The sequence below is a fragment of the Streptomyces hebeiensis genome (genome assembly GCF_052983195.1).
Map to the genome: position 1 here is coordinate 4537636 of NZ_CM129812.1, position 115343 is coordinate 4652978.

Here is a 115343-nt window from a genome sequence, read left to right on the forward strand (position 1 = left end):
GGTCGACCTCGGCCGAACTCAGCCGAGGTCGAAAGCGCCCTTGTTCATTTCCTGCACAAAGGCGTTCCAGGAAGAGGGGACGAAGGCGAGTGCGGGTCCGGCGGGAGCCTTCGAATCCCTGACGGCAATGCACTGGACGACAGGAGACCTGACCTCCACGCATGCCCCGTTTCCGCCGGAGTACGAGGACTTGGTCCACGTGTCCGTAGCGCCCTGAAGAATTGCCATGTTCGCTCCGGTTCAGCAAGTGATGTGAATGCGTGCCAACGTCTCGCTGGCTTGATCGACGCTACTCGTCTCACTCATTGGGCGGGATCGGCGTTCACTCTTCCGGATGGCATTTGCGTTAAAGGTCTTACGAGATTAGTGAGTTTGGGTGTACTGTGCCCTCGCTTCCGTGAGGTTAATGGAAATACCTGCCATTTCCGGGCAATGCGGAAGGTGGGCGGCGGGGCGGTGGCGGCGGTGACGGCGGCTCGGGAACCGGCCAAGCGGGGCCGGTGTTCGTGGCTGGCTCCGGTGGTCTTCCACGGCGGCCTTCCACGGCGTCGGCGGTGCCGGGTCGTCCCGTCGGCAGCGTCGGCGGCCGCCACGGCTCAGCGGGCGTATTCCTTGGCGATCTTCGAAATGAACTGCCGGCTCTGGTCGGCGTTCAGTGCCTGTGCGCGCAGGTGCTCGTACATCACGCTGTACCGCTGGACGTCATTCGACTTCTCCAGATAGAGGTCGCTCGTCACACCCTCGATGTAGACGACGCTGGAGTCGGACGCGTCGGGGAATTCGAGAATCGCGTAGTGGCCCGTGATGCCGGGGTGCGCGCCCATCTCGAAGGGAAGCACCTGCACGGTCACGTGCGGCAGCTCGGACTGCTCCATGAGGTGTTCCAGCTGTTCCCGCATCAGGGTCCGGTTGCCGACGGCCCGGCGCAGCGCCGCCTCGTCGACCACGGCCCACAGGCGCAGCGGGTCCTCGGTCGAGGTGATGCGGTCCTGGCGGCGCATCCGTACCCCGACGCGTTTCTCGACGTCGAGCACGGGTGACTCGGGCAGCGCGCCATTGATCAGCGCCTCCGCGTACGGCTTGGTCTGGAGCAGTCCGGGAATGACCTGCGGCTCGTACACCCTGAGCGAGGCGGCGTCCGTTTCCAGGCCGATGTAGACGCTGTACGGGATGTCACCGAAAGCGTGCCACCAACCCTGCTGGCGCGAATCCTTGGCCATTTGCATCAGCGAGTCCACGATGCGCTGGTCCTCGACCTCGTAGACTCCGCAGAGGTCGCGGACGTCCCGCTGACTGATGGAACGGCGGCCGTTCTCCAGGCGGCTGATCTTCGACTGGGACACCAGAAGGCGCTCCGCCACTTCTTCGGCGGTCATGCCTTTGAGTTCGCGGAGCCGGCGCAACTCCTGGCCCAATCGGCGTCGCCTGACAGTGGGATTGACGTTGGACGCCACGGGAACTGCACCTCCGGCTGCATAGCTGTACGTATCTACTGCTCAGCAGATTGCCACCAAAGGCCCTGGCCTCGCTGGGAAATGGCGACAGAAGCGAATACAACGGTGCGCGGAGACGGCCGCGCGCCGGGCCGCGCGCTGGGGCGCCGGGGCCGGATGCGGCCGGTCGGGTCCGGCCCCGGCGGCCGGGATCGGGGTCGGTATCGGCCCACGGTTCGGTACAGGTCCGTAACAACTTCGCGGTGCCCGTACGCCCCTTGGCGCGGCTTCTCGGGGCCGGCCTCGGGGGCTCCGAGGGCCCCGGTGGACGGACAAGCGGCGCGCGGGGCGGCCTGGCTGTCGGCCAGGCCGCCCCGCGCGCGTTGTGCGGCTCCCGAACCGGCTCTGGGGACGTCGGTGCGGCGGATCGGTGTGTTGCTGTATCGCGGTTCTGCGGGGTGTTGCGGGGTGTTGCGTCGCGCGTGCGGTGGGTCGCGGTGGGGATCGTCCGTCGTCCGCCGTGCGTGCCCGCCGCGTCGCGCTGACACGTGGCGCGGGCGCGGACACTGGTGCGGTGTGCTGCGGTTGTGATGCTGCCGCGGTGCCGGCTGTGCTGTTGTGTTTGTGCGGCGTCGCGCTGGGTGACGTCCGCCGTACGGCGTCGTGCTGTGCTGTACGCCGGCCTCGCTGGTCCTGCTGGTCCTGCTGGTCCTGCTGGTCCCGCAGTGCTGCGCCCGTCAGTGCGCCGGGACGCGGGCCATGCTGCCGTGCCGCGGCTGCGACGGCACCCCCGATGAGGGCACCGCCGGCGCCGACGGCGTCGCCCTGCCTCCGCCCGCGGGAGCGCCGGACGCGCCCTGGGCGGTGTTACGACGAGGCTGTCCGCCCACACCGTTCTGGACGTCCATCACGGCGTGTGCCACGAGACCGCCCATGGGGTCGTGCCGGATCAGGTCCCGGAGCCGGGAGCGCGAGGAGCGCCCCTCGTTGCCGGGGTAGAGGTGCTTGCCGAGTCCGACCGCGTGGGCCAGCGCGGCGAGCGCCGCGGTCCGCGGGTCCGGCGGCACACCGGTGCGGATCGCACTGTCCAGCCGGGTCCTTATCTCCCGGCTGATCGCCGTCTCCGTCGCCTGGTAGCGCGTTGTCGGCAGCACTCCGCACATCTGGCCCTCGACGGCGTGCACCATGCCGCATCGTTCCAGATGTGAGAGGTAGGTCTGGCGCAGCCCCAGCCGGGGCCCGCCGATCCAGTGGACGGCCCGAACCGGGCTGCCGCGCCTGCGCAGCAACTCCAGTGCGGAGTCCAGAGTCGGATCTCCGGTCGGCCGTGGCATCACCACGGCGATACGATCCCCATCAGGGGCTATCCGTCCTGCCAGAGCCAGCTCCACTAGCTGTGCTCCGGCCAGGCCGAGGTCGAGCGACTGCGGCTGCGCTGTGGTACCCGTGGCCGGGTCCAGAGCGAGCAGCAGAAGCTCCTCCGGAATTGTTCTGCGGCTCCTGCCCATCCATGCCTCCCCGCGTGGATGAATGACAGGGTGACCCCTCTCACAATGGTCTGTCGAGAGTGCCTGGGTGCTTTGTGCGGGAACCGTTATGTATGTCGTTCTCGTCTAGCACGTGGGCCGAGGTGTCGGAGCGGGACACTGGTAGACGGTTCGGGCAGTCGGACCGTGCGGTACGTCGGTACGGCGGTACGGCGGATGAGACACGAAGGAGACACGGTGGCGGGCGAGTCCCCCGGCAAGTCGGAACAGCGGAAGTCGTCGGGGGAGACGACTGAAGGTGAACGGGATCCGCGGCTCGCGTTCAGCGGGCCGTCGACCGTGGCGGCGGAACGGGATTCCGCCGCGTCGGACTCCCGTTCCGCCGTGTCGACAAGGGTCGCGACTGCAAATCAAGGGGAATCTGAAGACGAGGACTCCACCGTCTCCGAGAGGGCCGAGGAATCGGACAGCAGCCGTATAGCGGCGCGTTCGGAGGTTCCGGAGAGCCGCGCCGGGGAGACGTCCGGAGGAAAGTCCGGGGACGGAAAGCCCGGGGACGGACCGGCGGACGAGGCCGGGGCCGGGGGCGCGGAGAAATCCGAGGACGGACCCGAGGAGAAGTCAGGAGAGAAGTCCCGGGAGACGTCCGGAGGAAAAGCCGGGGAGAAGCCTGGGAAGGCGTCGCGGGAGAAGTCCGGGGACGCGTCCGGGGAGACGTCCGCCGAACAGCTCGGTGAGACCGGCGAGTCGGGCGAGCCCGCCGAGTCGGGAGAGTCCGTCGAGTCCGCCGAGTCCGCCCGGTCCGGTCAGTCCGACAAGGCGGAGAGCCCGGTGCCCGACGCGGCGACTGAGGCCACGGAGGCCGACGCCGGGGAAAGCGCGGCGGCGGACGAGAACGACGCCGCGCCCGGCGGGACGGCCGGCGAAGGCGGTGCCGGAAAGGCCGCCGGAGCCGGCACCACCGGTACGGACACCGGCTCCCGTGGCGACGCGGGCGGCAAGGCCGACGAGGCCGCTGACGCGGCTGCCGGGACTGCCGGGACTACCGGGGTCGACAAGGCTGACGGCGGGGACGTCGGGTCGCCGGTCGATCAGCCGACCGCTGTCTTCACGTCCCGGCCCAAGCCGAAGGCTGACGGCGGCGGGGACGGGGACGGCAAGGCCGATGGCGGGGACGTCGGGTCGCCGGTCGATCAGCCGACCGCTGTCTTCACGTCCCGGCCCAAGCCGAAGGTCGATCAGCCGACCACGGCGCTCAAGCTCCCCCCGTCGTCCCGGGACGAGAAGAAGCGCGAGCCGAACGGAAAGGCCGAGCCGGGCGGAAAGGCCGAGCCTGACGAGAAGAGCGAGTCCCCGGCCGAGCGCACGAGTACGTTCGTACCGCTGCGCCGGGACGACGATGTGCGCTCCGTGGACGCCAAGGCGGCCGCGAAGGCGCAGCCCGCCGCCCCCGTGCCCACGTCCTCGGAGCCGCCCAAGCCTGCCGGGGGCGCCGAGCCCCCCGCCGCGGTGACCTCCGCCATCCCCGAGGCCGAGCGGACCCGGCAGCAGCCGATGCCGCCCAAGCCCCCGCTCGACCTGCTCGCCGAGCTGACGAACAAGCCCGCCCCGCCGGAGACCCCGGTCCGCGTCGCGGTCCGCCGTGTCAAGATCTGGACCCCGCTGGTTCTGCTCGTCCTGATCATCTTCTCGATCGTCCAGGCGGTGCGCCCGCTGCCCGACCCGGCGCTCGGCCTGACCGCCGACTCCGAGTACACCTTCGACGGCGGCACGCCCTCGCTTCCGTGGCCCGACGAGGGGCAGGGCGCGATGTCCGTGTCCGGCCTGGGGAAGGTGGACGCGTTCGGTGAGGGGAAGCCGGTCCCGATCGCCAGTGTGACCAAGACGATGACGGCGTACATCATCATGCGCGACCACCCGATGAAGCCCGGCCAGGACGGCGCGCGGATCACGGTCGACGCCCTGGCCGAGAAGGAGGGCGGTTACGACCAGACGGACCAGGAATCGACGCTGAACACGATCAAGGAGGGCGACAAGCTCAGCCAGAAGGACGCCCTCAGCGCGCTCATGATCCCGTCCGCGAACAACGTGGCGCGGCTGCTCGCGCGTTGGGACGCCGGCTCGCAGGAGGCGTTCGTCAAGAAGATGAACGCCACGGCCAAGCAGCTCGGCATGACCAACACCACGTACACCGACCCCTCGGGGCTGGACGCGACGACCGTCTCCACCGCCGCCGACCAGGTCAAGCTGGGGCTGGAAGTGGTGAAGTACCCGGCGCTGCTGGACATCACGAAGCTGCCGAGCTGGACCGATCCGTCGGGCAAGTCCCACCGCAACTGGAACACCCTGGTCCCGTACGACGGAGCGCTCGGGATCAAGACCGGCACGACCACCAAGGCGGGCGGCAACCTGCTCTTCGCCGCGAAGAAGGATGTCGGCGGGACCGACCAGTACCTCGTCGGAGCCATCCTCGGCCAGCACACCGGCGGCTCGATCATCGACATCGCGAACGAGCGGAGCAAGACCGTGATGCTCGCGACGCAGGAGCTGCTGGAGTCGCGGACGGTGGTGAAGAAGGGGGACGTCGTCGGTCATGTCGACGACGGTCTGGGCGGCCTGACCCCGGTCGTCGCCACGAAGGACCTGAAGGCGGCCGGCTGGGCGAGCCTCAAGGTCTCCGTGGAGCTGACCGACGGCGGAAAGACGATTCCGCACACGGCGGAAGCGGGCACGGTCGTCGGAAAGCTGACGGTCGGCTCCGGCCCCGGTCAGGTCTCCGCTCCGGTGGCCCTCCAGAGCGACCTGGCCGAGCCCGGGTTCGGCGCGAAGCTGACCCGCATCAGCTGATCCGGCCGCGCGGCCGGATCCCGCCGTACCGCCCGAGACGCGTCGGCCGGTCCGCGCGGTCGGGGCGCGTGACCCGCGTACGGGACCGGTCCGCGTGACTCGCGTACGCGGCCGGGGCGGGCATCCATACGGAGCCCGCCCCGGCCGCGTCGCGTGCTAGCGTCCCAAAACGACCCATCTGGTGAGCCGTCCCGGGCTCACGGCCGGCCGGTCGGGCAACTGCGAGGCGCGGGGACGGCGTCCCCACCCATGACCTGGCCGTGCCGAAGGCGGACGGTCGGCGCATCGGGCGGCCGGAGGACAGCGGGCCGCCGGGCAGTGACCGGACGGTGAGACGAAAGACGGGGAGTGCCGCAGTGACCACCGCTGAGCCGACGCGCGCCACGGGCGGTAACGACTCCGCCGGGGGAACGACCGACGCCTCCGATGCCCGCGGTGCCTCGGGCGCACCTGATGCCTGCGGTGCCGCCGGTGCGTCTGTGACCGCCGATGCCTCCGAAGCCGCCACCGGGCCGCGAATAGAACCGCCGCCACCCGGTGCTGCCGCCGGAGCGGGCCCGGCCCGGAGGGAAGCGTCCGGAGCGGACCCGACCGGCACGGGCTCCCCGGCCGCCGGCCCGGCCCCCCGCCCGGCCTCCCGCACGGCAACGGACGCGGCCCCGAGGGCCACCGCCCGCCTCCGCGCCTGGCCGGCCGCCCGTCCCGTCCTGTTCACCACCGTCGTGGCCGCCGCCATCCACCTCGTCTGGTTCCTCGTCTTCGCCAACAGCGGCGGCGACATCGCCGCCCAGGACGCCTGGGCCGAGTTCGTCGGCCGGCACCCCGACTCCGCGTACAACCTCGCCTGGTACGGCGGGATGCACCCCGTCTCGTACAGCGTCGTCTCGCCGTACCTGATGTCCCTCCTCGGCGTCCGTACGACGATGATGCTCGCCGGGACCGCGTCCGCCGCCCTGATGGCGCTGGTCCTCGTCCGCGTGCGGGCCGTCCGTAACCCCGTGGCGTGCTCCCTCGCCGGGGTCTACGCGTTCTTCTGCAACGCCATGTCGGGGCGGGTGACGTTCGGCCTCGGCATGATGTTCGCGCTCGGGGCCGTCGCGGCGGTGTTCTGCTGGCCGTACCGCTGGCGCACGAAACGCTGGGCCAAGGCCGTCGTCGCCGCCGTGTTCGCCGGGACCGCGACGGCCGCCAGCCCGGTCGCCGGGCTCTTCCTCGGGGTCGTCGCGGCGGCGCTCTTCCTCAACAAGCGGCGGCCCGGGGCGTACGCGCTCGGCCTCGCCCCCGCCGCCGTCGTCGCGCTCTCCGCCTGGCTCTTCCCCTTCTCCGGCACCCAGCCGATGTCGATCGGCTCGACGTCCCTGCCCTTCCTCACCGCGGTGCTGGTGTTCCTGCTCGTCCCCGTGCGGTGGCGCACGGTCCGCACGGCCACCGCGGTCTACGGTGTCGGCACGCTGCTGACCTGGGCGATCGACTCGCAGATCGGATCCAACGTCTCCCGGCTCGCCATGGTCGTGGGCGGCGTGGTCCTGCTGTCGGCCCTGCCGTACACCGCGCCGCGCTCACGCCGCTGGTACGCCCTCGTGCTCGCCTTCGCCGGCGTCTCCTTCTGGATCGGTTTCAAGGGGGTGGACGACATCGTGCGCACGGCTCCCACGGCGTCCTGGGCTCGGGAGCTGGCACCCCTGGTCCACCAGTTGCAGCGCGCGGGCGCGGAGAAGGGCCGGGTCGAGGTGGTCCCGGCCAGCAGCCACCGTGAGTCGTCCGCGCTCGCCCCGTACGTCAATCTCGCCCGTGGCTGGAACCGCCAGGCGGACATGGAACGCAACCCGCTGTTCTACGACGACACCCTGACGTCCGACAGCTACCGCGACTGGCTGGACCGCTGGGCGGTGCACTACGTCGTTCTCCCCGCCGGCCGGCCCGACCAGGGCGCCGGTCAGGAGACGGAACTCGTCGAGCGGGGCCAGCCGTACCTGAAGCCCGTCTGGCGCGACGCCAACTGGCGCCTCTTCGCCGTCCAGGACCCCACGCCGCTCGCCGACCCGCCCGCGACGGTGGACCGGGCGGGCGCGGGCGAGCTGACGATCCACGTGAAGTCGGCGGGCCGGGTGCTGATCCGGATCCCGTACTCCCCGTGGCTGGGCCTGGTCGACGCGGAGGGCAAGAGCGTGCCGCCGCCGCGGCAGACGGCGGAGTCGCGGGCCGACGAGAACGGGCCCAGGGTCTTCACCAATCCCAACGGCTGTCTGATGAAGGCCGAGCCGACGGCGGAGGGCGACGAGTGGACGGAGCTGCTGGCGCCGCGGGCCGGGGTGTACCGGCTGGCCGCGCCGTACCAGCTGCCGCGCGGGACGGGCTGCCCGGAGGAACTGCGCTGAGGGCGTGAGCGGCTGCCGTCCTGAGCAGTTCCACGAGGTCGCGTTCCACGAGGCCGCATCCTCCGTCACCGGCCGGTCGCGGCCCGGTGAGCCCGACCGCGGGCCTTGACCTTGGGTCAAGGTCAATCAATGTTCAACCAATCATTCGCTTCACCTGCCGGGCGACCACGCCGTAGACCATAGTGAGGCGATATGACGCGCGGTCAGACACAGACGCAGACGCAAACCCGGATACGCACTCCTACGGAGCCGGGCGACGAGCCGGGCGACGGGACCGACCACGAGCCGGGCCGCCGGACGAACCACGGGACGGACCACGAGCCGGGCGACGGGACGGACTCGGACAGGGACGGCGGGACGCGCGAGGAGGGGGCCGGTGGCTGGTCCGGCGTCGGGTCCGGCGGCGGGTGGAACGAGGGCGGTGAAGCCCGGTCGGGTGGTGTTTTCCCCCCTTCCCACTCACGCGGGCGCGTGCTGGCCACGGCGATCGCCACGGTGGTGGCCCTCGGACTGGTGAGCGCGGCTGTCGTGCTCGTCGCCGGTGCCGGGTCGGGCGACGGCACGGACAGCGGCGCGGCCCGCACACCGCCGACCCGTGTCGCGCCGCCGCAACTGCCGGGTCTGGACGGGCCGGGCGACGCGACGGACGACGCCACACCGCCACCGTCGTCCGACCCGTCGGGCCAGTCGTCCGATCCCTCGGGCCAGTCGTCCGAACCGTCCTCGGGCGGGGAGCCGGACTCGGAGTCCGGCGGGGTCCCTTCGATATGGGCGGGTCCCGGTTGCACCGCCCCCTCCGGCCGCTACCGGGAGGAGGGCAGGTTCGAGAACGGCGAGGCCGCCTGGTACACGGTGCGCGAAGGTGGCCACAAGGGCGATTCCTGCGACGGCCGGTTCTCCGCGGTCCCGATGTCCGGCAGCGAGGACCGGGACGGCGACTCCAGTGCCACCTGGTCGTTCAAGCTCGGCAAGGCGTACAAGACGTACGAGAAGTGCGCCCTCGCCGTCCACGTACCGGACACGGGCCGCGACCGCGACGTGGCCGGCCGGCCCACCGTCTACAAGGTGCTGGCGGACCCGTCGGACGACCACTCCACGTACGCCGCCTTCGCCGTACGGCAGACCGTGCACCGGGGCAGCCTGGTGAAGGTGGGCAGCTACGCGGTCAAGGGCGACACCTTCACGGTGCGGATGCTGGACCGCGGCCAGGACTGGGGCCGCGAGGAACTGGTCGGAGCCCACCACGCGGCGGCGCAGATGAGGCTCGACTGCCGGTGACGCCCGCCGAACGCGGTGGACGCCGGGAGTGCTCCCCGCGCTGTCGGACGGGCGGACCGTCACGGCGGTGAACGGGACGGCGGGCGCGGTGGCGCTCGGAGAGCAAGGTGTTCCGCACCTCGCTTCGCTCCGCGTCGCTGACCGCGCCGGGGCGTCGGCGTCACCGCGGGGCGGCCGCCCGGTCGGGCCGCCGCCCCGCCGCCCTGTCGGGTGCCGGTGGGAAGCGGGCGGTCGGTCAGTCCTGGCGGACGATGTCCTTGCCCGGGCCCCCGGAGAGGGTGTCGCGTCCCGCGCCGCCGTACAGCTCGTCGTCCCCGCTGTTCCCGTAGATCGTGTCGTCGCCGCTGTCCCCGTACAGGACGTCGTCGCCCTTCCCGCCGTAGACGTAGTCGTTCCCGGCACCGCCGCGGATCGTGTCGTCACCGTCGCCGCCGGACAGGCTCTGCCGGCCCGCGCCGCCGCGTATCTCGTCGTCTCCCGCACCGCCGTCGACGGCGGTCTCCTCCCCCTCGGCGTAGATGGTGTCGTCGCCGTTGTCACCATGGGCGATGATGCCCTCACCGGCGCGGATCGTGTCGTTGCCGTCACCGCCGCCGGCGAACGTGACCAGGCCGCCCGTGAGCGTGTCGTCGCCCGCGCCGCCGCGCACGGTGTTGCCGTTGACGTCGCCGGTGTCGGTGTACGTGTCCTTGCCGGCACCGAGGTCGACGGAGGCGAAGTAGTACGCCTGGTCGGTGGTGTTGTCGTAGGCCACCGAGTCGTCGCCGTCGCCGAGGGCCAGCTTCAGGGTGGCGTACGGGTCCTGGCTGTCCAGGGTGGCGACCGTGCAGGAGACCTTGGTCAGGTCCGTGCTGCTCGGGTGGGTGCAGCCGTCGCCCGCGCTGATCGGGACGGAGTCGTCGATCACATAGCTGACCTGATCGGGGCCACCGGTCTTCGACGCGGTGACGGACACGGCGTTGGCCTGTCCGGAGGCGGCCGTGTAGAGGATCGCGTGGTCGGTCTCGCTGAACGCGGCGGTGGCCGGCGGCGCCGCGGCGGCGGCCGTGCCGGCCAGGAAGAGCGGAGCGGTCAGTCCCGTACCGAGAGCCAGCGTCAGCGCCGACGCGGTACGCGCGACCCGGCGGCCCATGAGGGGATAAGGCATGGCAAACCTCCGTGAGGCGAATATGGTTCTTACACCTCCGTGTGACGTGTGGGATTTTCGGTCGGTTGTCTGTCCGCTCGCGCGGGAAACGTTCGCGCCGCGGCGTGCCGGTCGGTCGAAGTACCCTCAGATCAGGGGCGTTTGACCGGCCGTTCGCGAGTATGCGACGGGCCGTCAGGTGCGGTTCAACATAAATTCATGGTCTCGGGACGCTCGTCGGCGCAGGCCGGGCCGCAACCGGGAGCCGTCGGCGGCCTGCCCTCGGCGAGTCCCTCCGCCAGGGGCGGCGAACCCACCGCGACAGGTCCTGAACGCGGAGGTCAATGCGTGTAGCGGCGTACGGCCTCGGGGTGGATGACGAGACGGACCTGGTCCGCGGCCAGGATCCCGGCGAGGTCGTCGGCGCGGGCCGGGTCGCCGAGGTCCCAGTAGCGGGCGGCCAGGCGGGCGCACAGGTCGTGTGCTCCGTCGGGTTCCACCGTCGTGCGGCCGGCGACCGACAGCCAGCGCTCGCGTTCGCCCACCGGGGCGGCGACGACGATCGAGGCGCGGGGGTCACGGCGCAGGTGCCGCACTTTGAGCGTGTCCGGGCCCGTGAACAACTGGATCGTGCCCTCGGCGGTGGCCTCGAACCACACCGGCCGGGGCTGTGGCGGGAGCGGCCCCCCGGCCATGGACAGGAACCCGTACAGGGGGCGTCGGAGGAACTCGAGGTCCTCGGTGGTCAGCGAACTGGCGTCGGTGCTCATCACAGCCCTTCCGGTACACGACGGGACATGGTTTCGGGTGATCGGCGTCCCGAGGGTTCCGGGCGATCGGCGTCCCGAGGGCCGTAGCCGCCCGGCGGTTGTCCCGGCCGGGCGGTTCCGGCTCGGAGGTCATCCCCGCCAGGCTCCCGCCGCCGCGGCCCGCACGACGTAGTCCTCGAAGGTCCGGGGCGCCCGTCCCAGTACGGTGGCGAGGTCGTCCGTCGTCGCGGCGATCAGCCCGCGTTCCATCAGCACGAACATCTCGGCGACGTGGTGGGCGTCGTCCTCGCTCAAGCCCTGCTCGACCAGCGCCGCGGCGTACTCGCCGGGGGAGATCCGCCGGTAGGTGATGGGCCGCCCGGACGCCCGGGCGATCAGCTCGACGGCCTCCCCGAAGGTGAGCGCGCGTGGTCCGGTCAGCTCGTAGATCCGTCCGGCGTGCCGGCCGGCGGTCTCCGTCAACACCGCGGCCGCGGCGTCGGCGACGTCGTCCACGTCGATGAACGGTTCGGGCACCGCGTCGGCCGGGAGCGCCAGTTCGCCGGCGACCAGCGGGGCGTGGAAGACGTCCTCGTCGAAGTTCTGAGCGAAGTTGGACGCCCGCAGGACGGTCCACTCCAGCGCCGAGCCGCGCACGGCGTCCTCGGCCGAACGCATGTCCAGGCCGAACGTGGAGTCGCCCCAGGTGTCGGCACCGCGCCCGGAGAGCAGGACCAGCCGCCGCACTCCGGCGGCCTCGGCCCGGGCCACGAACTCGTGCACCGGGCCCGGCACGCCCGGGGCCACCACGTAGGCGACGGCGACACCCCGCAGGGCCTCGTCCCAGCCGCCGGGGTCGGTCCAGTCGAACCGGGTCCGGCTGGACCGGGAGGCAGCCCGTACGGGAGTGCCGCGCAGTCGTAACCGGGCGACGACCCGCCGACCGGTCTTGCCTGTCGCGCCGAGGACGAGAGTGTTGTCATTGCTCATGACGCCGATTGAACAGGGCCGACTCGGACAAACCCATGGGCGAGAAGCCGGATCGCCTGCGTATTCGTCCAACCCGCTGGGGTGGACATGTTCAGCGACCTGATCCGTGGGGTGCGGGCCCACGGCTCGTTGTTCGGCAGCTCGGCCCTGTCCCCGCCCTGGGCGCTGCACTTCGTGGACGGCGCGCCGCTGACCCTGTGCACCGCCCTCACAGGGGCGGGCTGGGGCGTGCCGGAGCACGGTCCGCCCGAGCCGCTTCGCACGCGCGAGACGGTCGTCGTACGCGGCCCCGCCACGTTCACCTTCGTCGACGAGGTCGGCACCCGGGCCGAACCGGTCGCGTGCGGCGAGTACTGTGCGACGCCCGAGCAGGGCGGGACCCGGCACCGGCGCGGCTGGCACGACAGCGGCCGCGGCGACCGCGCCGAAGACGCCGGGGAGGCCCGCGCCGGACCTGCTGGTCGAGCGGGAGGGCGCGACCATCGCGGACATCGCCCGCGCGGTGGGTTACGCCGACCCGTTCGGGTTCAGCGCGGCCTTCAAACGGGTCCGAGGTGCCAACCCGAGCGAGTTCCGGCGTACCGCGACCACCAGCCCTGCCGCGACCACCCCTGCCTGACCGGTGGCGTCGCGTACCTGACCGGTCGTCGAGACGCGATAACCCATGGCGAGCGCGGCCCTCCGCGGACGAACATGGCCCGCATGAGTGACCGATCGGCACGATGGAGCCGGGCAACCGTCTACCCCGACATGTGGGCCGACCCGGACGACGATCCCCGCGACAACGAAGGCCCCGGCCCGGACGGTGAGCTCGCGACGCTGCGGGACTACCTGACGAACTACCGCATGACCCTTCGGATGAAGTGCGAGGGCCTGGACCCGGAACAGCTGGCCCGCCGGTCGGTCCCGCCGTCGACGATGTCGCTGCTCGGCCTGGTCCGGCACCTCGCCGAGGTGGAACGGGACTGGCGGAACTGGATCGGCGACGGTGATCCGCTGCCGAAGCTGTACGGCGAGCGCGACGCGGACTTCGACGGAGCGGTCGCCGAGCAGGCCGAGGTCGACGCCGCGTACGCCGATCTGGCGCGCGAGCAGGAAGCGACCGACGCGGCGCTGGCCGAGCATCCGGATCTGGGTGAGCGGCTGGGAAAGGACGGGATCGCCGTGCGGGAACTGCTGGTGCACAGGATCGAGGAGTACGCCCGTCACTGCGGGCACGCCGACCTGCTGCGCGAGTGCGTCGACGGAAGAGTGGGTCAGTGACGGGGGCCGGGTAACCTGCCCCCATGTCCGAGCCGCCTCCCTTCAGTCCCACCGTCACGCTGCTGACGGTGGGCCGGGTCTGGGAGGCCGCGTTCGCCGAGGGGCTGAAGCCGCTCGGGCTGACCACCCGCAAGTACGGGCTGCTGGGGCACGTCCGCGGAACCCCGGGCATCTCGTTCAGCGAACTCGCCCGGCGCTCGCGCATCACCGTGCAGAGCGCGCACACGGCGGTGGCGGCGTTCGTCGAGGCCGGGCTCGTCGACGACGGGACCGCGCACGCCGGGGCCGCGTCGAGCCTGCGGGTCACGGCCGAGGGCGAGTCGCTGCTGGTCCGGGCCGCCGAGGTGGTGGCCCGTCTCGACGCGGAGTTCGCCGTACGGCACCCCGAGTTGACCGAGGCGCTGCGAGCTCATATGGCGCGGGCGGTGGCGGGAAACGACTGACCTTCAGATAAACTGAAGGTTATGGAGTCCCTGTTGCCGGTCCGTCCATGTCGTGGCAGGCGTCCTCTTCGCCGGGCACCCCGCCGTGACCACCAGTCCGTTTCCCCGGTACGCGCCATGGCCGTCGCCCCGTCGGGTGCGGAACGGGTGGCGAGCGGCCTTCCGGCGGGGATCGGCGTACGACGGGAGGCGTGGCGCGCATGAGCTTTCGGCACTACCTGCGCCGGCCACCGGCGGTCACCGCGGCCGAAGCGGTCCGCCTCGTCGCGGACGGCGCGCTCGTCGTGGACGTCCGCCGCGAGTTCGAGTGGAACCGGGCGCACATCCCGGGCGCCGTGCACATGCCGCTCGAGGAGCTGCCCGAACGCTGCCTGGAACTCCCCGACGACCGTCTGCTCATCACCTTCTGCACCGGGGGTATCCGCTCCGCCGGTGCGGCGAACCTGCTGGTGGAGAACGGTTTCGAAGCGGTCAACATGAGCCGCGGTCTCGTCGACTGGCGCGCCTCCGGCGGACCGCTCACCACCCGGTGAACGGTCGCCGCCCCGCGAAGGCGGAGGGAAACTCGCCCGTGGCGGGAATCCGCGACTTCCGCCGCGGTGCGAGCGCGTCATGCCCCAGCCGCGGCCGGGTGGTCGCGACAGATGGGTACTGGTGGAGAACCTTCCGCTCGTGTGAACAGAAATCTGTTGTGGCTGATGTAGACATCCATCCGCGTCGGAGTTAATGTGTTTGCCGTAGCCAGGAAGCCAGTGAGGCGTGGCAGACATGAACTGCCCGCATGCGACAGAGGTTGTGGCACGGCGGTGGAGTGGTGGGGCCGGAGTCGGTTTCGGGGCCCCCTCGCTGACCGCCGGGTCCGGTGGCCCGAGGGCTGCCCGCAGTACGCAAGATCCGCAGTATCAAGAGGTTCATCAGAAGGAAGAGAGAAGGAGGCGGACACCATCAGGATCGCCCGGGCGAGAACGGTCCGCCCGGGTACCGCAGGCCCCGGAACGGAAGGTGGTCCCACGGTCACGCATCCGCGATCCACGCACTCTCCGCCCCCTGTCGGGGGCCGGTGCGGAAACAGGAGGTCGGCAGCGCAGTAAGCCGACCGATGGTGTTACAAATCCGTTGGGGCCTTGGTGCCGTATGGCACCAAGGCCCCTCGACGCGTTCCCCGATCAGAGGTGCAGATGACCGCAGACACACCGCTCGACCGAATCGACGATGACGACTACCCCGCTTACACCATGGGGCGAGCAGCCGAGATGCTCGGTACCACGCCCGCCTTCCTGCGGGCCCTCGGAGAGGCCCGGCTGATCACGCCCCTGCGCTCCGAGGGCGGCCACCGTCGCTACTCCCGCTACCAGCTGCGTATCGCCGCCCGCGCCCGTGAGATGGTCGACCAGGGCACCTCGATCGAGGCGGCTTGCCGCATCATCATCCTGGAAGACCAACTCGAAGAGGCCCGGCGTATCAACGACGAGCTGCGACGCGGTGATGTCGGGGCCGGCCACGAGGCGGATGCCTGAGCTGTTGACCCGAACCCACAGCGGTCCCTGGCGCCGGGCCGGCTCGCGCCTGTGCCGCCGGTCAGCTGGGCATGGGGGCGTCCGGCAGGGCGGAAGCCCGCTGGAGCGGGTCGGCGATCCTCGCGGCCGTGGCCTCCGGGGCCGTGCGGCAGGTGAAGCCGAGCTGGGCCATGGCCCTGAGGACCTCGCCACTGCTGAAATCGCGGCGGTCCTGGTGGGTGATGACCTGGCCGACCTGCTTGGCGGGGTAGTGGCGGCGCCCGATGATCACGGATTCGCCGGTGACCGGCTCGGGCTTGACGCCCTTCATCGCATCCAGCACGCCACTCTTGGTGAGCTCGAACGGAAAACGGGCGATGACGCAACGCATGGTGCCTCACAAGGGAAAAGGGAGAAGAAGGAGAGGGGACCGACCGACCGCATGAGGCGGCTCAGCGGGAGAGGGTGAGGACGCCCAGGGCATTGCCGTGTTCGTCGACCACGGGCAGGGCCCCGAGCCGCCGGTGTCGCATCGCGCGCTCGGCCTCCCTCACCGTGGTCAGTGGCGAGGCGAACAGCCCGCCGTCGTCGGCGATGTCGCGCAGGCGGACCCGGTCCGTGTATCCGGAACCATCCCGCACGGCGGTGAGCCGGGCCTGGGTGATCAGGGCGGTGCACTGGCCGTCCTCGTCACAGACGACGAGGCGACCGGTGCGGGCGGCGGCCATGACGGACAGCGCCACCTCGACGGTCATGTCGTCCCAGACCTGAGGTCCGGCCGTGTCCATGGCATCGGCGACCGTCCTGTGCCCGGCGCTGGTGCTCGTCGGGCGGGGATATGTCTGGACCGGCGTCAAGAGGTGCCTCCTGCGGAGATGGGTCAGCTTCCTGATCAGGACAGTTCTCATGCCGCGACCGGCCGGGTCCGCCCGTCGTGACGGGACGAACGCTGTCCGGTGGCGCCTCTAGGCGGCTGTGTCGGAGACGGACCGCCGTGCGGGCGTGCGCCTGGTCGCCGAAGCAGGGCGGCGCCGGCCGCGTGAGGTGGCGCCGCGCTTGGGGCGTTCGACCACCGGCGCGGTGATGACGACCGGGATGCCGGAGGGGGGCTGGGCGCCGGTGATGCGGTGCAGCGCCTCCGCGCCGGAGCGGACCTGGGTGGTTTGCGGGACGATGCCGGCCGTCGCCATGAGGCGGGTCATGGCGCGGCGCTGGTCCGGGGTGACCAGGGTGACGACGCTGCCGGACTCGCCGGCGCGGGCCGTGCGGCCACCGCGGTGGAGGTAGTCCTTGTGGTCGGTCGGAGGGTCGACGTTGACGACGAGGTCGAGGCTGTCGACGTGGATGCCGCGTGCGGCCACGTTGGTCGCCACCAGCACGCTGACGTGCCCGTTCTTGAACTGCGTCAGCGTACGGGTGCGCTGCGGCTGCGACTTGCCCCCATGCAGGGCGGCAGCCCGTACTCCGCTGTTCAGAAGGTGCTTGGTGAGGCGGTCGACGGCGTGCTTGGTGTCCAGGAACATGATCACGCGGCCGTCACGTGCGGCGATCTCGGTGGTGGCCGCGTGTTTGTCCGCGCCGTGGACGTGGAGCACGTGGTGCTCCATCGTCGTGACCGCGCCGGCCGACGGATCGACGGAGTGCACGACGGGGTCGCTCAGGTAGCGGCGCACGAGCAGATCGACGTTGCGGTCGAGAGTGGCGGAGAACAGCATGCGCTGACCCTGGGGGCGGACCTGGTCGAGCAGGGCGGTGACCTGCGGCATGAAGCCCATGTCGGCCATCTGGTCCGCTTCGTCGAGGACGGTGACGGAGACCTGGTCCAGTCGGCAGTCACCGCGTTCGATGAGGTCCTTGAGGCGTCCGGGGGTGGCCACGACGACCTCGACGCCGCCGCGCAGCGCGCCGGCCTGCCTGCCGATCGACATGCCTCCCACGACTGTGGCCAGGCGCAGCTTCACCGAGCGGGCGTACGGCGTGAGCGCGTCGGTGACCTGCTGTGCCAGCTCACGCGTCGGTACGAGGATCAGCCCCAGCGGCTGCCGGGCCTCGGCCCGCTGTCCAGCCGTACGGGCCAGCAGGGCCAGCCCGAAAGCGAGGGTCTTGCCGGAACCGGTGCGGCCCCGGCCGAGGACGTCGCGGCCGGCGAGGGAGTTCGGCAACGTCGCGGCCTGGATCGGGAACGGTACGGTCACGCCCTGCGAGCCGAGCGCGGCCAGCAGATCCGTGGGCATGTCGAGATCGGCGAAGCTTGCCGCGGCGGGCAGCGCCGGGGTGATCGTCTTCGGGAGGGCGAACTCACCCTGGACCCCGGCGGGGCGGCGGCCGCGACTGTTGGAACGGCTCGGCCCGCCGGAGCGACTCGGGGGCGATGAGCCGAACCTGTTGCCGTTCTTCGCGGGGGCGGCGCTGCCGTTCCGAGTACGGGCGAAGCGGTCGTTCGTGCGTGTGCGGTTCATGCGGAACCTTCCTCGATGTGGCACATATCAAGGAATTCCCCGCAGCAGGGAGCGGCATGGAGAATCGCAAGAACAGGCCATATGGAACGCGAAATTGAATCGTGCGCCGCGATGCAGTCGAGAGGAGATGCGGGGGCATCCTCGAAAGAGAATCCGGGTGCGTGAGCCGGCGGATTTATCGCAGCCGTCCCGCAAGCGAAATCACTGCGGGGGTGCGTGCGGCTGGGGCCCGCACCCCGAAGGATGCGGGCCCCAGCCGCGAAGTGCGCCCGGCGTCAGGCGGGGACGATGTTCTCGGCCGTCGGGCCCTTCTGTCCCTGCGCGACGTCGAAGCTGACCTTCTGTCCTTCGAGCAGCTCGCGGAAGCCCTGAGCGGCGATGTTCGAGTAGTGGGCGAACACGTCGGCGCCGCCGCCGTCCTGCTCGATGAAGCCGAATCCCTTTTCCGCGTTGAACCACTTCACGGTGCCAGTAGCCATGTCTTGTCTCCTTCGGGGCAGTGAGTCGGCATCCGTACCGCACGGACGCCGTGTCGCCGCGTAGTTCACCCCGTCCGGAAAAAGACCGGTGCCAAAAAGCGCTTCCAGTGGCACAGAAGCCGACTGAGAGGCTTGGAATTCGGGAACCACAACTGCAACTGGGATCGACAGTAGCACGCTATGGCGGCCTGCGTGTGTCGAGTAATTCCGCTCTGTTCGCTGCTGTAAGGAAACTGCCCGCACGTTCCGTCAAACTCTCACTCCGCGGGTGCAGATATGATGTCGTCCAGACCCTGCTCCGTAAATCTCTTCGACGTTTCTCGGCCGGCTGCGGAACACGACACGGGAAGAACTCCTGTGCCAGGGCACGCCGATGACCTGTCCGCCGCATCGCGTTCTGCTCCGGCAGGGCGACGAGAGTCGGCATGTCCTGTTGATCACGTGCGGTTTCGTGAGGGTCGCCGCCGGCACCGGATCGAATTCCAGGCCTACGACTCGCTGACCCGGCCGGCCAGGGTCCTGGCCGAGCTGCGCAAGGCCTGTGCCCGGCCAAGGGGCTCGCCGCCACGGTGACGAGGTTCCCGGGCGAGATCGATGCGCGGTGCGAGCCGGACGCGCGACAGAAGAACGTCCTGGCGTCGTTCCCGATCACTGAGGTCGGGGCGACGGCCGGCCCGTCCGCTTCCGGGACCACGGGCACGACCGACGCCGCTTCCGGCACGTCGGAAACCGGTGAGTCACCGTCAATCCGTTGCCCGGCCGGCCCCGCGAGGTGCGCCGTCGGGGAGAATGGGGGCGGTTCAGAACGGCGAGGTGGGAGACGGGTATGGCGGGCGACGGCGGTCCGGTGACACTGCGCGGGATCGCGGAACGGCTCGGGCTGCACGTCTCGACGGTCTCCCGCGTCCTCAACGGTTCGACCGGGGAGCAGGGCCGCGCGGCCTCGGGCGAGACGGCGCGACGGATCCGCGAGCTGGCCGACGAACTCGGCTACCGCCCCAACCCGCACGCCACCAGCCTGCGCACCCGCCGCAGCAACCTGGTCGGTGTGCTCTTCCCCCGGCTGTCGGAGATCGTGGTGGCCACCATCTACGAGGGCGTGGAGGAGGAGGCGACCCGGCGGGGGCTCTCCACCTTCGTCACCAACACCCACGACGACCCCGCCACCCAGCGCGAGCGGATCGCGATGGTCCTGGGCCGCCGGGTGGACGGCCTCATCATCGGCGACGCACACCTGGACGGGGCCGCGGTGGCCGACCCGGCTCTGGACGGCACGCCCTTCGTGCTCGTCAACCGTCGTACCGACACCGGCCACCAGACGGTCACCTGCGACGACCGCCTGGGCGGCCGGCTCGTGGCCGAGCACTTCCTGGCCCTGGGGCACCGCCAGGTGGCCGTCATCGCCGGTGAACCCTTCGCCAGCACCGGCGCCGACCGCACCACCGGCTTCACCGACCGCTACCGCGAGGCCGGCCTGCCCGTGCCCGCCCACCGGGTGCGGCACTGCCGCTTCGACACGGCCGGCGGGCACCGGGCCGCCGTCGAACTGCTGGGCGGGTCCGACCGGCCGACCGCGATCTTCGCCGTCAACGACCTCGCGGCGATCGGCGCCATGGGCGCCGCCCGTGACCTGGGTCTGCGGCTGGGGGAGGACCTCGCGCTGGCCGGGTTCAACGACACCCCCCTCGCCGCGGAACTGCCCGTCCCGCTCACCAGCGTCCACTCGCCGATGGCCGAGCAGGGCAGACGCGCCGTCCGGCTGCTGCTCCGCCGTATCGCGGGCGAGCCCGTCGCCTCGGAGGTGCTCACGCCCGATCTCGTGGTCCGGGCGTCCACCGGCACGCCGGTCGGGCCGAGCCTGCGATGAGTGGGAAGGGGTAACTCCGCCTGGCCAGCCGTCAGTTCAGGCCCGCGGAACCTCACGGACAAGTGTCGCCCAAACGATTGGCCCAAACGTTTGGGTGGAGCATACTGGCCACTCTGTACGTGGCCGGGGGCGACAGTGGGGGTGGCTTGATGAGGTGGCCTGGCAGACGACGCGAGACGACGACGGTTCCCCGTGAGCAGTTCGTCGCGGCGCTGCGGGAGGGGAGAGGGGCGGCCGAGGTGATGGGCCGTCAGGGCAACGCGGGGGTGGCCGCCGAACGCTACGCGGAACTGGTCGCGCGAGCGGAGAACGTTCTGGGACCGCGCGACACCGACACCTTGGCGTTGCGGCATCAACTGGCCCACTGGACGGGTGAGTCCGGCCGGGCCGAAGCCGCGGTCCAGCTGTTCGTCCGCCTGTTGACCGACCGGGAGCTGATCCAGGGGCCACGCCACCCGGACACCGAACTGGCCCGGCACCAACTCGCCCACTGGCACGGCCGGTCGGGCCGCCCCGAGGAGGCCGTACGCCGCTACGAGGCGATGCGCCGGTCGGCCGAGCGGGAGAACCGTACGGAGAAGGCGCTCACCCTGCTGTGCGAGGTGGGTTACTGGCAGCAGAAGAGCGGTGACAACGCGGCCGCCCTGCGCGCGTTCTCCCAGATGCTGCAGACCGCCCAGCAGGAACTCGGCCCGGGCCACCAGCTCGTCCACATCGCCCGTCAGCGTTACGCCGAGGTCGCCGGCGTGCTGCCGTTCGGCAATGAGGGCGGCCACGAAGGGCTGCGGGACCTCCTCGCGACGGCCGCCGCGGTCGAAGCCGCCGGAGACTTCGCGCGCGCCGGCCGGATGTACGGGGAGATAGCCGTACGGTCCGAGGAGCTCCATGGCGCGGGCAGCTCCCAGGTCCTCTCCGCGCGCGTCGCGCAGGCGAAGGCGGCCGTGGCGGCGGAGGACCACGCGACGGCTGTCGACTGTTTCGGCAGGGTGCTCGCGTGCATGGAGCTTCAGGGCCGGCTGCCGGGCTCGCCGGCGTACGACGCCCTGTCCCGGCAGCGCGACGAGCTCGCCCGGATGGCCACGCGTACGGTGCTGCGCGTCGCGGAACGGACCGCGACGCTGTTGGGGGAGACGGCGCAGGCCGCGCCGGACACGGCGTGCGCGGTGCTGGCGCGGGAGCCCGGCGCGTCCCACGCGACCTGCCTCGCGGTCGTGAACGACGGCGTGGACGGCGGTGCGGACGACGGCGCGGACGACCCGGCATGGCGCGCGTGGACGACGGAGCAGTGGGCGGCTGTACTGCGGGACGTGACGCGGCAGGGGTACGAGGCGACGGCCCTCTGCTTCGCCCGCGGCGACCTGCGGCCGACCCCCGAAGAGGCATCCGTGTGCGAGCGCTTGGGGATGCCCGGCGTCTACGTGTCCCGCCTGAGTGACGAGAACGTACAGATCCAGGCGTACGTCTTCGCGGAGGGCGAACCGGAGACGGCGCGGATCGTCGTGATGAAGGACGAGCGGGACGAGCGGGACGAGCACGGCCTGCAGGCCGCGACGGGTGAACGGGACGCGCGCAAGGAGACGCCCGCGGGGGCCACGGGTGACGGCCGGATCGCGGTGCACCCTCGGGCCGTAGCCATCGGGACCTGGCGGGAGATGGAGCGAGCGCGGCCCGCGGCCGTGCCGGACGGGGCGGACCGGCCACCCGCCTTCGGCACGTACGAGGTGCTGGAGAGCGTCGGCGAGGGCGGCTTCGGCCGGGTCTACCTGTGCCAGGATCCCGACGGGCTGATGGTCGCGGTCAAGACGCTGCACGCGCACCTCGCCGCGGCTCCCCCGATCAAGCGGGGCTTCGCCCACGAGGTACGGGCGGCCCAGCGGGTCGACGGGCGGTTCACCGTGCCGGTGATCGCGGCGGACACCGACGGGCCGATCCCGTGGATGGCGGTGCCGTACGTGGCCGCCCCCTCGTTGCGGGAACTCGCCGAGCGCTGCGGACGGCTGGACGTCGACCTGGTGCGCACGCTGGGGGCGGGCATCGCCCTCGCCCTGAGCGCCATCCACGCCGAGGGCATCGTGCACCTCGACCTCAAACCGGCCAACGTGCTGCTGACCGAGGACGGCCCACGCGTCATCGACTTCGGCATCGCCCAGATCGAAAGGCTCACCGAGCCACGGCGCGGCTTCGTCGGCACCTACGCGTACGCCTCTCCCGAGCAACTGCGTGAGCAGCGCACGTTCACGCCTGCCAGCGATGTGTTCTCCCTGGGCACCGTCCTGGCCCGCCTTGCTCTGGGGCGCAGCCCCTGGGGCCAGGACACGCCGTCCGTGGTCGCGGGCATCCGGGCCGGCACACCCGACCTCGCCGGACTGCCGCGGGACTTCGCGGAGGTGGTCCGGTGGTGCCTGCGCCCCGACCCGGACCGACGGCCGACGGCCGGTGAGGTGGCCGAGGCACTGGTTCCCGGATCCGGTGAGGGCAGGATCGATCCGCCGCCGCTGCCGGAGCAGGCGCGGGCTCTCGTCGAGGAGCACGCCACCGTGCCCGCGACCCGCCACTACGAGACGCTCGCCCACACCCGGGTTCACGCCGCCGATGACACCACATGGGCCGTGCCGCAGGCTTCCGACGCCGTCGACACCGTCGAGGCCTCCGCCACCGCGGTCACCACGCCCTCGCGCCGGTCCGGCACGCATGCCGGCGCCGCCGCCCCCACGGAGACGCTCGACGAAGCGGCCGACGAGCTGGCGGCCCGGGTCCATCGCTGGGAACGCGAACAGGAGGGCATGCCCATGGGGCAGGCGCGTCGAGGATGCGGCACCTTCCTCGACGAGGCCCAAGCCCGGCTGGGCGCGCGCCACCCCCTGACCCTGCGTCTACGGGTGTCACACGCCATGCTCGGCTGCGACCGGCCCGGCGGAGTCTCCCACGCCGAGCAGGTCGTGAACGACGCCACTGTCCACCTTGGTGAGGAACACCCCACCGTGCGGGACGCCCGTACGCTGCTGGCGGTGCTGAAGTCGGCAGGCACGGGGTGAGCCCGGGCGCGGACCGGGAAACGCCATGAAGAGGGTGCGGCGGCGTTTGGTCAGACCTTCTCGACTCGCACCGAGTGTCCCGCGAGGAGTTGAGCCATGTGGTCGGTGTCGGACGTGAAGACGGTCGCCTCAGCTGCCTGCACGGCTTCCCGCCCTGCCACAGCCGCCGGAATGGCGTCGATGGCGTACTTGTGACCATGCGGACCGGCTGCCTTCAGCATCTCGCGCGCCATGGCGATCACCTGGTCGTCCGTGTGCACGACGCGGATCCGGGACAGCGTCCGGTTCCACAGCGCCTGCTTCGACGTCTCGCGAGGGTCCCACGCCTCCAAGGTCGTGAGCGCCGACGTGACGATCGGGATGTCGAGCCGCGGAGCCGTTTTGATCAGTGCGGCCATCTCCCGATCGCCCTGAAGCGCCTTGGCGAGGGCGTCGGAGTCGAATACGAAGACGCGCTGTCGCGGCCGGTGCAGTTTCGCTCGGACGCTGCGGCTCACGCTCCCCCGTCCGAATGCGAGCGCTGCTCGTCGTGCCAGCCGTCAATCGCGACGATGCGGTCCAGCGCTGCCTGCTGCTCGTCGTCCGTCACGGCGCCGTGTTCTTCTTCGAGGTGTTTCAGCCAGCTCGCGCAGTCGGTCCATGGCGTCCTGATGAGCAGCGGCGGCCGCGATGTAACTGGACACCCCGCGCGCATCGACGCGCTCCTTGGACGACACGGCCTTGGGCTTAGGCGGGCCGCAGGGCGGGCAGCTGCGGCGGAGCAACGTCCGGGACGACTGGGTCAAGGCCCGGGACGCCCCTCGCGGCGTTCTTCGCGGCCGGGGTCGCTCATGCTGAACGGCGAGTCTGTGAGCACGATGCCGAACGACTTCAGCGGGATCCGCCCTGGGGCGTCGCGCCAGGGTGCTGTGCGCCTGAGGCCGAGAGCCTGGGGAGGAGTCACGACACAGGCCGGCCAGTCGGCGAGCCGTCGTGAGCCCCTGCGGGGCGCAGTGAGGTCCTCGTGGTGCGCAGACACTGAAGGGGGCGTACGCCAGCGGACGGATCTGGTCCTTCATGTACATCTGCTACATTAATGACATGAGTGATCCGGTGGTTGAATCCATGGCCGAGGTTCGCAGTCACCTCGCCGACGTCATCGATCGCGCTCGCCGGGAGGAAACCCCGACGATCATCACCCGGCGCGGCAAGCATGAAGCTGTCGTGATCGATATCCAGGAGTACCAGCGCCTGCGACAGATCGCTGAAGAAGCTGAAGAGGCGTGGCTCAACCGGCTGGCCGACGAAGCCGAGTCCGAGGGCACGGAAGGGTCGGTCTCGCTCGAAGAGATGGCTGCCTTGCTCCGTGCCAATGAGGGCTGACCCATGGGGCACATCACGCGCTTCACGCCGCACGCCCAGCGGGACATGCTCAAGATCCCGCGCCCGGACGCCCTGCGTGTCCTGTATCGGCTCACTGAACTTCAGAAGGCGATGGATGCCGGCGATACGACTGCGTTCGACATCAAAGCCCTTCAAGGGCACAACGCTCGTTGGCGACTCAGGGTCGGTGACTACCGCATCGTCTATACCGCCGAGAACGGCCAACTCATCGTGTGGGTCCCGGCCGTCGGCAACCGCCGCGACGTCTACCGCCAGGTTCCGTAGGACTCGGCCACGCAGTCGGTGTCGGCGGCCCTCTGTGGGACACGGGAGCGTGCGTCCTTCGTTTCGTCTGTGCAGGCGACTGCGGAACCCGCGAGATACCCACTCGTGAGAGGTTGCCCTGGATGAGTTTCACGTTGCCGTGGGTGCGTACGGCGGGCGGGGACGTGGCGTCCAGCGCGTCGAGAACGCGGATCGCGCAGGCCTCGTCGGCCAGCTCGGCCGCGCGGTGGTGGTGTGCGACACGGTCATGGCCGCCGACGCCTACGTCCTCAACTACCACCTCCCCGCACAGCGAAGGGGCCTCGGACCATCCCGGAGCGGGCTCCGAGCGGAGGTCGTGGCACGCGTGTGGCGCGGCGCCCGGAACGACTGAGGGCCAGCCTGGGAGGAAACCCCTCCTGGGCCGACCCTTCTTGCTGTGCCCCCGGCAGGATTCGAACCTGCGACACCCGCTTTAGGAGAGCGGTGCTCTATCCCCTGAGCTACGGAGGCGGGGATCTGTAGGGGCGTGCTTCCTGATTCAACCGGTGACGGATGAACCCGCTCAGCGTGGACCCAACAGCGCTGTGGTGGTACGGCCGGTTGGGGCTGTGCCACCGCCGACAGTGTAGCGGGTGGTGGACTGGCGATCATCGGGCCTGGGCCGGGTTCTGCGCGGCCGGGTCAGCAGGGAGATCGCGGCGCGGGCCGTCGGGGCTCGGTGTCGCTGGGCCCGGGGCGGCCGATGCTCTGTCCCGTCCCGGGAGTCGTCTGGGAGCGGTGTTCCTGGTCCGGCCGGCGGCGTCAGGTCTGTGGCGGCACAGGCTTTCGGCTTGCTGCTTCCGGTGTCCCGCGGTCCGGGACGGTACCGGTGCGCGAGCCTCGCTTTCGGCGGACGGGCCGAGTCGGCGTCGCCTAGTGTCATGTCCGTTTTCCGCCAGCTTCGTGCCGGGAGGCGCCGCATGCTGGAAGGGTGACGAGCGACGACAGGACGAGCGACGACGACAGCAGGTACGAGGCGGTGTGCAGCCGGGACGCACGCTTCGACGGCGAGTTCTTCTTCGCGGTCGCCACGACCGGGATCTACTGCCGCCCCAGTTGCCCGGCCACCACTCCCAAGCGGCGGAACGTGCGTTTCTTCCCCACCGCTGCCGCCGCCCAGGGCGCCGGGTTCCGGGCGTGCCGTCGCTGTCGGCCGGACGCGGTGCCCGGGTCCGCCGGGTGGAACGTGCGGGCGGACGTGGTCGGCCGGGCGATGCGGCTGATCGGTGACGGTGTCGTCGACCGGGAGGGCGTGGCCGGACTTGCCGACCGGCTGGGCTACAGCGCACGGCAGGTGCAGCGGCAGCTGAACGCCGAGGTCGGCGCCGGGCCGATCGCGCTGGCGAGGGCGCAGCGGGCGCACACCGCGCGGATACTGCTGCAGACCACCTCCATGCAGGCCGCGGAGATCGCGTTCGCGGCCGGGTTCGCGAGCGTGCGGCAGTTCAACGACACCGTCCGCGCGATCTACGCGGTCACCCCGAGCGCGCTGCGCGCTGCCAAACCGGGCCACGCCTCCCGGCACGGGGCCGGGGCCTCCCGGCACGGATCGGCGGGCTCGGGCCGGCTTGCCGCGCGGGGCTCGGCCGGGGCGGAGTCCGGCGCCGTGGATAAGGCGCCCGGTAAAGCGGGCCGGGTGCCCGGAGGAGCAGGCCCGGCCGGCCCGGTGTTCGGGCCCATGGACGCGGCGCCCGGTAAAGCGGGCAGGGCGCCCGGAAAAGCACGCCCGGAGCCCGGGGCGGCCCCGGCCGGAGTGCCGTTGCGGCTGGCCCACCGTGGTCCCTACGCCGTTCGCGAGGTCTTCGACCACCTCGCCGCCCGCGCCGTCACCGGTGTCGAGGAGGTCACCGGCGCACCGGGCGGGCGTACCTACCGGCGCACCCTGCGGCTCCCGCACGGAAGCGGTGTCGCCGAGGTCGCCGAGCGGCTCGGCGCGGGCTGGCTGGAGTGCCGACTCCACCTGACGGACCTGCGCGACCTGACGACCGCCACCCACCGGATACGGCGCCTGTTCGACCTGGACGCCGACCCCTACGCCGTCGCCGAACGCCTCGGCGCCGACCGGGCCCTGGCGCCGTTGGTCGCCCTGCGGCCCGGGCTCCGTGCGCCGGGCGCCGCGGACCCCCACGAACTCGCCGTCCGCGCGGTGCTGGGCCAGCAGGTCTCCGTCGCCGCCGGGCGGAAACTCGGCGGCGCGCTGGTGGCCGCCTACGGCCGGCCCCTGCCCGCGGCCGACGGCGGCCTCACCCACCTCTTCCCCACGCCAGACGACCTGGCCGACGCGTCCCTGGCCGAGCTCGGCATGCCCGACTCCCGCAGAGGCACCCTGCGCGGAGTCGCCGGCGCGCTGGCCGCCGGTACGGTCCTCCTCGACGCGGGCGCCGACCGGGACGAGGCCGAGAAGGCCCTGCTGGCACTGCCCGGCATCGGCCCCTGGACAGCCGGCTACGTCCGGATGCGCGCGCTGGGCGACCCGGACGTCCTGCTGACGGGCGACGTCGCGGCCCGCGCCGGAATGCGCCTGGCGGGCGCCGAGCCGGTCGACGCCGAAGCCTGGCGGCCATGGCGTACGTACGCCATGCACCATTTCTGGAACGCCGCGGCAGACCGGCGCCGCGCCCCCGCAGTGTGATGTCCGAAATCCGCCAGCACTCGTGGCCGCCGCGCTCCAGGATCGCAAGGAGAACGACATGACAGGAAGAGCAGGAATGGCAGGAAGAGCAGGAAGAAGGCACGTCCTATGACCCTCTGCGCGACGACCCCCAGCCCCCTGGGCGACCTGCTGCTGGTGGGCGAGGAATCGGCCACCGCGCGCGGCGGCACCGCGCTCGTCTCGCTGTCCGTACCCGATCAGAAACGCGGTGCCGTCGTCCAGGACGACTGGATCGAGAAGCCGGAGGCCTTCAGCGAGATCGCCGCCCAGCTCCGCGCGTACTTCGAGGGCGGACTCACCCGCTTCGACATCGAGTACGTCACCGGTGGCAGCGACTTCCAGCGGCGCGTGTGGACGGCGCTGGAGGCCATCCCGTACGGGACCACCCTCAGTTACGGCGAGATCGCCGCGCGGATCGGCGCCCCGAGGGCCGCGGTCCGCGCGGTGGGCACCGCGATCGGCGCCAACCCGCTGCTGGTCGTCCGGCCCTGCCACCGAGTGATCGGCGCGAGCGGCGCGCTCACCGGCTACGCGGGCGGTCTCGCGCGCAAGCGGCAGCTGCTGGACCTGGAGAGCGCCCACCGGACCACCAGGCCATCGGAAACGCCCGAAACGCCGTAGCGCTGTAGCGCCGTGGCTTCGCCAGGAGTGACATCACCAGGGATCAGAGGACCCTCGATCATGACCGACACCGACACCGACGCCGACACCCTCACGGACACCGACGCCAACACCATGACCGTCCCGACCGGTCCTGGCGCCGACCGCGTCGTCGGCCGCCCCGCCGGCCACCTTGCCGAGCGCGTCGGCCGACAGGACTGGGACGCCCTCGCCGGCGAACTCGACGCGTACGGCCACGGCCTGACCGGCCCGCTTCTCACCCCCGACGAGTGCCAGGACATCTCCGCGCTGTACGAGAAGACCGAGCACTTCCGTACGACGGTCGACATGGCCCGGCACCGTTTCGGCTCCGGTCAGTACCGTTACTTCACCCACGACCTCCCCGCCGCCGTACGGGAGTTGCGCGAAGCGTTCTACCCGAGGCTGCTGCCCATCGCCCGGGAGTGGGCGGCCAGGCTCGGACACCCCGCTCCGTGGCCGGACGCGCTGGGCGAGTGGATCGAGATGTGCCACGAGGCCGGCCAGGCCAGGTCCGCCCAGATCCTGTTGCGGTACGGAGCGGGCGACTGGAACGCCCTGCACCGTGACGTGTTCGGCGAGATGCTCTTCCCGCTCCAGGTCGTCGTCGGCCTCGACGTGCCGGGAGCCGACTTCACCGGCGGCGAGTTCCTCATGACCGAACAGCGTCCGCGGGCGCAGTCGAGGGGATCGGCCACCACCCTGCCGCAGGGACACGGGCTGGTCTTCACCACCCGCGACCGGCCCGTGGCGAGCAGGCGCGGCTGGTCGACCGGACCGATGCGACACGGCGTGAGCACCGTGCGCTCCGGGCGGCGGCACACACTGGGCCTCGTCTTCCACGACGCGGCATGACTCCTCCCGCGACTCTTCTCGTGCCGGCTGCCGTCGCAGACGAGGCCACCGCGACTGCGGCCGGCCACCGGCCCCGCGCGGTGTATCCGTGCGAGACGTACGCTCGTCGGATGCGGAACGACCGGTGTCGAGTGCGGAACGACCTGCCCGCCGGGGCGGCCCGATGAGCGCGCTGATCCCACGGCCGGCCATGGAGATCGCCCCGGGCGCGGTGCACGTACCCGGCTGGCTCGGCCTCGACCAGCAGCGCGAGCTCGTGGCGGCGTGCCGTGAGTGGGCCACCGGCCCGGTCCCCATCCGGCACACGGCACTGCCGCGCGGCGGCGTCATGTCGGTACGGACGGTTTGCATCGGCTGGCACTGGCGGCCCTACCGGTACACGCGCACCGCCGACGACGTGAACGGACGGCGGGTCGCCGAGTTCCCCGACTGGATGGTCCGGCTGGGCCGCCGCGCCGTCCTGCGGGCGTACGGCGACGAGGCGGCCGCGGCCGCCTACACACCCGACACCGCACTGATCAACTTCTACGACGGCCGGGCCAGGCTCGGTATGCACCAGGACAAGGACGAGAAGTCCTCCGACCCGGTGGTCTCCCTGTCCATCGGCGACACATGCGTCTTCCGTGTCGGCAACACCGAGACCCGGACCAAGCCCTACACCGACATCGAACTCGCCTCGGGTGATCTGTTCGTCTTCGGAGGCCCGTCCCGGTACGTCTACCACGGCGTGCCCAAGGTCCACGAAGGCAGCGCCGACCCCGCCACGGGGCTCAGGACCGGGCGGCTGAACATCACCATGCGGGTCACCGGCCTCCAAGGTCGCTACACCGAGTAGGCAGAGTAGGAGCCACACCGATCAGGACGGCGACGGAAGGGGCTGCTCCGTCCAGATGGTCTTGCCGTGCTGCGTGTGCCGGGTGCCCCAGCGCTCGGTGAGCTGGGCCACCAGGAGCAGTCCGCGGCCCCCCTCGTCGAAGACCCGGGCCCGGCGCAGGTGCGGGGCCGTGTTGCTGGCGTCGGAGACCTCGCAGATCAGGGCGGTGTCGTGGATGAGGCGGAGCTGGATGGGCGGGACGCCGTAGCGGATGGCGTTGGTGATCAGTTCGCTGACCACGAGTTCCGTGACGAACGAGACCTCCTCCAGCCCCCAGACCGACAGCTGCGCCGCGGTCATCTTCCGTGCCTGGGCCACCACTTCCGCGTCCGCGGGCAGGCCCCAGGTGGCGACCTGGGATGCGTTCAGGCCGCGGGTCCGGGCCAGCAGCAGCGCGACATCGTCCGAGGGCGGGCCGGAGAGCAGCGCGTTCACCACCTTGTCGCAGGTCAGCTCCAGCGAGGGCGGGGCGGCGGCCAGTACGCGGGACAGCCGGGACAGGCCCATGTCCAGGTCGCGGGCCTCGGTCTGGATGAGGCCGTTGGTGAACAGGGCGATCAGAGTGCCGTCGGCCAGTTCCAGCTCGGCGGATTCGAAGGGCAGCCCGCCGAGGCCCAGCGGCGGCCCGGCCGGTACGTCGGGGAAGTGGACGGTGCCGTCCGGCCGCACGAGGGCGGGGGCCGGATGTCCGGCGCGGGCCATGGTGCAGCGGCGGGAGACCGGGTCGTACACGGCGTAGAGGCAGGTGGCGCCGGTCCCGCCCGCGCCGACCGGCTCGGTCTCGGCGGCGCCTTCGGCACTTCGGGTACCCCGGCTGCCACGCATGCTCCTCATGCCCCCCATGCGCCCCACGCCCCCCGCGTCTCTCATGGCCGTGCCCCGTACACCGTCCTCGTCCGCGGCGGGGCCCTCCTCCCGTTCGAGGCGCAGGACGAGATCGTCGAGGTGGGTGAGCAGTTCGTCGGGCGGCATGTCCACGTCGGCGAGGGTGCGAACCGCCGTACGCAGCCGCCCCATGGTCGCCGACGCCTGGATGCCGTGGCCCACCACGTCCCCCACCACCAGCGCCACTCTCGCGCCCGAGAGCGGGATGACGTCGAACCAGTCGCCGCCCACCCCCGCGCCCGATCCCGCGGGCAGATAGCGGGAAGCCACCTCCACCGCCGCCTGCCGGGGTGTCCGCCGGGGCAGCATGCTGCGCTGGAGAGCCAGCGCGGTCTCGTGCTCGCGGGCGTAGCGGCGGGCGTTGTCGACGCACAGGGCCGCCCTGGCGGCGAGTTCCTCGGCGAGGAGCAGGTCGTCCGCGTCGAACGGGTCCGGGCTGCGGTGCCGTACGAACTGGGCCAGCCCCAGCAGCACGCCCCGCGCCAGCAGTGGTACGAGGAGGAACGAGTGGATGCCGTGCGCCGCGACCTTCCCCGAGCGGGCCGGATCGCGCGCCAGCCAGGCCCGCATGTCCGGGCTGTCGACCGGATACAGCGCCGACTTCCCGGTGGCCAGTGTCCGGGCCATGGGGGAGTCCTCGGGGTAGTGCTCGGCCTCACCCGTCGGGATCGCGGCCTCCGGGCAGCCGGGCAGTACCGAGTGATGCGCGGTCCGGCACAGGACCACCGGCTCGGCGGTCCCCACCGGTCCCAGGGGCTCTACCGGTCCCAGCGGCTCGACCGGAGCCGGGGGCTCGACGGGTTCCGCAGGTCCCACCGGTCCATGGGGCCCCACCGGCCACGGAGACTCCGTCGATGCCGGGGGCTCCGTCGGCTCCGGGAATTCATCCGGTCCCGGGTGCTCGAGGTGCTCCGGGTGCTCCATCGGCTTCGGGGGCTGCGGCGGCGCGTGCCGAGGCCGTCCCGGTGGCCCCGGCCGTCCTGGTGGCCCCGGACGGCCCGGTGGTGCCGGCGGTGTCGTTCCTCGGACGTTGTTCGGACCGTACGAGACGACAGGTTCCAGTAGGTCCACCGCGACGAAGTCGGCGAACTGCTCGGTCGCCACCTCCGCCAGCTCCTGGGCCGTCCGCGCCACGTCCAAGGTGGTGCCGATACGGACACCGGCCGCGTTCACGACGGTCAGCCGCTGCCGGGCCCGGTACCGCGCCGTGGTGTCGAGCGCGGCCAGAGCCACGCCCCGTACCGTCCCCGCGGGATCCTTCAGCGGGTAGACGATGGACGACCAGGCATGCGCCCGGCCTTCGCCCGGGGCCTCGGTGAACATCTCCGCGGTCACCTGTTCCCCGGTACGGAGCACCTGGCTCATCATCTCCTGGAGCTGCTCGGCGGCGGGGCCCGGGTAGATCTCCGTCGGGCGAAGGCCGTCGAGGCGGCCCACCTGGGAGTTCATGACGCGCCGCCCCTCGGCGCTGCCGCCCGTCAGGCGGCCCTCGTCGTCGTAGATGCCGATGAGGATGGGCATCTGGTCCAGCGCCCACTCCCGGAGCGCCGCGGCCGGGGCGCCGCGCTCGCGCTCCTGGTCTTCGCCCTGAGCCCGGTCCCGGCCTTCGTCCCGAGCCCGGCCCTGGTTCCGCGTACGATCCCGGCCCCGGTCCTGTTCCCGGCCCCGGCCCCGGTCCCGGTCCTTATTCTGGTCCTGGTCTTCCGAGGGTGGTTCCGTACCGTTCGGGGGCGCTGGTCGCTCGTCGCTCATCACTCGTCCCGGCAAGTAGGGGCCCCGGCCTCGCCCGCTCCCGGGCCGGTCCTCTCACCGTTACCACCACCTGGGGCGCCCCGCGATTCGGCGGCGGCCAGGTGGTACGCCCGTCCGGACGCGAGCCGTCAGGACCGCTTCACCTGGATGGCGAAAGTCCCGTCCGCCTCCTCCGAGACGACCGTGATCTCGACGCCGTTGTCGTCGTCCACGAACGTCTCGCCCGGCCGGTACGGCGCGTCCGACAGCTCCGCGTGCACGTTCGGGCGTCGCGTGCAGCCCCCGCTGTCGCGTTTGGCGTCCGACACAGTGACCGGTCCGCGCCCGGTGTCGACGTCGGAGTCCACGCGGTAGATCAGAACGCCCGGTTCGCACACGGCCTCGTCGTTGCCCGCACGCGTCCGTACCTCCACCGCGTAACCCGACTCCTCCGCCACCGGTACGAAGGCCAGCTTCGGGCCGCCCGCGACCGCCAGCGGCCCCAGGACGTGCTCGCTGACGCCCGGCTCCGCGGCGCAGGCGACCTGCTCGTCGTCGAGCCAGCCGAGCTTCCACTTGTGCCAGCCCAGCAGGTCGTTGTTCGCACCCCAGTCCTCGGACATGATGTCCCAGTGCCCCACGGCGCCGCCGCCGTCCGACGTGTAGAGGTCGGGGAGGCCGAAGACATGGCCGTTCTCGTGCGGCAGCACCCGGTAGCCGGTCCGGCCGTACGATCCCGAGCCGTCGTCCTGGCGGCCGTAGACGAAGGACGTGTTCGCGAGCGGCACGCCGTCGGCCTGTGGGGCGTCCGCGTTGCCGGAGAAGGTGACGGACAGGACGGTGTCCAGCGCCGAGGGGCCGGCGTTCGGCGTGACCAGGACGTTGACCAGGTCGTACGCGCTGAAGTCCACCTTTGGGTCCGCCATGGCGACGATGTCCTCCACCAGCCGCCGGTAACCGGGCTCGTACGGTGCTCCGCGCTCTATCCCGTACTGCTTGAAGGGCAGCGGCATCCGCAGCCAGTCCTTCAGCGGGGCCTCGGGACGGTAGTCGAGCCGGCCGTACGAACTGGTCCGGAACCACTCCGACGTCTGCGGGAAGAACTCCGCGAGCCGGTCGAGCGCCTTGCCCCGGCCCTTGGCGTCCGGGAAGTCGATCATGAGGTTGAGGGCCCGGACCCGGCCGGTGGAGCGGACGTAACCCGGTGGTGTGGGCAGCCCCTCCGACATCTGGACGACCGCGGTGGAGGAGATACGGCACGGGTCGAGCGGGGCGTCGTGGGTGCCCGCCACGGGGCCGGCGGAGGCGCGGGTGGGGGCGGAGAGCGAGGAACTGCCCGTGGTGAGGGCGGCGAGGGTGAGCGCCGCGAGGCCGGCGAGCGCGCCGATACGGCGGGGGCCGCGGCAGTTGCCGGAACGGGCGGGGGCGCTGTGGTCGGCATGGCCACCGTGCTGGTCGTGCTGGTTGTGCTGGTTGTGCTCGGCGTGCTTGCCGAGCCTGTCGCGCCCGGCGTTTTCATCGAGTCTGTCAGATCTGTCGGGGCTGTCGGTGCGGATGGCGCGGGTGGCGCCGGGCCGTGTGGGGCCGGCCCGGCCGGAGCCCTGGCCACCGCTTCCGGCTATCTCGCCGGTGCTCTGTATCCGACGCCTGTGCCGCATCCTGTGCTGCATGTGGTCGCCTTCGGGTCCACCGGCAGTCGGCCGTCCGGACTGCCCTCTGTCCGATCAACCTCCCTCGCGCGGCGCGTCGGCGCTCGCTGGGTGCGCCGATCGTGGGTTCTTTCGTCGGCCAGGCATATGTGTCCCGGGTCACAGCGCCCGCTGAAATAACCGGGGATCGCTTCCCCGTTTATCTGTGCGTCCGGACGAAACGGGGAACGAATCCCCGATTCGTCAGACCGGACGACGATCGACACGAAGTGAAAGGCCGGACCGACGTGACCATCACCGCCGCAACCGAAGCGCGCCGACCCCACCGCCCTCGCGCGGACGCGCTGCGCAACCGGGAACGGATCGTGACGGCCGCCCGGGAGATCTTCGTGGAGTACGGCCCCGACGCCCCGCTGGACGAGATCGCCCGGCGCGCCGGCATCGGTAACGCCACGCTCTACCGGCACTTCACCGACCGGAATGCCCTGGTGCACGCCGTCGTGGTGTACGTCATGGGCCGTGTCGGGGACATGGCGGAGCGGAGTGTCACCGAGGAGGGCGATCCGTTCGCCGCGCTGCGCCGTTTCGCGCATGCGGCGATCGACGAACGCATCGGCGCGCTCTGTCCCATGCTCTCCAGCGCGTTCGACCGGACCGACCCCACCCTGGAGGCAGGCCGCACCCGCCTCGAGGTCGCGGTGGAGGGGCTGATGGAGCGGGCGCGGCGGGCCGGACGGCTCCGTACGGACGTCGCCGTGGGGGACCTGATGGTCGCGCTGTCGCAGCTCACCCGTCCGCTGCCCGGCACCTGCTGTCTGGACATGGACAGGTTCGCCCACCGGCACCTCCAGCTCTACCTGGACGGCTTGGAGGCGCCCGCCCGGTCCGAACTGCCCGGCTCCGCCGCGACCCTGGAGGACTTGCGCGGCGCGGTCGGCTGATTCGCGCCGACCCCCGCCGACCTCGCCGACTGAGCGTCCCGATCCTCGCCCGTTCCTGCCCGATCCCCGCCCGTTCCTGCCCGACCCTCGCCCGGCTCTCGGCTGGCCCCGTCGGCCCGTCATCTCCTCTGTTCTCGCCGCCACCGCCTGCCCATCTCCTGCCTACCTTCCATCGCCTGGTCATCGACTGCTCCCGGCGACTCCATGACTTCGTAAGACAGGCAGCGTCGCCTGCTCGTACGTCCGTACGTCCGTTTTTCATACATACGCATCGCTAGGTGGACACCTCCATGTCTCAATCACCCGGAATCCGATCTTCCGAATCGGGCTCCGCATCCGTCGACGGCCCCGCCCGCCCTGTCGGCTCCGGTGGCCTCTCAGGCCGTACCGGCCTCCCTGATCCCAGTCGCTGGAGGGCCCTGGTCTTCATCGCGCTCGCGCAGTTGATGGTCGTCCTCGACGCGACGATCGTGAACATCGCGCTCCCCTCCGCGCAGCAGGACCTGGGCATATCGGAGGCCAACAAGCAGTGGGTCATCACGGCCTACGCCCTGGCCTTCGGCGGTCTGCTGCTCTTCGGGGGCCGCGTCGCCGACCTGTGGGGACGCAAGCGCGCCTTCGTGGTCGGTCTGCTCGGCTTCGCCGCCGCCTCGGCCATCGGCGGTGCCGCCGGCAACGAGGCGATGCTGCTGGGCGCCCGCGCGTTCCAGGGCGTCTTCGGCGCGCTGCTCGCGCCCGCCGCGCTGTCACTGCTCGCGGTGATGTTCACCGATGCGAAGGAGCGGGCGAAGGCGTTCGGGATCTATGGCGCGATCGCCGGTGGCGGCGGCGCCGTCGGCCTGATCCTGGGCGGTTTCCTGACCGAATACCTGGACTGGCGCTGGACCTTCTTCGTCAACATCCCGTTTGCGATCGTGGCCGCGCTCGGCGCGTACTTCGTGATCCGCGAGCCCTCCGGCGACCGTAATCGTTCCCCGCTGGACATCCCCGGCGTCGTGCTGTCCACGCTCGGACTGGTGTCGCTGGTGTACGGCTTCACGCGCGCCGAGTCCGACGGCTGGACCGATGCCGTCACGATCCTTCTCTTCGTCGCGTCCGTGGTCCTGCTGGCCGTGTTCGCGGTCGTCGAGTCGCGGGTCGAACACCCGCTGCTGCCCCTGCGCGTGGTCGCCAACCGCAACCGTGGTGGCGTCTACCTCTCGCTCGGCCTCGCTGTGATCGGGATGTTCGGGCTCTTCCTCTTCCTGACGTACTACCTCCAGATCGTGCGCGGGTACTCGCCGGTCAAGACCGGTTTCGCCTTCCTGCCGATGATCGTCGGCATGATCACGGGCTCGACGCAGATCGGCGCACGGCTGATGACGCGCGTTCCGGCGCGGCTGCTGATGGGGCCGGGCTTCCTGCTCGCCGCCGTCGGCATGCTGCTGCTGACACAGCTGGACATCGACACCTCGTACCTGGGGCTCATCCTGCCCGCGCAGCTGATGCTCGGCCTCGGGATGGGTACGGCGTTCATGCCGGCCATGTCCCTCGCCACGCATGGCATCGAACCGCGTGACGCGGGTGTCGCCTCGGCGATGGTCAACACGTCGCAGCAGGTGGGCGGCGCGATCGGCACAGCGCTGCTGAACACCATCGCGGCCTCCGCGACGACGGCGTACATCACGGCGCACGCGGCGGCCGCCGGTGACGCGAAGCTGCTGGAGCTGCGGGCCATGGTCGACGGCTTCACCAGCGCCATCTGGTGGGCGGTCGGCATCCTGGCCGTCGCCGCGGCGATCGCGCTGACCTTCGTCAACGCCGGCCGCCCGGGAGCCGCGTCCGCGAAGCCGGGCGCCGGTGACGTCCAGGGTGCCGGGGCCGCCGAGGACGAGGCGCGGCTGCCGGTCGTGATGCACTGACCGTACGGCTCATGCCTCGTGCCGCGGGCCTGGCCTGAGCGACGTACGGCCCGGAGCGCTCCCCCTTTCGGGGACCACTCCGGGCCGTACGCGATGCTCGTTGCCTTCGGCCGGACCGCCGGACCGCCGGACCGCCGGACCGCCGGACCGCCGGCACCGGACCATCGGCACCGGCACCGGACCATCGGACCACCGGCACCGGACCACCGCACCGACTCAGCGGCGCCACGGCAGGTCCGCGCCCGTGCCCTCCGGCTGGAGCCCCTCCGCCATCACCCGCGTGATCTCCCCGAGCTGCTTCACCTGATCCGGGGTGAGCCGGTCGAAGATGGCCTGCCGTACGGCGGCCACGTGGCCGGGCGCGGAACGCTCCAGCACCTCGTACCCGAGGTCCGTCAGGAACGCGTTCTGTCCCCGCTTGTCGGAGTCGCACTCCTCACGTCGTACCCAGCCGTGCTGCTCCAGCCGGGCGATCGCGTGCGAGAGGCGGGAACGCGTGATCTTGGCGTCTTTCGCCAGCTGTGTCATCCGCATCCGGCGCCGAGGGGCCTGTGAGAGGAGCACGAGCAGCCCGTAGTAGATGTGCGGCATCCCGGCATCGCGCTGGAGCTGCCGGTCGAGATGGTCCTCCAACAACCTGGTGGCGTGCAGATACGACCGCCACACGCACTGTTCCTCGTCGCCGAGCCAGCGCGGCTCCCCGCCCGTTCCGGCGTCGCTGCCGGTGGATGCCGTGTTCATGTATCCACTGTACCCATTCTTGAAAGTTAAACTATGTGCGCGTATTCTTGTGTTTCGTGAACGCTTGAGCTTTCAAGCAATGGGCTCGGGCGGTGCGGGTCGTGGATCCGCCCGCCCGCCCCGCACCAGGTCCACGAACCGGGAGCAGTCATGACCGCCGTCGCAGAACGCATGCCCGCCCTCTACCTCTCCCATGGCGCCCCGCCGCTGGCCGACGATCCGGTCTGGCCCGGTGAGCTGGCGGCTTGGTCCGCGGCACTGCCGTGCCCCAAGGCGATCCTGATGGTCTCCGCGCACTGGGAGGAAGCGCCGCTCGCGCTGGGGGCCACGGAGCCGGTGCCGCTCACCTATGACTTCTGGGGCTTTCCCGGGCACTACTACCAGGTGCGGTACGACGCCCCTGGCGCGCCGGAACTGGCCGCTTCCGTAAGGAAGTTGTTGCGTGCCCCGGGAACGCCCGTCCAGGACATCCCGGACCGGGGTCTGGACCACGGCGCGTATGTGCCGCTGGTCGAGATGTTCCCCGAGGCGGACGTCCCCGTGCTCCAGATCTCCATGCCCACGCTGGACCCGCGTGAACTTCTGGAGATCGGCCGCAAGCTGGCTCCGCTGCGCGACGAGGGAGTGCTGATCATCGGCAGTGGCTTCTTCACGCACAACCTGGCCGCACTGCGCCACCAGGGCGGGGGAGTGCCCGCTTGGTCGTCGGAGTTCGACGACTGGGGCGCGCGGGCGCTGCTCGCCCAGGATGTCGACGCCCTGCTCGACTTCGAGAGCAAGGCCCCCTCCGGCCGGCTGGCGCACCCGCGCACCGAGCACTTCGCCCCGCTGTTCGTGACGCTGGGGGCGTCGGAGGGTGACCTGGGTGAGGGGCGCAGCGTGATCGACGGCTTCTGGATGGGAATGGCGAAGCGGTCGGTGCAGTTCGGCTGAGTCTCCAAAGCCGATCGGCCGAGTTTCCCGGGTTGATGGGCTGGGACTCCCACGTCGTCGGCCGCGTCTTCGGGCCGAGGCCGCAGGGGCGTACCCGTCACTCGAGGGCACGGCAACCAAATGGTGGTGGAGGTCGTCTACTGGGGCAGGCCTGCAAGGGTGGTGAAGATGTCCTCGAGCGCGCCGGGGAGCACCTCCATTGCCGCCCTGACCTGCGCATCCGTGTGCTCATGTGGTTTCGGCCCGCCCGGTGGGCGGCACAGGATACTGCATGATCAGAAAATCGATGTACGGCATGGGAATTCTGTCCGGATTCCAGTCGTTGTTTCCAACGGATGCAGGGCACCCGGGAGGGTGTCGCGACCTACTCAGTTCAGCAAGGGAGCTCGCATGGCAACCCGTGCCGTCGCCCGTCGTACCGCCCCCGGCGCCTCGGACGCCTCCGGCGGGACGAAAGCGGCAAACAGCGTTCGCGCCGTAGGCGGGGAGATCGCCGACCGCGACCTGGTCGGCATGTACCTCGACGAGATCGCGCGTACGCCTCTGCTCGACGCCGCCAAGGAGGTCGAGCTGTCCCAGACCATCGAGGCCGGTGTGTACGCACGGCGGATCCTCGACGGGGAGGTGGAGAGCGAGGCGGCGGAGGACGCTTCACGTGAAGAGCTCGAAGCGCTGGCCAGGGCGGCCGAGCGCGCCAAGGACGTCTTCATCCGCTCGAACCTCCGCCTGGTGGTGGCCGTGGCGCGCCGCTACCCGCGCAGTGGTCTGCCCCTCCTGGACCTGATCCAGGAAGGCAACGCGGGCCTGGTGCGCGCGGTGGAGAAGTTCGACTACGCCAAGGGATTCAAGTTCTCCACCTATGCCACGTGGTGGATCCGCCAGGCCATCACGCGCTCCATAGCGGACCAGTCCCGGACGATCCGGCTGCCCGTCCACCTCGTGGAGGAGCTCGGCAGGATCCGGCGTGTGCAGCGCGAGTTCAACCGTGAGCACGGCCGGGACCCGGAGCCCGCCGAGGTGGCCGCCGAGCTCGGGTCGAACCCGGAGCGGGTGAACGACGTCCTGGACTGGGCCCGCGACCCGGTCAGCCTGAACATGTCGGTGGACGACGACGGCGACACCCAGTTCGGTGATCTTCTGGAGGACACCTCCGCCGTCTCACCCGAGCAGTCCGTCCTCACCCTGCTGCGCAGCGAGGAGCTGGAAGACCTGATCGGCAAGCTCGACCAGCGCACGGCCTCGATCATCCGGATGCGGTACGGCATCGAGGACGGCCGTGAGCGGACGCTCACCGAGGTCGGCAAGGAGCACGGCCTGACGCGGGAGCGCATCAGGCAGATCGAGAAGCACGCGCTGTTGGAGCTGAAGAAGATGGCCCGCGATACGGGTTTTGACGCGGCGGCGTGAGGGAGCCGCGAAGCCGGAAAGGCGGCGCCCCCACGCCGCCGTCCGGCGTGAGTCGGTGAGCCTCGGTGCTGAGCCCCCGCACTGAGCCTCCGCACTGAGTCCCGGCGCTCTTGGGGGGACCTCGACAGATCCGTCGAGTCCCCAAGAGTGCCGGGGCATTTCGTGGCCGCCGGCTGTCGCCGGCTGCCGTCGGCCGCTGGTCGCCGACCGCTTGCTGATGCCCGGGTCAGGATGCCCCGGTTTCGATTCCGGTTCCGGTTCCGGTGCCACGGACCCAATTCCGATGCCCGGTCGTGTCCGTCTTGCTGCCCGGATCTGTTTACTTTCCAGAAAGCTGGGCGTAATGTGTCGCCGAAACCACAGGTTCGGGCACGGAACGGACACAAAGCCACATGTACGCACCGGAGCGCCAGCAGGAGATCCTGCGGCTCGCCCGCGAGAGCGGCCGGGTCGATGTTCTCTCGTTGGCAGAGGAGTTCCAGGTCACCGCCGAGACCGTACGGCGTGACCTCAAGGCCCTGGACCGGGCCGGGCTCGTACGGCGGGTGCACGGCGGCGCCATTCCGGCCGGGCGGCTCGACTTCGAGCCCGATCTCGCCGAGCGCGAGTCGACGGCCGCCGACGAGAAGGACCGCATCGCTCGCGCGGCGCTCGCGGAGCTGCCCGCGGACGGGAGCGTGATCCTCGACGCGGGCTCGACCGTCGCGCGGCTGGCGGCCGAGCTGCCGCTGGAGTGCGAGCTGACCGTCGTGACGCACGCGCTGCCCGTCGCCGCCCGCCTCGCGGACCATCCCGGCATCGATCTCCACCTGGTCGGCGGCCGGGTACGGCACCGTACGCGCGCGGCCGTCGACGCCTGGGCCCTGCGGGCATACGGGGAGATCCGCGCGGACGTCGCCTTCCTGGGCACCAACGGCTTCTCGCCGGACGCCGGGCTCACCACCCCGGATCTGGCCGAGGCCGCCGTCAAACAGGCCGTCGCCGCGGCAGCCCGGCGGGTCGTCCTGCTCGCGGACTCGGCCAAGCACGGGCAGGAGCACTTCGCACGCTTCGGCTCGCTGGCCGCCGTGGACCTGCTCATCACCGACAGCGGGCTCAGCCCTTCGGACGTCGCGGCGGTCCAGGCCGCGGGCACCGAAGTGCTGTGTGTTTAGGAGTCTCCCCATGCTGCTCACCGTCACTCCGAACCCCAGTCTGGACCGCACCTACGAGATCCCCGCGATCGAGCGAGGGGAGGTGCTCCGGGCCACCGCCGAGCGCATGGACCCCGGAGGCAAGGGCGTCAACGTCTCCCGGGCCGTCGCCGCGGCCGGTCACCGTACCGTCGCCGTACTCCCGCTGGGCGGCGCTCCCGGCGCGCTCGTCGCCGACCTGCTCGCGGGGCAGGGCATCGAGGTCGCGCGAGTACCGGTCGCCGGAGCGACCCGTTCCAACATCGCCCTCGCCGAGCCCGACGGAACCCTGACGAAGATCAACGCGCCGGGGCCCGAGCTGACCGCCGCCGAGTCGGAGTCGCTGCTGTCCACGATCCGCTCCCACGCCGGCTCCGCCGCCTGGATCGCCTGCTGTGGCAGCCTGCCGCGCGGTCTCGGCGCGGACTGGTACGCGGAGCTGGTCGCCCGCGTGCACCGCGCCGGGACCCGGATCGCCCTCGACACCTCGGGGCCTTCCCTGCTGGCCGCTCTCCGCGAGCGGCCCGATGTCGTCAAGCCGAACGCCGAGGAACTCGGCCAGGCGGTCGGCCGCCCCCTGGCGACCGTGGGAGACGCCGTCAAGGCGGCGGAGGAGCTGCGCGGGCAGGGCGCCCTAGCCGTCCTCGCCAGCCTGGGTGCGGACGGGCAACTGCTGGTCTCGGCGGCGGGGACGTACTTCGGCTTCGCCCGGGTCGCCGCCGTACGCAGTAACGTCGGTGCGGGCGACGCGTCGCTGGCCGGCTTCCTGGCGGCGGGCGGGGACGGGGCCGCCGCCCTGGCCGCCGCCGTCGCCCACGGCGCGGCCGCCGTGCAGCTCCCGGGCAGTGTGATGCCGTCCCCGGCGGATCTGGAGCCCTCGGCGGTGACGGTGACCACGGACGTGCCGCTGGACCGTCCACTCACGGAGCCCGTGCCATGAGCCCGAGCCGCGAGCGCCGCTCCACAAGCCCCACGACCACCACCGTCCCCACAGCCACAGCCACAGCCACAGCCACAGCCATGGCCCCACTGAGCCCTCTGAGCCACATGAACCCCATGAGCTGCACGAGTCCCCCGAGCTTTACAAGACCCCTGAGCGCTACGAGTCCTCTCACCTCCCCGAACCTGACCCGCGCGATATGCGAGCAAAGGAGCCCGCGATGAGCGAAATGATCACCGCGGACCTGGTCGACCTCGACCTGGCCGCCGAGACGAAGGAAGCCGCGGCCCGCTCGCTGGCGGAACGGATGGTGGCGCTCGGCCGCGTCACCGACCTGGACGGCTTCCTCGCCGACGTGGCCGCCCGCGAGGCGCAGATGCCGACCGGCCTGGACGGCGGCATCGGGATCCCGCACTGCCGCAGCGCGCATGTCAGCGAGCCGACGCTGGCCTTCGGCCGCTCGTCGCGGGGCATCGATTTCGGTGCCCCGGACGGACCGGCGGACCTGATCTTCCTGATCGCGGCCCCGGCCGGCGCGGACGACGCCCATCTGACGATCCTGTCGTCCTTGGCCCGCCGGCTGATGAACGAGGACTTCACGACGGCCCTGCGCTCGGCGTCGGACCCGACGGCGGCAGCCGCGCTGATACGGGGCGAGGAGGCCACGGCCCCGGGTATGGATACGGCCCCGGCTGCCGACGCCCCGCAGAGCCCCGCCCCCGCCCCGGCCGCGGCGGCTCCGGCGCCGGCCGAGGAGCGCCCGGCCGGGGACGCGCCGGTTTCCCGGGCGGAGCCGTCACCCGCGACGGCGGCCGCTTCCGAGGCCCCCTCGGCCGAGACGGCCTCATCCGCCGCGTCCGCCGCCGAGAACGGCCGGAACAGAGTCTTCCGTATCGTTGCCGTCACCTCGTGCCCCACCGGCATCGCGCACACCTACATGGCCGCCGAGGCCCTGGAGCAGGCAGGCCAGAACGCCGGCGTCGAGCTGACCGTCGAACCGCAGGGCTCCGCCGGCTTCAAGCGGCTCGACCCCGCCGTCATCGCCGCCGCCGACGGCGTGATCTTCGCGCACGACGTACCGGTGCGGGAGAAGGAACGCTTCGCGGGCAAGCCCACCGTCGACGTCGGCGTCAAGGCGGGCATCAACCGGCCCGCGGAGCTGATCGACGAGGTCCGCGGCAAGGCCGAACGCGGTGAGATCACCACCGCCGCCCACGCCGCGCCCCTGGACGACACGGGAGAACCCGGCGAGGGCTACGGCACCAAGCTCCGCAAGTGGCTGATGTCCGGTGTCTCGTACATGGTCCCCTTCGTGGCGGCCGGTGGGCTGCTCATCGCCCTCGGCTTCGCCATCGGCGGCTACACCGTCGACAAGGCTCCTTCCGTCGCCGAGCACTTCGTCTGGACCGACCACACCAGCTGGGCAGCACTGCTGTTCCAGATCGGCGGACTGGCGTTCAGCTTCCTCGTTCCCGTCCTCGCCGGTTACATCGCCTACGGCATGGCCGATCGCCCCGGTCTCGTACCCGGTTTCGTCGGGGGCTCCATCGCCCTCACGATCAACGCGGGCTTCCTCGGCGGTCTGGCCGCCGGCCTGATCGCCGGTGCCACGGTGATGGCCATCCAACGGGTGAACGTGCCCGCCGCCCTGCGCGGGATCATGCCCGTCGTGGTGATCCCGCTGGTCTCCTCGGCCGTCGTCGGCTTCCTGATGTTCCTGGTGGTCGGCAAGCCGATCGCGGAACTCCAGAAGGCCCTCACCGACTGGCTGTCCGGCCTCTCCGGGGCCAATGCGATCATCCTCGGTGTCATCCTCGGGCTGATGATGTGCTTCGACCTCGGCGGCCCGCTGAACAAGGTCGCCTACGCCTTCGCGGTCGGCGGTCTCGCCAATCCCAACGACGGCAGCCTCAAGGTCATGGCCGCCGTGATGGCCGCCGGCATGGTCCCGCCGCTCGCCATGGCCCTGGCCACGACCGTACGGGGCAAGCTGTTCACCCGCACCGAGCGGGAGAACGGCAAGGCCGCCTGGGTGCTCGGCGCCTCGTTCATCACCGAGGGCGCCATCCCCTTCGCCGCCGCCGATCCGTTGCGGGTGATCCCTTCGGCGATGGCGGGCGGCGCGGTCACCGGCGCGCTGTCAATGCTGTTCGAGTGCACACTCCGGGCGCCGCACGGAGGTGTCTTCGTGATCCCGCTGATCGGCAACCCGTTCCTCTACCTGATCGCGATCGTGGCCGGCACCTGTGTCAGCGCCGGGCTCGTCATCGTGCTCAAGGGGGCCCGGAAGACGGGCCGCCCGGAGCAGTCCGGGACGGCGGACCGCCCCGGGGACGACAGCGCCGGGAACGAGGCCAAGGTGCCGGTGGCCGCCTGAACCCACGCCTCACTCCCCGGCTGTACGCCCGCCCACCCCTGACCGGCCGTACGTGCCACCCGCACACCGCCCCACCGTCGTACCCGGCGGACGTCACCGCACCCGCGCGCGGAGCTCCATGGCTTCGCGCGCGGCGCGTTCCGTCAGATACACCTCGCACATGTGGCGGCCGTCCGGCGTCGCCGTGTGCTCCACTTCCCAGAGACTGGTCTCACTACCGTCGATCAACAGGAACGCGTGCTCGTAGAGGGTGAAGCCCGCGTCCTTGCCCTCGATCTCGTACTGGCGGCCGAAGACCTGCGTGATGTGGTGTGCGAACGCCGTGCGCAGCAGCGTCGCGGTGTCCTCGCCCGGCCGGTCGGCGTTCTCCGCCCTGCGCAGTACCCGCCGGGCGTGGTCCGCGGAGTTGTCCGGCGAGTACATCCGGCTCCGTGGAGTCGGTGGCAGTGCCCGCAGCCCTCTCAGCAGCGCGAGATGGGCGTCGATCTCCGCCGTGCGCTCGGACTCCAGCTCCGACAGCAACTCGGCCGCGACGTCGTCCATGGGCGGTTCCTCCCCGGAGGCCGACGCCTCCGGGTCGGCGAAGGAGAGCCGAGGCGCCTCCGGACTGCCGGGACGGCAGAGCCGGGCGGCGGCGAGCCGCACCTCGGATTCGTCACCGTACAGCTCATGCAGCCGCGCGCCGTCCCGACCGGTGTTGTGCACCAGCTCCCACAGGGTCAGCGTGCCGCCGTCGTCGAGGAGATAGGTGTGCCGGTACGTCTCGCGGTGCAGCCCCGCACTGTGGTGCGCGGAACACAGCGAACTGGCGTGCGCCAGCGCACGGTCGAGCCGCTCGACCAGTGCGTCGGGCAGATCGAAGGAGTTGAGTGCCCGACCCAGGAGTCGCGAGAGGTGCGTCTCGGTTGTCTCGTAGGGATCGTTCAAGATGGGTTCTCCAGGCCGTTGCCACATGTCACTTGGTGATTGCATAACGTAGCGCCTAGGGCTGACATCGCGTCCCACGTTTGGGAAAACGAAGGGGGCGTATGGGAAGTTCCTGCACGCCCCCCTTCAACTAAGTGACTACGCCCCTCAGTCGACCCTGTACAGCTCACGGTACGAGGGGAATTCCCCGCCAGGCCCCTGAATACTCTCCGCAGCCTCCACCGCTCGCACGATTGCGCTGGTCACCACCGAAGCACCGGCCCCCAGGACCTCGTTCAACGCGAGAGGATCGCCCTCCGTGAGCGGCCGCCGACCCGTAGCCAGCGCGAAGACCGTGTCTCCGTCGTTGAGCAGATGCACGGGCTGGACAGCGCGTGCGATACCGTCGTGCGCCGTCCCCGCGAGCTTCTGCGCCTGTGCGCGGGACAGTTCGGCGTCGGTGGCGACGACGGCGAGGGTGGTGTTGAGCGGTGCCGGTCCGTTCCGCTCCCGCAACTCGGCCAACCGCCGCCGTGCCGCGTCATGTACTTCGGGCGGCGGGTACGGCGGACGCCCAGTGACGTACCGTCCGTACAACACACCTGTCAGCGGATCCACCGCGGATCCCGCCGCGTTGGCGACGACCAGGGCGGCCACGGTCGCCCCGGAGTCCAGGACCACACTCGCCGTGCCGACCCCGCCCTTGAGCTGTCCGACGAGCGCTCCCGTACCGGCGCCCACCCCGCCTTCCTCGACCGGCGCTCCGTATTCCGTCGCGGCAGCGGCCTCCACCGCGGCGCGTCCGGTCGCGGCGTCCGGCCGGATGCTCCAGTCGCCACCACGCCCGAGGTCGAATATCCCTGCCGCGGGAACCACCGGCACCACCTGCGCCGGATCGGCTCCGACCCGTATGCCACGGCCCCGCTCCTCCAGCCAGGCCATGACACCGGACGCCGCGTCGAGTCCGTAAGCGCTGCCGCCCGTGAGAACCACGGCCTCGATGCGCTGGACGATGTTGCGGGGATCCAGGGCATCGGTCTCCCGAGTGGCCGGACCACCGCCTCGCACGTCCACGGCCGCCACCACTCCGCCCTCCGGAGCGAGCACCACGGTGGCCCCGGTGAGAGCGTGGTCGCCGGCGACCCGCGCGTGCCCCACTCGCAGTCCCATCACATCGGTCAGCGCGTCATTCATCGGCAGCCGTAACCCCCATCGGTCGCACCCGGACGCTCCCAGCCAACACCCCCGCCACCGGCCCCGTCCACCGGCCCACGCCTGTCTTTCCCGGCGCGTCGGACCCCGGTCCGCCCCACTGCCCGACGCGTCCCCCTCGCCCGGCCCACAAACGGACGCCCGGTTCCGGCCCACCCGCCGGGCACCCCCGTACCCTGGAGATATGAGCACCCTCCCCGACCCCGAGTCGCACAGCGAGGAGCGCCCTCGTCCACCCGCGGCGCTGATCTTCGACGATCCGCTGGACCAGCGTTCCTCCGACGACACGGACCGAGGCTGGGGCGAGCGGCCCGCAGGCAGCGGTGACGGCGCCGCCGACCTCGCCCGCTTCCTGGACGAGAAGCCGCCCCACCACATCTGAGCCCCTTCCAGGGCGGTGACGGCGGGCAACGAAGCACCGCGCCGCCGGGAGACCGGCACAGCGACCGATCCCTCCAGGCGCTCCCGGACCGTCCCCGGCCCGGCGGCGGGCACGTTCTGTGCTATCGGGTGCCGGAACCGGGGCTCTGGTCCGGGACCGTGCCGGTACCGGAGTTCCGGCCGGCTCCCTGACCCTGCTGAGCGAGCAGGGCGTCCCTGATCTCCTTCAGCACCTCCAGCTCGCTGACCTCGATGACCTCCTGGACCTCTTCCTTCGCCGCCTGATGCCTGGCCCGCCGGGCGAGGTACTTGGCCATGGGCAGCACCATAAGGAAGTACACGACCGCTGCGGTGATCAAAAAGGTCAGGACCGCGCTCAGTACCGATCCCCACATGATGAGGATGCCCTTGGAGGCCTCTCCCGCAGCGTTGACCTCGCACGGCGACTGCAGGCACGAGCTGTACTGGTTCAGGTCCTGTGTGCCGAACGCGCCGACGACCGGGTTGATGAAGCCCTTCACGACCGAGTTCACCACGTTGGTGAAAGCGGCACCGATCACGACGGCGACCGCCAGGTCGATCACGTTGCCGCGCATCAGGAAGGCTTTGAAGCCCGCCAGCACGCTCTCCTTCTCCTCGCTCACGGGTGAGCCTCTCCTCGCATGGGACGTACGGATGACGAATCGCTCCGCAACCTACGACAGCGCGTGCCCGTGCTGTCCAATCCGCACACGAGGTGAGACGGCCCCGCAGGACGCGGCTCAGCAGCACGCCGACGCGACGCAGAGGTTCGGCCGCACGGTTCAGCACACCGTCACCGCGAGCCGGGACGTCGCACTCGCCCCCGCCAGCTGAGCGGCTGTCGTACGCGGCACACTCAGCACCACCAGCGCCCCACCGTCCATCCCGTCCTCGGCCGCCCGGGGAATCTCGGACACTCGGGCGCCACGGGCCACGACCCGTGCCTCGGACTCCCGATCCGGTGAACCGAGCGAGCCGGGCGAGAGCGGAGGCGCCGCGATCACATCGACACGGTCTCCCCGCCGTAGCAGCCGGACCGTCGCCGCGTCGGCGATACGGACCGGAGCCGACACCAGATCCACCTCCCCGCGCGCCGGATCACGGCCGGGCCGGGCCGTCGCCGCCGCGTCCGGCGACGCCCCCGCTCCCGTGTCGGCGGAGGAACCCGCCCCGGCCGCTCCCACCGCGCCGCCGGCACCCGCCGCGGCCAAGGCGGCGGCCGTCACGGCCAGCCCGGCAGCGGTGGCCCGCCGCTGCCTCAGCACAGCCCGGCGCAGCCGCAGCCGCGAGCCCCGCGAGCGCAGGGGATCGAACGCCGGCACACCGCGCGGCTCGGGCACGGGCGAGCCCGTGGTGGGCGCCGGGACCCGCGTGCGTGGCCGACGAGAAGGAGAAGGGACGTGGGGGAACGAGTGGGACATGGCTACCACCGCCTGCCGTGAGGAACTTTCGCGATCGCTCCTCACGATCCACCACCGGCCGCGATCTCGCCGGGGCCTGTGGATGAGCGGGCGATTGTGGACAACTCCGCCACCCGCCCGAGTGGTTCAGCCTCGATCCGGGACTTTTCCTCGATCGCCGGGCATGACCGTCGCGGCGGCCGGGCAGCTCAGGATCGGGCAGCTCGTCACGGAACGTGAGAGCCATGGAGCGGGCGGCGACGAGCGGCGAGCCGTCCGCGGGCGGTCCGTCACGAACCGCCCGCGCGTGCGGGCCGGGAGCCGGCCGAGCGACAGGATCGCGGTGCGGCGGGGGAAGGCCCCGCCGACCACTTGGTGGTTACGGCAGCTCCAGCCCGGTGTCCAACCCGTCCAGCGCGTGCGAGCAGAGACAGTCACGCGCGTCGTTCGTCTGAAGCCCGCCCACCGCGTCGAACAGGACGGTGCGCAGCCGATCCACATTGGAGGAGAAGACCTTGAGGACTTCGTCATGAGAAACGCCCTCGCCCGTCTCCGCGCCCGCGTCCAGATCGGTCACGAGCGTCAGGGACGTGTAGCAAAGACCCAGCTCGCGGGCCAGCGCGGCTTCGGGGTGCCCGGTCATCCCGACCACCGACCATCCCATCGCCGCATGCCACCGGGATTCCGCCCGCGTCGAGAACCGGGGCCCCTCGACGACGACCAGCGTCCCACCGTCCACGGGCTCCCAGCCCCGCCCGCGGGCCGCGGTGAGTGCCGCCTCGCGCCCCTTCGGGCAGTAGGGGTCGGCGAGCGAGATGTGTATGACATTCGACGCGCTGCCGTCGGGCAGTGGCACTCCGTCGTAATACGTCTGCGCGCGTGCCTTCGTGCGGTCCACCAACTGATCGGGCACGAGCAGGGTGCCGGGTCCGTACTCCGGCCGCAGGCCACCCACCGCGCAGGGGCCCAGAACCTGCCGAACCCCCACGGAGCGCAGCGCCCACAGGTTGGCCCGGTAGTTGATGCGGTGCGGCGCGACACCGTGCGAGCGTCCGTGCCGGGGCAGGAACGCCACCTGGCGGCCCGCGAGTTCACCGAGGAAGAGCGCGTCACTGGGAGGCCCGTACGGGGTCTCCACATGGAGCTCTGTCACATCCTCCAGAAAGGAGTAGAAGCCCGAGCCGCCGATCACACCGATCTCCGCGTTAGCCATCCGGCCACAGTAGCCGCACGGCAACGGGCCCCGTCCGAGGACCCTGAATCACGCCGAGGACCCCGGCCGCGGCACGGGGTCCCGGAGGATGAGCGTCAGGCCCTGCTCAGGCGGCCGAGGAACTGCTGGAGCCCGTCGACGAGCCGGAAGAGCTGGAGCTCGCGGCGGATCCGGAGTCCGACGAGGAGGCCGTGGCCGCCGCCGTCGTCTTGGACTCGGACGACGGCTTCGCCCCCGAACCGTTGCCGGTCGAGGCCGGTGCGCTGCCCGAGGACGAGCCACGGCTGTCGTTGCGGTAGAAACCGGAGCCCTTGAAGACAATGCCGACTGCCGAGAAGACCTTCTTCAGCCGTCCCTGACATTGGGGGCACACGGTCAGGGCGTCATCGGTGAACTTCTGCACCGCCTCGAGGCCCTCGCCGCACTCGGTGCACTGGTACTGATAGGTCGGCACTTGCTCCTCCTGGCACTCTCACTCGATGAGTGCTAACGACGCTCCATAGTGACGTATTCCGCGCGATCAGTCCACTGTCACCGGCGCGCGGTGACCCAGCCCACGCGCGGAGACCTGGCCCGCGGACTTCGGGAGCAGTCGGGAACGCAGTGCGAACAGCGTGATCAGAGCGAGGATCGTGCCCACGAGCGGCACGGTGAATCCGGCACTGGCGCCATAGGCGTCCGCCAGCCCTCCGGCAGCCGTGACCGCCGCGGCCTGCCCGAGTGCGACCGAACCGGTCAGCCAGGTGAAGGCCTCGGTACGGGACGTAACGGGGGCCAACGACTCGACAAGGGTGTAGCCCGAGATCAGAGCCGGCGCGATGCAGAGCCCGACCAGAAGTCCCAGTGCGGCGACCAGCGGCACCGAGTGCAACGCCCACAGAACGGAGGAAGTCAGTGCCAGACCCGTGTATCCGGCCAGCAGCCTGCGGCGCGGCCCGGTCTTCCAGGCCACCGCCCCGCACACGATCCCGGCGAGCATGTTGCCGCCCGCGAATATGCCGTACAACACCCCGTTGACGCCGGGGGAGCCGATCTCCGCGGCGAACGCGGTGAGGGACACCTGCATTCCGCCGAAGACCGAACCGATCCCGAGGAAGGCCACGGCCAGTACGCGCACGCCCGGCACCGCCAGGGCGGATGCGCGACGACCGGCCGGGGCGTCGGTCCCAGCGCCGGCAGCGCCCGTGGTGGGGCGCCCGGGGGCGGGCTGGGTGGCCCGCTGGGCGGCGAAGAGCAGGCCGCCGACCAGCGTGAGCGCGGCCTCGGCGACCAGCCCGGCCGCCGGGTGCACACCGGTGCACAGGGCGGTCACGAGCACGGGTCCGATGACGAAGGTGAACTCGTCGGTCACGGACTCGAAGGCGGCCGCCGTGGGCAGCAGCGCGCGGGCCGAAGCGTCTCGGTCCCGGGCGCCGGGCCCCGGGCCGGTCCTGGCCCGGGGGCCCGGGCCAGGACCGCGCTCGGCCGACGGAGCCCGTCCGGAGCCGGTCAGCAGGGCGACCCAGCGCGACCGGACCATGGGGCCGATCTGAGGGGTGGAGACGCCGGTGGGTACCGCCGCGGCGAACAGTGCCCACAGGGGCGCCTCCGCCAGAGCCAGGATGATCAGCGTCGCCACGGAGAACGCGTGCAGCAGGACGCCCGGGACCAGGACGGCGCGTTGTCCGAAACGGTCCGCGAGCTTGCCGCCCTGCGGCGCGAACAGGGCCATCGAGACGCCGGTGACAGCGGCGACGGCCCCCGCGCTGCCGTAGGAGCCGGTGGTGTGCTGGACCAGCAGGACGATGCCGATCGTCAGCATCGCGAACGGCTGACGGGCGGCGAAGCCGGGCAGCAGGAAAGTCCAGGCCCGGGGTGTCCGCAGCAGTCGCCCGTAGCCGGGCCTGGGCGCCGCGGTGTCGTCGGTCTCCGGGGAACCGCCGGCGTTCCGGGTGGTGGTGTCGACCGTGTTGTCGGACACGGCCCTTGCCTTTCCGCCGCCTGGTAGCGCGCCCCGAGAGTCACGGGGACGGCCGAGAGCTGTCCTCTTGCGCGGAACTGCGGTAGATACCAGGGCCCACTACGGGAAGCGCCACGGCCGCCATACGGTCGCGCCAGCACTGCGTCAGGCGGAGTCGGTCGATCAGTTGCGCCTTCATCGTACAGACCCGCCTCGCCCACCACCTGGGAACGGCCAGGTGGTGACCGCGTGCACCTTCGATTGCGAATGGATCTCAGGAGAGGAGCGCTGTGCCGGAGACAAAGGCAACCTGTGCGGACAAGCCCCACCGCATCGGGATGACCTATGCGGGGATGACCCATGCGGAGACAGCTCGTCCCGGGACGGCTGGTGCCGGGAAGGGCCGTGTGCCGGGGAGAGCGGGAGGCGATTCAGCCGGACCGCCCGCCCGCCTTCGCGCCGGGGTCCCGGTCGTTGTCGGTGTCCATGACTGGGCCGTCCGCCAGGCCCCTGTCACCTCCGGGTCTGCTCCGGCCCGCGGGGTTCCGGCCGCTCCCATGGCCCTTGGCCGGGCGAGGGTTCTTCGCGGCAGAGGGGCCGCTCTCTCCGGTGCCCAGCCAGCCGGCCAGCTTGCCGCCCTGTCCGACGGCCCGCAGGCGGCGTTCCACCGCGTCCCGTACCGGATCGGTCGCCACCACCAACAGCTCGTCGCCCCGCCGCAGCATCGTCGCCGGCTGTGGCACGAAGCTCTTCCCGTCGCGTACGACGAGCGTCACGGCCGCACCCGCGGGCAGCCGCAGCTCCGCGATCTCCACGCCGTGCATCTTCGACTCCTCGGGGATCGCCACGGAGAGGAGGTGGCCGCGCAGCCGCTCCAGCGGTGCCGACTCGATGCCGAGATCGGCGGCCTCGGCCCGGTCACCGAGCTGGAGCGCCTTCGCCAGCCAGGGCAGCGTCGGCCCCTGCACCAGTGTGTAGACGACGACCAGGATGAAGACGATGTTGAAGATCCGGAGGCTGCCCTGTACGTGCGTCACCATCGGGATGGTGGCCAGGATGATGGGCACCGCGCCGCGCAGCCCCGCCCAGGACATCAGGGCCTGCTCCTGCCACGGGATACGGAACGGCAGCAGGCTGATCAGCACGGACAAGGGCCGTGCCACCACGGTCAGCACCAGTCCCACGATCAGCGCGGGGAGTACGTCGTCGCCCAGTTCGTGCGGCGTCACCAGCAGTCCGAGCAGGACGAACATGCCGATCTGCGCGATCCAGCCCAGCCCCTCGGCGAAGCCGCGGTTCGCGGGCGCGTGCGGCAGTTTGGAGTTGCCGAGGACCATCGAGGCCAGGTAGACCGCGAGGAAGCCGCTGCCGTGCGCCGTGGCGCCGATCGCGTACGCGCACACGGCGATGGCCATCACGGCGATCGGGTACAGCCCGGAAGCGGGCAGGGCCACATGCCGCAGCCCGTAGGCGCCCGCCCATCCGACCGCCAGCCCGACGCAGGCGCCGATGGCCAGTTCGAGCATGATCGTGCCGATCAGTACGTACCAGTGGTCCACGGGGCCCGCCGCGGAGAGGGCGACCACCATGATCACCACAGGAGCGTCGTTGAAGCCCGACTCGGCCTCCAGCGCACCGGTCACCCTCGACGGGAGCGGCACCCGGCGCAGCACGGAGAAGACGGCCGCGGCGTCCGTGGAGGAGACGACCGCGCCGATGATCAACGCCTGGCGCCATTCCAGGCCGACCAGATAGTGCGCGGCGGTCGCCGTCACCCCCACGCTGACGCCGACGCCGACGGTCGACAGCGCGGCGGCCGCGGGCAGTGCGGGCTTGACCTCCTTCCATTTCGTACCGAGACCGCCCTCGGCGAGAATGACCACCAGGGCGGCATAGCCGATCACCTGGGTCAGGGCGGCACTGTCGAACTTGACGTGGAAGAGGCCGTCCTGGCCTATGACGACGCCGATTCCCAGATAGAGCAGCAGACTGGGGAGCCCGCTCCGGGAGGAGATCCGTACGGCCGCGACCGCGATCAGCAGCACGAGTGAGCTGATGAGCAGGAGTTGATTGAGCTCGTGGACAGTCAGCGGCCGGTCCTTCCCCTCGCGTGTGCCGACATCTGGCAAGCGCCGGATCGTTCCTCCGACAATCGGCACGTCGTTTCGCCGTTACTTCGTTACCTTACCTAATCTTTAACGTTTTCTTGATGTCTTCGATCGCCAGTGCGAGGAAGGATGTAACGCTTTGTCTGGATAGAGAATTAAATCCCCTGCGTAGTCCTCGAATTCACCTGTGGCCGCCCGGGCTCACCCAGGACAATGGCGGCGAAATGACTGCCGGAAGCCTGTGGCGACCGCCCGATCGGCGGCGAACCCCGCTGCGAGCACCCGGGTGAATCCCCGTATGACCCGTCGTGTGACCGTTCGGTCAGTCGCACTAGATGACACCGCGTCGGGAGCGGGGAAGCGCTGCGCCTATGGTTGCTCCAGCATTTCCAGGACCACCCTGCCCCTCGAAGGACAGCGATGCCCGCCAATACAGCCCCCCCTTCCGGCAAAAAGAAGGGGCGACGCGCCCGTCTGATCGTGATCGTCCTGGTGCTGGCGCTCGTCGCGGGTGTCGGCTATGGCACGTACTGGAGTGTGAGCACGGTCCGTGCCTCATTCCCCCAGACCACGGGCTCGGTCGAGCTCAAGGGCCTCTCGGGGCCGGTGGACATCAGACGTGACAGCTACGGCGTCCCGCAGATCTACGCGAACAGTGACGAGGACCTCTTCCGCGCCCAGGGCTTCGTCCAGGCTCAGGACCGCTTCTACGAGATGGACGTCCGGCGTCACATGACCGCCGGTCGGCTCTCCGAGATGTTCGGCGCGGGCCAGGTCAAGACCGACACCTTCCTGCGCACGCTGGACTGGCGAGGCGTGGCGCAGAAGGAATACGACACCCAGCTGTCGGCGGAGACCAAGAAGAACCTCCAGGCGTACGCGGACGGCGTCAACGCCTACCTCGAGGGACGGAACAGCGCGGACATCTCGGTGGAGTACGCCGCGCTGAACCTCACCAACGGCTACAAGCCCGCGAAGTGGAGCCCCGTCGACTCGGTGGCCTGGCTCAAGGCGATGGCGTGGGACCTGCGCGGCAACATGCAGGACGAGATAGACCGCTCCCTGCTGACCAGTCGGCTCAGCGAGAAGCAGATCGACTCCCTTTACCCGTCGTACCCGTACGACCGCAACAAGCCGATCGTCTCGGAGGGCGGGATAGACCCCGTCACCGGCAAGTACGACCCCGGGGCCGAGCCGGGTGACGTGACGGGCGGCAACAGCACGGGCGGCACGGGCAGCGGTACGGGCACCGGGCCCGGCACAGGCACCGGGCTCGGCAGCGGCACGGGCGCGGGCGTCGGTACGGGGAGCAACGCCTCCGACGGCGTGTCCGGTGCCACACAAACCTTCAACACCCAGCTCGGTGCCCTCTCCAGCACCCTCGACGAGATCCCCGCGCTCCTGGGGCCGAGCGGCAGCGGCATCGGCTCCAACTCCTGGGTCGTCTCCGGCGACTACACGACCACCGGCAAACCGCTGCTGGCCAACGATCCGCACCTCGCGCCGCAGCTGCCCTCGCTCTGGTACCAGATGGGTCTGCACTGCCGCAGCGTCTCGGAGCAGTGCCAGTACGACGTGGCCGGCTACACCTTCTCCGGGACGCCCGGCGTGATCATCGGTCACAACAAGGACATCGCCTGGGGCTTCACCAACCTCGGCGCCGACGTCACCGACCTGTACCTGGAGAAGGTCGACGGCGACTCGTACCTGTACGGGGACGAGAAGAAGCGCTTCAAGACCCGCGAGGAGACCATCAAGGTCGCGGGCGGCGCCAGCAGGAAGATCACCGTGCGCTCCACCGACCACGGTCCCGTGGTCTCCGACCGCAACGCGGAGCTGGCCAAGGTCGGCGAGAAGGCCCCCGTGGGGGACGTGGCCCCCGACCGCGGCGACGGTTACGCCGTCTCCCTGCAGTGGACGGCGCTCCAGCCGGGCAAGTCCATGGAGGCGATCTTCGATCTCAACAAGGCCAAGGACTTCGAGCAGTTCCGCCAGGCGGCCCGGAACTTCGAGGTCCCCTCGCAGAACCTGATCTACGCCGACACCAAGGGCCACATCGGCTACCAGGCACCCGGCAGGATCCCGGTCCGTTCCGAAGGCTTCGACGGCAGGACACCGGCCCCCGGCTGGGACCCGAAGTACAAGTGGAACGGTTACATCCCCTTTGACGAGCTGCCGTACGAGTACGACCCGGAGCGCGGCTACATCGTCACGGCCAACCAGGCGGTGGTCGACTCCGAGAAGTACCCGTACCCGCTCACCGAGGACTGGGGCTACGGCGCCCGCAGCCAGCGCATCAACGACCTCATCGAGTCGAAGATCAAGGACGGCGGAAAGATCTCGACCGACGACATGCAGACCATGCAGATGGACAACAGCAGCGAGATCGCCAAGCTGCTGATGCCCTACCTGCTCAAGATCGATGTCTCGGACCCCTCGGTCCGCGAGGCGCAGAAGCTCCTCGAAGGCTGGGACTACACCCAGGAACCGGACTCGGGGGCGGCCGCCTACTTCAACGCCGTCTGGCGCAACGTGCTCAAGCTCGCCTTCGGTGAGAAGCTCCCCAAGGAAGTGCGGGTCAAGGGCGAGTGCGTCAATGTCCCGCCGCCGACGGGAGCGGGCCCGGTGGACGATCCCGGCAAGCTGGTGCGCGAGTGCGGCCAGCGCGTGCCGTCCCAGGCGCAGCCGGACGGCGGGGACCGCTGGTACGAGGTCGTACGCGGCATCGTCAAGGACCAGGACAACGAATGGTGGAGTTCCCCGGCCAAGCGCAACGAGCCCGAGACCAAGACCCGTGACGAGCTGTTCGCGCGCGCCATGGAGGACGCCCGCTGGGAGCTGACCGCCAAGCTCGGCAAGGACGTCTCCACCTGGAGCTGGGGCCGGCTGCACCAGATGACCCTGAAGAGCCCGACCCTCGGCACCAGCGGCCCCGAGATCCTCCGGCGGATACTCAACCGCGGCCCGTGGAACCTGGGCGGCGGCGAGGCCGCGGTCAACGCGACGGGCTGGAACGCGGCGGGCGGATACCACGTCGTCTGGGTCCCGTCCATGCGGATGGTCGTCAACGTCGGGGACTGGGACAAGTCCCGCTGGATCAATCTGACCGGCGCGTCGGGACACGTGTTCAGCGCGCACTACACCGATCAGACGGACAAGTGGGCCAAGGGCGAGCTGTTGGACTGGTCGTACTCCGTGACGGCGGTGGAGCGCCGTACGACCGACAAGCTGACCCTGAAGCCCCAGGCGGGTAGGTGACCCCCGCCAGAGGCGAGCAGGGCGCCCCAGGGCGCCCGCCCCGGACCGCGTCGCCCCTCGGGCCGGCGCGGTCCGCCCGTCGTGGGCCGTCGCGGAGGCGGCGTCAGACGGGGCGGAAACGCCTGATGCCCGCCGGGGTGATCACCGCGTGTACGGGACGGTCGTGCGGCTCGTCCGGGACGCGCGGGACCACCTCGTTCCCGTACAGCAGGACGGCCAGCGCGGGCTCGGTGCCGGCCGTCGTCAGCCGGCCGAGGACCCGGTCGTACGAGCCGCCGCCGCGCCCCAGCCGCATCCCGCGCAGGTCCACGGCGAGCCCCGGCAGCAGCACGGCCTCCGCCTCCAGGACGGCGTCCGGGCCGAGTCGGGGGCCGTCCGGCTCCAACAGGCCGCGGCCCGCGCGGACCAGGCGTCCGGCCCCTTCGTATGACGCCCAGTCGAGGTCGTTGTCCGCCATCAGGACGGGCAGCAGGACCCGAGTGTCCCGTGCGAGCAGGACATCGAGCAGGACGCGCGTGCCGGGCTCGCGGCCCACCGAGACATACGCGGCGACGGTGCGGGCGCGCGCCAGTTCCGGCAGTTCCAGCGCGCGGCGCGCCAGAACCTCCGCGGTCTTCCGTACGTCTTCGTCCGAGAGCAGGCCGCGCGCCGCGAGAAGTTCACGGCGCAGCTCGGCCTTTCCGGTCATGTCTTGGCCCATCAGGTCATCACAAACCCCTCTTTAGCGGTCGTATGAGGAGAAAGTTAACCGGATCATCATCTTCCGCCCATACGCACCGGTTAGGCTCCTTCACATGACTCACTCGCCCTTCAGGATCAGCAAGGCTGTCATCCCCGCCGCCGGCCTCGGCACCCGGTTCCTGCCCGCCACCAAGGCCACTCCCAAAGAGATGTTGCCGGTCGTGGACAAGCCCGCGATCCAGTACGTGGTCGAGGAGGCGGTGGCCGCGGGGCTCTCCGACGTCCTCATGGTCACAGGCCGCAACAAGCGCCCTCTCGAGGACCACTTCGACCGGAACTACGAGCTGGAAGAGGCCCTCACGCGCAAGGGGGACACCGAGCGCCTCGCGAAGGTCCAGGAGTCCAGCGACCTCGCCACCATGCACTACGTGCGCCAGGGCGACCCCAGGGGCCTCGGCCACGCCGTGCTGTGCGCCGCTCCGCACGTGGGTGACCAGCCCTTCGCCGTCCTGCTCGGCGACGACCTGATCGACCCGCGGGATCCGCTGCTGTCCCGCATGGTCGAGGTCCAGGAGCGCGAGGGGGGCAGCGTCGTCGCGCTGATGGAGGTCGATCCGGCGCAGATCCACCTCTACGGCTGTGCCGCCGTGGAGCCCACCCGCGACGCCGACGTGGTCAAGGTGCGCGACCTGGTCGAGAAGCCGGATTCCGCCGACGCCCCCAGCAGTTACGCGATCATCGGACGGTATGTCCTCGACCCGGCTGTCTTCGGGATACTGCGTGAGACCGCTCCCGGGCGCGGTGGTGAGATCCAGCTCACCGACGCCCTCCAGCAGCTCTCCGCGAACGAGGACATCGGCGGCCCGGTCCACGGCGTCGTCTTCAAGGGGCGCCGCTATGACACCGGTGACCGGGGCGACTACCTGCGTGCCATTGTCAGACTGGCATGCGAACGTGAAGACCTGGGCCCGGACTTCCGGACCTGGCTGCGCTCGTACGTCAGCGAGGAGATGTAGCACTTGAACGACAGGGCGGAATCGGCACCGGGACCGGACCCGGAGCAGGCCGGACGCGGGCCGACGGGCTACGGCTCGGGGAGCTTCGGTCCGACGGGGGCCGGCCCGGTGCACTCGGGCCCGGCGGGCCCGGCGGGAACCGGTCCGACGGAACCGGAGCCGTCGGCGGGACCGGAGTCGGACGGGTCGGGAGCGACCGGCGCACAGCCCGCCGCGGGAGCGGTGCCGGACAGTGATTCCGGGGCGGGAGCCGGCACGGCGGCCGCCACGGCACAGGGTGCGGGCCCGGTCGGGCCCGGGCGGCTCTGGTCCGTGGACGAGCACCTCGCCGACATCCTCGCCTCCGTCCACCCGCTCGAACCCATCGAGCTGCAACTGCCCGACGCCCAGGGCTGCGTGCTCGTCGAGGACGTCACCGTGCCGGTCGCCCTCCCGCCGTTCGACAACAGCTCCATGGACGGCTACGCGGTCCGTACGGCCGACGTCTCCGGAGCCACGGCGGAGTTCCCGGCCGTGCTGACCGTCATCGGGGACGTCGCGGCCGGCAGCGGTGCCCTGCCCGAGGTAGGTCCGGGTGAGGCCGCCCGCATCATGACCGGCGCCCCGCTGCCTCCCGGGGCCGAGGCCGTCGTCCCGGTGGAGTGGACCGACGGCGGCTCGGGCGGCGGCGCGGCCACCATGATGCACCCGGCCGCGGCCGCCGGCCGGGACGGTGCGAGCGGCGAGGTCCGGGTCTTCCGCTCGGCCGAGGCCCGCGCCCACGTCCGCCCCCGCGGCAGCGACGTACAGGCCGGTGACCTCGCCCTGAAGGCGGGTACGGTCCTGGGGCCGCCCCAGATCGGCCTGCTGGCCGCCATCGGGCGCGGCAGGGTCCGGGTCCGCCCCCGCCCGCGCGTGGTCGTGCTCTCCACCGGCAGCGAACTGGTCCAGCCGGACGAGCAACTGAACGACGGACAGATCTACGACTCGAACAGCTTCGCGCTCACGGCCGCGGCCCGTGAGGCGGGCGCCATCGCCTACCGCGTGGGAGCCGTCACCGACGACGCCGAGACGCTGCGCGCCACCATCGAGGACCAGCTGATCCGCGCCGACATGGTCGTCACCACGGGCGGTGTCAGCGTCGGAGCGTACGACGTCGTCAAGGAAGCCCTTTCGTCCGTCGGCGACGAGGACGAGCCGGGCAGCGGCATCGACTTCCGTACGCTCGCGATGCAGCCGGGAAAGCCGCAGGGCTTCGGTTCGATCGGGCCGGAGCACACCCCGTTGCTGGCGCTGCCCGGCAATCCGGTCTCTTCGTACGTCTCCTTCGAGTTGTTCGTCCGGCCGGCCATCCGGGCCCTGATGGGCCGTACGGACCTGCACCGGCCGATCGTCCGCGCCAGGATCGAGGCGGAGCGGCCGCTCTCCTCGCCGGCCGGCCGCCGTCAGTTCCTGCGGGCCACCTACGACGAGGAGACGGGCACCGTCGCCCCGGTGGGCGGCGCCGGCTCCCACCTGGTCGCCGCCCTCGCGCAGGCCGACGCGCTGATCATCGTCCCCGAAAACACCGTCTCGGTCGAGCCCGGCGCGGAGGTGGACGTGATCCTGATCGGCTGATCACTGTTCGGTGGCGGTACGGTGGCTCCCCAACAGGCCCCGTAGGGCCCGGACCGGGAGTACCGCGGCAATGACTGTGTTTTCCCGGGGGGACAGCACCCCCGGCCCCTCTGAGCAGGACAGCCGACAGGATCGGCAGGACAGCCGGCAGGCCGGCCTCACGCATCTCGACGAGTCGGGTGCGGCCCGGATGGTCGACGTCTCCGCCAAGGAGGTCACGGCCCGCACCGCCCGCGCCAGTGGGCGGGTGCTGGTCTCCTCACGGGTGGTGGAACTGCTCCGGGGCGGGGGAGTGCCCAAGGGCGACGCCCTCGCCACGGCCCGGATCGCCGGCATCATGGGCGCCAAGCGGACCCCGGAACTGATCCCGCTGTGCCATCCGCTCGCGCTCTCCGGCGTGACCGTCGACCTCACGGTCGCGGACGACGCGGTGGAGATCACCGCGACGGTACGGACCACGGACCGTACGGGGGTCGAGATGGAGGCCATGACCGCCGTCTCGGTGGCCGCGCTGACCGTCGTGGACATGATCAAGGCGGTCGACAAGGGTGCCGTGATCGCGGACGTACGGGTGGAGGAGAAGGCGGGCGGCAAGTCGGGCCACTGGACCCGGCCCGGGGCCGCCGGGCCTCCCGGCACAGCCCACTCTCCCGGTGCCGCCCCCGCGGACGGGGGCGCGGCATGAGCACCCCGGCAAGACATGGGCAGGAGGGCGCCTCCTCGGACAGCGGCGCCCCCGGCGCCCCCGAGCACGGAGCTTCGACGGCCCACGGCCCCGCTTCCCACGGCCCCGATTCCCACGGCCCCGCTCCTCGTGGCGTCGCGGCGGCCGGGGCCGACCCGTCCCCGTACCGCGCACTGGTGGTCACCGCCTCGAACCGCGCCGCCGCCGGCGTGTATCCCGACAAAGGCGGTCCGATTCTCGCCGACGGGCTGACGGCGCTCGGCTTCCAGGTCGACGGCCCACGCGTGGTCCCCGACGGAGATCCGGTCGCGCGCGCCCTTCACGAAGGCGTGGCCGCCGCGTACGACGTGATCGTGACCACCGGCGGTACGGGCCTCTCACCGACGGACCGCACCCCGGAGGCCACCCGGCCCCTGTTCGACCGGGAGGTTCCGGGCATCGCCGAGGCGATCCGCGCCGAAGGCGGGCCGACGGTCCCCACCGCCGCGCTCTCCCGGGGCCTCGCCGGCATCGCGGACCGGACCCTGATCGTGAACCTGCCGGGTTCCACCGGCGGGGTACGGGACGGTCTCGCCGTACTGGGCCGGCTGCTGGTCCACGCGGTGGACCAGATCCACGGAGGCGACCACCCCCGCCCCGCGGAGCCCTCGGAGGCGCCGGCCGAGAGCCAGGACCCGCCCGGTGGATCCCGTCCACCTCGTACGGCGCTCCCGTCCGCCCCCGACGCCTCCCTTTCCGCCGCTCCGTCTCCCCGTACCTCCGAATGAACCCGGCCTGGCCCGTGACCCTGACGGACGGCGATGTCGTCCTCCGTCCCATAAGGCTGCGCGACCAGCGGGCGTGGCGTGAGGTGAACCGCCGCAACCGCGACTGGCTGCGCCCCTGGGAGGCGACCATTCCGCCGCCGCCCCCCGGTGGCCCGGCCGCCCAGCGCCCCACTTACCGCCAGATGGTCCGCCACTTGCGCGCCGAGGCCAACGCGGGCCGGATGCTGCCCTTCGTCGTCGAATACCAGGGACGGCTGGTCGGCCAGCTGACCGTCGCGGGGATCACCTGGGGGTCGATGTGCTCGGGGCACGTCGGCTACTGGGTGGATCGCGGGGTGGCGGGCCGCGGTGTGATGCCCACCGCGGTCGCGATGGCCGTCGACCACTGCTTCCGGATGGTCGGGCTGCACCGGGTCGAGGTCTGCATCCGCCCGGAGAACGCCCCCAGTCTGCGGGTGGTGGAGAAACTGGGCTTCCGTGAGGAGGGGCTGCGTCCGCGCTATCTGCATATCGACGGAGCGTGGCGGGATCATCGCGTTTTCGTGCTCACGGCCGAGGAGGTACCGGACGGGCTCCTCAACCGCTGGCGCCGGGCACGACCAGGAACAACCAGGAAATAAAATATGTGTTCGATAATGGCCACAGTATGAGCATCATCTGATCTGAACAATCACAAAAAAGGTCCGTGATATCAGCCAGATCGTGCGACACACCGGTCCAATTGGCGGATGCCCTCGTGCAAACCCCTCTACGGTGTGAACTGTGAGCAGCAGCGGCCTCATCTACGCAGTCATCGTCGGGGCCTGGGCCGCCTACTTGGTGCCGATGTGGCTCCGCAGGCAGGACGAACTCAACGAGGCGCGTCCGACGGAACGCTTCAGCACCGCCATCCGGCTGCTGTCCGGACGGGCGGGCATGGAGCGTCGTTACGCCAAGGAGCTTCAGGAACGCACCGCCGGAGAGGCGGGGCCCGACGGGGTGCCGGACGGTCACACGGAGTCCATGAGCTCCGTCGACGTCCGGGCCTTCGCCGCGCCTCCGGCCCTCACGGAAGCCCGGATGGAGATCCGCGCGGACGTTCCGGCCCCGCCCAGGCCCCTGGCATCCCGCCCCGCCCCGGCGCAGCACGTACCGGCGTCCCAGCGGCACGCGCCCTCGGCGGAGCGCCCCGCGCCGCAGTCCGCGAGACCCGCGGCCGAACGCGCCCGGCGCGCGCAGCGCTCCCAGGTCCTGGCCCGCCGCAGACGTACCACCGTGATGCTCTTCGTCGCGTTCACGCTCGGCGCGGTCGTCGCGGCCGTCGGCGGACTCGCCTTCCTCTGGGCACCGGCGGTCCCGGCCGTTCTCCTCAGTACGTACATCGTTCATCTGCGCCGCCAGGAGCGCCGCCGGTTCGCCTTCACCATGGACCGGCGGCGCGCCGAGGCGGCCGCCCGACGGCTGCGTGAGAGCCGTCCCCGTCGGTCGCACCCGCCCACCGCCGGGACGGCCGCCGAAACCGATGAGGAGCCCGATCCCCACCCCGGTCCGGAACCCGCCCCCGCGCTCTCCCCGCAGGAAGCGGGCCGCCGCGCGCTGGTCGAACAGACCGACCACGCGGAGTGGGTGGACCAGCAGCGCGAGCGCGGCCCCGTCCAAGGCGACAGCTGGGAGCCGGTCCCCGTCCCGCTGCCCACCTACGTCACCGCCCCGGTCGCCCCACGCGCGAGCAGCGGTGTGGAGGTCGGCGACCCGGAGACCTGGAGCGCGGCCCGCTCCTCGCCGGCGGAACCGGTCGCGGACACCCCGTCACCTCCCCCGGCCCCCGCCCCGCGCCGCCCGCGCGACCGAGGCAGGACGCCGCTCTTCGACCAGTACGACGAAGACGACCGCCCCCGCGCCGCCAACGAGTGACCCTGTCCCCTCCCGGCTCGGCCTCGCGAGGCCCCGGCCCCGGCCGAGCCCGGCCGGTGACCAGCCCGCCAACCGATTTCCGAGCACGGCTTCCGGGGTGCTAGAGTTTCACTCGTTGCAAGGGCCTGTGGCGCAGACTGGTAGCGCACCTCGTTCGCATCGAGGGGGTCAGGGGTTCAAATCCCCTCAGGTCCACCTCTTGCACACGGCATCCCGTCCGATCCTTGAGATCGGGCGGGATTTTCGTGTGTCGTCCTCATGAGCGACGGCTGGTGCCGCGACGGGACAGCCCTTAGGCGCGGCTTCGGCCGACGTATACGTTCCGGGCGTGGTAGAGGGTGTCGCTCGTCGGGCCCGAGGAGCCCGACGAGCCTTCCATCTGGAGATTGATGATGAGCCAGAGGGGCTTGCCCACGAAGCCGGTGCCTCGGTGGACCGCTTTCCAGGTGTCGTCGAGGTAGTAGTGGATGTCCACGTCCGTGCTGTTCACCTTGGTGATCCAGGCGCGGTAGGCGTGCCAGGAGCCGGGGGACGGGACGCCGACGATCGTGGACGAGACGTCCGAGGACGTCCGGAAGGTGTTGAACCAGTTGTTGCCGTTCCCCTTGAACTCCAGGATGTCGCTCTCCGGTGGCCAGCTGTTGACTCCGGTGAGCCAGAACGCGGGCCAGGTGCCGCCCGCGCTCGGTGCCTGGAACTCGCCCTTGACCTCGTAGTTGGGGAACTGGTCGGTCACCACGATCTGGTGCTTGGCGTGCACCGCGCCGGAGTGGTAGCGAATGGGGAGGTGCGGGGTCGAGCCGCTCGTGCCCTCGTCCCACGTGATCCGGGTCGCCTTGAGGGTCAGTACCCCCGAGTTCAGATAGATGTGGTTGTGGTCGGTGGCGCTTCCGTACATGCGGGCGCTGCCGTTGTGATCGCTTCCCCATGGATAACGGTAGTTCCAGTGGGCCTCCAGGGCGCTGTAGCTGCCGAAGGAGCCGTTGATCACGTCCTCCCAGGCCGCCTCCCGGGCCGGGGCGCCAGGGGCGGCGTACGCTCCGTGCGGCCAGGCGCTCAGGGCGGCGGCCCCCGTGAGCGCCATGGCCCCGCCGAGGAATCTCCTGCGGCCGTACGACTCGTCCCGTGCCGGTAAGCCGTGCATGGTGCCTCCCGAGAATCGGACAGAAACCATCAGGACTCACCACATTCCCAAGGGGATCATGGAGCGTCAACCGCCGTGGGCTGTCGTGGGCTGTCGTGGGCCGTCGCGGGGCGCCGCGCGCCGTCGCGTGGCTCTTGTGGCCGGCGTGGGTCAGCCGGGGACCGGGACACCCGCGCAGGGCATCGAGCGGACCCGGTTGTCGAAGTTCGACGGGACCAGCACCGGGTCGCCGGCCGACCGCAACTGAGGCACCCGCGTGAGCAGTTCCCCGAAGAGCGCCTTCATCTCCAGCTTGGCCAGGTGGGTGCCCAGGCAGTAGTGCGGGCCTCCGCCGCCGTATCCGACATGCGGGTTGGGGCTACGGGTGATGTCGAAGGCGTCCGGGTCGGGGAAGACCGACTCGTCGCGGTTGGCCGAGGCGTAGAAGAGGACGACCTTGTCGCCGCGCCGGAAGTCGTGTCCGTTCATCCGGTGGTCCCGGGTCACCGTCCGGCGGAACTGGATGATCGGTGTCGAGTACCGCACGATCTCCTCGACCGCGCCGTCCGCGTACCGTTCGAAGTCGCTCAGCAGCAGCTCGCGTTGCTCGGGGTGCCGGCTGAGCAGATCGAGGCCGTGGGCGATCGCGTTCCGCGTGGTCTCCACCCCGGCGACCATCAGCAGCGAGAAGAACGCGCCCAGCTGACGCCCGGTCAGCGCCTGACCATCGATGTCGGCCCGTACGAGCGCGGAGATGAGGTCGTCGGTGGGCGCCCTGCGCCGCTCGCGGCCGAGGTTCGCGATCATCCCCTGCATCCGGGCCAGGGCCAGCAGGCCCTTGCCCGGCATCCGCAGCCGGGTGCGGGCGTCGCGGGCCACGCCGATGTCGCCGGAGGCGCTGTTCACCTGGTCCAGGATCCCCGGGCGCTCGCGCTCCGGGATGCCCATCAGATTGCAGATGACCTCGAACGGCATACGGGAGGCCACCGCGGTGACGAAGTCGTCCGGCCGGCTCGCGAGGAGGTCGTCCACGATGCGGGTGGCCACCGCGTGGATGTCCTCCTCCGTACGGTTCAGGATCCGCGGGGTGAAGGCACGGGAGACGATACGGCGCAGCTGCGTGTGGCGCGGGGCGTCGAGATTGACCATGGAGTCGCCGAACAAGGCCCTGACCCAGCGCGCCGGTTCGGGGGTCGTCGCACCGGGCGCGCTCGCGAAGACCTGTGCGTTACGGCTCGCCTCCACCACGTCCGCGTGTGTGACGAGAGCGTGGAATCCCCGCTCGGAACGCCACCGGCTCCCCGGACGCTCCACGAAATACTGCGGCTCGTCGAACTGCCGGAGCCGGGCGAACGCCTCCGCCCGGGCCACGTGCGGGAGTTGCCAGAAGGACGGGTCCGTGAGGTTGGGTCTCTCCCGGTGCTCCTTCCGGGCCGGAACCGGCCGAACAGGGGCCGCCGTGGAGTGGGCGGAGGAGGGAAACGGGCGTGGGGAGCGCGGGGAAACCGTCATGTCGAATCCTCTCGGTGGGCGCGGACCGGTATTTCCATATGCCTGTACGACATACATGCGTTCGGGAATGCTTCCCATCGCACGTGCTCACGGAGCTTGCCACGGAAAGGCGTTTCATATCGGGGACTGGCCAGGAGTGGAGAGAAACGACTGGCCGGAAGTAGTCATGGTATTCCCCCACTCGGGTGACACCGGCTCACAGATATTCTTCATGGGCCACTACTGTCACCGGACATGAGCTCTTCCCACACCGCGACGGACAACGCCCAGTACGCCCCTCGAATGGGCACCCTTTCCGTGCTTCCCTGGACCCGTGACCCGGACGCTGAGGAACGCGGGGCGCCTTTCCTGCTCGCCTATTCACTCGGGGACGGCAGGGACGGCCCGGAAGCCGGCGAGCAGGCGATGCGTGCGGTCCTCACGGAGATCGGACTGACGCCCGGCGGCGACCTGGTGGACATCGCGCACATGCCCAACGTGGCGATCAAACTGCTGGTGCAGGCGGGCCGGGCGGTCCTGACGATGCCGTACCTGAACGCGCAGTGTCCCGTACCGCCGGAGTGGGAGCAGGACGCGCACCGGAGCGGCCAGGTGCACTTCATCGTCGCCACCCGGCCCTGGGCCGACGGAGTGCCGGGACAGCCGGTCACGGAGGAGCGCCTGCGCTCCTTCGCCGGCGACGTCGAGGTCCTGTCCACCGCCGCGCACTGCCTGCTGCCGGTCCGCACCCTGACCGCCTGAGCGGGGAACCGGGAACGGCGGAGTGGACGGACACCGGATGCCGTCACTGGACGAGACCGAGACCGAGACCGAGATTGCGGTCGCTGTGGAGACCGTGCCCGAAGTCGCGCCCGGAACGGGGCCCGTGACCGGGCCCGTGACCGCGACGGGAACCCCCGACCCGGTCGGTGGGAGCCGGGCGTTGGCGCTGTTGTTGGTGGTCACGGGGGCGGCGGGGTTGCTGGCCGCGTGGGTGATCACGATCGACAAGTTCAAGCTGCTGGTGGATCCGGGGTTCACGCCGGGGTGCAGTCTGAATCCGGTGGTGTCGTGCGGCAGTGTCATGGAGAGTGATCAGGCGTCGGTGTTCGGTTTTCCGAATCCGATGCTGGGGCTGGTGGCGTACGGCGTGGTGGTCTGTGTGGGGATGGGGCTGCTGGCGGGGGCGCGGTACCGGCGGTGGTTCTGGCTGGGGCTGAACGCGGGCACGCTGTTCGGGGTGGGGTTCTGTACGTGGCTGCAGTACCAGTCGTTGTACGAGATCAACGCGTTGTGTCTGTGGTGTTCGCTGGCGTGGGTCGCGACGATCCTGATGTTCTGGTACGTGACCTCGCACAATGTGCGTAGTGGTGTGATCGCGGCGCCGGGTGCGGTGCGGGGGTTCCTGGACGAGTTCACGTGGGTGCTGCCGGCGGTGCACATCGGGGTGATCGGGATGCTGGTCCTCACGCGCTGGTGGGACTTCTGGACGAGCTGACCCGAGGGCCGGGGAGGCTGAGAGAGGGTGCGGGCGAGCCCGTCAACGTACGACAACGACAGGGCGGCTGTACGGAGTTCAGTCCGTGCGGCCGCCCTGTCGGCCGAGCGCGGGTATGCGCGGCCGGGAAACGCGGGGGATCGGTCAGCCGCCGAGCGGCAGCCCGCCGAGCAGATTGCCCTTGGCGTTGCCCTTGTTGGCGTCCTTGTTGTTCTGCCCCACCTTGCTCGTGCTGCCCTTGGCCTGGCTGCCCTTCGGCTGGGTGCCCTTGCCCTTGCCCTTGGCGGCTCCCTTGCCGGCCGTCTTGCCGCTCGCCTTGCCGGTGGTCTGCTTGGCGGAGGTCTTCTTGTTCAGGCCGTCCGTGACGCCCTTCACCGCGTTCAGGACAGAGCCCTCGTTCTCGGTGTCCAGCGCGTTCGTGTGCAACGGCTGGATGTCGCGCAGGCCCTCGCTGGCGATGGTTTCCAGGCCGCCGTTCAGGCTCATGCCTTCGGCGAAAGCCGGGGACGCGGCACCCAGAGCCATTACGGATCCGGCGACGACCGCGGCAACCTTCATGGGCTTCATTTGTTGAATCCTTCTTTCAGCGATGTCCACGCGCGAAAGCCGCGAGACAACTCTCGTTCCGCACAGTCCTCTTGGACGTCTTCGGTGTGAAGCCGTGTCAGCGGCCTCGCGATGTCTAACGAAGTCCGGTCGCGGCGGAAACGGGGGAATCGCCGGATCCCCGGAGAAGGGCGGGGGCGGCCCTTGCTGCGGTGCCCGGACCGGACCTCAGCGCGCGCCGGTCGTCCCGACCGTACCGACCGTCGACGCCGGCGGGTTCGGTACGGGGATGCCGGCCTTCTGAAGGACCTTGATGATGAACTTCAGAAGCTCGGTCCACGGATCGTCCGCCTCGGCGGTGACGTCGTGCGCGGCGCCGGTCAGGGCCCTGTCGTCGGCCGCGGCGCCCTGGCCGGCGTCCTGACCGGCACTCTTCCCGGCGGCTCTGAGTACCCGGTCCGCCGTTCTCTTGAGCGTCGCCACCTCGTCGGAGCTGAGGGTGAGCGGGGTGATCTTGCCGTCCTTGCCGATCCGGCCGCTTGCGGAGGAGCCGGCGGAAGTGGACGTGACCGTCCCCGACGCGTCAGCGTCCGCAACGGCCTTCGCGTGCTTGGAGTCCTTCGAGTTCTCCAGCGCTTCCACGGCCGCCTCGAGTTCCTTGGCGTGCTTGTCGATCTTGATGGCCGAGAGTGTGCCCCCGGGTGCCTTGAACACCTCGTTGAGCAGATTGGCGAAGGGCGTCAGAACAGTCGCGGCGTCATCGAGCGAACCGATCTCGTGAATGGACACCGACGTGTTGGAGACGGTGGTGCCGGACGCTGAGGTGCTGGGCTTCGGGGACGGAAGGGGGGAGCGGGAGGAGGCGGCGGCCGCCGTGGTGGCACCGAACACGAGGGCGGCGGAGAGAGTGGCGGACATCGCGGCGGTCGTGGCGGTGACCGCGGGACGGTGGGATCGGGACGGGCGGCGACGCATGCGGAATCCTTCCGGGACGGGGCGGGGAGAGTGTTCTCACCGTGGGTTCCGCGCATACCATACGCAACCGATATGTCACCGTGCGTACTGGGCGTCGAGTGCTGTGTCCGTGTCCATACCTCACTTGACCTGCGGTGACGTGTCCGTGTGCGATTCCGCCGCTGAAAGAGTGGCGACCGTGTCCCGTACGGAGCAACGCGGCACGAAGGCGGCACGGAAGAACGAAGAGCCGCCCTGCCCCGAGGGAGAGAGCGGCTCCGCTGTGACGCTGTCGGCTCCCATGTCCATCACGGCCGGGCGGCCATGGCCACGGCTCGACGATTACGGCGCGTCAGCCACGACTGGTACGGCGAGCCGCCGTCAGCCGTTGACGCAGACGTTGCCGAAGGCCGGGTTCAGCAGGCCGACGATGTCGATGGTGTTGCCGCAGAGGTTGATCGGGACGTGGAGCGGCACCTGGATGACGTTGCCGGAGATGACACCCGGGGAACCGATCGCCGCGGCGTTGGCGCCGGAGTCGGCGAAGGCGGAGCCGGAGGCACCGGCGACGGTGGCGACGGCCGCCGTGGAGAGAACGACGGCCTTGGCGATACGCGACATGGAGAAAGACTCCTCAGTCATAGCTGGAACGGCATAAGCATCGGGCGTGTGTGCCTGACTAAACAATCAACGCCGGAATGGCTTATGGGTTGCGCACCCGAATGAGTGACACAGTGCCTTCGGACCTGCGGAGAGTCACGAATGGGTGCCGCCCGTCCGTTTCGGTGCGGGCCTTCCCCAATCCGCAGCGTGCCGCCACGAACCCCACGGGGTCGAGGTCGGGGCCGGTCTGCCCTGGTCGTGAAGTGCAGTCATTTTTTACGTTCAGCGTGTTTCTGCGCGTCTGACGTGATTTTCAGTCCGCGCTCTGTAAAGGTCCCATCTTGTTTCGGGCGACCAAGGGCTGAGGGGCGAAATGTCGCGTCCCCATGTCGAGAGATTGCTCTCCTTGTATCCACGAGTGGAAAGAGTTGAACGTGCGGTCTCCACGCCACTGTCCCACGGGCCTGTTCACCGCACTCCACCTCGTCCAACCGGTCGACGGCGGTGTGGCGAGGGTGGTCCTGGACCTGGTCGCGGCGCAGGTGGCGGAGGGGTTCCGTGCCGTTGTGGCCTGCCCCGTCGAGGGGCCGCTCGCCGGGGCGGCGGCCGAGAGGGGAGCGGAGGTGCACGCCTGGCGGGCGACGCGCGATCCGAACCTCCGGTTGTTCCACGAGATCCGGGATGTCGCACGGTTGGTCGAGCGGGTGCGCCCCGACATCGTCCACGCACACAGCGCCAAGGCCGGGTTCGCCGGCCGGCTGGCCGTCCGCGGCCGGGTGCCGACCGTCTTCCAGCCGCACGCCTGGTCGTTCGAGGCGGTGGGAGGGACGACCGAACGGCTGGTCACACGCTGGGAGCGGCTGGCCGTACGGTGGACCGACCGCGTCATCTGTGTCAGCGAGGCGGAGCGAAGCACCGGCGAGCGCGCCGGGGTGCACGCCCCCTGGACCGTGATCCACAACGGGGTCGACGTCCGTCGCTTCGCGGCCCCGGAGTCCGCTCGGGGAAGAGCGGAATCCGCCGATGGCGCGCGCACCGATGTCGTCAACACCGACGCCGACGTTGACGCCGTGCGAACCGGCGCCCCGCACGCTCATGTCGTCGGGGCCGGCCCCGTACGGACGGATCCCGACGCCCCCGACAAGCCCTTCAGTACCGGTGGCTCCGACGGCTCTGACGACCCCGGCGGCTCCGGCGGCTCTCACCAAGCCGCCGGTATCGCGGCCGCTCGCGCTTCCCTGCCGCTCTTGTCCGCGCTCGCCCCGGACACGCCCGTCGTCGTCTGCGTCGGCCGGCTGTGCAGGCAGAAGGGGCAGGACGTCCTGTTGAAGGCCTGGCCCCGGGTCGTACGGCAACTGCCCCGGGCCCGGCTCGTCCTGGTCGGCGACGGGCCCGACGCCCGGGCGCTGAGCGCCGCCGCGCCGCCCTCGGTGCTGTTCGCCTGGGCCGTACGGGACCCCGCGCCCTGGTACCGCGCGGCCGATCTGGTCGTCCTGCCGTCCCGCTGGGAGGGCATGGCGCTGGCGCCCCTGGAAGCCATGGCGAGCGGACGCCCCGTCGTGCTCAGCGATGTGGACGGCGCGCGAGAGAGCCTGCCGGCCGGCCACGAGCCGTTCTGTCTCGCCCCGCCCGAGGACCCCACGGCGCTGGCGACCGCCATCGGGACGCTGCTCCGGGACGGAGACCTGCGCGTGGCCCTCGGCCGCCAGGGCCACCAGCACGTACTCAGCACGTACGACGTACGCCGGACCACGCGGGCCGTCTCCGACGTGTACCGCCAGGTCACCGCAGTGACCCGCCCCGACCGCAGGGAGCCGACCCCCCGATGAGCACGGAAAGAGCCAGCGTTCCTCCACCGTCCGGGCCCGCCCCGACGACGGACCAGCCGAAGGGGCAGCCGGTGGCGGCTCCCCCGGGCAAGGCGATCGGGCCGCCGGCGGGTGAGCCCGTCGCCCAGGCCATGGCCCAGGCCGCCTCCCACGCGGCCGGACATACAGTCGCCCCGTCCCCGTCCCCGTCCCCGTCCACTTCCTCCTCGTCCTCGCCCTCGTCCCAGGCGCAGGCCGTCGTGCATTCCATGGCTCAGGCGGTCGGTCAGTCCGTTCCCCAGACGGCCGGTCAGCCTGGCGGCCCGTCCCCGAGTCCGTCGCCGAGCCCGTCATCGAGTTCACCCCCCGCGCGATCCACCGTCGCCCCGCCGCGCGGCACCACCGACAACCTTCCGCTGCCGCCCCGCCGCAGGACGGGCGCTTCGCCGCGCTTCGCGCTGCCGCTCGTCGCGGCGGACGTGTTCGCGGCCCTGCTGTCCTCCGTGGTCCTCCTCGACGAGGGACAGCGGGACACCGTCCTGGGAGCCCAGCTCGTGGTCGGCGTGACCACGCTGAACGCGTTCGCGGGCCTGTACCGCCCCCATGTCACCCTGTCGGGGCTCGACCAGCTCCCGGCGCTAGGCGCCCGTATCGTCGTGTCGTGGTGCGCGGCGGCGGCCGTGCTCGCCGCGCTCTTCCCCGCCCACGCACTCGGTTTCACCGCTCTGCTGAGCGGCGTCGCCGTGCAGATCGCCGTCGCGGTCTGCTGCCGCTCGCTGATTCACACGCGTCGGCGTGCGCGGGCGCGCGACCGGCTGCGTTCCGCCCTCGTCGTGGGGACGGGCGACTCGGCGCGCCGGCTGACCGCCCTTCTCGTCCAGCACCCCGAGTACGGGCTGCGGCCCGTCGGTATCGCCTCGCTCGCCACCAGGAGGCCCGGGGAACGGGGCGCCGAGGCCGCCGACGGCCACGGTGGCGCGGAGGGCGACGCGGGTGCGGGCGCAACGTCCGCCACCGCGGCCGACAGGTCCGGAGTGGCCGGCGAAGCCGGTGGCGCCGCCGCGCGGGGCGGGGAAAGCGCTCCGGGCGGGGCGGGCGGTTCCGCGCCCGCGGACGCTCCCGACCTTCCCGTTCTCACCTCGGTCCCGGAGGTCCAGCGCGCCATCATCCAGAACGGCGTCCAGGAAGCGCTCTTCATCGGGCCGTCGGCCGGTTCCGAGGCGGTGGCGACGGCCGGGGCCGTGACCTCCGAGGGTGCCGGGCCCGCACCGGGCACCGGCGCGGGCCCGGGTCCGGGTGCCGCCGCCGGTCTCGTGGCCGAGTACCTTCCCGGGCCGGCGGCACCGGTCCTCGAAACCGTCGCGGAGCATGACCGCTCCGCGCTCGTCGCGCTGTTCCACCACTACGGTTGCGCCACCTCCTTCGTCGGCGTCGGCCCCTGGGAGACGGTGGCCGACCACGACACCATGGCGCGCCATCTGTGGGGGTTCTCCTGGCGCCGGCTGGAACCGCCGGTCGCGCGCCGGGGCGGGCGGGTCGCCAAACGGCTGCTGGACGTGGCGATCACCGGCCCGATCCTGGTCGCCGCCGCACCGGTGCTGCTGTTCTGCGCCCTCGCGGTCCGGCTGGCCGACGGCCCCGGCGTCCTCTTCCGCCAGGAGCGCGTGGGCCAGGACGGGCGGCCGTTCACGCTGCTGAAGTTCCGTACGCTCAGACCCTCCGACGAGCAGGAGTCCGCCACCCGCTGGAACATCGCGGGCGACCACCGGATGAGCGCCGTGGGCAACATCCTGCGCCGTACGTCGCTGGACGAGCTGCCCCAGTTGTGGAACGTCCTGCGCGGCGACATGAGCCTGGTCGGGCCCCGGCCCGAACGCCCCTTCTTCGTCGCCAACTTCAGCCGTACGCTCCCGGGTTACGCGGCCCGCCACCGGATGCCCGTCGGCATCACCGGCCTCGCGCAGGTGCACGGGCTGCGCGGGGACACCTCGATCGAGGAGCGGTCGCGCTTCGACAACCACTACATCGACCACTGGTCCCTGTGGCAGGACGTCTGCATCCTCGTGCGGACCGCCGCGTCCCTCGTCCGACCGGCGGGCAGCTGATGGCCGCCGACAGCGCCGGAGCCCTGCTCGGCGAGGACCGCCCGGGCCTGGCATTCCGCGGCGTCGCGCGACGCGTCAGGACGCGGGCCGTCAGGGCGTGGGCAGGGAACCCGTGGGCCGCGGCCCTGTTCCACCGGTCGGCGCCGCTGCTGCCCGTCGTCGTGGTCATCGGGCTGCTCGTCGTACCGTCGACATCGGCCGGGAGCGGCTCGGCGGGCGGCGGAACGCCCGCGGACATCGCCTCCGCGCTACTGGTGGTGCACTGCCTGGTACGGGTGTTGCGGGAACGGGCCCGGCCGCTGACCCGTACCGCCGCGCTGGTGCTGGGCCTGCCGGTGCTCGGGGTGACGGTCGCGGCGGTCGCCTCGCACGATCCGGCGGCCGGTCTGCCGGGGCTGGCGCGCTACCTGCAGATCTTCGTCCTGGTGCCGGGCGCGGTGCTGCTGACCGTCCGCGACCGCACGGACTTCCGGCTGGTCGCGGGAGCGGTGGCGGTGCTGGCGCTGGTGCAGGGCGCGGTCGGCGTCGTGCAGTACCTGACTCGTACGGGCGCCTCGTACATGGGCGAGGAGATCCGCGCGGTCGGCACGTTCGGGCCGTCCGACGTGATGGGGATGGCCACGGTCGTCTCGTACGGGCTGGTCATCGCGGTCGGACTCGCGCTCGGCGGCGGCCAGGCGGGGCAGGCGGATCAGGCGGGTCAGGCGGGCCGGACAGGACGGGCCGGGCGGGCACCGCGTGCGTGGCGGGTCGCCGCCCTCGTGTGTGCCGGTCTGCTCACCGTGCCGCTCACACTGTCCTTCAGCCGGGGTGCCTGGATCGCCACCGCCGTGGCGGTCGCCCTCCAGTTCCTCCTCTCCGGGCCGCGTCGCGCCGCCAAGGCCGCGCTGGTCGCGGGGGCGCTGGGAGTCGTGCTCGTCGGCGGTCTCGGCGTCGGGTCCAAGCTCGTCGGTGAACGCCTCAGCAGCATCGCCCAGGTCACCGACGCGCCGGACCGGTCCGTCAGCGACCGGTACGTCATGTGGGCCGCGGCCGTCGACATCTGGAAGGAGCGGCCGGTCACGGGCGTCGGGCTGAAGGGCTTCCCCGAATACCGCGACAGCCACGCCTCGCTGGCACTCTCCGCCGCCAGTGACACGGACGGGGCCGGAGCTCAGTTCCGGCGTCAGCCGTTGCTGTCCCCGCACAACATGTATCTGCTGGTGCTCAGCGAGCAGGGGCTGGTGGGCCTCATGGCGCTGGCCGGCGGCTGGGCGGCGCTCCTCGTGTGCGCGCTGCGTCGGCTGTACGAGGCACGGCGGCCCCGCGGGCCCCAAGGTGCCCACACCTCTCGCGGTTTCCGTGGGTCAGGTGGTGCCGACTGCGGTCTGGTCGCGGTCGGTCTGCTGGTGTGGCAGCTGATGAGCTTCGGTTACGGGGACATCGGTGGCCCGTCCACCGTGCTGACCGCGGTGGCGCTGGGCCTGGTGGCGTGGTGGGCGCTGACGCCCCGCCGGTCGAACCGGGAGGTCGTCCACGCGTGAGCGAGACGACGCAGTCGCTTCCCGCGGCACCTCCGGCCCCGGTTTCCGGGGCGGCCCGGGTTTCCGGGGCGGCCCCGGAAACCGGGCCGGCCGCGATGTCCGTGGCACCCGAGCCGGACCCGGCGTCCGGGCCGGCCGTGGTGCCCACGGCGCCCGGGCCGGACGCTGCTCCCGTCGTGCCACCGCCCGCCACGCGAGGGAGCGGTGCCCACGACGCCGGCAGGGCCGCTCGTGCCGTTGGTGTTGCCCGTGACGGTGCGGGCGGCGAAAGCGACGGTTCCCCGCGCGCCGCGCGCGCCTCCTTCCTGTCCGGGCGGCTCCTGGCACGGGCGGCCGTCCTCGCCGCCCTGGCGACCGCCGTGGCGTCACTGCTGGGCCTGGTCCGGGACCAGACCATCGCGCGGCTGTACGGAGCGGGCCACGAGACCGACGCGTTCCTGGTCGCCTGGACCGTGCCGGAGGTGGCCTCCACCCTGCTCATCGAGGACGGGATGGCGCTCGTCCTCGTACCGGCGTTCAGCATGGCGCTGGCCCGCCGGGCCGCCAGGCGGGGTCCGGACCACGATCCGGTACGCGCGCTCCTGCGGTCGACGCTGCCCCGGCTGCTGCTGGCCCTGAGCGCGGTCGCGGCCCTGCTGGTGGCCGCCGCGCCCTGGGTGGTGGCCGTCCTGGCCCCCGGGCTGCCCGAAACGGAACTCGCCGTCGACTGCACCCGGCTGACCGCGACCTGCGTGCTCAGCTTCGGTGCCGCGGGCTACCTCAGCGCGGCACTGCGCGCGCACGGCCGTTTTGTCGTGCCGGCGTCGATCTACATCGCGTACAACCTCGGCATCATCGCCACGATGCTGCTGGCGGGCGGCAGCCGGGGAGTGGGGGCGGCCGCCGCCGGGGTCGCCGTCGGCGGCGTGCTGATGGTGCTGTTCCAGGTTCCGGTGCTGTGGCGCGGGCTGCGGGAGGCCGGCCCGGGGCGGAAACCGGTACCGGCACGGGGGTCCGCGTCCCGCCCGGCACCGGGGTCCGTGTCGCGTCCGGCACCGGAGGCCGTATGGCCTTCTGCACCGGTGCCCGTGTCCGGCCCGTCGCCGGATCTCGGACTCGCGCCGGTGCCGACGCCGCTCGCGAACCCCGTCGCGGACCCGGCCGGAACGGCTGCCGCGGCGGACACCGTCGCCGTGCCGGCCACCGTACCGGTCCGTGGCGAGCAGCCGCCGCGGACCGCCGACAGCGGTGCCACCCCCGTCGTGTTCGCCCTGATCGCGCCCGTCGTCGCCTTCGCGCTCTGCAGGCAGTCGCAGGTCCTCGTCGAACGGTTCCTCGCCGCTCCCCTCCCCGCCGGGGCCATCTCGCACCTGAACTACGCCCAGAAGGTGGCGCAGATGCCCATGGTCCTCTCCCTCATGATCTGCACCGTCACCTTCCCCGTCGTCTCCCGCGCCATGGCCGCCGGGGAGACCGGCCGGGCGCGGCGACGCGTCGAGCGCGACCTCGCACTGGCCGCGATCATCGTGCTCATCGGCGCCGCCGCGGTCATCGCCTGCGCGCCCCAGTTCATCGACGTGCTCTTCCAACGCGGCGCCTTCGACCACTCGGACACCGCGGCCACCGCCGCCGTGATGCGCGTGTACGCGGTCGGACTGCTCGGGCACACACTCGTCGGGGCGCTCGTGCGCTGCTACTTCTCCGCCGCGCGCCCCCTCTGGTTCCCCGCCCTCGCCATGCTCGGCGGGCTCGCGCTCACCGCCGGCACGGGCGCCCTGCTCCTCCAGGCATGGGGCGTGCTCGGCATCGCCGCCGCCAACGCCCTCGGCATCACCTCCACCGCCGCCGTGATGCTGTACGGCCTGCGCCGCCGCAGCGTTCCCATCAGGACCCGGCACACGGCCGGGGTCCTGATCCGGCTCGCCGTGGCGGCGGCCGCCGCCGTGGCCGCCGGCTGGTTCTGTGCCTCCCTCGTTCCCGCGCCCGTCCTGGGAGCGGCGGCGGGCTGCACGGCCGTCGTCGCCGCCTTCCTCGGCACCGCGCGGGCCTTGCGGGTGCCCGAGACGGACACCGTGCTGCGCCCGCTCCTCCGTCCCCTGCTCCGTCTTCTCACACGAAAGTGCGCCCATGCCCGCTGACACGGTGCCCGTCCCCCTGTCCGCTCCTCTGCGGGCTGTCATGTACCACTCGGTCGCGAACCGTACGGAGGACCCCTACCAGGTGACCGTCTCGCCCGGGCGGCTCGAGCGGCAGCTGGGCTGGCTGAGCCGTCGTGGCCTGACCGGCGTCACCATGGACCGGCTGCTGCGCGCCCGCGCGCGGGGGCGTGGCGCGGGTCTGGTCGGTCTCACCTTCGACGACGGTTACGCGGACTTCCTGGAGCGGGCCGTACCGCTGCTGCGCCGGTTCGGGTTCACCGCCACCGTCTTCGTGCTCCCCGGCCGCCTCGGCGGTACGAACGAATGGGACAGCCTCGGTCCGCGCAAGCCCCTCCTCACCGAGGACGGGATCCGCGCCGTCGCCGCGGCGGGCATGGAGATCGGCTCCCACGGCCTGCGCCACACGGACCTGACCAAGGCCGACGACGCCCTCCTCACCTCCGAGACCGCGCGCAGCCGCGCACTCCTGCGGGAACTGACCGGCGCCGAGGTGGCGGGCTTCTGCTACCCGTACGGAACGGTCGACGCCCGGGTCGTCGAGGCGGTGCGCGCGGCGGGCTACTCGTACGGCTGCGCCATCAACCCCGGCCCCCTCACCGGTGTGTTCGCCCTGCCGCGCATCCATGTCGGGGAGAAGGACACCGCTCTGCGGCTGCGCATGAAGTGGGCCCTGCACCGGTGGCGGCGCGAACCGGCCGCGCTCGACGCCTATCCGGTGGGGGCCGGCCTGCCTCCTGGCCCGTCCGCCGCGTCACCGGTCGCCTCGCCGGCCGCGTCGCCCACCGTCGGCCGGGAGGCATCCGTACCGGTATCGGACGCGCGGAGGTCCGGGCCGTGAGGGTGCTGCACATCATCACCGGTCTCGGCATCGGCGGGGCCGAGCAGCAGCTACGGCTCCTGCTGCGGCACCTGCCGACCGACAGCGACGTCATCACCCTGACCAACCCGGGCGCCGTCGCCGAAGGCATCACGGCGGACGGGGTACGGGTCAGGGACCTCGCCATGGCGGGGAACCGGGACCTCGGCGCCCTGCCCCGGCTGGCCAGGCTCGTCCGGCAGGGCCGGTACGACCTGGTGCACACCCACCTCTACCGCGCGTGCCTGTACGGGCGGTTCGCGGCGCGGCTGGCGGGCGTACGGCCCATCGTGGCCACCGAGCACTCCCTGGGCGCCAGCCAGATCGAGGGCCGGCCGCTGTCCGCCGGCGCCCGGGCCCTCTACCTGGCCGGGGAGCGCCTGGGCACGGCCACGGTCGCCGTCTCGGACACCGTCGCCCGCCGGCTGGAGCGCTGGGGAGTACCGCGCGACCGCATCCATGTCGTGCCCAACGGCATCGAGGTCGGACGTTTCGCCTTCGACGCGGTGGCCCGGCGCGCGACGCGCGACCGCCTCGGCCTGCCCCTCGACGCCTTCGTGGTCGGCGGGGTCGGACGGCTCACCCGTGGCAAACGGTTCGACACGCTCGTACGGGCGGTCGCCCAACTGCCCTCCGCCCGGCTGCTGCTGGTCGGGGACGGGCCCGAGCGGGCCGGGCTCGGGCGACTGGCCGACGAGCTGGGAGCGGCCGGCCGGATCCTGCTGCACGGGGCGTGCGAGGACCCGCCGCGCGTTCCGCCTCCCGTTCCACCGGCCGACGGCGCGCCGTGTCCGGCGGGCGGCGGGCCCGACCTGCCGTCCCTCCTGGCCGCCATGGACGTCTTCGTCTCCACGTCCCCCGACGAGTCGTTCGGTCTGGCCGTCGTGGAAGCGCTGGCGGCCGGGCTCCCGGTGCTCCACGTCACCTGTCCCGCCCTGCACGACCTGCCCCCCGAGGCGGCGCCGGGGGCGCGCCGCATCAGTGGCTCGGTCGCCGGACTGGCCGCGGATCTGCGTCCGTTCCAGGACGCGTGCCATGCGCGGGCCCACGAATCGTGGCAGGAGGCCGGGCGGCACAGGCTGTCCGTGCCGCCGGCCGCGCTCCACTACGACATCTCCCACAGTGCCGAACAGCTGATGACCGTCTACGAGAACGCCGTGCGCGGCCCGGTCGCCGCCATCCGAGAGGTGAGTTGTCCATGAGCAAGTCGAGTCAGCCGAGTCCGTCGAGCCGGCCGAGTCAGCCGAATTCGGCGAACCAGTCCGGCAAGACGGGTCAGCCCGGCAAGGCGAGTCAGGCGGACAAGGCCGGTCAGCCGGTCGAGGCGGGCCCGCCGGAGGCCAAGGTGGGCCAGCCCTCCAAGGCGAGCCAGCCCTCCAAGGCGAGCCAGCCTTCCAAGGCGAGCCAGCCTTCCAAGGCGAGCCAGTCGGCCAAGACGGGGCAGCCGCCCAAGACCGGGCAGGCCGTGAAGACCGGGCAGGCCGCCAAGGCGGGGCGGACACAACAGAAGGAGAGCGGGAAGCCGAGCCCCTCCCGTTCGGCCGCCCCCTCCAGTACGCCGGGCACACGTTCCGACGACGCCTCGAACGGTACGACGCTGAAGCTGAGGAAGATCGTCCGCCCGGCCCGGCCCGTCCCGGACGGGGGCGCCGACCGGCCCGCTGCCCCGCGGTCCCGCTCGTGGTCGCTGCGGCCCAAGGGGCTGCCCGTGCGGTGGGTCGTGCCGGTGGCGGTCCTCGGCGGGGCGCTGGCCGGCGGCCTCTACGGCACGCTGCGGACGCCCGAGTACACCGCCACCAGCTATGTCCTGGTGGTACCGACCGACAGGTCCGACCCGACCGCCGCGCTCGGGTTCGCGACGGCGTACGGACGGGTCGCCTCCCAGGTCGCCGTGCTCGCCGACGCGCAGATCTGGGCCGGCGTCCCGGCGGAGGAGCTCAGGTCCGCGGTACGCACGGCCACGTCACCGGACGCCCCGATGATCTCCGTGACGGCGACCTCGACGAAGCCGTCGGCCGCCGTCGCCATGGCGGACGGTGTCGCGCGTGCGCTTGTTTCCAACGGCTTCCACATGCAGGGCAGTACGAACGTGCGGGTGGTCCAGCTCTCGCGCGCCGTCACCCCGAAGAGCCCGGCCTCCGTCTCCGCGCCGCTGGCGGCCCTGGTCGGCGGCTGCGCCGGCGGGCTGGTCGGCGGGCTCGGGCTGCTGGTGCTGCCGAGGCGGCGGACCGACGAGGACGCCGTCGTGACGGCCGCCGCGCCCGCACCCGCCCCGGCCCCCACGGCCGTTCCGAAGGACACGCGGACCCCGCAGGCACCGGTGACCCCGGACACTCGGGAAACCTCCGCGACCTCCGTGACCTCCGCGACCTCCGTGACCTCCGCGACCTCCGTGACCTCCGCGACCCCGGAAACCCAGGCGCTCTCGGCGTCGCCCGCGGTCCCCGCCTCCCCGGCGGCGTCCGTTCCGGCACCGGCGACCGCTTCCCACCCCCAGCCGGAGCCGGTGTCATGACCGCCGGTCAGCGCGTGAGTCCCACCGGCGCCGTCGCTCCGGTCCGGTCGCCCGCCCCTGCGCCCGCTTCCGTACCGGCACCGGCACCGGCGTGCCCGGCCGGTGCGGTGCCGAAGCCGGTGTTCACCACGGAGCTGTGCCGCGACACCGACCGCTTCGCCGAACTCGCCCCCGCCTGGGACGCGCTCCACCGCCGCTCCCGCAACGCCACTCCCTTCCAGTGCCACGCGTGGCTGTACTCGTGGTGGCTGTCGTACGGCAAACGGGGCCGGCTCCGGGTCGTCCTCGTACACCGGGACGGGGAACTGGTCGCCGCCGCACCGCTGATGCTGGTCCGGGGCGCGCTCCCGGTCCTCGTACCGATCGGCACCGGCATCACCGACTACTGCGATGTCCTGCTGGACGAAGGCCCCGACGGCCCGGCGGGCCCGGACGGAGCGGCGGTGGCCGAGGCTCTGGCGCGCGCCCTCGCGAACGCGGCCCGGACGGCGGTGATCGACCTGCGGGAGGTACGGCCGGGAGCCGCCGCCGAACGCGTCCTCGCGTGCTGGCGGGGCCCGCGCCGGGAGCTGCCCGACTCCCTCTGCCTCGAACTGCCCGCCCTCACCATGGACGAACTGCTCGGCAGACTCGCCACCGCCCGCTCCCAGCGAGCCCGCGCCAAGATGCGCAAGCTGGACGCGCTCGGCATCCAGGAACGGCCGGTGCCCGAGGCGGAGGTCCCCGACGCGGTCGGCCGGCTGCTGGGGCTGCACCGGCTTCAGTGGCAGGGGCGCGGTGTCACACAGGAACACCTCAGCGCCCGGTTCTCCGACCACCTGACCCGCGCGGTGACATCGATGGTGGCCTCCGGCACCGCGCGCGTCACCGAGTTCCGGCTGGAGGGGAAGGTGGTCGCCGTGGACCTCACCCTGATGTCGGGCCGGATGGAGGGCGGCTACCTCTACGGGGTCGACCCCACGCTGCGTGCCCGGAAGGTGGACGCGGCGACGATGCTGCTGCGCAGCGCGGTCCGGCACATCGGTGAGAGCGGCCGGAGCACACTGAGCCTGCTGCGCGGCGACGAGCCGTACAAGCACCACTGGCGGCCCGAGACCGTGCGCAACCAGCGACTGCTGATGGCCCGGCCGGCCCTGGCGCCGGTCCTGTGGCTGGTCGCCGCCCGCGCGGCGGGCCGGAGCCGGGCCGCCGCGCTCGTCAAACGACTACGGGCAGGGGACGGGCGGCACGGCGGCGATCAGCGGTCGAGCGCCACGAGGCCCGACCGGCAGGCGAGCGCCAAGAGCACCGGCAAGCAGGCCGGTGCCAGGAGTACCGGCAAACGGGCAAGAGCCGAGGGCGGCCGCGCGGCGTGCGAGGACAAGGGCAGGGGCAGAGGCAGAGACAACGTCAGAGGCTGACGCCGGTATCCGACGCCGTGCGCCGAACCGCCGGGGAGGCGGGAGCGGCCCTCCGCCGCCGCTCCCCGGCCACTGCGCTGCTCGGACCGGGAAGCGGTGGTGGTTCGGTCAGAAGTCCCGGTCCCTCCGGTCCTCCCGGTCCAGCCCCTGCCACGTGAAGGGGACGCAAAGGGACCCGCCGAGCCACCGCTCGATCCAGGAACCGAGGTTCATCGGTTCGCAGTCCTCCGCCGGCTCTTCCGGCACCCACGGCTCCTCGGGCACCCAGGGGTCCTCCGGCGCCCAGGGGTCGGCCGGATCGGGTGGCGGCCCAGGATCCGGCGGGACAGGTCCCGGCTCCCCCGGCGTCGGCCTCCCGGGCTCGGTGGGCGGCGGTTTCGCCGGTGCGGGCGGCTTCCCGGCCTGACCGTACAGCGTGGAACGGAAGACCTTCGACGACTCCGGATTCTTGGCGCACTGCCATACGCCGTGCGGACAGTAATCGGTGACGGTGTTGTACAGCGGTTTGTACGTGTCGAACCAGTGCAGCATGCGGCGCACATATTCGGGATTGTCCCCGTGGCGGAACAGGCCCCACTCCGGATACGAGATGACCTTTCCGTGCTCGGCCGCGAACTCGACGTGCTTGCGCAGCCCGTAGGGTTCATTCACCTGCTCGTCGAAGGTCTTGGCCGGCGGCTGGTCGTAGGAATCCATGCCGATGATGTCCACGACGTCGTCACCGGGGTAACAGGAGGTCCAGGGAACGTCGTCCCGGCCGCGGTTCGGGGCGAAATCGAAACGGAATTTCTGCCCGGGCGCGGAACGCATGGCGGTGACGATGTGCCGCCAGTATTTCCTCCACGACGCCGGATCGGGACCGCAGCGGTGCCTGTACGTCACTCCGTTCATCTCCCAGCCCAGCACGATCACCGTGTCGGGCACCCCCAGCCGCACCAGCCGTCGCGCCAGGGTCGCGAAATGCTTGTCGTAGCTCCCTCGCGCACCTTTGCGCAGCTCACTGCGGACGGTCTTGTCCCGGGCCCGCTTCTCGTGGTGTTCCAGCATGGGCACGTTGAGCACCAACATCCGGTCCTTCTTGGCCTTGCGCCACGCGGCCCAGTCCGCCAGGAAGGAGGGCTTCCCCTCGATGTTCTCCCACACGTCGCCGGGGAGATAGGTGTGCCCGACGCGCAATTCCGTACCGCCCAGCCATTTCTGCATCTTGGCGATGCGGCGCACGCCGGTCGGACCGTAGTCGAGATACGCGCCCAGCGCGGGCGCCGCCGCGGGTGGCGGGTTCGTCCGGCCGTCGTCGTCCGGTTCGGCCGCGCGGCTCGGCACGGGCGATGTCACTCCGGAAACGAGAAAAGCGGCCATGAGCAGCCCGGGCCAGGTCGTCCGGCGCCGCCGCTGTCGATGGGGCATGTCCGCTCCTCGTCGTTCGCACTCGCACGGGCTGGTCTCCCGGCCCTGTGATCACCTCGCTCCTCATAAGTATTTCTAGTAAGCCGAACGGGAATCCGGCCTCGGTCTTTCCGTAGACCGTCCGTGCATTTCATCCCCCGCATGGGCCATCGGCGGCCGAGCGGCGGAGGCGGAAGAGAATGGCCGACGGGCCGGATGACGACGCGGGCAGTCCGGCAGGCGGTCCCGCTGTGCTGAGCCGCCGGGCGTGTCCCGCCGGGAGAATCCGGCGTGATTCTCCCGGACGGGCCGGGCGTGCCCGAGCGTCAGCGGCGCGTCGCCGCCGTGCTCCGCCGGTAGAGGATCGCGCCGCCGAGCAGCAGACCGGCGCTCAGCGCCGCACCCGTGAAGAGGTGGGAGTCGGCACCGGTGGACGCCAGTCGCGGGCCGGCCGGGGCGTCGGCGGCGGGTGCCGAGCCGGGGTGTGCCGGACCGTGCGGGGCGGGGGCCGGCGGCACGGCTCGGTCGGCGGGCGACGAGGGAACGCCGGGGCCCACGGGGCTGACCGGCTCATCGGGGCGCTGCGGACCCGGGGGCTGCGCCGGTACGTGCGGCGTTCGCGGAGTGGCCTGAGCCGCCTTGGTCCCGCAGAAGTTGCCGAACACCGGGTTGAGGACGCCGACCACGTCCACCGAGTTCCCGCAGAGGTTCACCGGGACGTCGATCGGCACTGCCACGTTGTTGCCCGAGCCCACGCCCGGCGAGCCCTGCGCCAGCCCCGTGGCGGTGGAACCGCCGCCGTCCGGCTTCGGCGCGTGGTCGCGGTGAATGATGTGGCCGGGCGGTGTGTGCTCGTCGTCGGCCTGCGGTGCCGGGCGGGTCGAGTTCGCGGGGGGCGCGCCGTGGGACGGCGGGGCCGGGTGCGACTGCCGCGCCGGGGGAACGGAGGGCGAGGAGGGACGTCCGTGCACGGAGGACGCCTGCTCGGACGAGTGCGCGGACGTGCCCGACGTATTGGCGCAGGCGTTGCCGAACGCGGGGTTGAGCACTCCGACCGGGTCCACGGTGTTCCCGCAGACGTTGATCGGGATCTCCACGGGTACTTGGACGTTGTTGCCCGACAGCACTCCCGGTGATCCGACGGCGGCTCCGTCGGCCTCCACCGCGGTCGCGTAACCGCTGCTCAGGGACAGCACGCTCGACGCGGCCGCGGCGGTCAGCAGTCCCTTGCTGATGAGATCTCGCATCTGGTTTCTCCTCCTGCCGGCCGTACGGCGAGCAGTTGTGTGACGGGGGATCATTCGATCCAACGGGAACCGGTCCCGAAGCGCGTACCGCGTGCGCTTGCGGGACCGGCCGGGGCACCCAGAGGGGTGCCCGCACAACATCAGTGCGACGTCAGGGCGTCGTCACTCCATGTGCTGCGGGCCGTGGTGGCCCATCTTCTGCTGGCCGTGGTGGCCCTTCTTCTGGCCGTGGTGGCCCTTCTTCTCCTCCTCTTCGACGTCGGCGTTGATGCAGACGTTGCCGCTGGAGGGGTTGAGCAGCGCGATGATGTCGATCGTGTTGCCGCAGAGGTTGATCGGGATGTGGATGGGAACCGCGATGTTGTTCCCGGACAGGACGCCCGGGGAGTTGGCGACGACCGCCTCGGACTCGGCGTCGGCCATCGCGGGAGACGCGGCGCCGAGGGCGAGGACCAGCCCCGCGGTGGCCGCAGCGATCTTCGTGCACTTCATTGTTCTGAGCCCTTTCCGCAGCGGCCAGTTCGTCCGCACGGCTTTCGTGCGTACGCGAGCGTCACCCTCTCGGGCCTCGGCTTCCATGCCCGCTGCGGGAACTCCAACGACGGAAGGGAGGCGAGGAAACTGGCCTGTTTTGAAGACTTTTCGCTGTCACTCGGTTGCTGCGGCAAGGGGGTTCTTCTCACACCGTCGCGGTGTGTCGGGCATTCCGTCGACCCGGTTCCGTGCTGTTCGTGCGATGAGGCGACGGTATGACTAGGGCCTGAGCGCACTACGGGCCGACAGGGGCGCCATTGCCCCCGTCGGCCCGCCATCGATCCGTGGGACCGGGGTGTCAGTGTGTCCGGGTGTGCCCGGACGGCCGTGCGCCTGGTCGGCGGTCAGTGGTTGCCGACGCCGTTGCCGGAGAGGACCGGGATGTCGTCCAGGAGGTGCGACAGCGGCTCGTCACCCTTGGCCTGGGTCGAGTTCTCCGTGCACTGCTGGTTCTGCGGGTTGGACAGGACCTGGACGTCCTGGACCGCGACGTTGGCGATGATGCCCACGATCGAGCCGGCGTTCACCTTCGCCGGGAGGCCGACGCACAGCTTGTTCAGCGAGCCCTGGATCAGCTCCGCCTGCGGGCTCATGTGGCCCTTGGTGACCTGGTTGCCGAACGACGACTCGGCGCCGTTGCCGCTGAACGAGTTCGTCCCACCGTCGTCGGCGATGGCGAACGCCGACGGTGCCGCCGCGGCGGACATGCCGATGGCGGAGGCGGCGAGGGCCGCGCCGGCCATAACCTTCTTGATCACGGTTGTTCCTCTTCTTCTCAGCGAATGCATGTGGAGCGACCTGAACAACCGAGGGCCGCCGGTTTGGTTCCGCTGCTTCACCCGATCGGTTAGTGGCGCCTCCGGCATTGCCTCCGGGCGGCCGGAGGCATTGGAGTCGCCGGACCATCCGATAAATCGCCAATCGGGCGGTATTCCCTTTCTTCGCCCTCGTAACCCTCGGTAATAGACCGTTGGAGTGAGTTGATGCGTGCGGACGGAACCTGAACGGCCGTCACGAGTTGCTCAGGGGGCCCCGGCGACAGTGGGGCATCCTTCAGAAGGGGACTCATCGTGATCAAGAAGGTCATGGCCGGCACGGCCATCGCCGCCTCCGTGGTGGGCGTGTCCGCCGCCACGGCGCCCTCCGCGCTCGCCATCAGCAATGACGGCGGCGTCACGTCGGCCAGTGGCAACTTTGCCACGCAGCAGTTCGGCAACATGGCGACGTACGGGCACATGAGCCCGCAGATCGCGCTCATCCAAGGGTCGTTCAACAAGCCCTGCATCGCCCTTCCGGCCAAGGCGAACGTCGGCTCGGTCCTCGGTCTCCTGAACATCGGGGTCCAGGACCTCAACATCCTGTCCTCGCCGCAGAACCAGCAGTGTGTCGAGAACTCGACGCAGGCCAAGGGCGACGAGGCGCTGTCGCACATCCTCAACGACATTCCGCTGCTCTCCGGGAACGGTGCGGGCAACCGCTGACGGGAGACGGGTTTCGCATCCCGAGTCCCGGCAGAAAAGCGGAGGCCGGAACGCCGTTGCATTGGTCGCGGCGATCCGGCCTTTTTATCTGACAAGTGCGTTAAGCCATTCGAGGGAACTGCCGAAACTAATCCACCCATCGGCGGGTTAAGCAAGGCGGACTCCACCGGTGGAGTCGGACTTTCCGGAAAGGTATTTAAATGAAGAAGCTGTGGGCAACCGCTGCTGTAGCGGCCTCGATCGTCGGAGCCACGGCTGCCGCCGCGTCGCCGGCGTTCGCCATCGCCGATGACGGTGGGACGAACTCGTTCAGCGGCAACGGTGCCAAGCAGGCGTTCGGCAACCAGGCGACCAAGGGCAACATGAGCCCGCAGCTGGGCCTGGTCCAGGGCACGCTGAACAAGCCCTGCATCGGTCTGCCGCTGAAGGCGAACGTCGGCTCGCTCATCGGCCTCGTGAACGTCGCGGTCCAGGACGTCAACGTCCTGTCCAACCCGCAGAACCAGCAGTGCACGGAGAACTCGACCCAGGCCAAGGGTGACGAGCCGCTGTCGCACATCCTGGACGACATCCCGGTCCTCTCCGGCAACGGCGTCGGCAACCGCTGACCTGCCGCCCGAAGGCCCGGACCGGAAGCATCGCGCGCCCGGTCCGGGCCTTCGGCCTGTTCCGGGGCGGCTCGGCGGGGGCCGGTAGGGTGCCGGGATGCTCACCGTGACGACCGTGAACGTGAACGGCCTCCGTGCCGCCGCCAAGAAGGGGTACCTGGAGTGGCTGGAGCGGACCTCCGCCGATGTGGTCTGCCTCCAGGAGGTACGGGCCGAGCCGCACCAGCTCCCCGAGGCCGTACGAGAGCCGGCGGGCTGGCACGTGCTCCACGCGCCCGCCGCCGCCAAGGGCCGGGCCGGGGTCTCCCTGCTGTCCCGGCGGGAGCCGGAGCGCACGCGGGTGGGATTCGGCAGCGCGGAGTTCGACGGCAGCGGGCGCTATGCCGAGATCGACCTGCCGGGCGTGACCGTGGCCAGCCTCTACCTGCCGTCGGGCGAGGTCGGTACGGAGCGGCAGGAGGAGAAGGCGCGCTTCATGGCGGAGTTCCTGCCGTACCTGTCACGGCTGCGGGAGCGCGCGGCGGCCGACGGGCGCGAGGTGGTGGTGTGCGGTGACTGGAACATCGCCCACCAGGAGGCGGACCTCAAGAACTGGCGGGGCAACCGCAATTCCTCCGGCTTCCTCCCCGAGGAGCGCGCCTGGCTGACCCGGGTCTTCGACGAGGCGGGCTACGTGGACGTGGTCCGGGCCCAGTACCCGGAGCAGGAGGGGCCGTACTCCTGGTGGTCGTACCGGGGGCGGGCCTTCGACAACGACACCGGGTGGCGCATCGACCTCGTCGTCGGCTCACCTCGGCTGGCCGGGGCCGCGGTCAAGGCGTACGTGGAGCGCGCTGCCAGTCACGCGGAGCGGTGGAGCGACCACGCGCCCGTGACGGCGGTCTTCGACCTGGGGACCGCGCCTGCGTAAGGGGCCCGGGCGGCGCCGCCCGGGCGCGGGCCGTTTCCGTGTGTCCGCCGGGAAACGACGCGTGCCATGTCGTTCGCCGGCGCGGCCGCGGACGGGGGCGCCGCTCCGTCCCTGCCCCGCCGGCGGGCCGTCCCGCCGGTATGTCAGGTTTTCCGGGCGGGTTTCGGATCGCGGGGCGAGCGGAGGCGGCGGTCCAGGGCCAGGGAGAGTTCCGCCGTCACCACACTCCGGGCCAGCGGGCGGAGTTCGGCCGGGGGCGCGGTGGCGGCGTGGTCCTGGGCCAGGGTCGCGAACAGCTCGGCCAGGGCCTCGGTGTGGGCGCGGACCCGGCGGCCGGTCTCGAGGACCGCGGCCAGCGGGACCCCCGCCCGTACCAGCGCGGCCGAGACCTCCAGGAGGTGGCGGCTGATGTGGACCAGCGCCTCGCCGTCCGTGGCGAGGTAACCGAGATCGAGGGCCGCCGCCAGGTTCTCCGGTGTGACCTCGCCCGCGAAGTGGTCGGCCAGCTCCTCCGGGGTCAGCCGCACCGGGGTCTCCTCGGTGGGCTCGCCCAGGCCCAGCACCTCGCCCACGTCCCGGCCGCTCTCGAAGGCCGTGGCGAGGTCGGCGATGCCGTTGAGGGTGTGGCCGCGCTCCAGCAGGGCCGCGATCGTGCGGAGCCGGGCCAGGTGCCGGTCGTCGTACCAGGCGACCCGGCCCTCCCGGCGCGGGGGCCGCAGCAGGCCGCGTTCCCGGTAGAAGCGCACGGTGCGCACCGTGATGCCCGCCTCCCGGGCCAGCTCCTCCATGCGGTACTCCATGGTCGCCAGCCTAAGGAGTCCTCGCCCCATCCCTCTCGTACCGCCGGTAACTTCCTGTCGCCCAGGCCCTACCCATGAGTAGAGAGCTGCCCTACGCTCCCCACCACGCCAGTGATTACTGGCGTGGTTCGGGGCGCTGTCGGTGACGTGGTCAGGAGGCGGAGCGGAATGGACCGGAACGAACATGTACGCGTCGCGGTGATCGGATCCGGATTCGGCGGGCTGGGCGCCGCCGTCCGGCTGCGTCGGGAGGGCGTCACCGACTTCGTCGTCCTGGAGCGCGCCGGTTCCGTCGGCGGCGCCTGGCGGGACAACAGCTATCCCGGGTGCGCCTGCGACATCCCCTCGCACCTGTACTCGTTCTCGTTCGCGCCGAACCCCGACTGGCCGCGCGCCTTCTCGGGGCAGCGCCACATCCGGGCGTATCTGGAGAAGGTCGCGGACACCTTCGGGCTCCGGCCCCATCTGCGCCTGAACCACGAGGTCCTGATGGCGCGCTGGGACCGGGCGGCGCTGCGCTGGGAGATCGAGACCTCGCGGGGCACCTGCACCGCCGAGGTCGTCGTGTCCGCGACCGGGCCGCTGTCCGACCCCCGCGTCCCCGACGTACCCGGCCTCGACACCTTCCCGGGAAAGGTCTTCCACTCGGCCCGCTGGGACCACGAGTACGACCTGCGCGGCAAGCGCGTCGCCGTGGTCGGCACCGGTGCCTCCGCGATCCAGATCGTCCCGGCGATCCAGCCCGAGACGGGCCGCCTCACGCTCTTCCAGCGGACGCCGCCCTGGGTGCTGCCGCGCCGGGACCGGGCGATCTCACGGTCCGAGCGCCGACTGCACCGGGCGGTGCCGATCACCGGCTCCGTGCGGCGGCAACTCCTCTGGGCAGTACGGGAATTGCAGGTCAACTTCTTCACCCGGCGGCACGGCGGGCTGGGGCTGGTGGAGTCCCTCGCCAAGGCCCATCTCGCCCGGGCCGTCAAGGACCCGGGGCTCCGGGCCAGGCTGACGCCCTCGTACCGCATCGGCTGCAAGCGCGTCCTGCTCTCCGACACGTACTACCCGGCGCTCGCCCGGCCTGATGTCGACGTGGTCGCCTCCGGGCTGGCCCAGGTGCGCGGCTCCACCCTGGTCGCGGCGGACGGTACGGAGGCCGAGGTGGACGCGATCGTCTTCGCCACCGGCTTCCACGTCACCGACATGCCCATCGCCGAGCGGGTGGTGGGCGCCGACGGCCGTACGCTCGCGGAGGCGTGGCGGGACGGGTTGGAGTCGCTGCGCGGTTCGACCGCGGCCGGGTTCCCCAACTGGATGACGATCATCGGACCCAACACCGGGCTCGGGAACTCCTCGATGATCCTGGTGATCGAGTCCCAGCTGAACTACCTGGCCGACTACCTGCGGAAGCTGGACGACCTCGGCGGCCGGGGGAGCGACGGGGGCGCGGACCGGGCCGGCCGGGTGGCGCTGAGCGCGCGCCCCTCGGCCGTGCGCGCCTGGAACCACCGGGTGCAGGAACGCATGAAACGCACCGTATGGAGTACGGGCGGCTGCACGAGCTGGTATCTCGATGGGAAAGGGCGTAACACCACCATCTGGCCCGGTACGACGGCCGAGTTCCGGCGGGCCACCCGGGAGGTCGATCTCGCGGAGTACGACGTCATCCGCCCCTTCCGCGACGGGCCGGACGACGCGACGACGAGCGTGAACGAGAGGGAGATTGTCCGATGAGCGGGCTGCCCCAGGGGCGTGAACTGACCGCCGTCTCCGCCGACGGTTCACGCATCCATGTCGAGGTCTTCGAACCCCCGGACGCCGGTTCCGGTGGCGGTTCCCTCGCCGGTGATGCCGGTGCCGGTGCCGGTGGCGGGCCGCCGGACGACGGTGGGCGCGGACGGCGGCCCGCCGTCGTGCTGGTGCACGGCTGGACCTGCTCCCTGCGCTTCTGGGCACCACAGATACGGGGTCTCGCCGCCGACCACCGGGTGATCGTCTACGACCAGCGCGGGCACGGCCGTTCACCGCTGCCCGGTCCGGGCGGCTACTCCACCGAGGCCCTGGCCGACGATCTGGAGGCCGTACTCACCGCCACTCTGGCGCCGGACGAGAAGGCGGTGCTCGTCGGGCACTCCATGGGCGGGATGACGCTGATGGCCGCCGCGCCCCGGCCCGTCCTCCGGCGGCACGCGGCGGCCGTCGCGCTGTGCAGCACGGCCAGTTCCCGGCTGACCGCCGAGAGCCTGGTGCTCCCGCTCCGCCCCGGCCGGCCGCGTACCCGGCTCACCCGGCTGATCCTCGGCGCGCGCTTCCCGCTCGGGCCGGTCACGCCGGTGTCGAAGTGGCTGCTGCGGTACGGCACGATGGGCCCCCGCTGCGCCCCCGAGGCGGTCACCGAGTGCGCCAGGCTCGTGCAGGCCTGCGCCCGGCCCAGCAGGATCGGCTGGGCACATGTCCTCGACGCGCTCGATCTCGACGATTCGGTCCGGGAGTTGAGGGCACCCACCGCCGTACTCGTCGGCACGGCCGACCGGCTGACCCCGCCGGTGCACGCGCGGGCGCTGGCGGCGGCCCTGCCGGACTGCGTCGGTCTCACCGAACTCCCCGGGGCGGGACACATGACACCGGTGGAGGTGCCCAGGGCCGTCACGGCGGCGATACGCGACCTGAGCACCCGTCACCTCGGCGCGACGGAGGGAGCGGCATGAGCGGCGGTACCGGTGTTGTCCCGCCCTGGCCGCGGACGTGGACCCGGACTCGGCGCCGCTCCGGAGTGCTGGACGGGCGGGTCGCGGTGGTCACCGGCGCCGCGCGCGGTGTCGGTGAGCTGCTGGCGCGCAAGCTCTCCGCGCGGGGTGTGAAGGTGGCGCTCGTCGGGCTGGAGCCGGAGGAGCTGAAGCGGGTCGCCGCCCGGCTGCACGCCGACTGCGACCTGTGGCACGCGGACGTCACGGACGACGAGGCGATGGCCCGCGTCGCGCGGGAGGTCAAGGAGCGCTTCGGGCGGATCGACATCGTCGTGGCCAACGCGGGCGTGGCCACCGGCGGACCGTTCGTGGACTCCGCCCCGGACGCGTGGCGGCGGGTCGTCGAGGTGAACCTGATCGGCAGCGCGGTGACCGCCCGGACGTTCCTGCCGATGCTGCGGGAGAGCCGGGGCTACCTCCTCCAGATCGCCTCGCTGGCCGCGCTGGCCCCGGCGCCGATGATGACCGCGTACTGCGCGTCCAAGTCGGGCGTAGAGGCGTTCGCGCACAGCCTGCGCACCGAGGTCGCCCACGACGGTGTCGGGGTCGGGATCGGCTACCTGTCCTGGACGGACACGGACATGGTGCGGGGTGCGGACCGCGACGAGGTGATGCGCGAGCTGCGCGAACGGCTGCCGTGGCCGGCGAACCGCACCTACCCGCTCGGCCCGGCCGTGGACCGGCTCGTCGAGGGGATCGAACGGCGCTCCCCGCATGTGTACGGGCAGGGGTGGCTGCGCTCGTTGCAGGCCGTACGCGGAAGTCTGCCGGGGCTCATCGCCCTGGCCGGACGGCGCGAGATGCGGCAGTTCGGGCCCCGGCTGGCGGGTCTGCGCCGGGGGCTGGTGGGCGCGGGCGGGGAGGCGGACGAGCAGGAGCGTGCGGGAGGGGCGGGAAGGACGCGAGGGACGGGAGGACGGTGACCCGGCGGTGAAGGTGTGAGAACCCGCAGTGGGCCAGTGGGCCAGTGGGCCAGTGGGCCGTGGTGGGGCAGTGGGGCGCCAGGGGCGGTGCGGTCGTGGGCTGGCCGGAACTGGTCGAAATGCGCGTGATGTCCGGGCGTGTCAGTCTGGTCGAGGCCCCACCCGGGCGGTCCCGGCCTCGGCCACGACGACCCCCTCGTGCCCCGTCACGCCGTTCCTCGGACACGTCGGTGGGGCCTCGACGAGTGTCACACCACTACGCCGCGGCCGGGCTCGGTCCGTTTCGGTCCGAGCCCGGCCGCGGCGCCGCCCACACCTGTCAGGAGTGACTTTCCATGGGCATTTCCGACCAGTTCAAGGACAAGGCGCAGCAGCTCGGTGACCGTGCGAAGGACGAGATGAAGGACAAGGAACGCCAGTCCGGCCAGTCCCAGCGGTCCGGGCAGCGCGGCCAGTCGGCGAAGCCGGGCCGGCCGGGCCAGGGCGCACAGGGCGCACAGGGCGCACAGGGCAAGGACCGGGCGCGCGGCGGGCGCGAGCAGGGACAGCGCGCGGGGCAGGACGCACGCGGAGACATGCGCAAGGACATGCACGAGGACATGGGCATGGACGAGGACATCGACCTCGACCACTGAGCTGCCCCGCTCCGTCGAGCACAGGCAGTCGAGCACGGGCGGTCGAGCCCGGGCAGGTGAGTGGCGCACCCGGCGTCTTCCGGGCGCGCCACTCGCGTACGCCGTCCGTCCTTGGCGGCCTGCCTCGCCCTCAGTCGGTCTTGCGGGGCGGCAGTCCCGGGCGGCGCAGGTCCGGGACGGCTCCGTAGCCCGGCGGGGCCGCCGCCGGCTCGGCCGCCAGCAGGTCCAGCGCCGCCCACACCGCGTCGTCGAGCTGTGCGTGCCGGCCCTCCGCCCAGTCCAGCGGTGTGCGCAGGGCCTCGATGTCCGGCTCCACGCCGTGGTTCTCCACGGACCAGCCGTACGCGTCGAACCAGGCCGCGTTCATCGGGACCGTGATGACCGTGCCGTCGACCAGGCGGTGCCGGCCCGTGATGCCGACGACCCCGCCCCAGGTGCGCTGGCCGACCACCGGGCCCAGCTTCAGCAGCCGGAAGGCCGCGGTGATCATGTCGCCGTCGGAGGAGGTCGCCTCGTCGGCGAGCGCGACGATCGGGCCCCGCGGCGCGTTGGAGGCGTAGCTGACGGGCTGGGCGTCGCGGGTCAGGTCCCAGCCGATGATGCGCCGGGTGAGCTTCTCCACGACCAGTTCGCTGATGTGGCCGCCCGCGTTGCCCCGTACGTCCACGATCAGCGCGGGGCGCGAGACCTCCAGCCGCAGGTCACGGTTGAACTGGGCCCAGCCGGAGCCGCCCATGTCGGGGATGTGCAGATAGCCGCACCGGCCGCCGCTGATCTCCCGGACGACCTCCCGGCGTTTGGCGACCCAGTCCTGGTAGCGCAGCGGCCGTTCGTCGATGAGGGGGACTACGGCGACCCGGCGGGCGCCGCCCTTGCGGCCGGCGGGGCGGAAGGTCAGCTCGACGGTGGTGCCCCCGGCGGCGGCGAGCAGTGGGAAGGGGCCGGCGACCGGGTCGACGGGCCGGCCGTCCACATGGGTGAGGACGGCACCCTCGCGGATGCCCGTACCGGCCAGCGGCGAGCGGGCCTTGGAGTCGGAGGACTCCCCGGGCAGGATGCGCTTGACGAGCCACTCGCCGTCCCGGCAGACCAGGTTGGCGCCGAGCAGGCCGATGGGCCGCTGGTAGTGCGGCGGGCCCTCGTCCCGGCGCGCGGGCGTGACGTACGCGTGGGACGTGCCCAGTTCGCCGAGGACCTCGCGGAGCAGGTCGGCGAACTCGTCGGGGGAGGCGACGCGCTCGACCAGCGGCCGGTACTGGGCGAGGATCGCGTCCCAGTCGATGCCGCACATCTCCGGCTCCCAGAAGTAGGCGCGGATGAGCCGGCCGGCTTCCTCGTACGCCTGCCGCCACTCGGCCTCGGGATCGACGTCGTGCAGGATCCGGCGCAGGTCGAGATGGACGGTGGAGTCGCCGTCACCGGGCTCGGTCGCGGGTACGGCGCGCAGTTCGCCGTCGTCCACGACCACCAGCCGGGAGCCGTCACCGCTCGCCGCGAACCAGTCGAGATGCCCGACCAGTTCGCTCTTGCGCGCCTTCACGATGTCGAAGTGTTCGAGGGTGGGGCGGCCGGACATGTCGGCGGGGTTGGCGAACGTCTCCCCGAGCGCGCCCGAAATGGGCCAGCGCAGCCAGACCAGGCCGCCACCGCTGACCGGGTGCAGGGCCGAGTGCTTGGACGCGGTGACGGGGAACGGGGTGACCCGCTCGGGCAGGCCCTCGACCTCGACCGTGACCGTACCGTCGCCGGAGTTCCCGACGTCCGGGTCGAGCCCGCCGGCCGCGGGCCTGCCGTCCGGCAGCAGGGCGAAGGGGGACGGGGTGGCGGAGGAGAGGGGCACGAGGTACGGACGGCAGCCCAGGGGGAAGGAGAGGTCGCCGGTGTGCACGTCGTACACCGGGTCGAAGCCGCGCCAGGAGAGGAAGGCGAGATAGCGGCCGTCGCTGGTGAAGACCGGGTTCTCGTCCTCGAAGCGGCCGTTGGTGACGTCGACGACCGTACGGGCGAAGCTGCCCGCGATCTTGGCGAGCTTGATCTGGCGGAGGGAGCGGCCGACGCCGGGGTGGGACCAGGCGAGCCATTCGCCGTCGGGGGAGAAGGCGAGGTCGGCGACGGGGCCGTTGATGGAGCGGATGAGTTCGGTGATGGCGGGTGAGTCGGGTGGCTCGGGCGTGCCGGAAGTGCCGGAAGTGTCGGAGGTGTCGGAGGGCTGAGCGGTGTCCGGCGGTTGGGGCGTGTCGGACGCGGCGGACGGCTGGGGTGTGTCCGACGGCCCGGATGCCGGTGTCCGGGATGACGCGGGCGGCCGGGAGGATTCGTTGGGCTCGGCGGTCTCGGCCGTCTCGGTCGCCTCTGCTGCCTTTGTCCCCTCCGCTGCCTCGGGACTCTCTGTCGCCCCGAGGGCCTCGGTGACCTCGGGGGCCTCGGCGGTTTCGGGGCCTTCGGCGGTTTCGGTGTCGGCCGGTGGCGCCTCGGCCGTCGTTCCCGTTTCCGCACCCGCCTCCGCCTCGGCCTCTTCCGCTTCTTCAGCCTCTTCTGTTTCCTCTTCCTCGTCGAGGTCCGCCACGTCTATCAGCAGCAGCCTGCCGTCGTGCGTGGCGATAGCGATCCGTTCGCCGTCCGGGTCCGCCACCATCTCCTCGACACGCCCCAGCCGGCCGGACGCCAGCCGCCGGGGCTGCCGGTCGCCGCTCGCCCGGGGCAGGTACGCGATCTCGATCGCGTCCTCGCCGTCCGCGTCGGTGATGTACGCGACCTCTCCGCCGCTGCCCAGCATCACGGGGAAGCGGACCCGTACGCCCGGCGTGTCCGCGATCGTGCGGGCGGGGCCGTCGCGGTGCGTGAGCCAGTACAGGCTGCCGCGCACGTTGACCGCGCTGGCCCGCCCCGTCATGTCCACGGATATCCCGTCGACGTGCCCGGCCGCGGGGATCTGGTAGCCGCGCCGGCCCGTGCGCTGCCCGCCGAGCCGTATGTCCAGCCTGCGCGGCTCCGAGTCCGGGGTCAGCGCGTCGACCAGCCATATCTCGCCCGCGCACTGGTAGACGACCCGGCGCCCGTCGGAGGAGGCGTGGCGGGCGTAGAAGGCGTCGTGGTCGGTGTGGCGGCGCAGGTCCGTGCCGTCGGGGAGGCAGGAGTAGAGGTTGCCCACACCCTCGTGGTCGGAGAGGAAGGCGATGCGCCCCGAGACGAACATCGGGGAGTCCAGGTGGCCGCCGATGTCCGCGAGCAGCCGCTGCCCGTGCAGCCAGAGCCGGCCGGTCGCACCGCCCCGGTAGCGCTTCCAGGACGCGGGCTCGTGCGGGGGCTTGCCGGTGAGCAGGAGCGTGCGGTGCTCGCCCTCGACGTCCGCGACGGCGATGTCCGACACCGGCCCCCAGGGCAGCGCGCTGCCGGGGGAGCCGTCGGTGGGCAGGGCATAGGCCCAGGCGAAGTACGAGAAGGGCCGGCCGTGCGAGGAGACCGCGAGGATCTGGGACCGGCCGTCCTCGTCCGGCGGCGTCCAGCCGCAGACGCGGGTGTCGGTGGCCCCCCAGTAGGTCAGCCGGCGCACGGCGCCGCCGTGGACGGGGGCGAGGTGGATCTCCGGGTCGAGGCTGCGCCAGTTCGTATAGGCGATGTGGCGCCCGTCCGGCGAGAAGCGGGGATGCCCGATCCTGGTCCGGTCGACGGTGATCCGCCAGGCCCGTTCGGGCCGCCCGCCGGGCGCGGTGAGGGGGGCGATCCAGAGGTCGTCCTCGGCGGCGAAGCACAGCAGGTCGTCGTGCAGGTGCGGGAAGCGTAGGTACGCGACGTCGTCACTCACCCCGCCCATGCTCCCCTTTCGGCGCGCGGTTCGCCTCCGGGACGGTGTTTTCCGTGCCTGCGCCCAGGGCTGTGGTACACGGCACAAGCGAAACTGGTTCGTTTCGCCGGCGCCGGGATTATCGTTGTACGGGAACAGTACGAAACAGTTTCGTTCCGGTGTTCGGCGGTCCCGCGGGGCCGCGCCGTCACACAGGAGGTCCGTCATGGCACGCAGCAGGCTCACCCCCGAGCGCGAGGCCGAGCTCTACGGCGCCGTGCTCGACCTGCTGCGGGAAGTCGGGTACGACGCGTTGACCATGGACGCTGTCGCCACCCGTACGCGCTCCAGCAAGGCCACCCTCTACCGGCAGTGGGGCGGCAAGCCGAAGCTGGTCGCCCGGGCCCTGCGCTCCAACAAGCCCGGCGGCGACCTCGATGTCGACACCGGAAGCCTGCGCGGCGACTTCCTCGCGTTCACGGAGATCATCGACGACTGCCAGATCGAGAAGGACACCGCTCTGCTGCGGAGTCTCGTCCATGTCGCCAACGAGAACCCGGAACTGCTCCAGGCGCTGCGCGAACTGCTCATCGAACCCGAGCTCAACCACCTGCGCGCGATCATGCTGCGTGCCGTCGAGCGGGGCGAACTGCCCCGGGACCACCCGGCCATCGAGTACGTCCCGCACATGCTCATCGGCGCGTTCGTCGCGCGGCCGCTGATCGAGGACAGACCCGTCAGCCGGAGCTTCTTCCTCGCCTACGTCAACGCCGTGGTGCTCCCCACCCTCGGCGTCTGATCCGGCTTCCGCACGGGGGCGGCGCCCGCACCCCGTGACGGCGCCCCCGACCCCGTGACGGCGCCCCCGACCCCGTGACGGCGCCCCGGACCCCGTATCCGCAACCCGAACCCGAACCCCGCACCGGCCCTCGCGCCCCCACGCGTGTTCGCCGTGCGCACCGCACCACCTGACGCGTTCCGCTCTCGCCGTCGGGTCGGCTCCCCATGTCCCGTTTCCGTACCGACCACACCGGGAGTACGTCCTCGTGGCCACGTTTCTCTACAAGCTCGGACGGCTCGCCTTCCGGCGCCGCCGCTTCGTCGCACTGATATGGGTGGCGCTGCTCGCGCTCGCCGGGGTGGGCGCGGCGACCGCGTCCACCGCCACCTCCAGTTCGTTCTCCATCCCCGGCACGGAGGCCCAGCGCGCCTTCGATCTGCTGGAGGAACGTTTCCCGGGTGCCAGTGCCGACGGCGCCACCGCCCGGGTCGTCTTCAAGGCGCCCGAGGGCGAGAAGATGACCGACGCCGCCCACAAGGCCGAGGTGCGCGAGATCGTGGACGAGCTGTCGTCCGGGTCGCCGCAGGTGGCCTCGGTGACGGACCCGTACCAGGCGCAGGCCGTCTCCAGGGACGGCTCGACCGCGTACATCCAGGTCTCGTACAAGGTCAGCTCGATGGAGCTGACCGACGAGACCCGGACGGCCCTGGAGGACACGGGCGGGGACGCCCGTGACAGGGGGATGACCGTCGAGATCGGCGGTGACGCGCTCCAGGTGATGCCGGAGACCGGCACCACCGAGGTCATCGGGGTCGTCGTCGCCGCGATCGTGCTCGTCATCACCTTCGGGTCGCTGGTCGCGGCCGGGCTGCCGCTGATCACCGCGCTGATCGGGGTCGGCGTCGGAGTCTCCACGATCACCGCGCTCGGCACGGTCCTCGACCTCGGTTCCACCACCTCGATCCTCGCCATGATGATCGGACTGGCGGTCGGCATCGACTACGCGCTCTTCATCGTCTCGCGCTACCGGGCCGAACTGGCCGAGGGCCGGGAGCGCGAGGAGGCGGCCGGCCGGGCCGTGGGCACGGCCGGGTCCGCCGTGGTGTTCGCCGGGCTCACGGTCGTGATCGCGCTTGTCGGCCTCTCCGTCGTCAACATCCCCATGCTGACCAAGATGGGCCTCGCGGCGGCCGGCACGGTCGTGATCGCCGTCCTCATCGCGCTCACCCTCATCCCGGCGGGTCTTGGCTTCGTCGGCAAGCGGATCCACGGCCGCAAGGCCCGTAAGGCCGATGAGGCCGATGAGGCCGGCAGGACCGCGGGAGCCGAGAACGCCGCCCGCACGGCAGCCGTGGAGAGCGGCGGCGAGGCCGGTGCGGGCCGCGCCCGGGCCGGGGCGAAGCCCAACATGGGCACCCGCTGGGCCCGTTTCGTGCTGCGCCGTCCCGTCGCCGTCCTGGTTACGGCCGTGGTCGCGCTCGGCGCCGTCGCCGTGCCCACCGCCTCCCTGGAGATGGGGCTGCCGGACGACGGTTCGCAGCCGACGAGCACCACCCAGCGCAAGGCGTACGACCTGCTCTCCGACGGCTTCGGCCCCGGCTTCAACGGGCCGCTGATGGTCGTCGTCGACGGCAAGGCCGAGCACAACGCCAAGGCGGCGGCCGCCCGGCTGACGGACTCCGTCGAGAAGATGGACGGTGTCGTCGCCGTCACCCCCGCCACCCTCGACAAGTCCGGCGACACGGCGACCGTCACCGTCATACCGAAGGAGCGGCCCTCCTCGGTCGCGACGGAGGACCTCGTCCACTCCATCCGGGACACGGGCGGCGAGATCGCGGCGGACGACGGCGCGACGGTGCTCGTCACCGGCGCCACCGCGATGAACATCGACTTCTCCGAGAAGATGAACGACGCGCTGATCCCGTACCTGGCGCTCGTCGTCGGCCTCGCGTTCCTGCTGCTGATCCTGGTGTTCCGGTCCGTGCTGGTGCCGCTGAAGGCCGCGCTCGGCTTCCTGCTCTCCGTCGTCGCCGCCCTCGGCGCGGTCGTCGCGGTGTTCCAGTGGGGCTGGCTGGGCGGGCTGTTCGGGGTCGAGCAGACCGGCCCGGTGATGTCGATGATGCCGATCTTCATGGTGGGTGTCGTCTTCGGCCTGGCCATGGACTACGAGGTCTTCCTGGTCACGCGGATGCGTGAGGCGTACGTCCACGGCGAGCGGCCCGGCGAGGCGATCGTCACCGGCTTCCGGCACGGCGCTCGGGTGGTCACGGCCGCCGCGGTCATCATGATGGCCGTCTTCGCGGGCTTCATCGGCTCCAGCGAATCGATGATCAAGATGATCGGCTTCGGGCTGGCGATCGCGGTCTTCTTCGACGCCTTCGTGGTCCGGATGGCCATCGTGCCCGCCGTGCTCGCGCTGCTCGGACACAAGGCGTGGTGGCTGCCGCGTTGGCTGGACCGGGCGCTGCCGAACATGGACGTCGAGGGCGAGGCCCTGCGCAAGCACCTCGGTGACGCGTCCGAGGGGGCCGGGAACGACGGCGGCTCGGACGGCGGCCCGGGCGGGGAGCGTGAGCTGATCCGGGCGTAGGGGCGGAGGTCTTACGACCGGCCGGCCGGTTTCCGGATTACCGGTTCCCGGCCGGCCGCTCTCCGGATGTGCCGGTCAGCCGACGCCGGAGGCCGCCGCTCGAGTGGAGTGGCCGGCCTTCGGCGTCGCTGCCTCGTCGGCGTCCACGTCGGCGTGGGTGTCGATTCCGGCTCCCGATACTTCTGTGGCTCCGGCTCCGGCTCCGGCCTCGCTCTCGGCTCTGGCCGGAGCCATCGCGTAGCAGCTCCGCAGGAACCGCCGCAGCGGCGCCGAGTCGAACTGGACCACCGCCACCCCGTCCGGCGAGTGGAACTCGACGACGGTCTGCGCCCGGCCGCACGGCCACACCTGGACGTCGCCGTCGCCGCACGGCAGCCGCAGGCCGGCCTCGAGGAGATCGCGGGCGAAGGCCCAGACCACCTCGTCCTGGTCGAGCGAGACTTCCGGAGGGAACACGATCCGCAGGGCCAGCGGGTCCTCGCCGTCGTAGCGCAGGAGCACGGAGACGGTTCGGGGCCAAGGGGCGTCTGTGATGAGACGGACTTTCGCGGGCTGCTCGACGGTAGGAGACATCGGCACGCTCCTTGGCATCCTCGTCCTCGGTGACCTCAACGGTCACATGCCCCTCAAGGGTGCAATTTATGTCGATTTATCCATAACCTGTTCGGTTGCGCATGCGCTGGTCCCGGTCGGCTCGGCCGTCCAGGCCCTCCCGGTCGTTCCGGTCCCGGCGGTCAGCGTGGGCATGGGTGTGGACGTGAATCGTGCGCGTTCGGCACGCTCTTGCGCATCATTCGCAAGAAGCTCATCATCGAACGGCCCTGTCGGTACGCCCTGCACCTCGTCCCAGCCCAGGAAGCGGAGCCTTCGTATGCATGTCCCCGACGGATTCATCGACGTGCCCGTGTCGGCCGCCACCGGTGTCGTCGCCGCGGGCGCCGTCGCGGTCGCCCTGCGCGGCGCGCGCCGGGAGCTGGACGAGCGCACCGCGCCGCTCGCCGGGCTGGTCGCCGCCTTCGTCTTCGCCGCGCAGATGCTGAACTTCCCGGTCGCGGCCGGGACCAGCGGCCATCTGCTGGGCGGGGCGCTGGCGGCGGTGCTCGTCGGCCCGTACACCGGGGTCCTGTGCGTCTCCGTCGTCCTGTTGATGCAGGGCATCCTCTTCGCGGACGGCGGGCTGACCGCGCTCGGCGTGAACATCACCGACATGGCCGTGGTGACGACCGTCGTCTCGTACGCGCTCTTCCGGGGCCTGGTACGGGTCCTGCCGCGCACCCGCCGCTCGGTGACGGTCTCGTCGTTCGTGGCCGCCCTGGTCTCCGTACCGGCGTCGGCCCTCGCCTTCACGCTGATCTACGCGGTCGGCGGCACCACGGACCTCCCGATCGGCAAGGTGCTGACCGCCATGGTGGGGGTCCACGTGCTGATCGGTGTCGGGGAGGCCGCGATCACCGCGCTGACGGTGGGTGCCGTGATCGCCGTACGGCCCGACCTGGTGTACGGGGCGCGGGGGCTGACGGCGCCGCTGAAGCTCCGGGTCGGCGGTCCCCGCGGTGAACTGGTCGACGTGGCGTCGGCCCCGACGGCAGCCTCCTCGGCGGCCGCCACGGTGACGGCAGACCCGGCGGCCGCCACGGTGACGGGGTCCGGGCCCCTCGCGGCGTCCGGGGGACCGGCGGGTGCCCGCTCCAACCGGACGGTCTGGGTGACCGGCCTGGTCACCGCCCTCGTCCTGGCCGGCTTCGTCTCCTTCTACGCCTCGGCCAGCCCCGACGGCCTGGAGAAGGTCGCCGCCGACCAGGGCATCGACAAGAAGGCGGAGCCGCACCACGCCGCCGACTCACCGCTCGCCGACTACGGGGTACGGGACGTCGCCGACGCCAGGCTGTCCGGCGGGCTCGCGGGCGCGATCGGGGTGGGGGCCACGGTCGTGGTCGGCAGCGGGGTGTTCTGGGCGGTGCGCCGGCGTCGTACGTCCGCCGCCGGTGCCGTTGGCCGGGCCGCCTCCGCCACCGGGACCGGTGGGCCCGGCGGCTCCGCTGGCTCCGGTAACTTCGGTGGGTCTGGTGGGTCTGGTGGATCCGGCGGTTCCGGCGACTCCGCCGATTCCGGGGCCGGGCGCGCCGATGCCACCGGCCGTGCCGTGCCCGGCGAGCGGGGCTGAGGTGGGCGCGGGTCACGCCCACCGGCTCCACCGGCCCGGGAACTCGTCCGTCCACACCCTGCCCCCGCACTGCAAGCTCGCCGCCGTCCTGTGCTTCGTCGTCGTGGTGGTCTCCACCCCACGCACGGCGGTCTGGGCGTTCGCGCTCTACGCGGCGCTGCTGGCGGCCGTCGCGGCGGTGGCCCGCACACCGTTCTCCTTCCTGCTGCGGCGGATGCTGATCGAGGTGCCGTTCGTGGCCTTCGCGTTCCTGATGCCGTTCGTGGTCCCGGGGCCCGAGGTGCGGTTCCTGGGGGTGCCGCTGAGCGTGCCGGGGCTCTGGGACGCCTGGAACGTCCTGGCCAAGGGCTCCCTCGGCGTCGCCGCGTCCGTCCTCCTCGCCGCCACGACCGAACTGCGCTCGCTCCTGCTCGGTCTCCAGCGGCTCAGGCTGCCGCCGCTGCTGGTGCAGATCGCCTCCTTCATGATCCGGTACGGCGATGTCATCACCGACGAGATGCGCCGGATGTCCGTCGCGCGGCGCTCGCGCGGCTTCGAGGCCCGGGGCGTACGGCACTGGGGCGTGCTGGCCAAGACCGCCGGCGCGCTGTTCATCCGGTCGTACGAGCGCGGGGAGCGCGTGCACCTGGCGATGGTGAGCCGGGGCTACGCGGGCGCGATGCCGGTCATCGAGGAGGCGACCGCGAGCCGGGCGCAGTGGGCGTACGCGGGCGCGCTCCCGCTGACGGCGCTCGCGGTCTGTCTGCTTGGCTGGCTCCTATGACTGCCGCCACCGCCGCCCGTTCGTCCGCCGAACCCCCGCCGCCGCCCGCGTCCCTGGAGGTCAGTGGGCTCGCGTACGCCTATCCCGACGGCCATCAGGCGCTGTACGGCGTCGACCTCACCGTGGAGCGCGGCGAGCGGGTGGCGCTGCTCGGCCCCAACGGGGCCGGCAAGACCACGCTCGTCCTGCATCTGAACGGGATCCTCGAGCCCGGCGCCGGATCGGTCGCGATCGCCGGACTGCCGGTGGCGAAACGTCACCTCGCCGAGATCAGGCGCCGCGTCGGCATCGTCTTCCAGGACCCGGACGACCAGCTCTTCATGCCGACCGTACGGGAGGACGTGGCCTTCGGTCCGGCGGCTGCCGGGATCCGCGGCCCGGAACTGGCGGCCCGGGTCGGCGCGGCGCTCGACCAGGTCGGCATGGCGGAGTACGCGGACCGGCCGCCCCACCACCTGTCGTTCGGACAGCGGCGCCGGGTCGCGGTGGCGACCGTCCTCGTGATGGAGCCCGAGATCCTCGTACTGGACGAGCCGTCGTCCAACCTGGACCCGGCCTCCCGGCGCGAACTGGCCGATCTCCTGCTCTCGCTGGACATCACCGTGCTCATGGTCACGCACGACCTGCCCTACGCGCTCGAACTCTGCCCGCGCGCGGTCGTCCTCAGCGAGGGCGTCATCGCCGCGGACGGGCCCACGCCGGAACTGCTGTCCGACGGGGAACTGATGGCGGCACACCGGTTGGAGCTGCCGTTCGGTTTTGACCCGCGTTCTGTGTCGCCGCGCCGCACTGCACCATAGAAGGAGTGCGCGCACGACAGGCGGTACGCGGCGCCCGGCACGACGGGCGCGGGGAACCGCGCGGGAACGGCGCCGGAACGACGCGGGATCGACGTGAGAATGACGGGCGGGATGACGGACGTGGACGTCCAGGGCACGGTGGCGGCGGGCTTCGAGCCGGTCAGGGACGCATTCGTACGGAACTTCGAACGGCTCGGTGAACGCGGCGCGGCGGTCGCCGTGTACCGGGACGGGCGGAAGGTCGTCGACCTGTGGGCGGGCACACGCGACGTGTTCGGGCCGGGGCCGGTGGACGCGTCGGGCACGGAGGCGCCGGGGGCGGGTGGTGCGGGCACGGGCGCGGAGGCACGGGGCTCGCTCGCGGGTTCGGGTTCGGGTTCGGGCTTGGGCTTGGGCTTGGGCTCGGGCGAGCCAGGTGCGGACGCGGCGCCCTGGGCGGTCGACACGGCCCAGGTCGTACGGTCCGCCACCAAGGGCGTGGCCGCGGCCGTACCGCTCCTGCTGCACCAGCGCGGGCAGATAGACCTCGACGCTCCGGTGGGCACGTACTGGCAGGAGTTCAAGGCCGCGGGCAAGGAACGGGTCCTCGTCCGCCATCTCCTCTCGCACCGCGCGGGCCTGCCCGTGCTGGACCGGTCGCTGACCCCCGCCGAGGCCGTCGACGGCGAGACGGGCGCCCGGGCGCTCGCGGCCCAGCTGCCCGCCTGGGAGCCGGGCACCGACCACGGCTACCACGCCCACACCTACAGCTGGCTGATCGCGGAACTGGTCCGGCGGGTGACCGGCCGGGGGATCGGCCGCTGGATCGCCGAGGAGATCGCCCGCCCGCTGGGCCTGGACTTCTGGGTCGGGCTGCCGGCCGAGGAAGCCCACCGGGTGGGCCGGATCGGGCGGATCGAGGACGTCACGCCGGGCGCGCCGGCCGGGGGCGAGCTGAAGCTCCGCCCGAAGCGGTCGGTGTCCCAGGCGTACCAGGACCCGGAGTCGCTGACACGGCGGGCGTTCGACGTGATCCAGCCACGGCCCGACGAGAACGACCCGGCCTACCGCGCCGCCGAACTCCCGGGCTCCGGCGGCATATCGACGGCCCGCGCGCTGGCGCGCTGCTACGCGGCGATGATCGGTCCGGTGGACGGCCACCGGCTGTTCGCCCCGGCGACGCTGACGCTGGCCCGTACGGAGGAGTCGGCGGGTCCGGACCGCGTCCTCGTCGTCTCCACCCGCTTCGGCCTCGGCTTCATGCTGCACGGCCCGGCGGCCCCGCTGCTGGGGCCGGGGTCGTTCGGGCACCCGGGGCGCGGCGGTTCCCTGGGCTTCGCGGACCCGGAGTCGGGGATCGCGTTCGGTTACGTGACGAACGGGATGCGCAGGGGAGTTACGGCGGACCCGCGGGCGCAGGCGCTGGTACGGGCGGTACGGGGCGTGGTGTCGGCCACCTGAGTCCCCGCCCGCCCATCCGAGTCGGCTCCTCCGCGTGAGCCGCCGGGGCCGCGGCGCCGCGGCGGCCGTGCCGGGGTCGGGTATCCACGCCCTGGACGGTGGCTGCCCGGAGCGCCACAGCCCGCTCGCCCCCGAAGAGAGTGAACGGGCGAGCGGGCGAGCAGACGTACGGGCGAGCGGGCGAGCGGGCGTACGATCAACCGGCCCTACGGCCCACCTGGGTTACGGGCAACCGGCCATGGTGGAGAACCGCACGTATGAGCGGGTGCTCGTCACTCCGCGCCCAGTACCGCCGCCACCAACGGACCGGCCGCGTCGCCGCCGTGGCCGCCGGACTGGACCACCGCCGCCGCGGCGAGGTCGTCCTCGTACCCGGTGAACCAGCTGTTGGACGTCTCCTGGCCGTCCACCTCCGCCGAGCCCGTCTTCGCGCCCTTGTCGCCGCCGAGTCCGGACATCGCCTTGGCGCCGGTGCCGCTCGTGGCGGTCAGCCGCATCATGGAACGCAGTTGGTCCGTCACGCCCGGCGCGAGCGAGCGCGAGGCGGTCGCCACCTCGCGGTCGTCCAGCGAAGGCGACACGATGACCGGCTGCTTGAACGAGCCGGTCTTGGCGGTGGCGGTGACCGAGGCCAGGTTGAGGACGTTCATCTGTACCGTGCCCTGGCCGATGTACTGCGCCGCGGCCTCGCTGCCGGTACCGGCCGGGACGCTGCCGTCGAAGGAGGGGACCCCGGTCTGCCAGTTCAGGCCGATGCCGAAGACCTCCTTCGCCTCCTTCGCCAGCGCGCCGTCGTCCCCCGTGTCGTCGATCAGCTTGATGAAGGCGGTGTTGCAGGAGCGCGCGAAGCTCTGCGAGAAGGTGCCGCCCTTGATGTCGAAGCCGTCCAGGTTCTGGAACGTGGCGCCCTGGTACATCGCCTGCTTCGGGCACTCGGCCGGCCTGTCGGCCGCGACCAGGTCCTTCTCCAGCAGCAGCGCCGCCGTCATCACCTTCATCGTGGAGCCGGGCGCCTGCCGGCCCAGCATCGCCGCGTTCCAGCCGTCCTTGCGGTTGTTGGCGACCGCCAGTATCTCGCCCGTGCTGGGCTTGACGGCCACGGCCGACGCCTCGCTGTACTTCTTCACCGCCTTCTCGGCTGCCGCCTGCACGCCCGCGTCCAGCGTCGTCTCCAGCGTGCCGGGCTTCCCCTCGGCGAGCGTCAGCAGCGTCTGGTCGGCCACCGCCCCGGCCTTCGCGTCCGCCGAGGCGTCGCCGGCGCCGTCGTCGCTCCCGCTGCCGTTCTCGCCCCCGCTGTCGCCCTTCAGCACCAGCTCGATCCCCGCCGAGCCGCCCGCCTTGTCGCCGTACCGTTTCCGCAGCTCGCTCAGGAGCGGGGCGAGCGAGGGGTACTGCTCCGCCGTCAGCTCCGCGCCCGAGCGGTCCACGGCCTTGATCGGCGGGTTCGACGCCTCGCCCGTGACCAGGCGGGAGTTGTCCGTCAGCTTCGGATGGACCACGGACGGCGACCAGGCGACCAGCGGTCGGCCGGTGCTCTCCCCGCGCACGACCTTCAGCTCCGACTCGTAACTCCAGGGCTTGCTCTGCCCCTTGAAGGACACCGTGGCCTTGACGGTGAACGGCACCGTGGTCCCCGTCGCCGGCCCCGGAGTGATCACCGCGTCCTGGACGTGGGCCTCCTCGCGGAAGCCGCTGATGACCGGCCCGGCGGCGACGGCGTCGTTGGTCAGCTGCGCGACCTCGGCCGCGTCCGTGCCGTCCGCCCACGCGGTCAGGAAGCCCTTGGCGGCCTCGTCTATCTCGGCCGCGCTCAGCGGCCCGGTCCTGACCTCGCTCTTCGTCGTGGCCGTGATGCCCGATTCGCCGCCGAGGAAGGTGTACGCGCCGTACCCCACCCCGCCCGCGACCACCGCGAACACCCCGCCGATCACGGCGACCTTCGCTCCACTGCGCATCTGTGCGGCCCCCTCCCGGGAACCCCTTTGGCAGGAGCCCCCCTCCTCGAATCTCTGAACACGTTCAAGGGAATCAGTCGACGGGCCGCACTCTACGGGACGACCACGGGCGCGGGTGAAGAGCGTTACAGGACCGGGACGGGCGCCACGGGCCAGGGGCGCGGTCCGGTCGCCGCACCCACGTTCGCGACACCCACGTTCGCCACCCGCATTCGCCGCACCCGCATTTCCTACACCCAGGTGTCGAACCACATCCGGGAGCGCCAGGAGTCGATCGGGATCGGGGTGCCCGTGTACAGCGGCCAGAAGTAGATGAAGTTCCACGCGATCAGCAGCACCAGCACACCCGCGCCGACCGCGCCCGCCGTCCTGCGTCTCTCGTCCGAGCCCGCCGGGCCGACCATGGCGCCGATCATCATGGCCACCGCCAGGCAGAGGAACGGCACGAACACGACCGCGTAGAAGAGGAAGATCGTCCGCTCCTGGTACATGAACCACGGCAGCCAGCCCGCCGCCACCCCGCACGCGATCGCGCCCGCGCGCCAGTCGCGCCGGAAGAACCACCGCCACAGGACGTACAGGAGCGCGAACGCCGCCGCCCACCACAGCAACGGGGTGCCGATCGCCAGGACCTCGCGGGCGCACCCGCCGGGCGTCGAGGCCGGGCACCCGTCCTTGCCCGCCGGCGGGTCCTCGTAGAAGTACGAGACCGGGCGGCCCAGGACGATCCAGCTCCACGGGTTCGACTGGTAGGTGTGACCGGAGGTCAGGTTGATGTGGAAGTCGTAGACCTCGTTCTCGTAGTGCCACAGGCTGCGCAGCCAGTCCGGCAGCCAGGTGAAGTAGCCGCCCTTGCCCTGGGTCTCCGCCCAGTCGCGGAAGTAGCCCTTGCCGGTGACGATCCAGCCGGTCCACGACGCGGCGTACGTGACCACCGCAACCGGCACCGTCGAGACGAACGCCGGCAGGAGGTCGCGCTTGAGCACCGCCAGGTACGGCCGGACCGCGCCCGCCGTCCGGCGCGCGCCGACGTCCCAGAGAACGGTCATCAGCCCGAACGCGGCCAGGATGTAGAGACCGTTCCACTTCGTGGCGAGCGCCAGCCCCAGCATCAGGCCGGCCGCGAGCCGCCAGGGCCGCCACCCCAGGCGCAGCGTCCCGGCCACCGAGTCGTCCGGGCGCAGCACGCCCTCCTCGTCCTCCGGGAGCGCCGCCGCCAGCCGCTGCCGGGCGCGGTCCCGGTCGATCAGCAGACAGCCGAACGCGGCCAGCACGAAGAACATCAGCACCAGGTCGAGCAGCGCGGTCCTGCTCATCACGAAGTGCAGCCCGTCCACGGCGAGCAGCGCGCCCGCCAGGCAGCCCAGGAAGGTCGAGCGGAACAGCCTGCGTCCGATCCGGCACAGCATCAGCACCGACAGCGTGCCGAGCGCCGCGACCATGAAGCGCCAGCCGAACGGTGTGAAGCCGAAGATCTGCTCGCCGATACCGATGACCCATTTACCCATCGGCGGATGCACGACATAGCCGGGGTCCGTCGGCACGGGTACCGAGGAGGGGTCCTTCAGGATCGCCTTGTCGACGTCTTTGGGCCAGCTGCCCTCGTACCCCTGGTTGACGAGCGCCCACGCGTCCTTCGCGTAGTACGTCTCGTCGAATATCACCGCCTTGGGGTTGCCCAGGTTCCAGAACCGCAGCAGCCCCGCGACGAGCGCCACGAGCAGCGGGCCGCCCCACGCCGACCAGCGGACCAGCCGCGCCGCCAGGGCGGGCGGTACGGCGAGCACCGCCCACAGCCTGTCGGAGGGGCGGGTGTACGGCGGTACCAGCCGCTCGCGGAGCCCGATGACGGGCCGGGGCACATGGCCGAACCGGCGCAGCCGCTGGGGCCAGGAGGGTGGTGTGTCGCCGGCGTCGTGCCCCTGGAGGGCTTCTGGCGCAGTACTGGTCACCGCGCCATCGTAGGGAACGAGGCTGTGCGGCGGGCGCCTCGCGCCGGATGAGGGCGACGGCCCACGGGCACCCGCGCCCCGCGCGCCACGCCGTGCGGCCGCGCCCTGCGAGGATGGCGGATGTGACTGGCACTGGCACCCACACGGGCACTGACGCGGAAACCGATACGGGCACGGACGCGAGCGCTGACGTCAGCGCTGAGGCGGGCGCTGAGACGAGCGGCGGCACGGACACCGGCACGGACACCGGCACGGGGGTCGAAACGGACGCCGACGCGGGCGCCGGAACGGACGCCGACGTGGACGCCGATATGGGCGCCGACGTGGGCGCCGACGTGGGCACCCATATGGGCGCCGATATGGGCGTCGAGGTGGGAACCCTCGTCCTCGCCGGGACCCCCATCGGCGACGTCGCGGACGCGCCGCCCCGGCTCGTCACCGAACTGGCGAACGCCGACGTGATCGCCGCCGAGGACACCCGGCGGCTGCGCCGGCTGACCCAGGCGCTCCAGGCGCACACCCGTGGCCGGATCGTGTCGTACTTCGAGGGCAACGAGTCCGCCAGGACGCCCGAGCTGGTCGAGGCACTGGTGGGCGGGGCGCGGGTGCTGCTCGTGACGGACGCGGGCATGCCGTCCGTCTCCGACCCCGGCTACCGGCTGGTGGCGGCGGCCGTCGAGCGCGGTATCCGGGTCACCGCCGTCCCCGGCCCCTCCGCCGTTCTGACCGCGCTCGCGCTCTCCGGTCTGCCCGTGGACCGCTTCTGCTTCGAGGGTTTCCTGCCGCGCAAGCCGGGCGAGCGGCTCGCCCGGCTGCGGGAGGCGGCGGGCGAGCGGCGCACGCTCGTCTACTTCGAGTCCCCCCGCCGGCTCGACGCCACGCTGGCCGCGATGGCCGAGGTCTTCGGCGCGGACCGGCGCGCCGCCGTCTGCCGCGAGCTGACCAAGACGTACGAGGAGGTCAAGCGCGGCGGCCTCGGCGAGCTGGCGGACTGGGCGGCCGACGGCGTGCGCGGCGAGATCACCGTCGTCGTGTCCGGCGCGCCCGAGGCCGGCCCCGGGGAGCTGGATCCGGCGGAACTGGTGCGCCGGGTCCGCGACCGGGAGGAGGCGGGGGAGCGGCGCAAGGAGGCCATCGCCGCGGTCGCCGCCGAGGCGGGCGTGCCCAAGCGCGAGGTGTTCGACGCTGTGGTCGCGTCAAAGAACGCCGCACGCGCGGCCTCCGCGAACGGCAAAGGACTATCGTGAAATGCAAAGGCCAGACCGGGTACCGGTCTGGCAGAGCATGAGAAACACCAAAACCACTCCATTTATCGACAGGGGCTGATGCGCTCCCGCCGGCAGAGGCGTCCACTTGGTGGGTGGAGAGGAGCTGGCATGAGTGACACCGCGGGCACGGGCGTGGCCCACGAGGCGTATGCCTTTTGCTGCATGCGTTGCGGGCACGGCTGGGAGTCGGCCTATGACATAGAGCACTTCGTCGACGGCTCGGGCCAGAATTTCGTTGTGTACAAGTCGGGTGGCGTGCGGGTGCCCTCACCGCTGTCGAGCCCGACGTGCGGCAACTGCGGGGGGCACGTCGTGCGCATCATGCGCTCCGGGCGCGTCTCGTCCGTGCGGGCGCTGATGGGCATCACCGACCACCCCGCCGGGCTCGCGGGCGGACCGGTGCCCGCGCAGGGGGCCGAGGGCGGGGCCGCCGGAGCGGTGGACGAGATACCCGTCAGCCCGACCGGGCCCTTCGGCGGCGTGTGGAGCGTCCGGAGCGGCACGACAGGCAAGAACGGCACGACAGGCAAGAACGGCACGACAGGCAAGAACGGCACGACAGGCAAGAACGGCTCGAAGGGCAGGAACGGGCGCAACGGTACGACCGTGGCGGGCGGCGCGGGCGGTACGGCGCCCGGCGCCGCGGGCCGGAACGGGACCGACGCCGGGCGGGGCGCCCAGGACGACTCACGCCAGGACGCCCAGCGGGGCGGGGGCGGCCGGGGGCATCACCAGTGGCACCTGTCCGACCTGCTGCATCCCTTCCAGCACCGCCGCTGAGTCACCGCCGCCGAGCCGTGGCGGCCGAACTGCCGCGGGTGAGCCGCCGCGGCCGGTCTGTCGCCGGGGCACGGTCGAGGGCCGGTCGCCCTGGTGGGCGGGTCGCCGGGCGGCCGTCACCACCACGCGTCGGGCCATGGGCGCGGTCCTCGTAGGATCGCGCCCATGAGCGCGCAGAACCGGTCCAGGCAGGACCAGGCCCCACCCCCGCCGCCCGAGCCCCTCCGGGTGCCGGTCGCGGACTCGCACACCCACCTGGACATGCAGGACGGCACCGTCGAGGAGGGGCTGGCCAGGGCTGCCGCGGTGGGGGTCACGACCGTGATCCAGGTCGGCTGCGACATCAAGGGGTCCCGGTGGGCCGCGGAGACGGCCGCCCGTCACGAGAACGTGCACGCGGCGGTCGCCCTGCACCCCAACGAGGCTCCCCGGATCGTGCACGGCGACCCCGACGGCTGGTCCCGGCAGGGCGCGCGACCGGGCGGCGGCGACCCCGCGCTGGACGACGCCCTGACCGAGATCGACCGGCTGGCCGCCCTGCCGGAGGTGCGGGCCGTCGGGGAGACGGGGCTCGATCACTTCAGGACCGGCCCGGAGGGCATGGCGTCGCAGGAACGGTCCTTCCGCGCCCATATCGAGATCGCCAAGCGGCACGGCAAGACCCTCGTCATCCACGACCGCGAGGCCCATGCCGACGTGCTGCGCATCCTCGCCGACGAGGGCGCCCCGGAACGTACGGTCTTCCATTGCTATTCCGGCGACGCGGAAATGGCCCAGGTGTGTGCCTCCGCCGGCTACTACATGTCCTTCGCGGGCAATGTGACGTTCAAGAACGCTCAATCGTTGCGGGACGCGCTCACCGTAGCGCCGCTGGATCTCGTACTGGTCGAGACGGACGCTCCTTTTCTCACCCCCGCCCCGTTCCGCGGCCGCCCGAATGCGCCGTATCTCATTCCCGTCACACTCCGCGCCATGGCGAATGTGCGGGGTATCGGGGAGGACGCGATGGCCGAGGCGATTTCCCGGAACACGGCGCGGGCGTTCGGCTATTAGGAACATCGCGGTCCGGGGGCGCGTGGCAGCGCCCAGGGCGGTTGGCGGCGCGTGGCGGCGTGTGGTGGCGTGCGGACGGGTGGGGGAGGCGCATTGCGCCGGCTCTCGCGACTGTGGGTAGTTGACCGACTTGGGAGAGTGACGGTGACTCCGCTAGTCTCCGGGCCCGGCCGCCGTGCGGGTGGGCCGTCGTCGGACCTTGTGGAGCGTCGTGAGCAATGCGCAGGGCAGTCACCGTGCCGCACGCGGCGGGCGCCGCGCCGCCAGGGCCGTGCCCGTCGCCGCGCGGACGCCGTCGCAGTCGCCGCCCCGGCCGTCCTGGCCGCCGTTGTCGTCGCGGTACGAGCCCGCTGCCGGCCTGACGACGATGGCTCTGCCGAGAGTCGATCCGTACGGGGTGCCCGATCCGTACGGGCCGCCCGGGTCGTACGGGCCGCCCGGGTCGTCCTGGCCGCCCGATCCGTACGGGACGTCCGAGTCGTACGGCGGGGGTGAGGCGTACGTCGCCCGCAACCCGTACGTCTCGCACGCGCCGCGAGAGGTGTACGGGCCGTACGGTACGCCCGAGCCGTACAGGGCGGCGTACGGGCCCTCCACGGCGGCGACCGAGCCCCGCCCGGCCGACGCGTACCGCCCGTACAACCCGTACAACCCGTGCGAGCAGCCGTACGGCCCCGTCGAGGCCCGCACCTCCTACGCCGCCCACGAGTCCGCCGTCCCGGTCCTCCCGGCTCCCGCCCCCGCCGGTGGCCGCGCGCAGGCCCGGCGGGAGAGACGAGCCCGCCAGGGCAAGCACTCCCAGCAGCAGCCGGACCGAGGCCCGGAACAGCCGGCACAGCCCTCACCGCCGGACGAGCGCGAAGAGGCTGTTCGCGCGCGGGGATCCCGGCGCCTGCCCCGTGGCGCGGCTCGCGACGCCTTGCGGAGCGCGGCGCGCGAGGCGGCGGCCGGCGGGGGCGGTGCGGGGGTTGTCGGCCGGGCCGCCCGCCGGGCCTCCCGGCGCCGGAAGAACGCCGCCGTCCCGTCCGACGCCCTGCGCCGGGTCCTCCCGCAGGCCCTCGTCGTCGCCTTCCTGGCCGGCGGCACCTCCGCGTTCGTCGTCCATGACAAGGCCGTACGGCTCGACATCGACGGCGTACCCCGCACCCTGCACACCTTCGCCGACGACGTGACCGAGCTGCTGGCCGACGAAGGCGTGACCGTGGGGGCGCACGACCACATCGCGCCCGAGCCCGGGGCGGAGCTGGCCAACGGGGAGGAGGTCGTCGTCCGCTACGGCCGTCCCCTCGCCCTCACCCTCGACGGCCATCGCCGCAGGGTGTGGACGACCGCCCGCACGGTCGAGGGCGCACTGGGCCGGCTCGGGGTGCGCGCGCGGGGCGCGTACCTCTCGCTCCCGCGCGCCTCGGCCATCCCGCGCGCCGGGCTCGCCCTGGACGTACGGACGGAGCGGACCGTGACCTTCCTGGCCGACGGCCGTGAGCGCACCATCCGTACCAACGCGGCGACCGTCGGCGAGGCGCTCGCCCGGGCGGGCATCGTCCTGCACGGCGACGACACCGCCTCCGTCCCCCTCGGCAGCTTCCCGAGGGACGGCCAGACCGTCACCGTCCTGCGCATCACCGCCCATGAGCAGGTACGCGAGGAGCCCGTCCCGTACAAGACCGTCCGTACTGAGGACCCGGCCCTGTTCCGGGGGACCGAGGTCGTCGATGAGCAGGGCAGGCAGGGCGTCCGCCGGATCACCTACGCGGTGCGGACGGTCAACGGCGTCCGGCAGAAGCCGCGCCCGATCCGCGCGGAGACGCTGCGGCGGCCGGTCACCCAGCGGATCAGGGTCGGTACGAAGGCCATGCCCACGTCCGTGGCCGGCGCGGACGGGCTGAACTGGCGTGGACTCGCCGCCTGCGAGTCCGGCGGTCGGCCCGGCGCGGTGGACGCGTCGGGGAACTACGGCGGTCTCTACCAGTTCGACGTGGGTACCTGGCAGGCCCTCGGCGGCAGCGGACGCCCTCAGAACGCCTCGGCCGAGGAACAGACATTCCGCGCGAAGAAGCTGTACGTGCAGCGGGGGGCGAGCCCGTGGCCCCACTGCGGCCGTAGGCTGACCGGGTGAGCACCACTGAGTCCGCGTCCGATTCCGCGTCCGATCCCGAGTCCACGCCCGAGTCCGAGTCCGGGTCCGTGCGCGTGTCGGCTTCCGCGCCCGATGCCGCGCCGGAGCCCCGGCCCCGCCCCGAGGTGTCCGAGGCGTCCGACGCCCTGCTGGGCCCCTCGGACGTGCGGGAGCTGGCGGCGGCCCTGGGCGTCCGGCCCACGAAACAGCGTGGGCAGAACTTCGTCATCGACGCCAACACCGTCCGCCGGATCGTCCGTACCGCCGACGTACGCCCGGACGACGTCGTGGTGGAGGTCG

The 115343-nt window shown here is 71.7% G+C and carries 92 protein-coding genes, 2 tRNA genes and 6 pseudogenes (1 of these 100 running past the window's edge); 61 read left to right on the forward strand and 39 right to left on the reverse strand.

Features of this window, described 5'->3' with window-relative positions; translation table 11 throughout:
- Positions 1-18 precede the first annotated feature (18 nt).
- The 3 genes from ACU6P3_RS19595 to ACU6P3_RS19605 all read right to left on the reverse strand — a co-directional run bounded on the left by ACU6P3_RS19595 (position 19) and on the right by ACU6P3_RS19605 (position 2941).
- Positions 19-228, reverse strand: coding sequence for a DUF397 domain-containing protein (locus ACU6P3_RS19595; protein WP_344280543.1), 210 nt, complete (start codon positions 226-228; stop codon positions 19-21).
- Positions 229-596: 368 nt separating this feature from the next.
- Positions 597-1454, reverse strand: a complete 858-nt coding sequence (relB, locus tag ACU6P3_RS19600) for a type II toxin-antitoxin system RelB family anti-toxin (protein WP_344280546.1) — start codon at positions 1452-1454, stop codon at positions 597-599.
- 716 nt (positions 1455-2170) lie between these two features.
- Positions 2171-2941, reverse strand: a complete 771-nt coding sequence (locus ACU6P3_RS19605) for a GOLPH3/VPS74 family protein (RefSeq protein WP_447193434.1) — start codon at positions 2939-2941, stop codon at positions 2171-2173.
- Positions 2942-3157: 216 nt separating this feature from the next.
- Here ACU6P3_RS19605 and ACU6P3_RS19610 point away from each other — a divergent pair, with 216 nt between their 5' ends.
- From ACU6P3_RS19610 to ACU6P3_RS19620, 3 genes are all read left to right on the forward strand, one after another.
- Positions 3158-5767 carry a serine hydrolase gene (locus tag ACU6P3_RS19610; RefSeq protein WP_447193435.1) on the forward strand — a complete coding sequence of 870 codons (2610 nt, stop codon included), beginning with the start codon at positions 3158-3160 and terminating at the stop codon, positions 5765-5767.
- 722 nt (positions 5768-6489) lie between these two features.
- Positions 6490-8145: a DUF8823 domain-containing protein gene (locus ACU6P3_RS19615; protein WP_447193436.1), complete on the forward strand. Its 1656-nt coding sequence runs from the start codon at positions 6490-6492 to the stop codon at positions 8143-8145.
- 192 nt (positions 8146-8337) lie between these two features.
- The gene (locus tag ACU6P3_RS19620; RefSeq protein ID WP_447193437.1) at positions 8338-9423 is read left to right on the forward strand and encodes an adhesin; all 1086 of its coding nucleotides are present in this window, start codon (positions 8338-8340) and stop codon (positions 9421-9423) included.
- Positions 9424-9658: 235 nt separating this feature from the next.
- On the opposite strand, the gene ACU6P3_RS19625 is transcribed toward ACU6P3_RS19620, so the two are convergent.
- The 3 genes from ACU6P3_RS19625 to ACU6P3_RS19635 form a co-directional block, all read right to left on the reverse strand.
- Positions 9659-10570: a calcium-binding protein gene (locus tag ACU6P3_RS19625; protein ID WP_447193438.1), complete on the reverse strand. Its 912-nt coding sequence runs from the start codon at positions 10568-10570 to the stop codon at positions 9659-9661.
- 320 nt (positions 10571-10890) lie between these two features.
- Positions 10891-11319: a pyridoxamine 5'-phosphate oxidase family protein gene (locus tag ACU6P3_RS19630; protein ID WP_447193439.1), complete on the reverse strand. Its 429-nt coding sequence runs from the start codon at positions 11317-11319 to the stop codon at positions 10891-10893.
- A gap of 129 nt (positions 11320-11448) precedes the next feature.
- Positions 11449-12288: an NAD(P)H-binding protein gene (locus ACU6P3_RS19635; RefSeq protein WP_447193440.1), complete on the reverse strand. Its 840-nt coding sequence runs from the start codon at positions 12286-12288 to the stop codon at positions 11449-11451.
- Between the two features lie 81 nt (positions 12289-12369).
- On the opposite strand from ACU6P3_RS19635, the pseudogene ACU6P3_RS19640 reads away from it, so the two are divergent.
- The 6 genes and pseudogenes from ACU6P3_RS19640 to ACU6P3_RS19665 all read left to right on the forward strand — a co-directional run.
- Positions 12370-12738, forward strand: a pseudogene (locus tag ACU6P3_RS19640) (cupin domain-containing protein); the annotation flags it as partial.
- 52 nt (positions 12739-12790) lie between these two features.
- A complete protein-coding gene (locus ACU6P3_RS19645) occupies positions 12791-12907 on the forward strand; it encodes a hypothetical protein (protein WP_447197965.1) in 117 nt (38 codons plus the stop codon).
- Positions 12908-12990: 83 nt separating this feature from the next.
- A complete protein-coding gene (locus ACU6P3_RS19650; protein ID WP_447197966.1) occupies positions 12991-13551 on the forward strand; it encodes a DinB family protein in 561 nt (186 codons plus the stop codon).
- Positions 13552-13574: 23 nt separating this feature from the next.
- Positions 13575-13994 (forward strand): MarR family winged helix-turn-helix transcriptional regulator, encoded by a 420-nt coding sequence (locus tag ACU6P3_RS19655; protein ID WP_447193441.1) that lies wholly within the window; start codon positions 13575-13577, stop codon positions 13992-13994.
- 200 nt (positions 13995-14194) lie between these two features.
- Positions 14195-14527 (forward strand): rhodanese-like domain-containing protein, encoded by a 333-nt coding sequence (locus ACU6P3_RS19660; RefSeq protein ID WP_344280586.1) that lies wholly within the window; start codon positions 14195-14197, stop codon positions 14525-14527.
- 645 nt (positions 14528-15172) lie between these two features.
- Positions 15173-15511, forward strand: a complete 339-nt coding sequence (locus ACU6P3_RS19665) for a MerR family transcriptional regulator (protein ID WP_447193442.1) — start codon at positions 15173-15175, stop codon at positions 15509-15511.
- Positions 15512-15572: 61 nt separating this feature from the next.
- On the opposite strand, the gene ACU6P3_RS19670 is transcribed toward ACU6P3_RS19665, so the two are convergent.
- The 4 genes from ACU6P3_RS19670 to ACU6P3_RS19685 form a co-directional block, all read right to left on the reverse strand.
- Positions 15573-15881: an SCO5918 family protein gene (locus tag ACU6P3_RS19670; protein WP_447193443.1), complete on the reverse strand. Its 309-nt coding sequence runs from the start codon at positions 15879-15881 to the stop codon at positions 15573-15575.
- A gap of 61 nt (positions 15882-15942) precedes the next feature.
- Positions 15943-16347 (reverse strand): CBS domain-containing protein, encoded by a 405-nt coding sequence (locus ACU6P3_RS19675; protein ID WP_447197967.1) that lies wholly within the window; start codon positions 16345-16347, stop codon positions 15943-15945.
- Between the two features lie 108 nt (positions 16348-16455).
- Complete coding sequence (locus tag ACU6P3_RS19680) at positions 16456-17949, reverse strand: DEAD/DEAH box helicase (protein WP_447193444.1); 1494 nt, start codon at positions 17947-17949, stop codon at positions 16456-16458.
- Between the two features lie 275 nt (positions 17950-18224).
- Positions 18225-18428, reverse strand: coding sequence for a cold-shock protein (locus tag ACU6P3_RS19685; protein ID WP_210925114.1), 204 nt, complete (start codon positions 18426-18428; stop codon positions 18225-18227).
- 826 nt (positions 18429-19254) lie between these two features.
- Between ACU6P3_RS19685 and ACU6P3_RS19690 the strand changes: the two genes are divergently transcribed.
- Complete coding sequence (locus tag ACU6P3_RS19690; protein ID WP_447193445.1) at positions 19255-20295, forward strand: LacI family DNA-binding transcriptional regulator; 1041 nt, start codon at positions 19255-19257, stop codon at positions 20293-20295.
- Positions 20296-20444: 149 nt separating this feature from the next.
- A complete protein-coding gene (locus ACU6P3_RS19695; RefSeq protein ID WP_447193446.1) occupies positions 20445-23330 on the forward strand; it encodes a protein kinase domain-containing protein in 2886 nt (961 codons plus the stop codon).
- Positions 23331-23380: 50 nt separating this feature from the next.
- On the opposite strand, the gene ACU6P3_RS19700 is transcribed toward ACU6P3_RS19695, so the two are convergent.
- Entirely contained in the window at positions 23381-23827 is a 447-nt protein-coding gene (locus ACU6P3_RS19700; RefSeq protein WP_447193447.1) for a hypothetical protein, read from the reverse strand.
- A 583-nt stretch (positions 23828-24410) separates the two neighbouring features.
- On the opposite strand from ACU6P3_RS19700, the gene ACU6P3_RS19705 reads away from it, so the two are divergent.
- Both ACU6P3_RS19705 and ACU6P3_RS19710 read left to right on the forward strand, forming a co-directional pair.
- Entirely contained in the window at positions 24411-24692 is a 282-nt protein-coding gene (locus ACU6P3_RS19705) for a type II toxin-antitoxin system Phd/YefM family antitoxin (RefSeq protein WP_344280603.1), read from the forward strand.
- Between the two features lie 3 nt (positions 24693-24695).
- Positions 24696-24977 (forward strand): type II toxin-antitoxin system RelE family toxin, encoded by a 282-nt coding sequence (locus tag ACU6P3_RS19710; RefSeq protein WP_447193448.1) that lies wholly within the window; start codon positions 24696-24698, stop codon positions 24975-24977.
- 121 nt (positions 24978-25098) lie between these two features.
- Here ACU6P3_RS19710 and ACU6P3_RS19715 read toward each other — a convergent pair.
- Positions 25099-25197, reverse strand: a pseudogene (locus tag ACU6P3_RS19715) (NUDIX hydrolase); the annotation flags it as partial.
- 199 nt (positions 25198-25396) lie between these two features.
- Positions 25397-25469: transfer RNA gene (locus ACU6P3_RS19720), tRNA-Arg, on the reverse strand.
- A 460-nt stretch (positions 25470-25929) separates the two neighbouring features.
- On the opposite strand from ACU6P3_RS19720, the gene ACU6P3_RS19725 reads away from it, so the two are divergent.
- The 4 genes from ACU6P3_RS19725 (at position 25930) to ACU6P3_RS19740 (ending at position 29980) form a co-directional block, all read left to right on the forward strand.
- Positions 25930-27630 (forward strand): DNA-3-methyladenine glycosylase 2 family protein, encoded by a 1701-nt coding sequence (locus ACU6P3_RS19725; RefSeq protein ID WP_447193449.1) that lies wholly within the window; start codon positions 25930-25932, stop codon positions 27628-27630.
- Positions 27631-27738: 108 nt separating this feature from the next.
- A complete protein-coding gene (locus tag ACU6P3_RS19730) occupies positions 27739-28272 on the forward strand; it encodes a methylated-DNA--[protein]-cysteine S-methyltransferase (protein ID WP_447193450.1) in 534 nt (177 codons plus the stop codon).
- A 114-nt stretch (positions 28273-28386) separates the two neighbouring features.
- Complete coding sequence (locus ACU6P3_RS19735) at positions 28387-29145, forward strand: 2OG-Fe(II) oxygenase (RefSeq protein ID WP_447197968.1); 759 nt, start codon at positions 28387-28389, stop codon at positions 29143-29145.
- Positions 29146-29308: 163 nt separating this feature from the next.
- The gene (locus ACU6P3_RS19740; protein WP_447193451.1) at positions 29309-29980 is read left to right on the forward strand and encodes an alpha-ketoglutarate-dependent dioxygenase AlkB family protein; all 672 of its coding nucleotides are present in this window, start codon (positions 29309-29311) and stop codon (positions 29978-29980) included.
- 21 nt (positions 29981-30001) lie between these two features.
- Here the strand turns inward: ACU6P3_RS19740 and ACU6P3_RS19745 are convergent, their stop codons facing one another.
- A complete protein-coding gene (locus ACU6P3_RS19745) occupies positions 30002-32656 on the reverse strand; it encodes a SpoIIE family protein phosphatase (RefSeq protein ID WP_447193452.1) in 2655 nt (884 codons plus the stop codon).
- A 128-nt stretch (positions 32657-32784) separates the two neighbouring features.
- A complete protein-coding gene (locus ACU6P3_RS19750) occupies positions 32785-34305 on the reverse strand; it encodes a M6 family metalloprotease domain-containing protein (RefSeq protein ID WP_447193453.1) in 1521 nt (506 codons plus the stop codon).
- Between the two features lie 266 nt (positions 34306-34571).
- Here ACU6P3_RS19750 and ACU6P3_RS19755 point away from each other — a divergent pair, with 266 nt between their 5' ends.
- A complete protein-coding gene (locus ACU6P3_RS19755; protein WP_447193454.1) occupies positions 34572-35225 on the forward strand; it encodes a TetR/AcrR family transcriptional regulator in 654 nt (217 codons plus the stop codon).
- A gap of 290 nt (positions 35226-35515) precedes the next feature.
- Positions 35516-37126, forward strand: a complete 1611-nt coding sequence (locus tag ACU6P3_RS19760; protein ID WP_447193455.1) for an MFS transporter — start codon at positions 35516-35518, stop codon at positions 37124-37126.
- A 216-nt stretch (positions 37127-37342) separates the two neighbouring features.
- Here ACU6P3_RS19760 and ACU6P3_RS19765 read toward each other — a convergent pair whose 3' ends face one another.
- On the reverse strand, positions 37343-37867 hold the full coding sequence (locus ACU6P3_RS19765) for a MarR family winged helix-turn-helix transcriptional regulator (RefSeq protein WP_030750884.1): 525 nt from the start codon (positions 37865-37867) through the stop codon (positions 37343-37345).
- Positions 37868-38017: 150 nt separating this feature from the next.
- On the opposite strand from ACU6P3_RS19765, the gene ACU6P3_RS19770 reads away from it, so the two are divergent.
- The 5 genes from ACU6P3_RS19770 to ACU6P3_RS19790 all read left to right on the forward strand — a co-directional run bounded on the left by ACU6P3_RS19770 (position 38018) and on the right by ACU6P3_RS19790 (position 44696).
- Entirely contained in the window at positions 38018-38800 is a 783-nt protein-coding gene (locus ACU6P3_RS19770; RefSeq protein WP_447193456.1) for a dioxygenase family protein, read from the forward strand.
- A gap of 390 nt (positions 38801-39190) precedes the next feature.
- The gene (locus ACU6P3_RS19775) at positions 39191-40207 is read left to right on the forward strand and encodes a sigma-70 family RNA polymerase sigma factor (RefSeq protein ID WP_030750890.1); all 1017 of its coding nucleotides are present in this window, start codon (positions 39191-39193) and stop codon (positions 40205-40207) included.
- Positions 40208-40599: 392 nt separating this feature from the next.
- Positions 40600-41361, forward strand: coding sequence for a DeoR/GlpR family DNA-binding transcription regulator (locus ACU6P3_RS19780; protein WP_447193457.1), 762 nt, complete (start codon positions 40600-40602; stop codon positions 41359-41361).
- Between the two features lie 10 nt (positions 41362-41371).
- A complete protein-coding gene (pfkB, locus tag ACU6P3_RS19785; protein ID WP_447193458.1) occupies positions 41372-42319 on the forward strand; it encodes a 1-phosphofructokinase in 948 nt (315 codons plus the stop codon).
- 220 nt (positions 42320-42539) lie between these two features.
- Complete coding sequence (locus tag ACU6P3_RS19790; protein ID WP_447193459.1) at positions 42540-44696, forward strand: PTS fructose transporter subunit IIABC; 2157 nt, start codon at positions 42540-42542, stop codon at positions 44694-44696.
- 93 nt (positions 44697-44789) lie between these two features.
- On the opposite strand, the gene ACU6P3_RS19795 is transcribed toward ACU6P3_RS19790, so the two are convergent.
- Both ACU6P3_RS19795 and ACU6P3_RS19800 read right to left on the reverse strand, forming a co-directional pair.
- Positions 44790-45623, reverse strand: coding sequence for a DUF6227 family protein (locus ACU6P3_RS19795; protein ID WP_447193460.1), 834 nt, complete (start codon positions 45621-45623; stop codon positions 44790-44792).
- A 147-nt stretch (positions 45624-45770) separates the two neighbouring features.
- On the reverse strand, positions 45771-46796 hold the full coding sequence (locus ACU6P3_RS19800; protein ID WP_447193461.1) for a P1 family peptidase: 1026 nt from the start codon (positions 46794-46796) through the stop codon (positions 45771-45773).
- A gap of 202 nt (positions 46797-46998) precedes the next feature.
- Between ACU6P3_RS19800 and ACU6P3_RS19805 the strand changes: the two genes are divergently transcribed.
- Entirely contained in the window at positions 46999-47196 is a 198-nt protein-coding gene (locus tag ACU6P3_RS19805; protein WP_447193462.1) for a hypothetical protein, read from the forward strand.
- 121 nt (positions 47197-47317) lie between these two features.
- Here the strand turns inward: ACU6P3_RS19805 and mscL are convergent, their stop codons facing one another.
- The 6 genes from mscL to ACU6P3_RS19835 all read right to left on the reverse strand — a co-directional run bounded on the left by mscL (position 47318) and on the right by ACU6P3_RS19835 (position 53897).
- The gene (gene mscL, locus ACU6P3_RS19810) at positions 47318-47839 is read right to left on the reverse strand and encodes a large conductance mechanosensitive channel protein MscL (protein WP_447193463.1); all 522 of its coding nucleotides are present in this window, start codon (positions 47837-47839) and stop codon (positions 47318-47320) included.
- Positions 47840-47998: 159 nt separating this feature from the next.
- Positions 47999-48637, reverse strand: coding sequence for a hypothetical protein (locus ACU6P3_RS19815; RefSeq protein WP_447193464.1), 639 nt, complete (start codon positions 48635-48637; stop codon positions 47999-48001).
- Positions 48638-48995: 358 nt separating this feature from the next.
- Positions 48996-49829 carry an S-methyl-5'-thioadenosine phosphorylase gene (locus ACU6P3_RS19820; protein ID WP_352084401.1) on the reverse strand — a complete coding sequence of 278 codons (834 nt, stop codon included), beginning with the start codon at positions 49827-49829 and terminating at the stop codon, positions 48996-48998.
- A 106-nt stretch (positions 49830-49935) separates the two neighbouring features.
- The gene (locus ACU6P3_RS19825) at positions 49936-50283 is read right to left on the reverse strand and encodes an FmdB family zinc ribbon protein (protein WP_030750915.1); all 348 of its coding nucleotides are present in this window, start codon (positions 50281-50283) and stop codon (positions 49936-49938) included.
- A gap of 66 nt (positions 50284-50349) precedes the next feature.
- Positions 50350-51696 carry an MFS transporter gene (locus ACU6P3_RS19830; RefSeq protein ID WP_447197969.1) on the reverse strand — a complete coding sequence of 449 codons (1347 nt, stop codon included), beginning with the start codon at positions 51694-51696 and terminating at the stop codon, positions 50350-50352.
- Between the two features lie 503 nt (positions 51697-52199).
- Positions 52200-53897 carry a potassium/proton antiporter gene (locus ACU6P3_RS19835; protein ID WP_447193465.1) on the reverse strand — a complete coding sequence of 566 codons (1698 nt, stop codon included), beginning with the start codon at positions 53895-53897 and terminating at the stop codon, positions 52200-52202.
- Between the two features lie 399 nt (positions 53898-54296).
- Here ACU6P3_RS19835 and ACU6P3_RS19840 point away from each other — a divergent pair, with 399 nt between their 5' ends.
- Positions 54297-57134, forward strand: coding sequence for a penicillin acylase family protein (locus ACU6P3_RS19840; RefSeq protein ID WP_447193466.1), 2838 nt, complete (start codon positions 54297-54299; stop codon positions 57132-57134).
- Between the two features lie 103 nt (positions 57135-57237).
- Here the strand turns inward: ACU6P3_RS19840 and ACU6P3_RS19845 are convergent, their stop codons facing one another.
- A complete protein-coding gene (locus ACU6P3_RS19845; RefSeq protein WP_447193467.1) occupies positions 57238-57834 on the reverse strand; it encodes a 5-formyltetrahydrofolate cyclo-ligase in 597 nt (198 codons plus the stop codon).
- Positions 57835-57928: 94 nt separating this feature from the next.
- On the opposite strand from ACU6P3_RS19845, the gene galU reads away from it, so the two are divergent.
- The 7 genes from galU (at position 57929) to ACU6P3_RS19880 (ending at position 63967) form a co-directional block, all read left to right on the forward strand.
- Positions 57929-58831, forward strand: a complete 903-nt coding sequence (gene galU / locus ACU6P3_RS19850) for a UTP--glucose-1-phosphate uridylyltransferase GalU (RefSeq protein WP_030750930.1) — start codon at positions 57929-57931, stop codon at positions 58829-58831.
- Positions 58832-59143: 312 nt separating this feature from the next.
- Positions 59144-60427, forward strand: coding sequence for a molybdotransferase-like divisome protein Glp (gene glp / locus ACU6P3_RS19855; protein ID WP_447197970.1), 1284 nt, complete (start codon positions 59144-59146; stop codon positions 60425-60427).
- 70 nt (positions 60428-60497) lie between these two features.
- On the forward strand, positions 60498-61112 hold the full coding sequence (gene moaC / locus ACU6P3_RS19860) for a cyclic pyranopterin monophosphate synthase MoaC (RefSeq protein ID WP_447193468.1): 615 nt from the start codon (positions 60498-60500) through the stop codon (positions 61110-61112).
- On the forward strand, positions 61109-61879 hold the full coding sequence (locus ACU6P3_RS19865; RefSeq protein WP_447193469.1) for a MogA/MoaB family molybdenum cofactor biosynthesis protein: 771 nt from the start codon (positions 61109-61111) through the stop codon (positions 61877-61879). The genes moaC and ACU6P3_RS19865 overlap by 4 nt, the downstream gene beginning before the upstream one ends.
- Before the next feature lie 14 nt (positions 61880-61893).
- Positions 61894-62499 carry a GNAT family N-acetyltransferase gene (locus ACU6P3_RS19870; RefSeq protein WP_037803927.1) on the forward strand — a complete coding sequence of 202 codons (606 nt, stop codon included), beginning with the start codon at positions 61894-61896 and terminating at the stop codon, positions 62497-62499.
- Between the two features lie 142 nt (positions 62500-62641).
- Positions 62642-63772 (forward strand): divisome protein SepX/GlpR, encoded by a 1131-nt coding sequence (sepX, locus tag ACU6P3_RS19875; RefSeq protein ID WP_447193470.1) that lies wholly within the window; start codon positions 62642-62644, stop codon positions 63770-63772.
- A gap of 121 nt (positions 63773-63893) precedes the next feature.
- A tRNA-Ala gene (locus ACU6P3_RS19880) sits at positions 63894-63967 on the forward strand.
- A gap of 97 nt (positions 63968-64064) precedes the next feature.
- Here ACU6P3_RS19880 and ACU6P3_RS19885 read toward each other — a convergent pair.
- Both ACU6P3_RS19885 and ACU6P3_RS19890 read right to left on the reverse strand, forming a co-directional pair.
- On the reverse strand, positions 64065-64916 hold the full coding sequence (locus ACU6P3_RS19885) for a glycoside hydrolase (RefSeq protein ID WP_447193471.1): 852 nt from the start codon (positions 64914-64916) through the stop codon (positions 64065-64067).
- A 150-nt stretch (positions 64917-65066) separates the two neighbouring features.
- Positions 65067-66407, reverse strand: a complete 1341-nt coding sequence (locus ACU6P3_RS19890; RefSeq protein WP_447193472.1) for a cytochrome P450 — start codon at positions 66405-66407, stop codon at positions 65067-65069.
- A gap of 234 nt (positions 66408-66641) precedes the next feature.
- On the opposite strand from ACU6P3_RS19890, the gene ACU6P3_RS19895 reads away from it, so the two are divergent.
- Positions 66642-67148, forward strand: a complete 507-nt coding sequence (locus tag ACU6P3_RS19895) for a DUF5949 family protein (protein WP_447193473.1) — start codon at positions 66642-66644, stop codon at positions 67146-67148.
- 37 nt (positions 67149-67185) lie between these two features.
- Positions 67186-67884: a vitamin K epoxide reductase family protein gene (locus tag ACU6P3_RS19900; RefSeq protein ID WP_447193474.1), complete on the forward strand. Its 699-nt coding sequence runs from the start codon at positions 67186-67188 to the stop codon at positions 67882-67884.
- Between the two features lie 144 nt (positions 67885-68028).
- Here the strand turns inward: ACU6P3_RS19900 and ACU6P3_RS19905 are convergent, their stop codons facing one another.
- From ACU6P3_RS19905 to ACU6P3_RS19915, 3 genes are all read right to left on the reverse strand, one after another.
- Positions 68029-68451, reverse strand: coding sequence for a hypothetical protein (locus ACU6P3_RS19905; RefSeq protein ID WP_447193475.1), 423 nt, complete (start codon positions 68449-68451; stop codon positions 68029-68031).
- A gap of 207 nt (positions 68452-68658) precedes the next feature.
- Entirely contained in the window at positions 68659-69348 is a 690-nt protein-coding gene (locus tag ACU6P3_RS19910) for a hypothetical protein (protein WP_447193476.1), read from the reverse strand.
- 417 nt (positions 69349-69765) lie between these two features.
- Entirely contained in the window at positions 69766-70005 is a 240-nt protein-coding gene (locus ACU6P3_RS19915; protein WP_447197971.1) for a chaplin, read from the reverse strand.
- Positions 70006-70421: 416 nt separating this feature from the next.
- Here ACU6P3_RS19915 and ACU6P3_RS19920 point away from each other — a divergent pair, with 416 nt between their 5' ends.
- The 8 genes and pseudogenes from ACU6P3_RS19920 (at position 70422) to ACU6P3_RS19955 (ending at position 82332) form a co-directional block, all read left to right on the forward strand.
- Positions 70422-71816: a glycosyltransferase gene (locus tag ACU6P3_RS19920; RefSeq protein WP_447193477.1), complete on the forward strand. Its 1395-nt coding sequence runs from the start codon at positions 70422-70424 to the stop codon at positions 71814-71816.
- Positions 71817-73177: 1361 nt separating this feature from the next.
- Positions 73178-73900, forward strand: a pseudogene (locus tag ACU6P3_RS19925) (sugar transferase); the annotation flags it as partial.
- Positions 73900-75423, forward strand: a complete 1524-nt coding sequence (locus ACU6P3_RS19930) for an O-antigen ligase family protein (RefSeq protein ID WP_447193478.1) — start codon at positions 73900-73902, stop codon at positions 75421-75423. The pseudogene ACU6P3_RS19925 and the gene ACU6P3_RS19930, both read left to right, overlap by 1 nt.
- 95 nt (positions 75424-75518) lie before the next feature.
- Positions 75519-77540, forward strand: coding sequence for a murein biosynthesis integral membrane protein MurJ (gene murJ / locus ACU6P3_RS19935; protein WP_447197972.1), 2022 nt, complete (start codon positions 75519-75521; stop codon positions 77538-77540).
- A gap of 40 nt (positions 77541-77580) precedes the next feature.
- Positions 77581-78258: pseudogene (locus ACU6P3_RS19940) on the forward strand (polysaccharide deacetylase family protein); the annotation flags it as partial.
- 137 nt (positions 78259-78395) lie between these two features.
- Positions 78396-79619 carry a glycosyltransferase gene (locus ACU6P3_RS19945; protein ID WP_447193479.1) on the forward strand — a complete coding sequence of 408 codons (1224 nt, stop codon included), beginning with the start codon at positions 78396-78398 and terminating at the stop codon, positions 79617-79619.
- A complete protein-coding gene (locus tag ACU6P3_RS19950) occupies positions 79616-80932 on the forward strand; it encodes a YveK family protein (RefSeq protein ID WP_447193480.1) in 1317 nt (438 codons plus the stop codon). Before ACU6P3_RS19945 ends, ACU6P3_RS19950 begins: the two co-directional genes overlap by 4 nt.
- 119 nt (positions 80933-81051) lie before the next feature.
- A complete protein-coding gene (locus ACU6P3_RS19955) occupies positions 81052-82332 on the forward strand; it encodes a GNAT family N-acetyltransferase (RefSeq protein WP_447193481.1) in 1281 nt (426 codons plus the stop codon).
- A 108-nt stretch (positions 82333-82440) separates the two neighbouring features.
- Here the strand turns inward: ACU6P3_RS19955 and ACU6P3_RS19960 are convergent, their stop codons facing one another.
- The 4 genes and pseudogenes from ACU6P3_RS19960 to ACU6P3_RS19975 all read right to left on the reverse strand — a co-directional run bounded on the left by ACU6P3_RS19960 (position 82441) and on the right by ACU6P3_RS19975 (position 86254).
- Positions 82441-83739 (reverse strand): glycoside hydrolase family 26 protein, encoded by a 1299-nt coding sequence (locus ACU6P3_RS19960; RefSeq protein ID WP_447193482.1) that lies wholly within the window; start codon positions 83737-83739, stop codon positions 82441-82443.
- A gap of 305 nt (positions 83740-84044) precedes the next feature.
- Positions 84045-84965, reverse strand: coding sequence for a chaplin (locus tag ACU6P3_RS19965; protein WP_447193483.1), 921 nt, complete (start codon positions 84963-84965; stop codon positions 84045-84047).
- Between the two features lie 264 nt (positions 84966-85229).
- Positions 85230-85457 (reverse strand): annotated as a pseudogene (locus tag ACU6P3_RS19970) (chaplin); the annotation flags it as partial.
- Between the two features lie 386 nt (positions 85458-85843).
- Positions 85844-86254, reverse strand: coding sequence for a rodlin (locus ACU6P3_RS19975; protein WP_447197973.1), 411 nt, complete (start codon positions 86252-86254; stop codon positions 85844-85846).
- 315 nt (positions 86255-86569) lie between these two features.
- Here ACU6P3_RS19975 and ACU6P3_RS19980 point away from each other — a divergent pair, with 315 nt between their 5' ends.
- The 3 genes from ACU6P3_RS19980 to ACU6P3_RS19990 all read left to right on the forward strand — a co-directional run bounded on the left by ACU6P3_RS19980 (position 86570) and on the right by ACU6P3_RS19990 (position 88498).
- Entirely contained in the window at positions 86570-86980 is a 411-nt protein-coding gene (locus ACU6P3_RS19980) for a rodlin (RefSeq protein ID WP_447193484.1), read from the forward strand.
- Between the two features lie 200 nt (positions 86981-87180).
- Entirely contained in the window at positions 87181-87588 is a 408-nt protein-coding gene (locus tag ACU6P3_RS19985; RefSeq protein WP_344281347.1) for a rodlin, read from the forward strand.
- A 97-nt stretch (positions 87589-87685) separates the two neighbouring features.
- Positions 87686-88498, forward strand: a complete 813-nt coding sequence (locus tag ACU6P3_RS19990; RefSeq protein ID WP_447193485.1) for an exodeoxyribonuclease III — start codon at positions 87686-87688, stop codon at positions 88496-88498.
- Positions 88499-88641: 143 nt separating this feature from the next.
- On the opposite strand, the gene ACU6P3_RS19995 is transcribed toward ACU6P3_RS19990, so the two are convergent.
- On the reverse strand, positions 88642-89286 hold the full coding sequence (locus tag ACU6P3_RS19995; protein WP_447197974.1) for a MerR family transcriptional regulator: 645 nt from the start codon (positions 89284-89286) through the stop codon (positions 88642-88644).
- 180 nt (positions 89287-89466) lie between these two features.
- On the opposite strand from ACU6P3_RS19995, the gene ACU6P3_RS20000 reads away from it, so the two are divergent.
- From ACU6P3_RS20000 to ACU6P3_RS20015, 4 genes are all read left to right on the forward strand, one after another.
- Complete coding sequence (locus tag ACU6P3_RS20000) at positions 89467-91026, forward strand: flavin-containing monooxygenase (RefSeq protein ID WP_447193486.1); 1560 nt, start codon at positions 89467-89469, stop codon at positions 91024-91026.
- On the forward strand, positions 91023-92000 hold the full coding sequence (locus ACU6P3_RS20005; protein WP_447193487.1) for an alpha/beta fold hydrolase: 978 nt from the start codon (positions 91023-91025) through the stop codon (positions 91998-92000). Before ACU6P3_RS20000 ends, ACU6P3_RS20005 begins: the two co-directional genes overlap by 4 nt.
- Positions 91997-92962, forward strand: a complete 966-nt coding sequence (locus tag ACU6P3_RS20010; protein ID WP_447193488.1) for an SDR family oxidoreductase — start codon at positions 91997-91999, stop codon at positions 92960-92962. The genes ACU6P3_RS20005 and ACU6P3_RS20010 overlap by 4 nt, the downstream gene beginning before the upstream one ends.
- A 335-nt stretch (positions 92963-93297) precedes the next feature.
- Positions 93298-93597, forward strand: a complete 300-nt coding sequence (locus ACU6P3_RS20015; protein ID WP_447193489.1) for a hypothetical protein — start codon at positions 93298-93300, stop codon at positions 93595-93597.
- A 130-nt stretch (positions 93598-93727) separates the two neighbouring features.
- Here the strand turns inward: ACU6P3_RS20015 and ACU6P3_RS20020 are convergent, their stop codons facing one another.
- A complete protein-coding gene (locus tag ACU6P3_RS20020; protein WP_447193490.1) occupies positions 93728-97411 on the reverse strand; it encodes a S41 family peptidase in 3684 nt (1227 codons plus the stop codon).
- 196 nt (positions 97412-97607) lie between these two features.
- On the opposite strand from ACU6P3_RS20020, the gene ACU6P3_RS20025 reads away from it, so the two are divergent.
- Both ACU6P3_RS20025 and ACU6P3_RS20030 read left to right on the forward strand, forming a co-directional pair.
- A complete protein-coding gene (locus tag ACU6P3_RS20025; protein ID WP_447193491.1) occupies positions 97608-98180 on the forward strand; it encodes a TetR/AcrR family transcriptional regulator in 573 nt (190 codons plus the stop codon).
- A gap of 247 nt (positions 98181-98427) precedes the next feature.
- Positions 98428-100752 (forward strand): MMPL family transporter, encoded by a 2325-nt coding sequence (locus ACU6P3_RS20030; RefSeq protein ID WP_447193492.1) that lies wholly within the window; start codon positions 98428-98430, stop codon positions 100750-100752.
- 75 nt (positions 100753-100827) lie between these two features.
- Here ACU6P3_RS20030 and ACU6P3_RS20035 read toward each other — a convergent pair whose 3' ends face one another.
- The gene (locus ACU6P3_RS20035; RefSeq protein WP_447193493.1) at positions 100828-101325 is read right to left on the reverse strand and encodes an SsgA family sporulation/cell division regulator; all 498 of its coding nucleotides are present in this window, start codon (positions 101323-101325) and stop codon (positions 100828-100830) included.
- A 298-nt stretch (positions 101326-101623) separates the two neighbouring features.
- Between ACU6P3_RS20035 and ACU6P3_RS20040 the strand changes: the two genes are divergently transcribed.
- From ACU6P3_RS20040 to ACU6P3_RS20055, 4 genes are all read left to right on the forward strand, one after another.
- On the forward strand, positions 101624-102916 hold the full coding sequence (locus ACU6P3_RS20040; protein ID WP_447193494.1) for an energy-coupling factor ABC transporter permease: 1293 nt from the start codon (positions 101624-101626) through the stop codon (positions 102914-102916).
- Between the two features lies 1 nt (position 102917).
- A complete protein-coding gene (cbiQ, locus tag ACU6P3_RS20045; RefSeq protein ID WP_447193495.1) occupies positions 102918-103679 on the forward strand; it encodes a cobalt ECF transporter T component CbiQ in 762 nt (253 codons plus the stop codon).
- Positions 103676-104479 carry an energy-coupling factor ABC transporter ATP-binding protein gene (locus ACU6P3_RS20050; RefSeq protein ID WP_447193496.1) on the forward strand — a complete coding sequence of 268 codons (804 nt, stop codon included), beginning with the start codon at positions 103676-103678 and terminating at the stop codon, positions 104477-104479. Before cbiQ ends, ACU6P3_RS20050 begins: the two co-directional genes overlap by 4 nt.
- 111 nt (positions 104480-104590) lie before the next feature.
- Positions 104591-105919 (forward strand): serine hydrolase domain-containing protein, encoded by a 1329-nt coding sequence (locus ACU6P3_RS20055; protein ID WP_447193497.1) that lies wholly within the window; start codon positions 104591-104593, stop codon positions 105917-105919.
- 272 nt (positions 105920-106191) lie between these two features.
- On the opposite strand, the gene ACU6P3_RS20060 is transcribed toward ACU6P3_RS20055, so the two are convergent.
- Both ACU6P3_RS20060 and ACU6P3_RS20065 read right to left on the reverse strand, forming a co-directional pair.
- Positions 106192-107874 (reverse strand): penicillin-binding transpeptidase domain-containing protein, encoded by a 1683-nt coding sequence (locus ACU6P3_RS20060; protein WP_447193498.1) that lies wholly within the window; start codon positions 107872-107874, stop codon positions 106192-106194.
- A gap of 230 nt (positions 107875-108104) precedes the next feature.
- Positions 108105-109826 (reverse strand): dolichyl-phosphate-mannose--protein mannosyltransferase, encoded by a 1722-nt coding sequence (locus tag ACU6P3_RS20065; RefSeq protein WP_447193499.1) that lies wholly within the window; start codon positions 109824-109826, stop codon positions 108105-108107.
- Positions 109827-110185: 359 nt separating this feature from the next.
- On the opposite strand from ACU6P3_RS20065, the gene rsmI reads away from it, so the two are divergent.
- The 5 genes and pseudogenes from rsmI to rsmA all read left to right on the forward strand — a co-directional run.
- The gene (gene rsmI, locus ACU6P3_RS20070) at positions 110186-111073 is read left to right on the forward strand and encodes a 16S rRNA (cytidine(1402)-2'-O)-methyltransferase (RefSeq protein ID WP_447197975.1); all 888 of its coding nucleotides are present in this window, start codon (positions 110186-110188) and stop codon (positions 111071-111073) included.
- A gap of 129 nt (positions 111074-111202) precedes the next feature.
- A pseudogene (locus ACU6P3_RS20075) lies at positions 111203-111514 on the forward strand (hypothetical protein); the annotation flags it as partial.
- Between the two features lie 525 nt (positions 111515-112039).
- Positions 112040-112927: a TatD family hydrolase gene (locus ACU6P3_RS20080; RefSeq protein WP_447193500.1), complete on the forward strand. Its 888-nt coding sequence runs from the start codon at positions 112040-112042 to the stop codon at positions 112925-112927.
- Between the two features lie 919 nt (positions 112928-113846).
- On the forward strand, positions 113847-115043 hold the full coding sequence (locus ACU6P3_RS20085; RefSeq protein WP_447197976.1) for a resuscitation-promoting factor: 1197 nt from the start codon (positions 113847-113849) through the stop codon (positions 115041-115043).
- A gap of 125 nt (positions 115044-115168) precedes the next feature.
- Positions 115169-115343 carry the 5' portion of a 16S rRNA (adenine(1518)-N(6)/adenine(1519)-N(6))-dimethyltransferase RsmA gene (gene rsmA, locus ACU6P3_RS20090; protein WP_447197977.1) on the forward strand. The gene runs 692 nt beyond the window's last position, so the window shows 175 of its 867 coding nt (coding positions 1-175); its start codon is at positions 115169-115171; its stop codon lies beyond the right edge, outside the window.

What these genes read in the sequence shown, in the direction of transcription:
- ACU6P3_RS19595 (WP_344280543.1), bottom strand. Translation starts at nt 228, where the DNA reads ATGGCAATTCTTCAGGGCGCTACGGACACGTGGACCAAGTCCTCGTAC.
- ACU6P3_RS19605 (WP_447193434.1), bottom strand. Translation starts at nt 2,941, where the DNA reads ATGGGCAGGAGCCGCAGAACAATTCCGGAGGAGCTTCTGCTGCTCGCT.
- ACU6P3_RS19620 (WP_447193437.1), top strand. Translation starts at nt 8,338, where the DNA reads ATGACGCGCGGTCAGACACAGACGCAGACGCAAACCCGGATACGCACT.
- ACU6P3_RS19625 (WP_447193438.1), bottom strand. Translation starts at nt 10,570, where the DNA reads ATGCCTTATCCCCTCATGGGCCGCCGGGTCGCGCGTACCGCGTCGGCG.
- ACU6P3_RS19630 (WP_447193439.1), bottom strand. Translation starts at nt 11,319, where the DNA reads ATGAGCACCGACGCCAGTTCGCTGACCACCGAGGACCTCGAGTTCCTC.
- ACU6P3_RS19635 (WP_447193440.1), bottom strand. Translation starts at nt 12,288, where the DNA reads ATGAGCAATGACAACACTCTCGTCCTCGGCGCGACAGGCAAGACCGGT.
- ACU6P3_RS19650 (WP_447197966.1), top strand. Translation starts at nt 12,991, where the DNA reads ATGAGTGACCGATCGGCACGATGGAGCCGGGCAACCGTCTACCCCGAC.
- ACU6P3_RS19655 (WP_447193441.1), top strand. Translation starts at nt 13,575, where the DNA reads ATGTCCGAGCCGCCTCCCTTCAGTCCCACCGTCACGCTGCTGACGGTG.
- ACU6P3_RS19660 (WP_344280586.1), top strand. Translation starts at nt 14,195, where the DNA reads ATGAGCTTTCGGCACTACCTGCGCCGGCCACCGGCGGTCACCGCGGCC.
- ACU6P3_RS19665 (WP_447193442.1), top strand. Translation starts at nt 15,173, where the DNA reads ATGACCGCAGACACACCGCTCGACCGAATCGACGATGACGACTACCCC.
- ACU6P3_RS19670 (WP_447193443.1), bottom strand. Translation starts at nt 15,881, where the DNA reads ATGCGTTGCGTCATCGCCCGTTTTCCGTTCGAGCTCACCAAGAGTGGC.
- ACU6P3_RS19680 (WP_447193444.1), bottom strand. Translation starts at nt 17,949, where the DNA reads ATGAACCGCACACGCACGAACGACCGCTTCGCCCGTACTCGGAACGGC.
- ACU6P3_RS19685 (WP_210925114.1), bottom strand. Translation starts at nt 18,428, where the DNA reads ATGGCTACTGGCACCGTGAAGTGGTTCAACGCGGAAAAGGGATTCGGC.
- ACU6P3_RS19690 (WP_447193445.1), top strand. Translation starts at nt 19,255, where the DNA reads ATGGCGGGCGACGGCGGTCCGGTGACACTGCGCGGGATCGCGGAACGG.
- ACU6P3_RS19695 (WP_447193446.1), top strand. Translation starts at nt 20,445, where the DNA reads ATGAGGTGGCCTGGCAGACGACGCGAGACGACGACGGTTCCCCGTGAG.
- ACU6P3_RS19705 (WP_344280603.1), top strand. Translation starts at nt 24,411, where the DNA reads ATGAGTGATCCGGTGGTTGAATCCATGGCCGAGGTTCGCAGTCACCTC.
- ACU6P3_RS19710 (WP_447193448.1), top strand. Translation starts at nt 24,696, where the DNA reads ATGGGGCACATCACGCGCTTCACGCCGCACGCCCAGCGGGACATGCTC.
- ACU6P3_RS19730 (WP_447193450.1), top strand. Translation starts at nt 27,739, where the DNA reads ATGACCCTCTGCGCGACGACCCCCAGCCCCCTGGGCGACCTGCTGCTG.
- ACU6P3_RS19735 (WP_447197968.1), top strand. Translation starts at nt 28,387, where the DNA reads ATGACCGTCCCGACCGGTCCTGGCGCCGACCGCGTCGTCGGCCGCCCC.
- ACU6P3_RS19740 (WP_447193451.1), top strand. Translation starts at nt 29,309, where the DNA reads ATGAGCGCGCTGATCCCACGGCCGGCCATGGAGATCGCCCCGGGCGCG.
- ACU6P3_RS19745 (WP_447193452.1), bottom strand. Translation starts at nt 32,656, where the DNA reads ATGAGCGACGAGCGACCAGCGCCCCCGAACGGTACGGAACCACCCTCG.
- ACU6P3_RS19750 (WP_447193453.1), bottom strand. Translation starts at nt 34,305, where the DNA reads ATGCAGCACAGGATGCGGCACAGGCGTCGGATACAGAGCACCGGCGAG.
- ACU6P3_RS19760 (WP_447193455.1), top strand. Translation starts at nt 35,516, where the DNA reads ATGTCTCAATCACCCGGAATCCGATCTTCCGAATCGGGCTCCGCATCC.
- ACU6P3_RS19765 (WP_030750884.1), bottom strand. Translation starts at nt 37,867, where the DNA reads ATGAACACGGCATCCACCGGCAGCGACGCCGGAACGGGCGGGGAGCCG.
- ACU6P3_RS19770 (WP_447193456.1), top strand. Translation starts at nt 38,018, where the DNA reads ATGACCGCCGTCGCAGAACGCATGCCCGCCCTCTACCTCTCCCATGGC.
- ACU6P3_RS19775 (WP_030750890.1), top strand. Translation starts at nt 39,191, where the DNA reads ATGGCAACCCGTGCCGTCGCCCGTCGTACCGCCCCCGGCGCCTCGGAC.
- ACU6P3_RS19780 (WP_447193457.1), top strand. Translation starts at nt 40,600, where the DNA reads ATGTACGCACCGGAGCGCCAGCAGGAGATCCTGCGGCTCGCCCGCGAG.
- pfkB (WP_447193458.1), top strand. Translation starts at nt 41,372, where the DNA reads ATGCTGCTCACCGTCACTCCGAACCCCAGTCTGGACCGCACCTACGAG.
- ACU6P3_RS19790 (WP_447193459.1), top strand. Translation starts at nt 42,540, where the DNA reads ATGAGCGAAATGATCACCGCGGACCTGGTCGACCTCGACCTGGCCGCC.
- ACU6P3_RS19800 (WP_447193461.1), bottom strand. Translation starts at nt 46,796, where the DNA reads ATGAATGACGCGCTGACCGATGTGATGGGACTGCGAGTGGGGCACGCG.
- ACU6P3_RS19805 (WP_447193462.1), top strand. Translation starts at nt 46,999, where the DNA reads ATGAGCACCCTCCCCGACCCCGAGTCGCACAGCGAGGAGCGCCCTCGT.
- ACU6P3_RS19815 (WP_447193464.1), bottom strand. Translation starts at nt 48,637, where the DNA reads ATGTCCCACTCGTTCCCCCACGTCCCTTCTCCTTCTCGTCGGCCACGC.
- ACU6P3_RS19820 (WP_352084401.1), bottom strand. Translation starts at nt 49,829, where the DNA reads ATGGCTAACGCGGAGATCGGTGTGATCGGCGGCTCGGGCTTCTACTCC.
- ACU6P3_RS19840 (WP_447193466.1), top strand. Translation starts at nt 54,297, where the DNA reads ATGCCCGCCAATACAGCCCCCCCTTCCGGCAAAAAGAAGGGGCGACGC.
- ACU6P3_RS19845 (WP_447193467.1), bottom strand. Translation starts at nt 57,834, where the DNA reads ATGGGCCAAGACATGACCGGAAAGGCCGAGCTGCGCCGTGAACTTCTC.
- galU (WP_030750930.1), top strand. Translation starts at nt 57,929, where the DNA reads ATGACTCACTCGCCCTTCAGGATCAGCAAGGCTGTCATCCCCGCCGCC.
- moaC (WP_447193468.1), top strand. Translation starts at nt 60,498, where the DNA reads ATGACTGTGTTTTCCCGGGGGGACAGCACCCCCGGCCCCTCTGAGCAG.
- ACU6P3_RS19865 (WP_447193469.1), top strand. Translation starts at nt 61,109, where the DNA reads ATGAGCACCCCGGCAAGACATGGGCAGGAGGGCGCCTCCTCGGACAGC.
- ACU6P3_RS19885 (WP_447193471.1), bottom strand. Translation starts at nt 64,916, where the DNA reads ATGCACGGCTTACCGGCACGGGACGAGTCGTACGGCCGCAGGAGATTC.
- ACU6P3_RS19890 (WP_447193472.1), bottom strand. Translation starts at nt 66,407, where the DNA reads ATGACGGTTTCCCCGCGCTCCCCACGCCCGTTTCCCTCCTCCGCCCAC.
- ACU6P3_RS19895 (WP_447193473.1), top strand. Translation starts at nt 66,642, where the DNA reads ATGAGCTCTTCCCACACCGCGACGGACAACGCCCAGTACGCCCCTCGA.
- ACU6P3_RS19900 (WP_447193474.1), top strand. Translation starts at nt 67,186, where the DNA reads ATGCCGTCACTGGACGAGACCGAGACCGAGACCGAGATTGCGGTCGCT.
- ACU6P3_RS19905 (WP_447193475.1), bottom strand. Translation starts at nt 68,451, where the DNA reads ATGAAGCCCATGAAGGTTGCCGCGGTCGTCGCCGGATCCGTAATGGCT.
- ACU6P3_RS19910 (WP_447193476.1), bottom strand. Translation starts at nt 69,348, where the DNA reads ATGTCCGCCACTCTCTCCGCCGCCCTCGTGTTCGGTGCCACCACGGCG.
- ACU6P3_RS19915 (WP_447197971.1), bottom strand. Translation starts at nt 70,005, where the DNA reads ATGTCGCGTATCGCCAAGGCCGTCGTTCTCTCCACGGCGGCCGTCGCC.
- ACU6P3_RS19930 (WP_447193478.1), top strand. Translation starts at nt 73,900, where the DNA reads ATGGCCGCCGACAGCGCCGGAGCCCTGCTCGGCGAGGACCGCCCGGGC.
- murJ (WP_447197972.1), top strand. Translation starts at nt 75,519, where the DNA reads ATGTCCGTGGCACCCGAGCCGGACCCGGCGTCCGGGCCGGCCGTGGTG.
- ACU6P3_RS19950 (WP_447193480.1), top strand. Translation starts at nt 79,616, where the DNA reads ATGAGCAAGTCGAGTCAGCCGAGTCCGTCGAGCCGGCCGAGTCAGCCG.
- ACU6P3_RS19960 (WP_447193482.1), bottom strand. Translation starts at nt 83,739, where the DNA reads ATGCCCCATCGACAGCGGCGGCGCCGGACGACCTGGCCCGGGCTGCTC.
- ACU6P3_RS19965 (WP_447193483.1), bottom strand. Translation starts at nt 84,965, where the DNA reads ATGCGAGATCTCATCAGCAAGGGACTGCTGACCGCCGCGGCCGCGTCG.
- ACU6P3_RS19985 (WP_344281347.1), top strand. Translation starts at nt 87,181, where the DNA reads ATGAAGAAGCTGTGGGCAACCGCTGCTGTAGCGGCCTCGATCGTCGGA.
- ACU6P3_RS19990 (WP_447193485.1), top strand. Translation starts at nt 87,686, where the DNA reads ATGCTCACCGTGACGACCGTGAACGTGAACGGCCTCCGTGCCGCCGCC.
- ACU6P3_RS19995 (WP_447197974.1), bottom strand. Translation starts at nt 89,286, where the DNA reads ATGGAGGAGCTGGCCCGGGAGGCGGGCATCACGGTGCGCACCGTGCGC.
- ACU6P3_RS20000 (WP_447193486.1), top strand. Translation starts at nt 89,467, where the DNA reads ATGGACCGGAACGAACATGTACGCGTCGCGGTGATCGGATCCGGATTC.
- ACU6P3_RS20005 (WP_447193487.1), top strand. Translation starts at nt 91,023, where the DNA reads ATGAGCGGGCTGCCCCAGGGGCGTGAACTGACCGCCGTCTCCGCCGAC.
- ACU6P3_RS20010 (WP_447193488.1), top strand. Translation starts at nt 91,997, where the DNA reads ATGAGCGGCGGTACCGGTGTTGTCCCGCCCTGGCCGCGGACGTGGACC.
- ACU6P3_RS20015 (WP_447193489.1), top strand. Translation starts at nt 93,298, where the DNA reads ATGGGCATTTCCGACCAGTTCAAGGACAAGGCGCAGCAGCTCGGTGAC.
- ACU6P3_RS20020 (WP_447193490.1), bottom strand. Translation starts at nt 97,411, where the DNA reads ATGGGCGGGGTGAGTGACGACGTCGCGTACCTACGCTTCCCGCACCTG.
- ACU6P3_RS20025 (WP_447193491.1), top strand. Translation starts at nt 97,608, where the DNA reads ATGGCACGCAGCAGGCTCACCCCCGAGCGCGAGGCCGAGCTCTACGGC.
- ACU6P3_RS20035 (WP_447193493.1), bottom strand. Translation starts at nt 101,325, where the DNA reads ATGTCTCCTACCGTCGAGCAGCCCGCGAAAGTCCGTCTCATCACAGAC.
- ACU6P3_RS20040 (WP_447193494.1), top strand. Translation starts at nt 101,624, where the DNA reads ATGCATGTCCCCGACGGATTCATCGACGTGCCCGTGTCGGCCGCCACC.
- ACU6P3_RS20050 (WP_447193496.1), top strand. Translation starts at nt 103,676, where the DNA reads ATGACTGCCGCCACCGCCGCCCGTTCGTCCGCCGAACCCCCGCCGCCG.
- ACU6P3_RS20055 (WP_447193497.1), top strand. Translation starts at nt 104,591, where the DNA reads ATGACGGACGTGGACGTCCAGGGCACGGTGGCGGCGGGCTTCGAGCCG.
- ACU6P3_RS20060 (WP_447193498.1), bottom strand. Translation starts at nt 107,874, where the DNA reads ATGCGCAGTGGAGCGAAGGTCGCCGTGATCGGCGGGGTGTTCGCGGTG.
- rsmI (WP_447197975.1), top strand. Translation starts at nt 110,186, where the DNA reads ATGGGCGTCGAGGTGGGAACCCTCGTCCTCGCCGGGACCCCCATCGGC.
- ACU6P3_RS20080 (WP_447193500.1), top strand. Translation starts at nt 112,040, where the DNA reads ATGAGCGCGCAGAACCGGTCCAGGCAGGACCAGGCCCCACCCCCGCCG.